Source organism: Bradyrhizobium xenonodulans, assembly GCF_027594865.1.
In the GTDB taxonomy this organism is placed as follows: domain Bacteria; phylum Pseudomonadota; class Alphaproteobacteria; order Rhizobiales; family Xanthobacteraceae; genus Bradyrhizobium; species Bradyrhizobium xenonodulans.
On record NZ_CP089391.1, the window covers coordinates 7,455,036 to 7,569,570 of the forward strand.

Here is a 114,535-nt window from a genome sequence, read left to right on the forward strand (position 1 = left end):
GAGACGACGAGCCGACGACGGAAACTCCGAACTCTTCCGCCAGCTCGATCGACATCAGATGAGGTGTCACGGTGCCCAGCAGGCCTTCCATTTTCCTGAATATCTCGAGCCCGTCCCAATCGATGTCGGACCAATGGAGAAACGGCAGTCCCGGAGGCAGCTTGCGCCGCATCGCCAGCATCGATGTCTGCCAAGACAAGGACGGCTGGCCGCCGGTGTAGATCACCAGGTCGTCCTTGGCGCCGTTGGCCTCGATCGCATGCCTGTGGAAGGATGCGAAATTCTCGCCCAGAAGGACACAGCGAAGCCACCGAGACAGGTCGACCTGATCGATGATCCCGTGCGGAACGCCAAGGTAAGGCACGCTCGTGGGATCGACAGCCCACCGATGGTTATCGGTCCCGATACGTGGAACGGCATCGCGATCCGGTCGAGGCCTAAAGCCGAGAGCACCGCCCTGGGATGCCCTGACGGCATGTCCCTGGCGAAGGATAGGAAACGGACGAGCGCGGCCTCATGATCATCAAGAAATTTGCTGTCCTTGGCGATATCCACTGAGAGCGAGCGATAATCGGACCCGAGATGACGCTCGGCGACGATTTCCGCTGCGAACCGGGCAATCGTTCCAATGCGCGAAGCGCCCTCCGGTCCTATTCCCCACCAATTGCGCCCACGTCGCCAAGCCGCCGCGACGTCGTCCAACGCAGCTTCCATCCACGGGCGCTCGAGGAACCACGTAACGCTTCGAGGACCTCGCCGGCGACTGTCGCGCTTGGTATGGGGCCGAGTGTCAAGAAAAAGCGGAGTGCGAACTCTGATCCCGGAAAACGACCTGGATCGATTTCTCCGTGGGTTACCCGCGGCCTGACCGTGCGAGAGAACTTGCGGGGAAACCGCAAACGAACGGACATCGGCGGAAAGGGGGGCAGAGGCGGAATTTCGGCGACCGCAGACCCCAGCTTCATTTTTGACTGAGACGCGGCTCAAATCCTGCTTCCTCCGACGACACCGCCGTGAGGTCGCCAATCGCCGGGTCCAACCGGACCTGCCTCGGCCAGTCTGGCTGCTCCCAGGGATCGGCTTCCGAGGCTGCGCACCCGAGAGCACGAGGAGTTCTCGCGAGATGCCGAAGTCCCGGGCTCCCCCGTGGGCCTTCACTAGGAATGTCCCTAGTTATTCCGCGCTGGGTCCGATCCTAAGGTCCACCGGTGGCCAGCCGCGGCCGCTCTGCGAGAAACGGGATCAACCCGCCCATGTGAGAGCCTTCGGCCGGATGATGACGAAGCGCGTCGAACAGGGGGATGACCATGGCGAAAAACTCGAAGCGGGCGGCGCGCAAGGCGGTAACGGCCGCGGTCGCACGGCTGACGTCATCGACGGGGCCGCTGACCGACAAGACCAAGCTCGACAGCCTCGGACTGAGCGGAGACCTCAGAAAGGTTCTCAATTCGTCGGTCGTTCTTCACGCGCGCCTCGACGGCATTCCACTTGCCGGTCGTCCCAAGGGCCTGGATGGAGACACCATCGGAGAACTCACCAATAGCCTGGCCAGCATCGTCTCAAGCGGTCCGGCGCGTGCCGCTGCGGCTCGCTATCCCCTGCCCGCCATCAAGGCGGACGTGAAGCTCGTGATGGCGCGCGTCAAACACGTCAATCCCGCGGAGATCAAAGATACGGACAAGCTCAAAGCCTGGAATTTCACCCGCATCGATTGCCGCGGGTTGGCTCAGATGGTGAACCTCTACTACTACAATGAACGGAACATGGTTCTGACTCCATGGCTACATCCGAGCGAAATCGACAGCCCGGAAATGACCGTGAACGATGTCGCCGCCGTAGTCGACGGACACAATCCCGGACGCCGGTCGCCGGCTGCCGCATCTCCCTTCTGACCGGTCATGCGAATCACGGGGCTCAAGATGACGGGCAAAAGCATCGGTATATGGGGATTCATTCTCACGGCGGTGCTCGGCGCCATAGCGCAACCGTCTTGGGCGAAGGAACTCAGCCAGCAGGATCTTCAGGATCTCCTGCGTGGCTATTCCGAGCTCAGTCCTAAGGAGCGCGCCGAGCTGAAGGGACCTGTCGAGGCCGCGCTCGCCAGGCTGAAGAAAAAACCCGCATCGCCCCGCGCCCCCGCAGCTCTCCCGGTGGATGTCAGGTCCGCGAACGCGGCAGCAACGCCGAAAGCGATAGATATCAAGAAGGACAACGACATCAAGACCGAATTCCTGATTCGCGAATCCTACGCGCCCATCGCCTACATCACTCTCGACGGCGATCTGTCGGACAACGGCGCTTCGTTCACCTACACGCGCAATCTCGCGAACAAATTCGATACATTCGTCGGAAAGGGTGCCGTGTTGATGGCCGTGCACGGCAACACGAATCTGAACTACACGGGCGATCCCAACAAAGCGCGAATGACCTACTTCAATTTCGCGCCCGGGATAGAGTTCGACACGACGCTTTCGAAGGGCACGATGACCGGGTCGATATCCGCAATGGCCGGTTTCGAAGCCGAAATCCAGGGCGGCGGTCCGATACCCATGCAATATCTTCGCACCAACGCGACCTACACCACCGACTACGATCAACAGGCCCGTATCTACGGGCTGGAATCGATGTGGCAACCTTGGGCCCCCGATTGGTTCATCGGATCGAGTTTCCGGGCGAACGAAGCGCTTGGAATGTGGGTCAGCTTCTTCCCGACGCTCGCCTCCGACTATTATCGCGTCGAGAACGCCGGAACATTCGATCAACTCAAGAACCGCGACTATCTCTGGGCCGGTACCAAGATGAGCGGCAACGTTTGGTTCGATAAGGGCTTCCTGAAGCCCTTCTCCTTCTATCTTCGCTACTATTATCTCTACGACGTGCTCCATCCCAGCCACAACGAAGTCAACTACTTCCAAGGCGGAATGAAATACAAGCTAACGCCTGACGGCCGCATCGCGCTCGATTTTCGATACACCAATGGAACGACACTCCGTACCCTCAACTGGAAGAACGAGTTCTACACCGGTCTCACCGTCAAGATCGGCGAACTGCAGACTTCCGGAGATGTGCCGAAGTAGCAGCGCTCGCGCCATTTCATAGCTGAGCCCGTTCACCTTAAGATCAAAAAGATGCCGAGCGATTCGGGCTACCAGATCGTCACTGCAGATGATTTCGCGCGCCGCTTCTCACTTCGCGGCCCGAATTTAATGTGGCTGCTCGGCGCGGGAACGTCTGCGGCTGCTGGCATTCCGACAGCTTGGGACATGATATGGGAATTCAAGCAGCAGCTCTACGTTAGCCAGCGTCGCGTCTCTCCCAAAATGGTCGCCGATCTCGCTAATCCGGCCGTACAGCGCAATATTCAGTCCTTCATCGACGGACTTGGAAGCTTTCCGGCTCCAGGCACGCCCGAAGAATATGCATCCTTTTTCGAGGCCGCCTACGCAAACGAAGCCGATCGCCGAACTTACCTAGATTCCAAGATTCGCGGCGCCAAACCTTCTTACGGCCATATCGCACTCGCGACGTTGATGCGCTGCAACCGGACGCGGCTGGTCTGGACAACGAACTTCGATCCGCTCGTCGCGGACGGGTGCGCGAAGGTCTACGGAGGGACAGGACATCTCACGACCGTGGCTATCGAATCCGCAGGTCTCGGGCGAGAAGTCATGGACGAGGGCCGGTGGCCGGCGGAAATCAAACTGCACGGCGACTTTCGTTCCCGGCGACTGAAGAACACGACGGATGAGCTTCGCGAACAGGATGCGAGACTGCGAGCTGCCTTCATCGGCGCCTGCGGTCGCTGGGGTCTAATCGTCGCCGGTTATAGTGGCCGTGACGACTCGATCATCGACGCGCTTGAGGGTGCCCTGGACGACGAAGTAGCTTTTCCAGCCGGCATTTTCTGGCTTCATCGCGGCGAGGGGCCTCCCCTTCCCCGGGTCGAGAAGCTGTTGGCTCGAGCGGCGAGCAAGAGCGTCGATGGCGGCCTCGTTTCGATCGAGAATTTCGACGAGGCGCTTCGCGATCTGGTCAGATTGGTTGCCGATCTGGATACGGAAGTGCTGGATAGTATGGCCGCCGAGCGTCGGGTGCTGTCTCCGGCGCCGCGGCCGGGCGACAACCGCAACTTTCCCGTGGTCCGGCTCAACGCCCTCGAAGTGACGGCTCCAACAGTCTGTCGCAGGATCGTCTGCTCGATCGGAGGCGTCGCGGAGGTCAGAAACGCGGTCGAGGCCGCGGATGTCGCGATGGTCGCTACTCGCTCGAAGGCAGGCGTTCTCGCTTTCGGTAGCGATGCCGACGCGCGCGCGGCCCTCCAAGGCTACATGATCGAAGACATCGATCTGCATCCGATCGACATAAGGCGATTGCGCTACGAAAGTCAGGAGCGCGGACTGATCCGTGAAGCGCTGACGCGAGCGCTCGCCCGCAAACACGACCTTTGGACCGTGCGTCGCAGAAGCGCCGATTTGTTGACCCCGGAGACGGCGTCTGACGACAAGTGGACGAAATTGCGCCGCCTGACAGGTTCGCTGGCAGGTTCGGTCGCCAAACATGAAGAACTCGAGTGGCGCGAAGGCGTTTCCGTCAGATTGGATTGGGCCGACAATCGGCTTTGGCTGCTGATCGAACCACGGACGGTTTTCGAAGGCATCAACGACGATAACAGGATGGCGGCAACGGACTTTGCGCGCGAGCGGACCATCAGGCGCTATAACCCAAAGTTGAACGACATCCTCTCGTTCTGGTCGGACCTGTTTTCGACCGGAAACGACGAAATCCATGCCCTCGGCGTAACTTCCGGCGTGGACGCCGGCTTTCGGCTTGGCAGCACGACTGCATTCTCGAGGAGAGCCCGTTGATGACAAGCGAGATCTCCCCCCACCTCTGGTTTCCGGAAGCCAGGCTCACCTTTCATCCGGACCGCGCTTCGGACGTCGAAATCCACCCCTTGCGCGGCCTGCTTCGCTTCGGCCCCTACTCCTCGGGGCTCGTCCCGGATCCGATCCGCATCGCGACGATCGCTCCAGCGGGCGAAGGACACCGGTTGTACGCCTTCATGAAGGAACTCGCGCAAGAGTTCGAGCCGACCGAACGGAAGGACTATTTGCCGAAGTGGCAGGGCTTCCGCGCCACGTTCAATCTCGAGATGCGGGGAGCCGCCAAGGGCTGCCACATCGAATTGGACGCCAGGCTCGCGGGAGAGATGAAGGATTCGCCCACTCCTCACGTCATCCTCGCCGATCGACTCCTGCGCGCCATCCAGACGCTCGAGATGCGGCGCGAAGAGTTCGATATCATCTTCATCTACGTCCCGCTGAGCTGGAAGTCGGGATTCGTCGGCACGAAAGGCGACGATTTCGACCTTCACGACCATCTGAAGGCCGCGACAGCGGCGCGGCGGATCCCCATTCAGCTCGTCCGCGAAGACCGCGCGCTTGCCTACCCCGATCGCGCCAGCGTCATGTGGCGCATCGGCCTGGCGTTGTACACCAAGGCCGGCGGCGTACCTTGGAAGCTCGCGGAGGCCGACCCGGAAGCCGCGTACATCGGAATTTCGTACGCAGTTCGCCCGAGCGACTCCGATAAGCCGCGTTTCGTGACCTGCTGTAGCCAGGTTTTCGACGCCGAGGGCGCCGGCCTCGAGTTCGTCGCATACGACGCGCACGAGGTCGAGGTGCACCGGGACAATCCGTTTCTTTCAAGGAGCGAGATGTTCCGCGTCATGACGCGCTCAATGGACCTCTATCGGCGACGACATTCCGGACGGACGCCGCGTTCTGTCACGGTCCACAAGACGACCGAGTTCCAGCCGCAAGAAATCGATGGTTGCATGGAAGCGCTCCATCTTTGCGAAACGGTCGATCTCGTCCAGGTCGTCGAGGATGTCGGCTGGAGAGGCGTGCGCGTCGAGCGAAGTCGACAGGGCGGCTCCAAAGGCGAAGTCGCTCGCTATCCCGTCTCGCGCGGCACCCTGCTTCCCTTGGGAGATCGGGAATCCCTTCTTTGGATGCACGGAGACGTCGTCGGCATCGGCAGGGGCGCGTATTTCCAAGGAAGCCGAAGCACGCCGCGTCCTATTCGGCTTGTGCGGCACGCCGGTCATGGTCCATGGGATCAGACCGCGCGCTCAGCACTCGCGCTGGCGAAAATGAATTGGAACAACGACGCGCTGTACGATCCTCTTCCGGTGACCATGGGGTATGCGAAGGTATTGGCCCGCGTCGTGAAGCGGATGAGCGGCCTCGGCTCGGCCCCGTACCAATTCCGCTTCTTCATGTAGGCTCGGACGCAGCCACCAACCGTGCGATTCTAAAGAGGGGCTGCGGAGGCTTGCGCGACCATCGCCTCACGCTATCGACACGCGAAGAACCGCGCTTTCGATGCAGTCGCCGAGTCTTCGCACGTAGTCGGTTCGCTCCGGTAATGGCCGCCGCATTATGAACGAGGGATGTTCCAGTCGGATCACTTTGGGCCCCGACTCGACCCCGGCGGCCAACCTGGCGTTCCCACGTCCGCTCCAAGGCTTCCCCGACCACCGAACTCAGCCCTATCACCACATCCGAACTTCCACAGCGCATGATGCTCCAACTCTTCGACGAGTTCGGCGCAGGTCGGGTAACGTTCGCGCCCCTGTTTGTCGAACAGCGCGCGAGGAATGACGTTGTCGAAAGAGATCGAAACCGTGTCCGGCAGGCCCGCAGCCTCGATTGCACCACGCAGAAACTTGCCGGAGCGCGAGTTCGCCGAGAAGGCAGGAGATGGTTTTTCGGTTGCCGGATCGAATTTCCTGCTCGGAAATCCGGGCTGAGCCTGAATCATGTTGTCGGGTGCCCGTTGGATTGCGGTTATTGCGTTCGCCACCTATTCCGCAATTTCGCGATGCAACAACCCCACCTCGTCATGGGCGATGTCGAGGCGGTAGACCAACTGGCGGGACATTGAGCTTTTCGCCCGCACACGACGCCTCTCCAGTTACTAAACCGCGCGACCGATCCGTTCCTGCCAGGCGTGAAGGATCATCTGTTCGGGACGCTCGAAGAGCTGGACCGAAGATGCCTGGCCAATCCGATCCTCGTGATCACCCGATGGAAAGTCCTCCCCGAAGACGTCGCGCGGCTGGAACGATTGAGGTACATTCGACCGACTGTTCTGGTGACCTGGTCCGGCATCGAGGACGACCTGATCGAGCCCGTAGCCAGCTCGATCGCGGAGGACTCGATGAAAGTACTCAAAGCTAACGCAAAGCGGACAAAGTCGATCCTGTACTGGCGACATCACCACGATCAGAGACCTCGCCGAACTCGCGGGCCTCGATGTAGCTACCGTGGACGTGAATGATCGTCGGATCGAAGTCGCTGGAAGCACCGAGCAGCAGCGCTATTTCGTACAGCATTCGCTGAATTTTCAGGTGCACGACCGGGGCGCCACAATGTCCGGATCAAGCTCGAAATCATCACCAGGTCTCTCGGGGACTGGCGACCGTCTGCCGCAATCGATACCCTGAAATTGGCGAAGTCCTGAAGCCCGGCCTTGCGTCTTATGGACTGGAGAATTTCGGCCGTGAGCTTGGTCTCGCTGGCAAAGCCGCGGAGTTAACGGGTCGTGGTCATCATTCGGCTCTTTACGACGCTACATTGACCGGCCTGATCTTCATCGAACTTCTCTCGCCTCTCTCCATGGAAGGCAGAGACAGGGCGATTCGGCGGCTGACATTCTTGACCCCAAGCAAGATTCGCTTTTATGAGCCGGCGCGTCGTTAAGATTGCCATCACAGGCACCCATTCGACCGGAAAATCTAGCTTTCTCGACGCGCTTGAGCCCCGGCTGGTGGATTTGAATCTCAAAGTCGGCCGATTGGCGATCTTCCGCGCGCAGCAATCAGAGCTGGCTTTCCGATCCTGAGAGATCACACCTTCGAGAGCACTTTGTGGCTGATCTCCGAGTGCATGCGGCAGGAGGCGGCCGCTTCGCTCAAGAACGACGTCATCCTTGTCGATCGCCCGGTCTGCGACGCACTCTGTTATCTCCGCGCTGCATTGCAGTTGTCCGGGCGCCGAATTCCGCCTCGTCGTATCGAGGCGCTCTCGAGCATCGTCGAGGCGCACACGCCGGACTACGACATACTTATCGCGACCGAGTTGGACGGAAACATTCCGCTCGGTCCTGGCCGCGACACGGACGACGAGCTCCGACAACTGGCCGCCGAGAATATTCGCGCTCTGATCTCGAAGATCGCGCCAGCAGCATCGACGATGAGTTATGCCAACCGCAACGACATACTCGTCCGCACCCTCGACGAGACTTCGAGGATCCTGCGCAACGCTTTCTCCGAATGAGGTTGGAGCGCATCGGCCTCGGCTGCATGGCGCTCACCGGCGTCTATGGAGCCGTATCCCGCGAAACGGCAATCGCGCTGATCCATCGTTCCCTCGATCTCGGTATAACCCATTTCGACACCGCCGAGCTTTACGGGCCGTACGCGAACGAAGAACTGCTCGCGGAAGCGCTCGGCCCCAGTAGCTCGGGCGTCACGATCGCCACGAAATTTGGGTATCGTCTCGATCGCGGCAAGATGGTGGGCCTGGACAGCACACCGGCCAACATCCGCCGGGCGGTCGAAGGCTCACTGCGACGGTTGCGCCGTGACCACATCGACGTCCTGTACCAACACCGCCCGGATCCGGCTGCACCGGTGGAAGATGTGGTTGGCGTCATGTCCGACCTCGTTCGCATGGTAAGGCCCGCGCCCTGGGTCTGTGTGCGATTGATCAAATCGCCTTCGAGAGAGCGCAGATCATCGCGCAGATCGCGTACGTGCAGAACGAATATTCTCTCATCCACCGCATGTCCGAGAACGGCCTCTTGACGCGTTTGGGACGCGAGAAACGTTTCGTATGCTATTCACCCGTGGGCCGCGGAATCCTGAGCGGCAAGAACTATCCGCTATCCGATCCGACGGACTATCGCCGCAACGATGGGCGCTTCGAACCGTCCAAGCTGGTCGCACTTCGAGATCGCCTCAACGTTCTTTGGGATATCGCCAAGACCCGTGAGAAACCTCCCGCGGCCGTGGCCCTGGCTTGGCTTTTGTCCAGAGCGTCCAATGTTCACGTGATTCCGGGGCCAAAAACGATCGGTCAACTCGAAGACTGCATTTCGGCTGTCGACATTTCATTGACGACAGCCGAGCTCGCACGACTAGATGAATTCTAGCGCGTAATCACTCAACCCAGGCCGAGCCGGCCGGGCAAGCCGCGTCAAGTGCTAGAACTTGACCGCTATACCCGAATACAAGGACGACTCTGTTCAGCTTCGGTTCGTGGCAGCAGCAACGCAAGCAGGATGCACATTGTGATCGAGGCCGAAACTTGTTTTGCCAGTATCGGTACACGACCCATAGGTTTCCTCGCGACGACGTCGCTCGCGCTCGGCCGTCTCTCGATTATTGTCTTCATGCTGCGGTCGCGCAGACGATCCGTCCGATATTGAGTGACTATCGGGCGATATCCCATCGGTATCGCAAGTTCGGCCCGTTTGCTTTGGAAACTCCAAGGCGCCTCCGGAAGGCGCATGATGGGTCCCGAGAAGTACGCCCCGGGACCTCCCTAGGTGACGCGGCTCGCCTCCGTTGCGAGCCTGCGGCGTCGGGATTCAGGACATTGGCATCGTCGCGATGAGCGAAATTCGCAATCTGGTTGAAACGATACTCTATGGCGGGGGATCGCATCGCCGGTTCACTCAGGACGGTCCTGTTCTCCCGGACGTCTGGACGAAATATCTCGAGGAAGCGCTCAAGGAAGGCCCCGACGATCGGATAGCCGTGCTGCTGGAACCTCATTTCGACAGCACGCCTGCTCTCGTGTCCCAACGTATGAAAGAGCAGCTCAAGGATCGCTTCGAGTTCACGCAGACCGTCTACAACCGGACCGTCGTCTCGTCCTGGCTCAATCTGGTCGACCTCGTGCTAGGCGTAATACCTCTGACCAGATGGTATTCGGACATCGCAGACGGCCGGGACTTTACCGGAGCCAGCAAGCCGGTCTTCGACGGCCTTCTCCCGAGAAAGGGACAGATCTGGGACGATCAGCTTCGGCAGGAGCGGGAGGGGTACCCGTTCCCCAAACTGCTGGCATTCGTCCGCATCGCCGGCATCATCGCTCAGAGCTCCAACGACGGCATTGCCCGGTCGGACATCAGGGCGGATCTGCTCGCCGCCGTCGAGGAGATCCGTTCATCCAGCGACGAGGACAGATCCCGACGTGGACGCGACAGGATCGCCGACTTGGCTCTGAAGGGCTGGAATCTACTGCTTGGAGGTCGGCTACCGGATCGCGCCGTCAAGGGAAGAAGGAAAGACCAGGGAAGCATCAGCCCGATCTACGCCGTCAACCGGAATAGAGAAGTCCGCTTCGCCCTGACGCATTCCGTCAAGACGGTGAAAGCGGATGCGGCGAACCGCCTGTTCGAGGTGGACTGCAAATCCGTCACCTGGGCGATCATCGACAGCGGCATCGATGCGACCCATCCGGCCTTCATCGATCAGGCGGACTTCGACGCGCGCGGGCTCGCACCGCAGAAGAGAGCCGAGGACATCGGCCGCCTCTCCGAGATCGACAGGCTGAAGAAGTCGCGCGTGATCGAGACGTACGATTTCGGCTACCTGGAGGATCTTCTCCTCGGTAGGCGGGAAGCACTGCCGGAGCGCTACAGACTGCGGGACAGCCGGTACGAGTCGAGTTATCTCAAGGAGATCGCGACCCGCATCAAGCGATCGCGGGCCGTCGACTGGGAACTGCTGAAGCCGTTCCTGCGCATCCAGCACGACCAAACCTACTTGACGTCGAAACCGACGGACGGTCATGGGACCCACGTTGCGGGCATACTCGGCGCGGATTGGGCGAGAGGGGGCGACGAACGGCTGCAGGGGATGTGCCCTCAAATCCGACTGATCGACATCCGGATCACCGGCTACGAGGGGCGCAGCAGCGAGTTCATCATCATGTCCGCCCTGCAGTTTCTTCGCTATCTGAACGCGAATGCGGATCGCCAGAGGATACACGGCGCCAATCTTAGCCTTTCGCTATTGCACGAAGCTGCCACCTACGCTTGCGGGCAAACACCCATTTGCGAGGAGGCCGAGAACACCGTCGCATCGGGGGTGGTTGTCGTTGCCGCCGCGGGAAACCTCGGCTACCGGCGGTTCTCGGCACCCAACAGCGAACCGTTCGATCAGTATTGTCCCGTCAGCATCACCGACCCGGGGAACGCCGAAAGCGTCATCACCGTCGGATCGACGCATCGGATCGAGCCGTACAACTACGGCGTCAGCTACTTTTCCAGCCGAGGCCCGACGGGGGACGGTCGGATCAAGCCTGATCTCGTCGCCCCCGGCGAAAAGATATTCGCACCCACGTTGGAAGGGTCTGCCATGCGTCTCGACGGAACGAGCATGGCCGCGCCCCACGTCAGCGGCGCTGCGGCCATGCTGATGGCTCGCAACGTGGAACTGAAGGGTAATCCCGCGCGCATCAAGCGCATTCTCTGCGACACGGCAAGCGACCTCGGCCGCGAACGCTATTTCCAGGGTCACGGCTTGTTGGACGTCCTACGGGCACTGCAATCCATCTGAGGGGGAGACGATGTTCAGACTGGAAGCCTTGAAGGCGAAGCACGGCGACTGCCTGATCCTGCAATGGGGCAAGAGCGATGCTCCGCAAGACAGGAAAGTCGCGCTGATCGACGGAGGCCCCGACACGGTCTACGCGACCTGGCTGAAGCCCAGGTTGAAGGCATTGGCGCAGGAACTCGGGAGGGAAAACTTCAAGCTCGACCTGACGATGGTCAGCCACATCGACGACGACCATGTCCAAGGAATTCTGGATTTCGCGGACGACATCGAAAACGGCGATCCTCCCGCCGACATCGGGGTTCTTTGGCACAACAGTCTCGAAGACCTGCTCGATCACGTCATCGAAGACGTTCCCGCGGTACACAGTGTCACCGCCTCGTTGGCGGGCGCGCCGGCGGGGACGACGGACAAATGGTACAGCAAGGTGCTTTCTTCGGTGCCTCAGGGACAGATGCTCCACGCATTCTCCCAGCGGCACGGAATCGATCATCTCCGCAACGATCCGTATCAGCCGCTCGTCGTTCTGCGCGACGGCGTCGACGACGCCCCCTTCTCCGGTCTTACCTTGAAGGTCATCGGGCCCAATGCGGAGGAACTCGATAAGCTGCGGACGCAATGGAAGCAAAAGCGCCGTGAGGACATCACGGCAGCGTACTCCGATCGGTCGCCCTACAACCTTTCCAGTATCGTCGTCATGGCCACCTTCGCCGGCCGAACCGCCCTGCTGACGGGAGATGCGCGAGGCGACAGGATCATCGAGGGACTCGCTCGCCGCGGCATGCTCGATGACGACGGCAAAATCCACGTCAATCTGCTCAAGCTGATGCACCATGGCAGCAGGAACAACGTGGATGCCGCCTTCTTTTCGACCGTGACGGCGGACGTCTACGTGGTCTCGGGAGACGACGTCAAGTTTCCGAACCCGCATGAACAGGCGATGAACTGGCTCGCGCATGCTCGTGGAGACGACGACTACAAGATCTATTGCACCTACGATCTACCGTACATGCGCAAGATCTTCGGAGATCGACTGGTCGTCCCGGACGACGACGCGTCCGTCGTCGTCGACATCGAGGCTCTCGAACCGACCGACGGTTAAACCTGTACCTACGTCGAGGCGGACCTTATTGGCGCATCTGAGCGTCCGGACCCTTCATGTAGCGGGCATGTGCCGCTGCGTTCGCACCCGGCGAGTCGTTGTCCGTGTTGTGGATCGTGATGGAGCTCGGCGACATTCTCGTGCCAGGTCGATTGCTGTTCCCCGCAGGTACGTAGTCCTGCACGATGTTCGATCTAAGTTGGGCTGCGTCGAGATTCATGGTTTCTCCTGCTGCCGATACCATTGTTGAGCCGTCGGATACCAGTGTTTCGGCGAATAGCCCCCAATACCTGTCCGGGCGCGTTGTCGGCGCACCAGAAACTCAAGACGGGAAGCCGTTGCTGTTCACCAACGCCAGGAACTTCGAGGTCGCGGTCAGACAGGTTGCAACGCCCGGGAAAGCCACGTCCTCGGTCATCGTGATATTGCCGGTTGGCTTGTAGCGCGACGCGAATTCGGCGGTCGGAATGAGCGCCTTGTAGTCATCGATCGACTTGCGCAGCCGAGTCTGCGGATTCGCCAACGTGTAGTAGACTTGAGGGCAAAGTTGAGCGGATGATCGCAAACTGCGGTTCGGCATCCGCGAGTGAACTAGGGTCATCCCGGGGTTATTTCCAGCCGCGAACGCTTAATCTGGCTCGACAGACATCGGCCGAATCTCGGGATCGGCGCTGCGATCTGGAATGGCGAGACAAATGAACGAAACGACCGGCAGGAACATCGTGGTTTGTTGCGACGGCACGGCGAACGAGTTCGCCGCGGACCGGACCAACGTCGTCAAACTGTACTATGTTCTCACCCAGGATAGGGATCGACAGATTATCTACTATCACCCCGGGTTGGGGACGATGGAGCGGCCTGGCGCCCTCACTTCGGTAGGCCGACGCGCGACCCGGCTCTTGGGCAAGGCGATCGGCTACGGGCTGTCTGCCGACGTTCGCGACGCCTACGTTTTCATCATGGAGAATTTTCGGCCAGGTGACCGCCTTTTCCTGTTCGGCTTCAGTCGGGGCGCTTATACGGTTCGAGCGGTGGCCTCGCTGCTGAAGATGTATGGTCTCCTTCCTCCGGGCAACGCGTCGTTCGTTCCGTACGCGATCAGGATGCTGACGTCCATCGCGCTGGGAGAAGATGCGGACAACAAACGCTACTTCGAGCTCGCCGGCGAGTTCAAGGAAGCGTTCGACGCTGCGGCCGTCTGCAAACCTCATTTCGTGGGCGTCTGGGACACCGTAAGTTCGGTAGGATGGATCAAAAATCCGTTGGCCTTGCCGTACACCGCCAACAATCCCGACATCGCGATCGGACGACATGCCGTCGCCATCGACGAGCGTCGCGCGTTCTTTCGGTCCAATCTTTGGTACCCGTCCACGCATGGACCAGCAGGCCCGAAGGACCTCAAGCAAGTCTGGTTTGCCGGAGTGCACGCGGATGTCGGTGGCGGCTACCCCGAGGAAGAGGGCGCGTTGTCGAAGATTCCCCTTACTTGGATGTTGGACGAAGCCGCGGCAGCCGGACTTCTGGTCGATCCTGTCCGCAAGAACCGAGTGCTCGGTCTCTCAGGAGCGCCTTACGTCCGTGCCGATCCAAAAGGACAGAGCCACAACTCCCTGAGCACCGCGTGGTGGCCAGCGGAGCTGGTCTGGAAGAAGCACTACGATCGAGCCACCGGCAAGACCGGGCGTCGGATGAATTTCTGGCGAGGGAGAACGATTCCGCCAGGTTCGAGCATTCATGTCTCCGCTTATCAGCGCGGAGACGAATACGCGTCCAAGCTCCCGGCGGACGCGGTGAAAGTTCAGTAACCGTCGGCCGATGGATGCGAAGGTCTTAGCAACGCTGTCGCTCTGGACTGAGTGCGAGACCGTTTGGCACCGGCCGAGCCGCAACTCCCGGCGACCCGGGCCGATGCGACTCGCGTGGCTCGTCTCGGGCGCGCTGGGATAAGAGCCTTACAAAGCTTCTCGCCGGCTGCACCTCATCCCGGACCTGCCGCAACGCAAGAAAATCTTCGCCGGCACAGAGATTCAATTCAGCGAGAGCTTCGAGATCGACGGACGCGAAATGTTTCGTGCATGCCTGTAAGGTCAGACTGGAGGGCGTGGTGTCGAAAGATCCGCGACAGCGCGTACGCCGGCGTCCGCGGCAATAACTGGGTGAAGATGACTTGCGCGCAGCGAGAGACGCTTACGATCGCTGGCTTTGCGCTCGACGGCACGAAGTGGGACGGCATCTAACTCGCTCGGTCGTCGCAACGGTGACGACCTGGTCTACACGGGGAAGGTTGATCACGGCTTCGACAAGGTTTCCGCCGCCGCCCCCCAGAAGCGGCTGAATCCGCTTATCCGGAAGACGCAGCCTACGCGAAGCGCATCGCACACAAGGGCATCATTACACGGCACCGTCCACCGCGTCCGGGACCAGTTAGATCAGCGACCTGCAGCCTGAGCAGCGGTATCGATCCAATCACCTAAGCTATCGTGACCGACCTGGGACCAGTCGTATTCCGAGGTCACTTCTGACAGACGGACGGGGGGAGCCAACCCGAGGCGCCCTCATGTAAGACGGTAGCGGTACCGCCACAGTGTGTTTGTCGTACCATTTCCACTTATACTCACCACCAACCATCTTGCGTTCGCATAAGTACAATTTCCCATCGTTTCGGGCAGCTACGCCCAAATAGCGGCAAGGATTGTCACCGAATTTGTGCGTCCCGTAGGGCGGTCGGTGATGGCGGATCCCGTTTATGTGTATTGCGAGAAGCCCCCTCTGGTCGATGACGCTGCGCACTATTTCGTATCGCACCCAAGGTCGTTGCTAGGTTTTTGAGCCGACCAGAACGCACACGACGGAGGTATTCTGAACTCCTTCGCGGATGAGGCGTTTGAGTGCGTCATCACCATTCAGACGACGACTCTCCCAAAGGCTGTAGTCGTTGAACCCCTCGATCGAACGGCCAGTGTCGGACGATGTCTGCTTAAACTCGCCGGACTTCCGAACGTTATTCACTTGCATGACGTCAGCATAGTGGAAAGAGAAGAAGACGTTCCGCTTCTTCGATTGTCCGTACGTCATCCTGCTCATTTACGGCCTTGTCGATGGAAGGAGTTCTACGATTTCAACTTCGCTCGCGTTGCGGACACCATACGAGACCTTGCCGGTCGAAGACGAACGACGAGGTCGACCCGGAAGATCACCAACGCGCCGGTCGGGACGTCAGGGTATTGCTCTTCCTCGAAGAATCTTGCGCCCGCCGGCGCGATCATACGAATAAACTCCGACGCCCGCGACCTGATCGACATGATTGTATAATTGAAGATACTCGTTCCCGTACGTCGTGCCGCGGCTATCCGACGTAAGAACTATGAGAATGCGATCGATCGGCTTCACGCCGTCGGCATAACCGATCTCCCACGGGCACCACCGGCTGGCGGCCGAATTCTGGGTGGCAACAAAAAGAAACAGATCCAGATCTCGAATCTTCTTTTGAATTTTCTCGGCCGTCGTACGATTGGGCGTTTCTGGCATCGCCGTGTCTTCCCAATCGACGTATACCTCCCATCCTTGAGATTGAAGATAGTTTTGAAGCCCTCTCGCGAGTTCTGCATCCTTATGACTGTGCGAGAGAAATGCAGTAGGCGCCCTGCGCAAGCGCGCTTCCGTGATCGTTCTCGGCCCTAAGGGCGCGCTCACATGCGAGTGCCGTCGAATCGTATCCTGAGAAATGGCCATTCATGATCCTCAAAATGGGAAAATGCGCCGCTTCGCTCGCCGCTATTCTGCGGCGATCTTTTCGAGCGAAGCTACGATCTTCGACTGCAACGCCGGAAGACCGCCGCTCGTGATCGAATTCAGCTTTTTGACGCACATTAGATTCGTCTTTGTGAAGCGGCCGGGCTTCGCGTTGAGAACACTATACGCCAGGTCCCGAGACAGATAACCAGTGGTGCCTACCGGCAACGGCAGGACGCCCTGCGCGAGCGCGATATCGAATTCTTCGCGCATGCCGGAAGACTTCTCCAAGACGCCCGCCGACAATTTATTTCCGAACAGGAATATCGCGATGCCCACCCGCGAAATCATGTCCTCGCGGTAGGCACGCCAGACCTTCTGCCGCTTGGCCGCATCGGAAAAATCCCTCGGAAACGGCCGAATATCTATGAAAGGATCGAGCCGCGTGTGCCCACGGTCGTGGATACGCTCGATGGCTCCGCTCAACAGAGCATCGCCGACACCGAGCCCCAAACCGGTAACGATGCGAAAGTCATGATCGATCAGCGTGGCCCCGAGATTGCGGAAGAACGCCTTTGAGGAAGCCTCCCCCCAAGGCAGGAACTCGGCTGCGCTACCCGACACGAAGACGGCGCGACGTCTGTATAGTCTCTCGATCGTCCGGAGGACCTCCGTGACATCCCCGTATTCCTTGACGAGCAGCACCTTGATTCCGAACCTTTTCAGGTCCGAGATGAAATGCTTTTGCCGTGCCAGCGCGTAAGCGTGTTCTTTCAACGAGGAAAAGTCAGTCTTCTTCGGAGTCCTCATGAGGCAATAATGCGGCCGCATGCTGTCATGATATCGCAGGCGCAGCTGACTAAGCACATGATCCAGATTGGGATCGGTGAAGCTGAAGCCAAGGAACAGAAACGTCTTTCCGGTCATGTCACCCGAGAGCGCGTTGAGGAAACCAGGACGTTTAGTTGGATAGTTTTCGTAGTCGTTCCTCGTCAGAACGGCTTCGGCCGGTTGCCCGGCGTCTCCATGCATCTTGTACAAAATCGCGTCCCGACCAGGCGTGCTTTGAGGAAGCTGATTGTCGGTGTGTTTCACATCGACGCATTTCTTGGCATTAACCAGAGCCGTCTCGATCAACCGGTCGTAGTTCGTGGTCCAGTAAGTCGAGATCGGCAATCGCGCTAGGACCTCGTGATTTACTGAGGGGGCCTTCATGACCGGGAAGGATTTTATTATCGCAGCATCGAGATGCCCTCGATTGCCGCGATGGTTGTAAGAATACTGCGCTAGACGAACAAGATGATCGCCCTCGCGGTCGACGTCCAATCCCAATTCCTTCGCGAACTTCGCGAGCAGGCCGCGCCAATCGACGAAGCCCGCAGAAGCGGACAAGCCGGCTCCCGCGAATATCGCAACGCCATCCTCACGCAGCTCCGTCGCGAACTGGGCGCAAAAATCGAGAACCTCTTGTGAGAGTGCCATGCAGCAACACCAGGTTAAGCAGTTCGGTTGATGTACCAGACGGCGTCAGGAAAACCGCCCCCTGACGTCGTGCTACGCGTTCGAGACTCGAATCTGCGGACGCCCTACAACGCCGATTCGCCAGCCGCTTTCAATCCGCATTCTAGGTCCCCTTCCGCATGACTGATGACCCGATGCCGGGCGCGGCTCGACTGAATGCAAAAGATTTCCCCCACTTTTTCGAATGCTTCTGTCGTGACCCCAGGTTGTTGGGTCACGATCCGCGCTTTGCCGCCCTCAGCAGGCCGGTCGCGGCAAGGCTAAGATTTCGCTTTCCCCTGCGCCTCTTCAATCCAATCCCCCAGCCGGCCGAACTCATAATCGTAGATCGGAGCCTTCGCATCGAGTAATGCTGCCGGGACAGGACCTGCCGGGCCGCGTCGTCCGCTCTCGTCCCTAATTCGATTTATGCGGACACCCAGAACGGCATGACCAAGTTCAATCGAGTGCTCGATCTCATAGGACACGTAGGCTCGGTCGGCCGTTCTCGAGCCGATTAGAACGACCGTCGCATCCGTCGTCCTCAACGCGCCATCGATCAACCCCTTGATCCTGGCATCTCCCAGCTTCGTGGTTTCCTCCCAAATGGACGGGTCGTGAAAGCCGGCCAAAGATATACCATCGAGAACGGCGCTGTTGCGCACGACATTCACTCTCCAGAGATCATGGTAGGAGAAACTAAAGAAGATTTTGCGTGCCATCCTGCATGCTCATTCCGGCAACACCTTCGGTTCGAAGTATACATTCGCTGGCCGAATCGACCTTCCCATCGCGATGATCGACAATCCTCCCCAGATCCGGATTCCACTTGATCGGCTGGCGCGCAGCTTTTCGTAGCGATTTCGAAAGAGCGAGATGATCAAAGACTACGTTGACGCAAGCTGCGACGTCGTCTGTCCTGAAGAGACGAACGTTTTCCCGACGCGGTAGGCCATTTCCGAGAGAGTCGGGCGTCAAGTCTCTGGCGAGCTTTCTGGCATAGCCTCCCAATCCGGCCACCAAAAATCTCGGAACCTTCTTTCTGCGCGCCAAGTCCATCTCCTCGCCGACCCCGGGACGCTTCCCGTCGCCGCTGTGCAACTTCCCTCCGACCGCCACCATTATGTTTTGCGTGTCTACCAGTACGCGGCGCATAGCCGTCAAGCTTTGGTTCCTCGTCTCGTTGTCCGAAGCGCTACCCGGCCCGATCTTTTTGGTGATGATGAGCTCTGCGACATCCGTGAGGCTCCGAATTCGGTCAGCCGGGAGATCGGCGGCCCACAATTCGGACATTACGAGCGTCACCGGCTTCCGAGATCGCTTGCCGGCATGTAATCGCGCCTGGCGAAGGATTATGGGCGTAAAGGTCGGATGAGATCCGTGTACGATACGTCCTCCGTATTTCAAAACGAGACCGCTGAAGAGCGAGACGAACTCCAAAATACCACGATCCATTGCAGGTTCAGACCAATCGCTCCGATCCGGCACGGCGCCAGATAAGCCGATCTCGAACTCCTCCAAGGAGACGTTGAGCTTCGTGAGGTTCATGCGGTCGCTAGTGTCGTGAAGTTGGAATCTATGAGCGTAGCAAGCTCTTGATGGTGAAGGATGACAACGGGCTCTTCATGCATGTCGGCTATCGTTTCGAGCTGCGACGCCGGCAACAAGTTGCCGTCATAGATGAAGAGAGAGAAGTTACACCGGATTGCCTGCTTGAGGAAATGTATAAAGCTCTTCATGGCCGGCCCATAGTTCGGGTCGAAGACGGAGCAATGACTTATCACGTTCGTGGCGATGCGCGGGACGTTCTTCGTCGATTGAAACATTAGAAGGCGCTTGTTGAGCACATTCCATGCGAAGCCGCGGGATACGAACTCCCTCTCAACCAAATAGGGCACTCGGCACTTTCTCCGAAATACCTCGCACAGATATTGTTCGGCCTCTTCCACGATTGCTTCGAGCTGCTCTCGAGACAAAGGGCGTGAACCTCTTGCCGGCAGCGGCATCTCGACCCATCGCTGCAACGCAACGAGAGATGGAAACCTCGGGCCGCGTTTGCGGTCGGCGGGTTCCCGAAAGCAGATTGGAAGCACCGGCAACAAAAGCGAACCCGCGGTGTTCACCTCGTGACCTATCCACGTCGAGTCGGGAGCCGACGGAGTATCGATCAGCAACACCATGTTCGCATTTTCCAACGCGTGGTCGATCTCTTCTTGAACCGGGCGGCCGGGAAGAATCATGGTCTCGTGATCTCCCTCCTTGGCTTGGTCCAGGAACGCCGAATGCCCCAAAGAGGCCAGATGCTCCTGAAGTTGAGTAGCGATCTCTGCTCCGTCTAGTGCTCGGTAGGATATGAATATCTTGCTGTCGCGTCCCTGCCATCGGAGGCTGAGCATTCCGCCGATCCTGTTCACGAGTCTGCCGGATGGTCCGGATGCCGCCGTATTGAACTGGAACGCCTTGATCGCCGCTGCCGGCGCCGGAGGTCTCTGAGTCTCCGGGGAAAGAGAAACGGGAAGAAGCGCGGCCTGGCCGTTTCGCCGTTTGACGTACTCTCCGATAAAACCGTTGCCGGAGTCGCTGAACGTTTCGCTGTTGCGATAGACTACAACCAGGAGATCGTCCCATGAGGGGTCTTCGGGCCACTTGGACGGCGAATCGGCGTTGACCAGCAGAACGGAAACAGACTCTACGAAGGCCGCCCAGAGGTCGGAGGCGATAGACCGCGCAACGCGAGAGCAACCTTGTTGATAAAGCACCACAATCATCGGGACGATAACTCAGTTGAGCGCCCTATATTTGTCGCTGGGTCGCTCGGATCCTCGGCATATCGCCGAGATCACGTTGACCTCGGACATCCGGCGGAGAACATCGAGAATTGTTCTTCGCCGGCGCCCGCTGTTCGAAGGTTTGGGAGTTCGTGGCACGCCGCTTCAGGACTGTCCTTCAGGAGTTATTCCGGATCTTGATTGCTTCTTCGATCCAGGTCTCGATATTCGAGGATATGCTGGCGTACGCAGCTTTGCTGTCGAAACCTGCTGGAGTCTTGATCGGCACCACGTCGGCGAGTGTCCCTGTGCCGTGCTTTATCTTACTTAGCGGATTCGTTCCGGCCGTGGAGGGTTTGCCGTCCTTATTGAGCAGCTTGTCTATGCGGACGGCCAACACGCCCTTCCCGTCGTCCCAGCCCTTCACGATTTCGTGGATAACCCAAGGTCGCGAGGCAGTTTGCGATCCCACGAGCACAACGACGCAGCTCTTGCCATGCATGTTCTCTTCGATCCATCGCTCGATTGCCGCGTCGCCTTTTTTCTTGACGGCCTCCCACACGTTCGCCGAGACGGGAGCGTTGCCCTCCAAGGCGCCCATATTTCGGACTTGCTGCGTCCGCCAAAAGTCGTTGTCGAAATGAAAGCTAAAGAACACACGCCTAGCCATTTGCCTTCCTCGTCTTATGCGACCCAGAAAACACTACCATCTCGCCAACAGGCTAGCGGCAACCCAGCGTATGGGGCGGCCGCGCGGACGTCTGCTCGCCGTAGTGTGTAGGGAGCAATCCGTCGCAGATTCTTGCGCCCAACGCGAAGTGTCTTGAGCCGGCCGGGTTGGTCAAGCTAGGGCTCACCCTAGGTATGCCGCGAACGGGATTGTGGTCGACCGTCCGCTGGTCACCCCGCCTCCGGTGCCGTTTTAGGAGACGAACGGATTTCCGGTCCGAAGGGCGGCGCCGCTTAAGCCGTCAAAGCCTGTCGAACACGGATCCTATGTACTGACAGAACAATCGGTCATAGATCTTTAGCAGGAAATCGTCAGTCATCCCGGCGACATAGTGGCAGTATAACGCGTACGTCCTTTTCGGGCGCATAACGCTGCAATCGAACGATTTGTGCCGCGTCTTCGCGTGCTTGCCGGGCGCTGGGTCGAACTGCTGAAACAGCGTCCGGTCGTTCGGTGACATGGGGTCCAGAATCCATTCGACCACGTCCCTCTCCGCCTCGAATAAGCACTTCGGCGGCTTGCAGCTAGAGCGAGGGTGCTTATCGAAGGCGCCCTATCGTCTATCCTGGGCTTGAAGTCGACTGCACATTCAAGGCGCGTTTGGTGCCGCCACTGAGATTGATGCCCTCAAGGAGATCATGCGCAGCGCTTGGGGTAAGTGGAAGTTCAATCCTCGGCGCCAAATCAAGATGGCCTGGAGACGCTGCGACGACAGATGGGCAACCTACAGCATGCGCAATCATCGCCGGATGTCCAAGATCATCCGCCAGACCTTCACCGTAACCCGTGCGACGACTCGCCAACAAACTCTGCGAAGAGCTTCACAATCTTCCGGTTCTGATCCCAGGTGTCAGGCCGCGCATCGCCAATCCGTTCGGCCTTGAACTTGTCGTAAAGCTCCATGAGCGTTTTGCCTGGGGCTGCAATCCGTTTGCCCTGGGTGAGATCGGCGGGCACGACGATCGGATCAGCCGGCACGCCGGTCTAGTTGCCGGCGTCCCGCTCGGCAGCACATTCCAGGACCTGGATTTGAACCCGCTGCAATCGTTGGCACAGATCAGGGTAGGCGGGCGATCCCTTCACGACTAGCAACGGCTCGCTTTGGAGCACGTCATCAACCGTCCATTCGATCAGGGCCGTCTCACCGCTGGCGAGATGCTTTTTGAGCGTGTCGAGTTGGATCGCCCGATGTTCCCGGTCAATTTTCGCCGCGTCCTTCATAGCGATCACTTCAATGGTGGCGTTGAGTCGGACTAGCGGGTCATCGGTCTCCGCGACGGCATTGTCGATCTTCGCGAAAGCCATCGTGTGTGTCTGCGCGAGATCGTGGCAGGCGCGAACGCGCCGTTGGATGATCTGGAACGCGAACAGGCCGAAGAGGCGGCCAAGCCAGGCGGCCGCTCGCCGTCTGGTTGGACAACGACGCCTCCCTGACCGGCAAGCGGCGGCGCACGTGCAGGACAGCCTGCTGAAGCGACGAAGACGGCCCACGCGGCGACAATCCGCGCGTCCGTCGCGCGCGAGGACGATTGGCATCGCTGGATCTACGGTCATCACCTCAGCCACGGTGCCAGACGGATGGCGGCCCAGCTTCTCGAGCCGAAGTTGTCGGGATTTCGCGAAATCGCCCGCAACGTGCTGCTTCGGAACGAACTGGCACAGGGGCACCACCTCGTCCGTCAGGCGCTGCGCGCGACGGAGGAAGGTTTCGACGGGCTCGTCCGCAAGGTCCAGCTCGTGGGCCAGAGCATATATTCGGACGATCTCGGGACGGACGCCGACTTCTGGCGCAGGAGCGCGGCGACGGCTATCGCAACAAAGTCAATCGACACAAGCCAGTTGGTTCGAGGCAGATACGGGCAAGGATGCCAATCTGCGAGCCGTCGATCGGGTATCGTTGGAGTGGACCAAGGCGGTCGCGGGGGGTGAAGGAGCTGATGCCTAACGGGTAGGCGTACGATCGCCCCCTTCGCGTTGCTGTTCCTCGATCCGCGTTATCCGTGAACTGACCCCTTTCGTGCTCGATGATCTTCATGTTCGGGATTGCGGTCGGCGTATCGATGCGGACCGCTTCCGAACATACGGCGTTGCCGCCGGGGAGCGCGGCAATGCCACAGGAGAGCTCCTAAGAGAGTTGGACGCAGGTCTTCGGACCTTCGTCGCCGTCACGCGCAAGTATTTTTACTCCGCTTTGCTTAGCGAGTCTGCTCCCGACTACGACCACCATCGCAGGAGTGCGCTAACACCCGATACGGAGGATTGAGATATTTGAAGAATCTCATTTTCATTCGCCGCCGCCGCGGTCAACATGAATGGACTCACAACTGAGCAGATCGAGACTTCCATGAATGCTCCACAGGCAAAGTCACGTGTGGTCCTGTGCTTCCTGTCGGGTCGCGGCCACGGCCGAGGCAAGCTGTGGCTGAACGACGATCTGGATCGGATCATCGCAGCAACAAAAGTCGTGAAATTGCAGAGAAGTTCCGGCGGGCACAGGAGCGATCGGAGATGCGAATGGCGGAAGCAAGCTCCGCGAGTAATCACAGCCGCCCGGCTGTAGCGCAGGGCGGAAATTTGCGTTAGCTTCTGCTGGCGAGTTTGCAAATGCGTACCCGCATCCGATCTCTCCGGGGACAACGGGCTATCATTCGACCGCTTGACCCCTCCCACCCTCAGAGCTGGGATAATCCCGACAATGAGGAAATCTGGTTTGACCTGGCGCGCGCCATCGGACGCCAGATCGCACGGGATGAAAACGACGGTTTGGGGCAGCCGATAAAGGAACGGCATGACGACAGCGTCATCCAAGAAAACGGCCGTACTGTACGCCCGCTATTCCAGCGACATGCAAAAGGCGACCTCGATTGACGGTCAGCTATTGCTCTGCAGGAAGGTTGCGTTGCGCAGCAATCTCGATGTCATCGGGGAATTTGTGGATGCCGCAAAATCTGGTCTTACCGATGGTGCGCGGGACGGCTATCAACGCCTGCTCAACGGTGTGCGAAATCATGACTTTGACGTGGTCGTCGTTGAGCACTTCGACCGCTTGTCGCGCGATCCGGCAACCATCCAGCGTCTCAAGCAGGTTTTCGAGTTCAACCGCGTTGAGCTGATGGATCAGAAGGGCGTCTATGCGACCGCCACCGACATCAGCATCGCAAGTCTCTACAACACGATTTACAAGCCGCAGCTCGCCGAAAAGGTTCGGCGTGGCCATGACAACGCTGTTGCTAACGGAAGAATTCCTGGCTCACACGCCTATGGTTATCGGCCGAGGCCGGGCGCGCCCGGCGAACGCGTGATCGATGAGAACGAAGCAAAGATCGTGCTCCGCATTTTCACCGAATATGCGATGGGCCGCTCGACCCGAACTATCGCCGCTGATCTCACCCGCGAAGGCGTGCCCTCACCCGGGGCAACTCGTCACAAGAACAAGGCTGGTCGCACTACCTGGAATCATCAGTGCATCACAGGCGGTCGGCATGGTCGCGGCATTATCGGCAACCAGCTATATATCGGCGAGATACATTGGAACGTTCGCTCGACAATTCTCAACCCGGAGACTCAGAAGAAACAGAAGCGCCGCAATCCAGAAGAACGCCATATCATAGTCAAAAAGCCTGAGCTGCGGATCATTCCGCAAGCGCTCTGGGATCGAGCGCAGAAGGTTCGTAGCGCGCGTGCCGTACATATGTTCGGGCCGACGGGCAAGCCGCGCCGCCGCCTCGTGATTCCGCGCAACAATGAACACCCGCTTGCCGGCGTTCTGCGGTGCGGTGTCTGCAACGGCCATATGCGAATCGCTCAATCCTCCCGGAATGGCGCGCCGCGCGCCGCATGCGCCAACGCGCATCAGCGGGGCACCTGCGAGCACACCCGTAGCTTTGACATGGACATTCTGCTCAAGGATGCCTCCGAAAAAATCGAAGCGAAATTGCTTTCGCCGAAGGCCACTGAAGAGGCGATGCGTGCTTGGAAGGAGGAATGCAAAAACGGTCGGAACAAGGGCGGCAGCGAACGCGCTAAACTGGACCGTCGACGCCGTGTGTTGACTACCGAGATCGAACGGCTGACATATGCCATCGCGAACAGCCGTCGCAAACCGGATGAGTTACTCAAGCGGATCGATGAATGCGACCTGGAACGGGGAACCGTTGAAGAGCGCTTGCGGCTGATGGGCAGTGGCGGCGAAAATGTGATCCCATTCGACCACCCAAAATTCAGTGACCGATACCGTTCGGAGACTCGAAGACTGGTCGCGGCGCTCAAGATCAACCCGAAGGCGATCGAAACTCGCATCGCCTTCCGCAACTTGATCGACTGCATTGTAGTGCATCCGGTTCGCAAGCGGATGCCTTACGAATATACGCCCTACCTGAACAGCGCCGCCCTTTCCGGCAAGAAGCTTTTCCCCGAAAACCGCGGCGAGGCAGGGGAAATCAGCACGTTTGCCTACTACGACAATGGCAAGTCAGGGAAATCCGTGTCCTCGTAATAGACGCGGACCTGCATGTGATGGCGGCCGTCGCGGATCTCGCCGTCGAGATGTGCTGTCACGTCGCGAGCCTCTTCGCTTGTCGCTGCCGGTCCGTTTTGCGCAAAAACAGCCGGTCGCGCAAGCGTAGCTAGGAGGTCACCAACCCTGCCCGCCCCAGCGTCACCTCGACGATCTCCGGCGGCACGCCGAAGCGGACGGGCATGATGCTGCAGCCGAGGCCGCCCGAAACGATGAGGTCGCATTTCAGCCGGAAGTGACCATAGGCGAGCCGGATGCCGTGCTTCGGCGAAACGGCCGGCGACCAGCCGAGCAGGCGGATCTGGCCGCCATGAGTGTGGCCGGACAGTTGCAGCGCGACGCGTGCGGGCACGCGCGGCGCGACGTCGGGCTCGTGGGCGAGCAGGATGACCGGAGCGTCGTCGGTGACCTTGGCCAATGTGCCCGCGAGGTCGTCGGCGCCGAGCCGATGCACGCGGCCATAGCGCTTTGCGGGATAATAGGCGAGCTGATCGCCGAGACCGGCGAGCCAGAACGGACGGCCGTCCTTGGTGAGGCGCACGACATCGTTCTCGTAGACGGGAATGCCGGCCGCCTCCAGCGCACGATGCGCGATGGTGGGCCCGTGCCCGGCCTGCTGCACGGTCCTGTCGTCCCAATAATCGTGATTGCCCATGATGGCATGGACGCCGAGCGGCGCCTTGAGGCCGGCCAGCACCCTGGCCCATTCGCTCGACGGAATGAGGCGCGTGACCTGGTGGAGGCCGGCGACGTAATCGCCGAGCAGCACGATGAGATCGGCGTTCAGCGCGTTGGTACGATCGACGATAGCCTCGATCCGCTCCAGCGACATCCAGGGATCGCAGGCGTGGATGTCGGCGATCGCGGCGATCTTCAGCGGAAAATCCGCCGGCCATTGCCGCGGGGTCGGATGATAGCGGGTGACGCGGAGCCGCAGCACCGGCTCGACGCCGACGCCATAGGCGGCAGTGGAGACGCCGAGCGCGGACAAGGCGCCGATGGAACGGATGAGATGCCGACGCGTGATCATGGAAGCCCGATGCTGATACGGCCTCTTGATGCGATCCGATTGAAGCCGAATTGGGGTGCTATCGTGCAGACGGTCAGCATACGCGTGCAGGCCGCCTGCACAATGGTTACCGGAAGTTCATGGCGGCCGGCGCACTCGGCGTGCAGATCAGTCGTCGCTCTCGTCCGTGCCGAACAGGCCGAACTGCGCCGCCGCATCGCGTGAGGGTTCGGCGATGCCGAGATGGCGGAAGGCGTGCGAGGTGAGCAGGCGGCCGCGCGGGGTGCGCTGGAGATAGCCGCACTGGATCAGATAGGGCTCGATGATGTCCTCGATCGCATCGCGCGGCTCGGACAGTGCGGCCGCCATCGTCTCGACGCCGACCGGACCGCCGCCATAGTTCATCGCGATGGTCGTGAGGTAGCGGCGGTCCATGGCATCCAGGCCGGCGGCGTCGACCTCGAGCGCGCTCAGCGCGTGGTCGGCGATCTTGCGGTCGATCTTGTCGGCATCGGCGGCGGAGGCGAAATCGCGCACGCGGCGGAGCAGGCGGCCGGCGATGCGCGGCGTGCCGCGGGCACGGCGCGCGATCTCGTTGGCGCCGTCCGCGCTCATGCCGACATTGAGCACGCGCGCACCGCGGGTGACGATGCTTTCGAGCTCTTCGATGGTGTAAAAATTCAGCCGCACCGGAATGCCGAAGCGATCGCGCAAGGGATTGGTGAGCAGGCCGGCGCGCGTGGTGGCGCCGACCAGGGTGAATTTCGAAAGTTCGATCTTCACCGAGCGCGCCGCCGGGCCCTCGCCGATGATCAGGTCGAGCTGAAAATCCTCCATCGCGGGATAGAGCACCTCTTCCACCGCCGGGCTGAGGCGATGGATTTCGTCGATGAAGAGCACATCACGCTCTTCGAGATTGGTGAGCAGCGCGGCGAGATCTCCGGCCTTGGCGATCACGGGACCCGACGTGGCGCGAAAGCCGACACCGAGCTCCTTGGCCACGATCTGCGCCAGCGTGGTCTTGCCGAGGCCGGGGGGACCGACGAACAGCACGTGGTCCAGCGCCTCGCCGCGCTTGCGCGCCGCCTCGATGAAGATCGAGAGATTCTTGCGCGCCTGCTGCTGGCCGACGAAGTCGGACAGCGATTGCGGACGCAGCGCGGTGTCGCCGACATCGTCGCTGCGGCGCTCGGGCGAGACCATGCGGCTGGCCTTGGGATCACTCACTTCGCGAGCTCCTTCAGGCCGAGGCGGATGAGCTGCGCCGTCTCGGCGCCCTCACCTGCGCTGCGCGAGGCCGATGCGATCGCTGCCGCCGCCTGCGGCTGGCCGTAGCCGAGATTGACCAGTGCGGAGATCGCATCCGCCACCGGGCGTGGCGCGCGTTGGTCGTCGACGGCGCCAGCAAGATGCACGACGGCGGGATCGACATTGGCGAAGGCCGGCGCCTTGTCCTTCAATTCGGTCACGATGCGCTCGGCGACCTTGGGACCGACGCCGGGCGTGCGCGACACCGCCGCCTTGTCGCGCAGCGCAATCGCATTGGCGAGATCGGAAGGCGACAGCGTGCCGAGCACAGCGAGCGCGACCTTAGCACCGACGCCCTGCACGGTCTGGAGCAGACGAAACCATTCGCGCTCCTGGTCGGTGCGGAAGCCGAACAGTTTTATCGCGTCCTCGCGGACATAGGTCTCGATCGACAGCACGGCGGCTTCGCCGGGCGAAGGCAGATGCTGCAGCGTGCGCGAGGAGCAGTGCACCTGATAGCCGACGCCGCCGACATCGAGGATGACAAAATCCTCGCCGTAGGAATCGATCAGGCCCTTGAGCTTGCCGATCATAGCCCCGCCACCTTCAGCCGCAGCGCGGTGCTCTGGCGATGATGGGCATGGGTGATGGCGATGGCGAGGGCGTCGGCGGCGTCGGCCGACGGCGGCTCGGCTTTCGGCAGTAATATCTTCAGCATCATCGCGATCTGCTGCTTGTCGGCGTGGCCGGCGCCGACCACGGTCTTCTTGACCTGGTTCGGCGCGTATTCGGCGACAGAGATGCCAAACATTGCCGGCGCCAGCATGGCGACGCCGCGGGCCTGTCCGAGTTTCAGCGTCGCAACGCCGTCCTTGTTCACGAAGGTCTGCTCGACCGCGGCTTCCATCGGCTGGTGACCGGACAGGACGGACGCGAGCCCCTCATGGATCGCGAGCAGCCGGCTCGCCAGCGGCAAACCGTCCGGCGGTTCCACCGAACCGCAGGCGACGTAGATCAGGCGATTGCCTTCGGCCTCGATCACGCCCCAGCCGGTGCGGCGCAGGCCGGGGTCGATGCCGATGATGCGAACGGGGCCACGAATCGGGAGCGCAGTCATGGGCCAGTGATAGCGGCTGGCCGGGAGGAGGGAAACAGAAACAGAACGGAAGTAACAGGGGAAGTGAGGGTGAGGCAGGCGGTGCCCGCACACACTCCGATGTCATACCCCGCGCAGGCGGGGTATCCAGTACGCCGCGGCCTATCCGTATCCCTCGAACGTCTCTGGAATACCGGGTCGCCCGGTCAAGCCGGGGACGACAGCGGTGGAAACCTCAGCCGCCCATCTTCGCAATCAGCGCGTCCGACACCTCGAAATTGGCGTAGACCTGCTGGACGTCGTCGTGCTCGTTGAGCAAATCCATCAGCTTGAGCAGCTTCTCGCCGGTCTCGTCGTCCACCGCCACCGTGTTCTGCGGCTTCCAGATCAAAGCGGCCTTGCGCGGCTCGCCGAACTTGGCTTCCAGCGCCTTGGCGACGTCGCGATAGCCTTCGGTCGAGGCGTAGATTTCGTGGCCGCCTTCGCCGGAGACGACATCGTCGGCGCCGGCCTCGATCGCAGCATCGAGCACCGCATCGTCATCGGCGACGCTGCGGTCGTATTCGATGATGCCGGTACGGTCGAACATGAAGGAGACCGAGCCGGTTTCGCCGAGATTGCCGCCGGACTTGGTGAAGAAGGAGCGGATGTCGGAGGCGGCGCGGTTGCGGTTGTCGGTCAGCGCCTCGACGATGACGGCGACGCCGCCGGGACCGTACCCCTCGTAGCGGATCTCGTCATAGTTCTCGCCCTCGTTGCCGAGCGCCTTCTTGACGGCACGCTCGATATTGTCCTTCGGCATGTTCTCCTGGCGCGCCGCGATGATGGCCGCGCGCAGGCGCGGGTTCATGTTGGGGTCGGGCGTGCCGAGCTTGGCCGCCACGGTGATTTCCCGCGCCAGCTTGCCGAACAGCTTCGACTTCTGCGCATCCTGCCGCCCCTTGCGGTGCATGATGTTCTTGAATTGGGAATGTCCGGCCATGCGTGGTCTCTCGGAGTGGTCTCTTGGAATGGTGTGCGAAGGGGTGGGAAGCGCGGCCTTATAGGCCGCCAACCCACCGGAATCAAAGGGCTCAGGTGTTCTAAGGTAGCACTGTAAAGGTAGTCCCCGGAGCGCCCCCTGCCCAGATGCTAGGCTTCGTTAACCGTGACTTCATTCCAGCCTGCGAAAATAACGCCGGACCGTCCCCCGACAAGAGAGAGCTGATGGCGTTCGGACTATTTCGGAAGCGTCTGCCGGACACGCCTGCGCCTGCGGCAGCCCCGGCGGCTCTGCAGCCGGCGGCCAATGCCGAGCCCGCCGCGGCGGCCGAAGGTGATTCGGCCCGGGAAATCCTGGAACTGCTGGAACTCGAGCTCGGCGCCATGATCCGGCAGCTGGAACGCGCCGCCAATTCGGTGGCCGGCGGTGCCGAAGCGACCGCCACCACGCTCGCAGCCATTCGTGACCGCACCGACGCCCTGACCGGCCGCACCAACGCGGCGCAATCGAACGCCTCCACCTTTGCCCATGCCGCCGACAAGTTCACCCAGTCCGCGCAGGGCATCGGCGCACAGGTGCGCGAGGCCGGCAAGCTTGCCGACGAAGCCAGCGCGGCGGCGCAGGAAGCCCGCGCCAATGTCGACCGCCTGCGCGAGTCCTCCGCGGCGATCGGCAACGTCGTCAACCTGATCGCGCAGATCGCGCGGCAGACCACGCTGCTCGCGCTCAACTCGACCATCGAAGCCGCGCGCGCGGGCGCGGCCGGCAAGGGCTTTGCGGTCGTCGCAACCGAAGTGAAGGCGCTCGCGGTGCAGACCCAGGGCGCCACGGAAGAGATCACGAAGAAGATCGACGCGCTGCAGCGCGACGCCACCGGTTCGGCCGATGCCGTGCACCGCATCTCGCAGGCGATCGAGGCGATCCGTCCTGTGTTCGACACCGTCAACGGCGCGGTCGCCGAGCAGAATGCCACCACCAGCGAAGTCTCCGGCAATGCGGCCAGCGCCTCGGAGTTCATCATCTCGGTTGGCGAGAGCGCGGCCGAGATCGATGCCGCGACCAAGGCCGCCGAGACCCATGGCGAGAACGTCGCCAGCGCCGGCAAGGCCGTCACCACCTTCGCGCAGAAGCTGAAATCGCGCTGCGCGGTGCTGCTCCGCCAGAGCGAGCACGACGACCGCCGCAAGACCGAGCGGCTGCCTTGCCACCTCAAATTCGAGACCGCGCGGGGCGTGCTGCCGGTCTACGAGATCTCGATGGACGGCGTGCTGATCGGCGGCGCGGATGCGGCGAAGCTGGCCACGCAGGCCGTCGTCGACGGCATGCTGGAACACGTCGGCGCCTGCCGCCTGCGCGTGATCGAGCAGTCCAAGGCCGGCGCCCGCGCGCAATTCGTCAGCCCCAATGCCGAGCTGGCCGAGAAGATAGAAGACAGGCTCTGGTCGATCCACGAGGAGAACACCGAGTTCGTCACCCGCGCCATGGAGGCCGGCACCGCACTGACCCGGATCTTCGAGCAGGCCGTCGGGCGCGGCGAGGTCAAGATCGACGACCTCTTCGACACCGACTATGCCGAGATCGCCGGCACCAATCCGCAGCAATATCGCACCAGATATCTCGACTGGGCCGATCGTGCGCTGCCGCCGTTCCAGGAGGCCTTTCTCGCCAAGGAGCCGCGCATGGCGTTCTGCGCCATGGTCGACCGCAACGGCTTCCTGCCGGTGCACAACAAGATCTATTCGCATCCGCAGCGGCCGGGCGACGCCGCATGGAACACGGCCAACTGCCGCAACCGGCGCATCTTCAACGATCCGGCGGGGTTGGCGGCCGCACGCAACCTGCGCTCGTACCTGGTCCAGAGCTATGCGCGCGACATGGGTAATGGCAACACGGTCATGATGCGCGAGATCGACGTTCCGATCCGCGTGCAGGGCCGGCACTGGGGCGGATTCAGGACGGCTTACAAGCTCTAGAGCATGGTCCGAAAAAGTGTGCGGCGATCTTCGACAAGATCGCGCCCATACCAAAGAACTAAGCCGCAAATTGCGCTTAGTGCACGCTCAGGCAAGACGCCGGCCGCGAATCATCCTTTAAAGCTGAAACTGGAATGGGAATGCCGCGGAGAGCCGGCGAACGGCTCTGACTGGAGGACTCATCTGACATGTCCGTCGTACAACTTGCAGTACTGGACACCGGCTCCAACCGGACGCTCGCCGAGCGGCTGATCGACCAGCTCGCCGACCGCATCGGCGGCCTCGGGGTCGAGCTTGCCGATATCGCCGGCAACGTCCAGGAAGTGGCAAACCGCGTCGCGAACCAGTCGGAGCGGTTCCATCACCTCCAGAAGACCGCCGAGACCATGGTCTCGGCCAACCACGACATCGCCAATGCGTCACAGGCGGTGCAATCGACCACATCGGCCGCGGTCGGCGAGATCGCACAGTCGCGCGGCGCGGTCGACACCGCGGTCAGCCACATCTCCGAGCTCGTCGCGGCCGTGGAGCGGATCGAGGCGCGCCTGTCCGCCGTCGGTTCGGCGCTGGCGCAGGTGGCGAAAGTGTCCGGTTCGATCGAGGCGATCGCCAAGCAGACCAATCTGCTCGCACTCAACGCCACCATCGAGGCGGCGCGCGCCGGCAATGCCGGCCGCGGTTTTGCGGTGGTCGCGAGCGAGGTGAAGAACCTCGCCGAAGCCACCCGCCAGGCCACGCATCAGATCTCCGACACCGTGCGCGATCTCGACGGCCAGATCGAAGGCCTGATCGGCGAGAGCAGCGACGCCTCGCAGCGCGCAAAGACCGCCGGCGAAGGCGCCCAGCAGATCTCCGGTATCATCTCGCGGGTCCAGCAGGGCTTTGCCTCCGTGGAAGCGGAGATCGACAGCGTCACGCGCGCGGCGACCTCCAATCTCGGCCATTGCGACACGGTCATCAGCGAGCTCAACGAGCTCGCCAAGGGCGTCGATCTGTCCTCGCGCGATCTCAGGAACGCCGATCAGCGCGTGACGAAGCTGCTCGACACCTCCGAAGCGCTGATCGCGCTGATCGCCGACAGCGGCGTGGAGACATCGGATGCGCCGCTGATCCGAACCGTCGTCGAGACCGCCAAGCGGATCTCGGACGAGTTCGAGGCCGCGATCGACCGCGGCGAGATCACGCTCGACCAGCTCATGGACGAGAACTACCGGGAAATCCCCGGCACCGATCCCAAGCAATACAACACCAGCTACGTCGACTTCACCGACCGCCTGCTGCCCGCGATCCAGGACCCGATCCAGAAGTCGGATCCCCGCATCGTGTTCTGCGTCGCCTGGGCCAAGGGCGGCTATCTGCCGACGCACAATCCGAACTACCGCCTGCCGCAGGGCAAGGACCCGGTCTGGAACAACGCGAATTGCCGCAATCGCCGCCTGTTCACCGACCGCGCGGTGAAGAAGGTCGCCGCGAACACAAAACCGTTCCTGCTCCAGACCTATCGCCGCGACATGGGCGGCGGGCAGTTCGTCCTGATGAAGGACCTGTCCTCGCCGATCGTGATCCGCGGCAAGCACTGGGGCGCCTTCCGGATGGGATTCCGGCAGAGCTGACGACCGCTCCGGCGGGCCCTTGAATCAAAAACCTCGAAAACAACCCCATGCACAGTAGCCGGCGCGTGGGAAATCAACGGCTTACGCCAGCAGGCCACGACGCGGTTTGACCCGTCGGGCAAAACAGGCGCAGAATGCTATTATTCCGAAATCGTACATAGGCTGGGACGGACCCGTCACCCGGGTGAGTCTGCATTTGCCGGCGTCGGCGCCCTCACTCGCGTGGCGAAGCTCGCCTGCGGCCATCCTTCGAGACGCCCGCCTCCGGCGGGCCCTCAGGATGAGGACGGAGTGTGCGGCTGCAATTTCGACAGGCACAACTGCCAATCAGCCTCATCCTGAGGAGACCACGAAGCGGTCGTCTCGAAGGACGAGGCGCTCGCTCAGGCCCCGCCGAGCTCATATGCGATAGCCCGTGCCGCCGCCCGACTTTCCCAATCGCACGAGTTTCGTCATCGCATGACTTTGCGCGTTCGCACGATCATCTGCGGCGGTCGATGACGCACGCGATGAAAAAACGCCAAAACATGACGATTATCATATCAATTAGCCCAGAACCGGTGCGGCGATCGCCGCACAAAATCGTGAACGTCATGGCCAGAAGCTTCGCCCGCGCAAATATGCATTGTCTCGATGCTTCATCGTTTCGCATCGATATGTTTATGGTCGCGCGAAAATTCGCCGGCCTGATCGTCGCAAGCGATCGTCGAGCAAGGGGATGCATATGGCGACAACTCTCACCATCAACGGCGAAACCAAATCGTTCGACGCGCCAGCTGAAATGCCCTTGCTGTGGGTGCTGCGCGACATCCTCGGAATGACCGGCACCAAGTTCGGCTGCGGCATCGCGCAATGCGGCGCCTGCACCGTGCATGTCGACGGCAAGGCGGTGCGCTCCTGCGTGCTGCCGGTCAGCGCCGTCGCCAATCGGGCCATCACCACCATCGAAGCCGTCGGCAATACGCCGGCGGGCGCGAAGGTGCAGAAGGCCTGGCTCGATCTCGAAGTGATCCAGTGCGGCTATTGCCAGTCCGGCCAGATCATGTCGGCGGCCGCGCTGCTGGCGGCCACGCCGCATCCCGACGATGCCGACATCGACGCCGCGATGGCCGGCAACATCTGCCGCTGCGGCACCTATGTGCGCATCCGCGAGGCCGTCAAGCAGGCCGCCTCCGGCCGCCAGTCATGAGGTTCGCCATGAACGCACACAACAGCCTCTCCCGCCGCACGCTTTTGACCGGCGGTCTCGCGACCGGCTTCCTGCTCGCCTTCCATCTGCCGCTGCGCGCCGCCGTCAACGAGCCGGTGCAGCCACCCGACGCGACCGACGGCAAGTTCGCGCCCAATGCTTTCATCCGCATCGACGCGACCGGCCGCACCATCCTGATGATGCCGCAGGTCGAGATGGGCCAGGGCACCTACACCTCGATCTCGGCCGTGCTCGCCGAAGAGCTCGACGCCGACTGGAGCAAGGTCGAGGTCCAGCACGCGCCGCCGAACGACAAGCTCTACGGCAATCCGACCTTCGGCCTGCAAGTCACCGGCAATTCCAACTCGATCCGCGCCTGGTGGACACCGCTGCGCAAGGCCGGCGCCACCGCGCGCGCGATGCTGGTGCAGGCCGCAGCCAGCCAATGGGGCGTCGAGCCTGCAAGCTGCACGGCCTCGAGGGGCGAGGTCGCGCATGCCGCGAGCGGCCGCAAGCTCGGCTACGGCGCGCTGGCGCTTGCCGCGCAGGGGCAGACGCCGCCGAAGGACGTCGCGGTCAAGGATCCCAAGGACTTCGTCATCATCGGCCAACCCTTGAAGCGGCTCGACACGCCCGACAAGGTCAACGGCAAGGCGGTCTACGGCATCGACGCGATCCTGCCCGGCATGAAGTTCGCCACCGTTGCCGCCTGCCCCGTATTCGGCGGCAAGGTCGGCAAGGTCGACGACAGCGCCGCGGTGAAACTGCCCGGCGTGCGCAAGATCGTCGTGCTCGAGGACATGGTCGCCGTGATCGGCGATCACATGTGGGCGGCGAAGAAGGGTCTCGAAGCGCTCAAGATCGAGTGGAACGAGGGACCGAACGCCAAGATCACCACCAAGGACGTCTGGGACGATCTACGCAAGGCCAGCGAGAAGGACGGCGCGGTCGCGAAGTCCGACGGCGACATCGCCAAGGCACTCGCGAGCGGCGACAAGTTCGAGGCGGCCTACGAGCTGCCGTTCCTGGCGCATGCCTCGATGGAGCCGGTCAACGCCACGGTGCACGTCAAGCCTGACTCCTGCGAGATATGGACCGGCACGCAGATCATGACGCGCGTGCGGTCGGAAGCGGCGAAGGCCGCCGGCCTTCCCGTCGACAAGGTGATCGTCAACAACCACCTGCTCGGCGGCGGCTTCGGCCGCAAGCTCGAGCCGGACATGGTGATCGCCGCGGTGAAGATCGCCAAGCAGGTCGACTACCCCGTGAAGGTGGTGTGGACGCGCGAGGAGGACATCCAGCACGACGTCTACCGCCCGGTCTATCGCGACCAGATCACGGCGTCGCTGGTCGACGGCAAGGTCGCGGGCTGGAAGTACAAGGTCGCGGGCTCCGCCGTGCTGGCGCGCTGGCTTCCGCCGGCATTCCAGAAGGGCATCGACATCGACGCGGTCGACGCCGCGGTCGATGCGCCCTACGACTTCGCCAACTTCCACGTCGAATATGTCCGTGCCGAGCCGCTGTCGATCCCGACCGGCTTCTGGCGCGGCGTCGGCCCGAACAACAACGTGTTCGCGGTCGAATGCGCCATGGACGAGCTTGCGCGCAAGGCCGGCAAGGACCCGATTGAATTCAGGAAGTCGATGCTGACCAAGAACCCGCGGATGCTCGCGGTGCTCAACCAGGTCGCCGAGAAATCCGGCTGGGGCCAGAAGCTGCCGCCGCGGGTCGGACGCGGCGTCTGCGTGCAGCCGTCATTCGCAAGCTTCATCGCGACCGTGGTGGAAGCCGAGATCGACGACATCGGCGAGATCGCGCTCCGCCGCATCACCTCGGTGGTCGACACCGGCATCGCGGTGAACCCCGATACGGTGAAGGCGCAGATCGAGGGCGGCCTGATCTTCGGCCTCACCGCCGCGCTCTATGGCGAGATCACGATCGACAAGGGCCGCGTGCAGCAGTCGAACTTCCACGACTACCGCATGATGCGCATCAACGAGACGCCGAAGGTCGAGGTCATCGTCGTCAAGAGCGGCGAAGCGCCCGGCGGCATCGGCGAGGCCGGCGTCAATGCCGGACCGCCGGCGCTGCGCAACGCCATTTACGCCGCAACCGGCGTGGCGCTGCGGCGCTTGCCGATCGATCGGAAACTGCTGGCTGCGGGGAAGAAAGCATGAGCGGCAAGATGCGTATCTTCACCAGCCTCATCGTGATCGCCGTCGTCGCAGCAGGGCTCGGCGTCTGGATCATCCGCGGGCCCGGCCCGCTCGATTTCGCCGGCGGCACCAAGGTGGCACTGGCTGATTACCGCGCGGGCAAGCCGACGGGCGTGCCGGCCAAGCTCGAAAAGGCAAGCCTGGTCGAACGCGGCGAGTATCTCGCCAAGGCCGCCGACTGCATGGTCTGTCACACCAAGCCCGGCGAGAAGGATTATTCCGGCGGCCTCGCCTTCAAGCTGCCATTCGGCACGCTCTATTCCACCAACATCACGCCGGACAAGGACACCGGCATCGGCAATTACAGCGACCAGGATTTTCTGGGCGCGGTCCAGCACGGCAAGCGCCGTGACGGCGCGCGGCTCTATCCGGCGATGCCGTACACGTCCTACACCTACATGACCGACGACGACGTGCTGGCGGTGAAGGCCTATCTGTTCAGCCTGCCGGCGGTGCGCGCCAAGGCGCCTGACAACACGCTGTCGTTCCCGTTCAACCAGCGCTGGGCAATGATTGTCTGGTCAGCCGTGTTCAATCCGGACACGCGCTTCACGCCTGACACGTCAAAGAGCCCGGAATGGAATCGCGGCGCGTATCTCGTCGAAGCGCTGGCGCATTGCGGCGAGTGCCATACGCCGCGCAATCTCGGCTTTGCGCTGGACAACCGCAAGAAATTCGCCGGCGCCATCACCGCCGGCTGGCGCGCCTTCAACATCTCCTCCGACAAGGCCACCGGCCTCGGCAATTGGCGCGACGAGGATCTGATCTCGTATCTGTCACTCGGCCACGCACCGGGCCACGGCTCGGCCTCGGGCCCGATGGGTGAAGCGGTCGACCACAGTTTTAGCCAGTTCGCGCCGGAGGACATCCGCTCCATCGTTGCGTACTTGCGCAGCGTGCCACCGCAGCCCTCGCCCGACCTGCCGGCCACGACAGCGTCGGTCGCACCCGCCTCGCACAAGGACGGCGCGACGGCCGACGCACGCGGCAAGAAAATGTTCGCGAGCGCCTGCGCCAGCTGTCACGGCTGGAGCGGCGAAAGCCCGGTCTCGCCGATGGCGACGCTGACCGGCACCTGGGCCGTCAACGACCCCGCCGCCACCAACGTTGCGCAGATCGTGCTCTCGGGGACGAAGCGGCACACGCCTGATGGTGCGCTGTCGATGCCCGCCTTCGGCAATGCCTATACGGACGACGAGATCGCGGCAGTGGCGAACTACGTCACGGCGCGGTTCGGCACCAAGGGCTCGAAGCTGACGGCGAAGGATGTCGCGGAGCTGCGGGAGCAGACGGCGGAGTAGCGGTTCTCTTACCCTCCCCTGGAGGGCAGGGGAGGGTGCCAATGCCGCGCTAGCTAGCTCAACCAGAACTTCGGCGTCGCCGGCTCCAGCCGGCCACCCACACGCACCGGCGCGATCCGTAGCGCGAGGCCCGTTGCGTCATCCGTCTCGACCGCCACGCCGCTGAGCGTCGCCGCCCCCGCCGCCGGCTCGAAGCGACCCGACGGAATCCCCGAGGTGAACCTGCGCAGCGGTTCTTCCTTCTGCATGCCGATGATGGAATCGTAGTCGCCGGTCATGCCGGCGTCGGTCATGTAGGCGGTGCCGCCTGACAGGATCTGGTGGTCGGCGGTCGGCACATGGGTGTGCGTGCCGACGACGAGGCTGGCGCGGCCGTCACAGAAGAAGCCGATGCCCTGCTTCTCGCTGCTCGCCTCGCAGTGAAAGTCGACGACGATGGCGTCGGCGGCGACACCGAGCGGACAGGCGCCGAGCTCGCGCTCGAGCGCGGCAAAGGGATCGTCGAACGGGGTCATGAAGACGCGGCCCAAAGCATTGACGACGAGCGCATGCTTGCCGTTCTTGGTCTCAACCAGCGCCGCACCGCGGCCGGGCGTGCCGCGCGGATAGTTCGCGGGACGCACCAGGCGCTCGGCGCGCTCGATGAAGACGAGCGCCTCGCGCTGGTCCCAGGAGTGATTGCCGAGCGTCACCGCGTCGGCGCCGGCGTCGAGGAATTCCTGATAGATCGCTTCCGTGATGCCGAAGCCGCCGGCGGAATTCTCGCCGTTGACGACGACGAGATCGAGCGACCAGTCCCTGACCATGCCGGGCAGATATTCGGCGATGGCATTGCGGCCGCTACGGCCGACGACATCACCCACGAAGAGAATGCGCAACTTCAGAACTCCGGAAATCGAACACGTCCGATTCCGTTAGCACATAATCCAGCGCGACGTCGTGGGATAGTGCGGGAACGGCCTTGATCTCCTGCGCTGCAAAAGCAAGCCCGATGCCGACGATGTTCTTGGCTTTCCGCAGATGCGCGAAGGTGTGGTCATAGTGCCCCGCACCATAGCCGATGCGATGACCGAGACGGTCGAACGCCGCGAGCGGCGTCAGCAAGATATCGGGGATGACCTCGGCCGCCGCAGGCGACGGCTCGGGAATGCCGAGCGGGCCGAGCATCAGGCGGTCGTTCGGATGGAAGAGGCGGAAGATCAGCGACTGGCCGCGCGCGGTGACGCAGGGCAGCGCCAGCTTTGCGCCCTCCTCCGCCAGCTTCTTCAGCAGCGGCATCGGATCGATCTCGCTGCGGATCGGCGAGTAGCCGGAGACGATGCTGCCGGGCATCAGATCGAACGGCAGCCCACGCTTGGCGAGCTTTGCGGCGGCGGCGATGCGCTTCTTCTCGCTCAGCGCGTCGCGCGCCGCGAGGGCTTTGGCACGGAGTTCGGCTTTCGAATTCGGCATGCGCTTGCTCCGAAGGCGAAGTCTTGCTCCGCCGTCATCACCCGCGAAAGCGGGTGATCCAGTATTCCAGAGACGCCAGTGCTAGAACCTCAACGCCGCGGCGTACTGGATGCCCCGGTCAAGCCGGGGCATGACACCGAGCCTCAATTGAACCGCAAGCGTGTCGGGGACGCAATTCGACAGGCACGAACCAGAAGGAAGAAACAGTGCGAAGCCGCGTACGCCGTTGAAGCACTCGATCCCGGAGTTCCCTACGAAAGTAGGTGGGCACCATATGTCCGAGCCCACGGGCCCGGCCAGGGACAGTTCCCTAAAGGATCGATAAGGCCCCGGGGATATATGGCTCCTGACGCGCGTCGCAGCCTCGCTCGCGCAATGTAACAACGATACTGACGAATCGCCAGCCCAACCGGCGGCCGGCTCGAAATCAGCCGATCGCGATGCCGTTGCCGACGGTGCGGTTCAGGACCTGGGTCGACTTCTCGATCCGTTCGGCGGCAGCGTTCAGGGCGTTCACCACCGCCGTCTGGGTCATCCGGGCGCGCTCGACGGCGGCATTGCGGAAATCCCGCAGCTCGGTCAGCTCCTGCTCCATGGTGCGGACGCGGTTGCCGGCATCGACCAGCTCGTCGCAGACGGTCAGCGCCGCCATCACGGTGAGGCGCGCATCGCCGATCTCGCCGAATTTTCCGCGCAGCGACTGAATCCGTGTCTCCAGGCTCTCGGCGAGCTTGAGCAGCCGCACCTCCTGGCCCTCCTCGCAGGCCATGCGGTATTGCCGGCCGTTGATGGTGACGTTGATGTGGCTCATCCGTCCTCTCCGGTATCGAGCACCGAGCGTATCGTGACGATTGCGGAATCCAGCCGATCGGAGATCTCGCGATTGGTGCGCTCGAGCTTGCGCGCCTTCACCAGCGCGCCGTCGAGCTCATCGGCAAGCCGCGAGCGATCCGCGCCGAGCGCCTGGATTCGCGCCGCAAGCTCGTTCTCGTCGCGATCGGCATCACGCCGCCGCTCCACCGCGCTTTCGAGCGAGTCCAGCGCCGCCATGAGCCTGCGGGTCGCGATCTCGATCTCGACGGCAGAGGACTCCGTCATGGCAGAGCTGTTGGATACGCGATCGTTCATGCAGTCAGCGGCGGAACCTGTGGCCTGTCTCGTGGCCTGTACCCTGGAGCTCGCCGTCCGGCAAAAGACTCGGTTCGGCAAGCGGTTAGAAGCAGAAATTTACGTGGCAAGCTAGCCTAGCGCAACGCCGCCGCGAAACTATGCACTGCTAAGCAACTTTTACGGCCAAACCGACGTTTGATTGCCTTGGACTCCCGGAACCGAGGTGCTATCCCAGCCCGACCTTCCGTGGCCGCCAGGCTCCTCCCACGCGGCCCGCACCACCGCCAAGCGCCTCATTTCAGACGGATTTCAGACATGACGCAAGTCGACCACACCCGCATGGCCAACGCGATCCGTGGCCTCTCGATGGACGCTGTCGAGAAGGCGAAATCGGGCCATCCCGGCCTGCCGATGGGCGCCGCCGACATGGCGACGGTGCTGTTCACGCAATTCCTGAAATTCGACGCCACTGCCACCGACTGGCCCGACCGCGACCGCTTCGTGCTCTCGGCCGGCCACGGCTCGATGCTGCTCTATTCGCTGCTGTACCTGACCGGCAATGCCGACATGACGCTGGACCAGATCAAGCAATTCCGTCAGCTCGGCGGGCTGACCCCGGGCCACCCCGAGAACTTCCACACCAAGGGCATCGAGACCACCACCGGCCCGCTCGGCCAGGGCATCTCGACCGCGGTCGGCATGGCGCTCGCCGAGAAGATGCTCGCCGCAGAGTTCGGCAAGAAGATCGTCGACCACCACACCTACGTGCTCGCCTCCGACGGCGACCTGATGGAAGGCGTGTCGCAGGAAGCGATCGCGATGGCCGGGCACTGGAAGCTCGGCAAGCTGATCGTGCTCTACGACGACAACGGCATCTCGATCGACGGGCCGACCTCGATCTCCGATTCCGTCGACCAGGTGAAGCGCTTCAAGGCGTGCGGCTGGGCTGCCGAGAAGATCGACGGCCACGACCAGGCCGCCATCGCCGCCGCGATCACCCGCGCGCAGAAATCCAGCAAGCCGACGCTGATCGCCTGCCGCACCACCATCGGCTTCGGCGCCCCGCACAAGGCCGGCACCAACAAGGTCCACGGCGAGGCGCTCGGTGCCGACGAGCTCAAGGCCGCCAAGGAAAATCTCGGCATCTCGCTCGAGCCGTTCTCGGTGCCTGACGACGTGTTGAAGGCCTGGCGCGCAGCCGGCAGCCGCGGCGCGGCGGCGCGGCAGGAATGGGAGGGACGGCTCGGCGAGCTCGGCAGCCGCAAGCGCGCCGAGTTCGAGCGGCGCCTGCGCCATGAGCGGCCGGCTTCGCTCGCCAAGGCGGTCCGCGCCTACAAGAAGGAGCTGCTTGAAAAGCCGATGACTGCGGCCACCCGCAAATCCTCGGAAGCCGTGATCGAGGTGATCGCCGGCGCGATGCCGATGGAATTCCTCGCGGGCTCCGCCGACCTCACCGGCTCCAACAACAACAAGGCGAAGTCGGCGACCGCGTTCTCCGCCAAGACGCCGAAGGGCCGCTTCATCCATTACGGCATCCGCGAGCACGGCATGGCGGCGGCGATGAACGGCATCTTCCTGCATGGCGGCTTCGCGCCGAACGGCGCGACGTTCCTGGTGTTCACCGACTATGCGCGTCCTGCGATGCGCCTCGCCGCGCTGATGGGCGCCGGCGTCGTCTACGTGATGACGCACGATTCCATCGGTCTCGGCGAAGACGGCCCGACCCACCAGCCGGTCGAGCATCTCGCCGCGCTCAGAGCCATTCCGAACATGCGCGTGTTCCGCCCCTGCGACGCCATCGAGGTCGCCGAATGCTGGGAGCTTGCGCTGAACCGCATCGACGGCCCGACCGTGCTGGCGCTGACGCGTCAGAACCTGCCGCAGCTCCGCACCAATGCGCCGAACGACGTTCCCTGCGCGGCCGGCGCCTACGAGCTGGTCGCAGCCCAAGGCGAAGCCAAGGCGACGCTGTTCGCCTCCGGCTCCGAGGTCGAGATCGCGGTTGCCGCCCAGAAGCAGCTCGCCGAGCGTGGCATCGCGTCACGGGTGGTCTCGGTGCCTTCGCTCGAGCTTTTGTTAGCGCAACCAGAGGCCAAGCGTGCCGAGATCATCGGCAACGCGCCGGTGAAGGTCGCGATCGAGGCCGCAGTGCGCTGGGGCTGGGATGCCGTGATCGGCCAGGATGGCGAATTTATCGGCATGCATTCATTCGGCGCGAGCGCTCCTGCGAAGGATCTTTACAAGCATTTCGGCATTACCGCCGAGGCTGCGGTTAACGCCGTGCTGAAGCGCGTTTCCTGAGAGTTGAGCTTGCCAAAAAAAAGGTCTACGTAACGTCTCATATGATCAAGCACCGCCCGGCCGAACCGGGCGTCCGCCCCTAAAAAACCTTCGCAGGCGCGCAAAGCGCGTTGTGCGGGATGATTAGGCGTTATCGAACCCGTCATTGAACGGTCATAAGGAGATGAAACATGGCAGTCCGCGTTGGAATTAACGGTTTTGGCCGCATCGGCCGCAACATCCTGCGGGCTATCGCCGAGTCCGGCCGCAAGGACATCGAGGTCGTCGGCATCAACGACCTCGGCCCGGTCGAGACCAATGCCCATCTCCTCCGCTTCGACAGCGTCCATGGCCGCTTCCCCGGCACCGTCACCATCGACGGCGACTCCATCAGCCTCGGCAACGGCAAGATCAAGGTGACCGCCGAGCGCGATCCCTCGAAGCTGCCCTGGAAGGATCTCGGCGTCGACATCGCGATGGAATGCACCGGCATCTTCACCTCGAAGGACAAGGCTTCCGCGCACCTCACCGCCGGCGCCAAGCGCGTTCTCGTTTCCGCGCCCGCCGACGGCGCCGACGCCACCATCGTCTACGGCGTCAACCACGACACGCTGACCAAGGACCACCTGGTCATCTCCAACGGCTCCTGCACCACCAACTGCCTCGCGCCGGTTGCCAAGGTGCTGAACGACCTCGTCGGGATCGAGACCGGCTTCATGACCACGATCCACGCCTACACCGGCGACCAGCCGACGCTCGACACGATGCACAAGGATCTCTATCGCGGCCGTGCGGCGGCGATGTCGATGATCCCGACCTCGACCGGCGCCGCCAAGGCGATCGGCCTTGTGCTGCCCGAGCTGAAGGGCAAGCTCGACGGCGTCGCGATCCGCGTGCCGACCCCGAACGTCTCGGTGGTCGACCTCAAGATCGTCGCCAAGCGCGCCACCGACGCCAAGGAAATCAACGCGGCGATGAAGCGCGCCTCCGAGCAGCAGCTCAAGGGCATCCTCGGCTACACCACCGCGCCGAACGTCTCGATCGACTTCAACCACGATCCGCACTCCTCGACCTTCCACGAGGACCAGACCAAGGTGCAGAACGGCACGCTGGTGCGCGTGATGTCCTGGTACGACAACGAGTGGGGCTTCTCGAACCGCATGGCGGACACCGCCGCTGCGATCGCGAAGGTCATCTGAGGGGAGCGCCATGCTCCCTGCCTGGATCGGTATCCCTGGCGTCATATTGCTGGTCGTGTTGATCGCGTACGGCATGCGCCAGGGAAGCAAGGTCACCACCAGGCAGGAAGGTAATCCACCCGAGCGCGATGCGCCGTAGCGCCGCCAGCTAACGAGTGATCAGGACATGGCTAAATTCCGCACCCTCGACGACGTCGATGTGAAGGGCAAACGCGTGCTGCTGCGCGTCGATCTCAACGTGCCCATGGACAATGGGCGCGTCAGCGACGCGACCCGGCTCGAGCGCGTCGCGCCGACCATCACCGAAATCTCGGACAAGGGCGGCAAGGTCATCCTGCTCGCGCATTTCGGTCGTCCCAAGGGCCGCGATGCCAAGGACTCGCTCAAGCCCGTCGCCGAGGCGCTGTCGAAGGTCGTGAAGAAGCCCGTCGCCTTCGCCGAGGATTGCATCGGCGAGCCCGCGGCCAAGGCCGTGGCTGCACTCAAGGATGGCGACATCCTCTGCCTGGAAAACACCCGCTTCCACAAAGAGGAAGAAAAGAACGATCCGACCTTCGTCGCGGAATTGGCAAAGCTCGGCGACATCTGGGTCAACGACGCGTTCTCGGCCGCGCACCGCGCCCACGCCACGACCGAAGGTCTCGGCCACAAGCTGCCGGCCTATGCCGGCCGCACCATGCAGGCCGAGCTCGATGCGCTGGAGAAGGCGCTGGGTTCGCCGACCAAGCCTGTCATCGCCATCATCGGCGGCGCCAAGGTCTCGACCAAGATCGACCTGCTCGAAAATCTCGTGAGCAAGGTCGATGCGCTCGTCATCGGCGGCGGCATGGCCAACACCTTCCTGCACGCCCAGGGCGTCGCGGTCGGCAAGTCGCTGGCCGAGAAGGATCTCGCACCGACGGCGCTGCGCATCATGGAGAAGGCGGAAGCCGCCAATTGCGCGATCATCCTCCCGGTCGACGCCACGGTCGCCTATCATTTCGCGGCCAACGCGCCCTCGCATGCCTATGGGCTCGACGCGATCCCGGCCGACGGCATGATCCTCGACGTCGGTCCGCAGTCGATCGCGCGTGTCCACGCCGCGATTGATGACGCGGCCACGCTGGTCTGGAACGGCCCCCTCGGCGCCTTCGAGATGCAGCCGTTCGACCGCGGCACGATGGCAGCCGCCAAGCATGCCGCCGAGCGCACCAAGGCCAAGAAGCTGATCTCGATCGCGGGCGGCGGCGACACCGTTGCGGCCCTCAACCAGGCCCATGTGGCCGGGCAATTCACCTATGTTTCGACCGCCGGTGGCGCATTTCTTGAATGGATGGAAGGCAAGCCCCTGCCCGGCGTCGAAGTTCTGCGCACCAAGTAATTCGTCGGCAATAAGCAAGCGGCCCTAGGCCCAAACGGAGAGAAAGACACATGGCTCGGATCACGTTGCGTCAATTGCTCGACCATGCGGCTGAGAACGATTACGGCGTACCGGCCTTCAACATCAACAACATGGAGCAGGCGCTGGCGATCATGGACGCGGCCAATACGGTCGACGCGCCGGTCATCATCCAGGCCTCGCGCGGCGCGCGCTCCTACGCCAACGACATCATGCTCAAGCACATGATGGACGCGGTCACCGAAATCTATCCGCACATCCCGGTCTGCGTGCATCTCGACCACGGCAACGAGGCCGCGACCTGCATGACCGCGATCCAGGCCGGCTTCACCTCGGTGATGATGGACGGCTCGCTCAAGGCCGACGGCAAGAGCCCGGCCGACTGGACCTACAATGTCGGTGTCACCAAGACCGTCACCGACATGGCCCATCTCGGCGGCATCTCGGTCGAGGGTGAGCTCGGCGTGCTCGGCTCGCTCGAGACCGGCATGGGCGACAAGGAAGACGGCCACGGCGCCGAAGGCAAGCTGAGCCACGACCAGCTGCTGACCAATCCGGACGAGGCCGTGAAGTTCGTCCAGGAGACCAAGGTCGACGCGCTCGCGATCGCGATGGGCACCTCGCATGGCGCCTACAAGTTCACCCGCAAGCCGGACGGCGACATCCTCGCCATGAAGGTGATCGAGGAGATCCACCGCAAGCTGCCGAACACGCATCTCGTGATGCACGGCTCCTCGTCAGTGCCGCAGGACCTCCAGGACATCATCAACGAGTTCGGCGGCAAGATGAAGCCGACCTGGGGCGTGCCGGTGGCCGAAATCCAGCGCGGCATCAAGAACGGCGTGCGCAAGATCAACATCGACACCGACAACCGCATGGCCATGACCGGCCAGATCCGCAAGGTGTTCAAGGAGCACCCGGAGGAGTTCGACCCGCGCAAGTACCTGAAGCCCGCGATGGAAGCGATGACCAAGCTGTGCAAGCAGCGGCTCCAGGAATTCAACACGGCAGGGCAGGCCTCCAAGATCAAGAAGGTCCTGACCACCGCCGAGATGGCCAAGCGCTACGCCAAGGGCGAGCTGGATCCCCGCGTCGCGTAGCGATCGCGCGGTGGCGTAGGGCCTCCGGACACACCCTCCCGTCATTCCGGGACACGCGAGGCGTGGGCCCGGAATCCATAACCACGGCCTGGGGTTATGGATTCCGGGCCTGCGCCGTTCGGCGCATCCCGGAATGACAGAGAACCCCTTTACCCTGCGACGAACGTTAACTCGGCAATTGCCCGAGAACGGTCTATTTTCACAGGCAAGGGCAGAATCGTTTTGGGAGGACCTCTCGATGAATCTGACTGAGCTCAACAGGATCGCGACCGCCATGGTCGTGTCAGGCAAGGGCATCCTTGCCGCCGACGAATCCTCCGGCACCATCAAGAAGCGGTTCGACGCGATCGGCGTGGAATCGACGGAAGGCAATCGCCGCGACTATCGCGAGATGCTATTCCGCTCCAAGGAGGCCATGAGCCAGTATATTTCCGGCGTGATCCTCTACGACGAGACGATCTGGCAGGATGCGAAGGACGGCACGCCGCTGGTCAAGCTGATCGAGAGCAGCGGCGCCATTCCCGGCATCAAGGTCGACGAGGGCACCCAAGCCCTGCCGATGTGCCCGGGTGAACTCGTGACCGTCGGGCTCGACAAGCTCGCCGAGCGGCTGAAGAAATATTACGAGCGCGGCGCGCGTTTCGCCAAATGGCGCGCGGTGATCGACATCGGCAGCGGCATTCCCTCGATGACCGCGATCGGCGTCAATGCCCACGCGCTGGCGCGTTACGCCGCGCTGTGCCAGGCCGCGCAGATCGTGCCGATCGTCGAGCCGGAAGTGCTGATGGACGGCGACCACGACATCGACCGCTGCTATGAGGTCACGCAGCGCGTGCTCAACAAGACATTCCAGGAATTGCGCGTGCAGCGCGTCGCGCTCGAAGGCATGGTGCTGAAACCGAACATGGCGATCTCAGGCAAGAAGTCACCGACGCAGGCCTCCGTCGAGAAAGTCGCGGAGAAAACGATCCGGCTGCTGAAGGCCTGCGTGCCGGCGGCGGTGCCGGGCATCGCCTTCCTCTCCGGCGGCCAGTCGGACGAGGAGGCAACCGCGCATCTCAACGCCATGCACAAGCTCGGCCCGCTGCCCTGGGGCCTCACCTTCTCCTATGGCCGCGCGCTTCAGGCCGCGCCGCAGAAGGCCTGGTCCGGCAAGGCCGAGAATGTCGCTGCCGGCCAAAGCGCGTTCAGCCATCGCGCCCGCATGAACGGTCTCGCCTCCAAGGGCGAATGGCAAAGCAGCCTGGAAAAGAAGGCAGCCTAGATCTTGTCGAACAAACCGCCTCCGCCGCGCCCGGCGCCGCGTCTCTATCTCGCGACGCCTGTCGTCGATGATCCCGCTGCGCTTCAAGCCGAGCTGCCCGGCCTGCTTGCCGCCGCCGATGTTGCAGCCGTGCTGCTGCGGCTGAAGGAGACCGACCAGCGCACCATGATCACGCGCATCAAGGCCTTCGCACCGCCGGTGCAGAAGGCGGGCGCCGCGCTGCTCGTCGACGGCTATCCTGAGCTCGTCGCACGCGGCGGCGCCGACGGCGCGCATTTGCCCGGCATCGCCGCGCTGAAAGAGGCGCTGCCATCGCTCAAGCCCGATCGCATCGCCGGCGTCGGCGGGCTGACGACGCGACACCATTCCATGGATGCGGGCGAGCTGGGCGCGGACTATTTGCTGTTCGGCGAGCCTGACGCGAAGGGCCAGCGCCCATCGTCCCAGGCGATTGCCGAGCGGCTGGACTGGTGGGCCGAACTGTTCGAGCCGCCCTGCGTCGGCTATGCGACGTCGCTGGACGAGGCCTACGACTTCGCCGCCAGCGGCGCCGATTTCGTGCTGGTCGGCGAGTTCATCTGGGCCGATCCGCGTGGACCGAAGGCCGCGCTGATCGAGGCCGACGCCGCGATCAAGAAGGCCTTTGCGGCTGCGCCTCCAGGCCAAGATCCTGAGGGCCAAGATCCTGGGGACCAAGATCCTGCGGACAGCGAGCACGGCTAGCGCCCGACATGAAGCTCCCGCGCATCACCATTTTGGCCACGCTGCTGCTGACGGCGCCCGCGGCCGCGCAGCTCCAGATTACGCCGCCGGCGACGATCCCGAGCCCTTCGGCCGAGAAGCAGAAGCCCAAGCCGCCTCCACCCGCGAAAAAGAAGGAGGCCGCGCCGGCGCCAAAACCGTCGCCCTCCCCCAAGCCGGCGCTGCCCGCGACGGTGATCCCCGCGCCGGCGGCCGATACGCCCGGTGTCGATCTGGTGTTCGGCGCCTACCAGCGCGGCCAGTACAAGACCGCGTTCGATCTCGCCACGGCGCGTGCCGCGACCGGCGATCCCAAGGCGATGACCATGCTCGGCGAGCTCTATTCCAACGCCATGGGCATCCGCCGCGACTACGCCAAGGCGCTCGACTGGTACAAGCGCGCCTCCGATGCCGGCGATCGCGAGGCGATGTTCGCGCTGGCCATGCTGCGGATGTCCGGCCGCGGCGGCCCGGTGGACAAGGGCGAGGCGGTCAAGCTGATGGCCTCCTCCGCCAAGCTCGGCGAGCCCAAGGCCGCCTATAACCTCGCTCTGCTGTATCTCGACGGCCAGACCCTGCCGCAGGACGTCAAGCGCTCCGCCGAGCTGCTGCGCCAGGCCGCCGACGCCGGCCTGCCCGAAGCGCAATACGCGCTCGCGACCTTCTACAAGGAAGGAACCGGCGTACCGAAGGACGCCGAACGCGCGGTGCGTCTGCTCCAGGCCGCGTCGCTGGCGGACAATGTCGATGCCGAAGTCGAATACGCCATCGCCATGTTCAACGGCACCGGCACGCCGAAGAACCAGCCGGCCGCCGTCGCGTTGCTCCGCAAGGCCTCCCGCCAGGGCAGTGCGATCGCGCAGAACCGGCTGGCCTGGGTGCTGATCAACGGCATGGGCACGTCCGTGGACAAGGTCGAGGGCTTCAAATGGCACCTGGTGGCCAAGACCGCCGGCAAGGGCGATCCGGAGCTCGACAAGCAATTGTCCGATCTGCCGGCCGAGGACCGGTCAAAGGCAGAGGCCGCAGCCAGGAAATGGCTCGGGACCAAATGACTTGACCTGAAGGCTCCCGCAGGGCACCCAATCCTTCAAACAGGCGCGATTTCGCGCCATTTCCCCCGATCAAGACCAGAGCTCATGCTGTATTCCGCAACTATCAACGTCATGGTCAAGGCCGCGCGCCGCGCCGGCCGCAGCCTCAAGCGCGATCTCGGCGAGATCGAGCATCTGCAGGTCTCGCTGAAAGGGCCGGCCAATTTCGTCTCGCTCGCCGACAAGCGCGCCGAGGAGATCGTCTATCAGGACCTCGCCAAGGCCCGGCCCGGCTACGGCTTCATCGGCGAGGAAGGCGGCACCCGTGAGGGCAGCGACAAGAGTCACACCTGGATCGTCGATCCGCTCGACGGCACCACCAACTTCCTGCACGGCATCCCGCAATTCGCGATCTCGATCGGCCTCGTCCGTGAGGGCACGATCATTGCGGGCGTGATCTACAATCCCGCCAATGATGAGCTCTATATCGCTGAGCGCGGCAAGGGCGCCTTCCTCAACGACCAGCGCCTGCGGGTGGCCGGCCGCCGCCAGCTCAACGAATGCGTGGTGGCCTGCGGCCTGCCCCATATCGGCCGCGGCGACCACGAGGAATTCCGCCGCGAGATGACCGCGATCCAGGACCGCGTCGCCGGCCTGCGCCGCTTCGGCGCCGCCTCCCTCGACCTCGCCTTCGTCGCCGCCGGCCGCCTCGACGGCTACTGGGAGCGCAACCTGCAATCCTGGGACATCGCCGCCGGTATGCTGATGGTGCGCGAAGCCGGCGGCACGGTGAGCGATATCGCTACGCCGGGGGATGCGCTGGTGACCGGGCACGTGGTGTGCGGGAACGAATACGTGCACGGGGAGCTGGTGAAGATTTTGCGGAGGTAAGGGCGGCAGCACGGCGGCTCGATCTGCAACGACTAAGAGTCTTCATCCTCCGACTCGTCTTCGCGATATTCACCGCCGATGGTCAGGCCCTCGATCGTCGTGGCGCCTTTCGACTTGATCACCCGGCGAAGCGGGACCGAGCTCTCGCTTCGCAAGGCCTCCATCAGCTGTTCCGAATGGGTGACGATCCAGATGTCGGCGCGGCTTGATGCCTTGGCGATGAGCCGGGCCAATGGTGCCAGCAGGGACGGATGCAGGCTGGCCTCGGGTTCGTTCAGCGCGATGAACGGCGGAAGCCGATAGCCCATGAACACCGCGAGAAGGCAGATGTATTTCAGCGTCCCGTCGGATAGTTCATGAGCCCTGAACGGCCGCGGCATCTCCTGCAATTGCAGATCAAACTCGCACAGGCCCCCCTCTTCCCATGCGCGCAGCTCAGCACCCGGGAATGCATCCTGGATCGCGTCCTGCAGGTCGGTGGCGTCTTGCCGAATGGTATAAAGTGTCGCCAGGGCCGCAGCCAAATCGCTTCCATCGGCGCTGAGCGAGGGCGTCGTGATCGCCAGGCAGGGCTTTCGTATCGGTGACGCCGGATCGGTGCGAAAGTCGTGATAGAATCGCCAGCCCAGCATGGCGTTTCTGATCAAATCGATTTCGGGGCATTGCTTGCCATCGGAAAAACCCGCAAGCGCCGTCTCGGACGGCAGCACCGCATCCTTGTGGCTGCTCCATGCGCCGCTGTCGCCGCGGACGCTGACGAGCGAATTTTTCCGCTCCATCAGCTGAACCGTTCGCTTGCCCTCCGTCGTCTCGATACTTTCGGTCTTGATCATCGGCTCGCCGGAAAACGCCGCCTCGAGCGGGCCGGGAAATCCGAGCTCAATGGAATATTTGATCCGGTCGAATCTGGCTGACAGCCGCAGTCGCCCATCCTCGCCGCGCTTGCGGATGCCGGACCAGCAGACCGAATTCAATCCGCCTTCGTCGGCGATCGTGCGAGTGATCCGCCCGGTCGCCGCGTCGCGCAACAGCGACAAGGACTTGTAGAGATTGGATTTGCCGACACCATTCTCGCCCACAAACACGGACAGGGGGTGGATGGGAATGGAGAGCCGCCGGATGGAGCGATAGTTGGAGATCGCAATGTCGGTCGGACGCATCACATGCTCTCAATCGGCGGGCGGTATGTGCATTCACGATGTGACGTGAATACATATTCGTTCAATCCAGGGATGCAGTCTGGATTGACGCCTCCGAGAAAGCAAGCGAACGGCCGTTCGACGTCGCGCGTCCAGTTCTGAAGCAATCAGAACCGATCCGGCGATCAGTGGCCGCCCCTTGCCGGCGCCGGCGGTCCGTACGCCTCGCCGTCCTTCGCCACCTTCGGCTCCCGATCCCCCGCCAGCACGCGCTGCACCGAGACGAAGAACACCGGCACCATCAGGAGCGCCAGGATCACCACCGCGATCATGCCACCCATCACCACGCTGCCGAGCGATTGCTGGCTGGCGCCGCCGGCGCCGTGGGCGATGGCCATCGGCAGCACGCCGCAGATGAAGGCGAGGCCGGTCATCAGGATCGGGCGGAAGCGCAGGCGGCAGGCCTCGATGGTGGCATCCACCAGCGGCTTGCCTTCCTTGCGCAGGTCCTTGGCGAACTCGATGATCAGGATCGCGTCCTTGGCGGCGAGGCCAATGATGGTGATCAGGCCGACGGTGAAATAGACGTCGTTGGGCAGGCCGCGCAGCATCGCCGCGACCACCGCGCCGACGATACCGAGCGGCACGGTGAGCAGCACCGCGAGCGGAATGGTCCAGCTCTCGTAGAGCGCAGCGAGACACAGGAACACCACGAACACCGAGAGTGCCAGCAGGAACGGGGCCTGCGAGCCAGAGAGCTTCTCCTGGAGCGACTGGCCGGTCCATTCATAGCCGAAGCCGCGCGGCAAGCGGCCTGCAAGCCGCTCCATCTCGGCGATGGCATCGCCCGAGGTGAAGCCGGGCTTGGCTTCGCCGGAGATGCGCACCGCCGGATAATAGTTGAAGCCGGCGATCTGCGTCGGGCCGCGCGCCCACTCGACCGTGGCGAAGGAGGAGAACGGCACCAGCTGGCCGCGGCTGTTCTTGACGTTGTAGTTGAGGATGTCCTCGGTCCGCATGCGGTCGCGGGCGTCGGCCTGCACCACGACGCGCTGCATGCGGCCGCGGTTCGGAAAGTCGTTGATGTAGTTCGAGCCGAGATTGGTCGAAATCGTGTTGTTGATGTCCTCGAAGGTGACGCCGAAAGCGCCGGCCTTCTCGCGGTCGATCATCAGGTTGACCACGCCCGCCTCGGGCAGGCCTTCGATATAGACCTTCTGGAGCACGGGGCTGGCATTGGCCTCGGCAATCAGTTGATCGGCGGCGCGCATCAATTGCTGATAGCCCTTCTGACCGCGGTCCTGGAGGCGGAACGAGAAACCCGAGGAGTTGCCGAGATTGTCGATCGGCGGCGGCTGCAGCGCGGAGATTTTTGCGTCGCGGATCGACGATCCCAGATCGCGGTTGATGTCGGCGACGATCGCGGAGGCGGCGTCCTTCGGCCCGCGCTCCGACCAGTCCTTCAAGGTGATGAAGGCCTGCGCGGTGTTCATGCCCTGCCCGGAGAAGCTGAAGCCGGTGAGGAAGGTGACATCCTTCACGCCGGGGCGTTCGGCGAGATACTTCTCGACCTTCTCGATCACGGCCTCGGTGCGAGGGTAGGACGAATCCGACGGCGTCTGCACGTCGGTGGTGACGAAGCCCTGGTCGTCGACGGGCAGGAAGCCGCCGGGCAGGCTAACGAAGCCCCAGGACAGGCCAACCAGCAGCGCCGCATAGACCAGCATCAGGCGGCCGGTGCGCTTCAGCGAGAAGCCGACGGTGCGGGAATAGCCCTCCTTGCCGCCCTCGAGCATGCGGTTGAACCAGCCGAACACGCCCCGCTTCGCATGGCCGTGGCCGGCCGTGACGGGCTTGAGCAAGGTCGCGCACAGCGCCGGCGTCAGCGACAGCGCGAGGAAGGCGGAGAAGCCGATTGCGGCGACCATGGTCACCGAGAACTGGCGGTAGATGATGCCGACCGAGCCCGGGAAGAACGCCATCGGCACGAACACCGCCATCAGCACCAGCGTGATGCCGATGATGGCGCTGGTGATCTGCGACATCGCTTTCCGCGTCGCCTCCTTCGGCGACAGGCCTTCCTCGGCCATGATGCGTTCGACGTTCTCGACCACGACGATGGCGTCGTCGACGAGGATGCCGACCGCGAGCACCATGCCGAACATCGAGAGCATGTTGATGGAGTAGCCGGCGAGCAGCAGGACGGTGCAGGCGCCCAGCAGCGCCACCGGCACCACGATGGTCGGGATGATGGTGTAACGGATGTTCTGGAGGAACAGGAACATCACCACGAACACCAGGACAATGGCTTCCACCAGCGTCGACAGCACCTTCTTGATCGAGGCTTCGACCACGGGCGTGATGTTGTAGGGGATCTCGTAGGAGATGTTGGCCGGGAAGAAGCGCGACAGCTCCTTCATCTTCTCCTCGACCGCGCTCGCGGTCGCCAGCGCATTGCCGGTCGGCGACATCAGCACCGAGAGACCGGCGGTCGGCTTGCCGTTCAGGCGGGTGTTGAACTGGTAGCTGAGGCCGCCGACCTCGATGCGTGCGACGTCGCGCAGACGCACGGTCGAACCATCCGCGTTGGCACGCAGGATGATGGCACCGAATTCGTCCGGCGAGGAGAGCTGGCCCTTGACCAGCACCAGCGAGGAGGTGCGCTGGCTCGACGTCGACGGCTCGGCGCCGATGCTGCCCGAAGCGACCTGCGCGTTCTGCGCGGCGATCGCCTTGTTGACGTCGTCGGCGGTCAGACCATAGCCGACCAGCTTGGCCGGATCGACCCAGACGCGCAAGCTGCGCTCGGTCGAATAGAGTGTGGCGCGGCCGACGCCTGGAATGCGGCGGATCTCGCCGAGCACGTTGCGGATCATGAAGTCGCCGAGGCCGACTTCGTCCAGGCTGCCGTCGGTCGAGTTCAGCGTGATGATCTGGAGCACGGCGCTCGAGGCTTCCTCGATCAAAATGCCCTGCTGGATCACCGCGCGCGGCAGGCGCGCCTCGACGCGCTTGATGCGGTTCTGCACCTCGACGGAGGCCGCGCTGGTATCGGTGCCCGGCTGGAAATTGGCGATGATCTCGACCTGGCCGAGCGAGTCGCTGGTCGATTCGAAATTGAGGATGCCGGAGGCGCCGTTGAGCTCCTCCTCGATCAGACGCGTGACGCTGTTGTAGAGGTTCTCGGGCGAGGCGCCGGGATAGCTGGTGGAGATCGAGATCGAGGGCGGCGCGATGATCGGATATTGCGCGATCGGCAGCAGCGGCACCGCAATCGCGCCGATCAAGCAGATGAACAGTGCGACCACCCAGGCGAAGATCGGCCTGTCGATGAAAAAACTCGGCATGGCGCGTTACCGCGTCAGCTTCTGGGCGTGCCGGTTGTCCGCGGTGGCGTCCGCTTCCGACCAGGATTGCGGCTTGACCTTGTCGCCGGCCGCGAACTTCTGGAACCCTTCGACCACGACCTTGTCACCGGCCTTCAGGCCCTCGGTGACGAACCAGAGGCCGTCCTGCACCGAACCCGTGCGCACCGGCTGCACCGCGATGTGGTTGTCGTCCTTGACGACGAACACCTCGCTGCCGCCGCCGCCATTGCGCTGGACTGCCTGCTGCGGCACCGCGATCGCGTCGCTATCGAGGCCCTGGTCGATGCGGACGCGGACATACATGCCGGGCAGCAGCTCGCGCTTGGGATTGGGGAATTCGCCGCGCAAGGTCACCTGGCCGGTATGGGCGTCGACCTTGGCGTCGGAGAACAACAGCTTGCCGTCGAGCGAATAGATGGTGTTGTCGTCGAGCACGAGACGCACCTTGGCGGCATCGGAGGCGATGCGCTCGAGGTCGCCGCTCTCGAAGGCGCGGCGGAGCTGGTTGAGCTCGGTTACCGATTGGGTGAAGTCGGCATAGATCGGATCGAGCTGCTGGATGGTGGCGAGGTTGGTCTCGTTCTGCACCGCGAGCGCGCCCTCGCTGACCAGGGCTGCACCGACGACGCCGTCGATCGGCGCACGCACGGTGGCATAGTCGAGATTGAGCTTGGCGCGCGCGAGATCGGCCTTGCGTCCCTCGACCTCGGCATGGGCCTGGCGCTCGGCCGCGATCGCCTTTTCGTTCTCGGCTTCGGGCGCGGCGCGCTGGTTGGTCAGCGTGGCGATGCGGTGCGCCTGCTGCTTGGCTTGCATCAGCGCAGCCTCGGACTTGGCGAGCGCGGCCTCATTGGCCATCACCTCGACCTCGAACGGACGCGGATCGATCCGGTAGAGCGGATCGCCGGCCTTGACCTCGCTGCCCTGGCGGAACAGGCGCTCGACCACGATGCCGGAGATGCGCGGCCGCACGTCGGAGACGCGCGTCGGCGCGATGCGGCCCGGCAGCTCGCGCACCACGGCGCGCGGCTGCGGCTTCACGATGACGATGCTGACGTCAGGATCGGCGGGCTGGGCGGCGGAAATGGCGGAATTCGATTCGTCGCAAGCACCGAGCAGCGGCGCCAAGGCCGCGAGCATCATTGCAACGCATGCCGATCGCGCGCGAAGTCCTGACATGAAGGTAAGTGCCCCGAGGTTGTTGATACTGATCAAGCGCCGCGCACGGCCCGTTCTGGGCGATTCTACGCGGCTGATGCGGTCAAGATAGAATGGAGTTGCTGCGACGCAACGCATCCCTCAGGCGGCTCATTGTCACACGGCCTATAGCGCTGAGGTCAGAAGGCTTTTTGGCTCTCACCGGATTGTGAGTCGGGTTCCATTACCGCGTGCTGCGACGGAATATCGCAATCACCCGGCGGCCTTCATCCGATATTGGCTGACGCCCCATTCGGTTCCATCGGCGTAGCCGAACAGGCCCGACGTGGCGAGGAAGAACCAGCGCCAGCGCCGCATCCACAGCCCGGTCTCCTCGCCATAGACCTGGCGCAAGGCCGCTTCGATGGTGTCGCGATGGGCATCGAAATTGGCGAGCCAGTCGTTCGCGGTGCGCTGATAGTGCGTTCCGCTCCAGCACCATTCCTTCTCGATCGCGAAGATGTCGCCGAACTGCCTGACGAGATGATGGCTCGGCATCAGCCCATCGGTGAGGACGTGCTGCGCGATCCAGTCCTCGCGATTGGCCCGGTCGATCAGGTGGGAGCCGGAGCGATGGGTGACGATGTGCATGAAGAAGCGCCCCTCGGGCACGAGCCATGACCGCACGCGCGTCATCAGCTTGCGCCAGTTCGTCATCTGCTCGAACATCTCGACCGAGACGATGCGGTCGAACTGCCCGTCGGGCGCGAACACGTTCATGTCCGCGGTGACCACACGCAAATTGAGCAACCCGCGCCGCTGCGCCTGTTCCTCGACATAAGCGCGCTGGACCTCCAAGTTCGACACCGCCGTGATCTTCGCATGCGGAAACTGCCGCGCCATCCACAGCGACAGCGAACCCCAGCCGCAGCCAAGCTCCAGGATGGTCTGCCCGTCGGCGAGGCCGGCATGCTCGACGGTCTGGCGCAACGCCTCCTCCTCCGCCTCCTGCAGGGTGCTGGCATCGGTCTTGTAGAAACAGGACGAATATTTGCGGTTGGGGCCGAGCACCTCTGCCAGGAGCGCCGCGGGCAACTCGCAGTGCCCGGCATCCGCGTCGTCGGCGATCGGTCGCAGCATCATCCGGCCGGCGAAGGCGGCATCGTCGGCCGCGCCCAGCGCGGACAGGCGCGTCGCCGTGCGCGAGCACAGGCGCTGGATCGCGGCACGGATCACGACATCAGGCAGCGGCACCCGTTCGGCGGTCCCGATGATCGTGGAAACGACGCTCATGCGGCCCCCGAATGGCGAGCTTTTGCAAACACCTGCCTATCAAAGCGCGGCTTCCGGTCCGGGTTCCCCAAGCTCTCCCCGAAATCGGCGCATCCGGCGCTTTTTTTGGGCTGGCGCTGTGCCATAGTGCGCGCCGCAAGCAAGTTTCGTAACGGATGATACCGGCCATGCCGCCTGGCGCCTCGCCCCGCTCTTCCATGGACATCGAATTCACCAAGCTGTCCTCGCCCAGCGTTTTCCTGGTCCGGATGCTGGTCTTCCTGGTGCTCTGCACCCTGGTGGGCGTGGTGCTCTACAAGCAGATCATCCAGGCCTTCTTCGCCAATCCCGGGCTCAATGCCCTGATCGGCGGCGTGCTGTTCATCGGCATCATCCTGGCCTTCCGCCAGGTGATCCGGCTCTATCCCGAAGTGTCCTGGGTCAACAATTTCCGCATCGCCGATCCCGGCCTTGCCCCCGCCCGGCACCCCAAGCTGCTGGCGCCGATGGCGATGATCCTGGGCGGCGAGCGCACCGGGCGGATGTCGATCACCCAGACCACGATGCGGCATCTGCTCGATTCGATCGCGACCCGCCTGGATGAGGCCCGCGACATCTCCCGCTACATGACCGGCCTCTTGGTCTTCCTCGGCCTGCTCGGCACCTTCTGGGGCCTGATCGAGACGGTCGGCTCGGTCGGCAAGGTGATCGACGGGCTCAAGGTCGGCGGCGATTCCGGCGCCCTGTTCGACACGCTGAAGGAAGGCCTCGCCGCCCCGCTCGGCGGCATGGGCATCTCGTTCTCCAGCTCGCTGTTCGGCCTCGCCGGCTCCCTGATCCTCGGCTTCCTCGATCTGCAATCGAGCCAGGCGCAGAACCGCTTCTACACCGATCTCGAAGACTGGCTGGCCACCACCGTGCGCGAATATGGCCACGGCGAAGTGGCTGTCGCATCCGGTGGCGGCGGCGGCGTTGCCAGCGGCGAGCTCCAGGCCGCGGTCGAGCGGCTCCGCTCCGTGCTGGAAGAAGGCAGCGCCAACCGCGGCACCACCGCGGCGATGGCGAGCCTTGCCGAAGCCATCCAGGCGCTGGTCTCGCACATGCGCACCGAGCAGCAGATGATCCGCGAATGGGCCGACGGCCAGGGCGAGCAGAACCGCGAGATCCGGCGCCTGCTGGAGCGCATCGCGCGTCAACCCGAGAAGGGTTAGCAATATGGCTCTGGCGCGCGGCCGCCGCGGCGATACCTCCTTCAACTACTGGCCCGGATTCGTCGACGCGCTGTCGACGCTGGTGCTGTCGATCGTGTTCCTGCTGTCGGTGTTCCTGGTCGTGCAGTTCTTCCTGTCGCAGGAGGTCACCGGCAAGGACAAGGCGCTGGAGCAGCTCAACGCCAAGATCGCGCAGCTCAACGAGCTGCTCTCGCTGGAGAAGCTCGGCAAGCTCACGCTCGACGACCAGGTCTCGCAGTTGAAGGCGGGACTTGCCTCGGCCGAGACCGAGCGCGACCGCATCAAGGGCCTCTATGACGGCCTCGCCGCCGCCGGCAGCGACGCGCAGGGCAAATCCTCCGAGCTCGGCAAGGCGCTGGATTCCGAAAAGGCCGTCTCGGCGCGGGCGCTGGCCCAGATCGAGGTGCTGAACCAGCAGATCAGCGCGCTGCGCCGGCAATTGGCGGCGTTGGAAGAGGCACTCGACGCCAGCGAGAAGCGCGACAAGGAATCGCAGAACCGCATCGCCGATCTCGGCTCGCGTTTGAACGTGGCGCTGGCGCAGCGCGTGCAGGAATTGTCGCGCTACCGCTCGGAATTCTTCGGCCGCCTGCGCGCCATCCTCGGCAACCGCCCCGACATCCGCATCGTCGGCGACCGCTTCGTGTTCCAGTCCGAAGTGTTCTTCGACACCGGACAGGCGGTGCTGCTGCCCGAGGGCCGCGCCGAGCTCGACACATTGGCGACTGCGCTGATCGAGCTCGACAAGAAGATCCCGAGCGATATCCCCTGGGTGCTGCGCGTCGACGGCCATACCGACGTGCGCCCGGTCAGCGGTGCGAACTTCAAGTCGAACTGGGACCTGTCCGCGGCCCGCTCCATCTCGGTGGTGCAGTACCTGATCTCGCTCGGCGTCCCCGCCCAGCGCCTCGTCGCGGCCGGCTTCGGCGAATTCCAGCCGCTCGATCCCGCCAACACGGAAGAGGCCTACAAGCGCAACCGCCGCATCGAGCTGAAGCTGACGGAGCGGTAGTGAGCGGCGCCGTCCACCTCCGCCCCTACCGACCCGAGGACGAAGCGGCCTCGATCGACCTCTGGCATCGCACCTGGCAGCAGGCCTATCCGCAGATCGACTTCGCTGCTCGCCTCGAATGGTGGCGGGAGCGCTGGAGGAAGGACCTGGTGCCGAAGGCCTCGATCGTCGTCGCCGAGCAGGACGGCGCGCTGACCGGCTTCGTCACCATCGACGGCGAAGGCTATCTCGATCAGCTCGTGGTCGATCCGGATCGCTGGGGCTCGAGCGCGGCGCGGCTCCTGGTCGAGGAAGCCAAGCGCCTCTCTCCGAACGGCATCACGCTGCTCGTCAACAAGGACAACGCCCGCGCCATCCGCTTCTACGAGCGCAACGGCTTTGCCCATGCCGGCGACGATGTGAATCCGACCTCGGGCCGGCCGGTGCTGAAGATGGTTTGGCGAGCGTGACGGCTGTCACGCAGGGATCCGCTCGCGTCCGTTATTCGTTGTAGCCAGAGTAGCGATGGCAAACGGATGGAGACGATCGATGCGGCTGAGCGATCTGGGCAAGGGGGCGTCGGTCTTTCTGGGCGTGATCGTCGCCGGATACGTGTCGACGGCCTATGTCGACCAGCGCTTCGCCGCGCCGGCGAACACCGCGAGTGCGCCTGCTTCGACGAGCAGTCCCGATCCGACGATCGGCCCTGCTGCATCGGCCTGCGTCGGCGAGGACGGAAGCTGGAAAAACTGGCCGTGGCCGAATGTGCCGGCGCTGTCGCCGAAGTGCAAATAAATCGGCCCCCCAAAACAGCGAAGACAACCCCTTGCACAGTAGCCGGCCATCTTGGGAGCCGGCGCGTCGTGCTCGACGCTATTTGGACGGCGGGGTCGATCCAACCGCCTGTGGGGGAAGACCAAAGCCGGTCCGAGCGTCCTCGGTATGCCAGGGCCGCCAAGCCGGTTCAGCGGCAACTCGTCTCGCGTCTTCGACACGCTCGGCCGCGACCTTCTCCCGATGTGTCAAGCCCGTCGAAGGGTCGCGTTCCTCAGGTTGGGCGGCGAAGCTCGCGTTGGCCAAGGCAAGCGCGATAACGGCCAGTGCAATTTTGATCATTACGTACGTTACACCACTTGCCTCTCAAGTTGCGAACTTTGTTTGACCTCAATCGCCGGAGGCCGCTCTCTCAGATTGGCCGAACTATTTTCCGTCGATCATCAGCAGGCCGCAGCCTATCGATTGCTCACGACTGTCTCGGAGTACGGGATCGCCGGCCTGCGCGGGCGACGACACTGCGGGTGAGGCGTCGCCTCAGTTTCACGCAGCGCCTCACGCCCCCTCGAACTGCAGCCTCGCCAGCCTCGCATAGAGCCCGTTCGCAGCCACCAGCTCCGCATGCGTGCCTTGCTCGACGATCTGGCCCTGGTCCATCACCAGGATGCGGTCGCAGGAGAGGACGGTCGCGAGGCGGTGGGCGATGACGAGCGTGGTGCGGTGCCGCATCAGCTCTTCGAGCGCGGTCTGCACCAGCGTCTCGCTCTCGGCATCGAGCGCGGAGGTGGCTTCATCGAGCAGCAGCAGCGGCGCATCGCGCAGGATGGCGCGGGCGATCGCGATACGCTGGCGCTGGCCGCCGGACAGCGTCACGCCACGCTCGCCGAGCGGAGTGTCAAAGCCTTCGGGCAGGCGGCGGATGAACTCGGCGGCATGCGCGAGCTCGGCGGCGCGCTCGACCTCGGCATCGGTCGCATCGGGCCGGCCGAAGCGGATGTTCTCGCGGGCGCTCGCGGCGAACACGTTGGATTCCTGCGGCACCAGAGCGATGCGGGAGCGGAAGTCGCGCGGGTCGGCGGACTTGACCGGCACGCCGTCGAGCGAGATTGCGCCGCCTCGCGGATCGTAGAAGCGCAGCAGCAGGTGAAAGATGGTGCTCTTGCCGGCGCCGGACGGGCCGACGATCGCGACCTTCTCGCCGGGGCGCACGGTGAACGACACCGCATCGAGCACCTTGACGTCGGGCCGCGCGGGATAGGCGAAGCTGACGCGATCGAAGCCGACCTCGCCGCGCGCCGGCACCGGCAGCGCGCGCGGCGAGGCGGGCGCCTTGATCTCCGGCTGCACGTGCAGGATCTCGAACAGGCGCTCGGCCGCGCCCGAGGCCGCCGAGACCTCGCCCCAGACCTCGCTGAGCTGGCCGAGGCCCGCCGCGGCAAAGGCCGCGTAGAGCACGAACTGGCCGAGCCGGCCCGGCGAAATCGTGCCGATCAGGACGTCATGCGAGCCGATCCAGAGGATCGCGACCACGCTGGCGAACACGATGAAGATGATGATGGCGGTGAGCACCGCGCGGGCCTGCGTGGACGTGCGCGCCGCCTCATAGGCCTGCTCGACCTCGCCGCCAAAGCGCTTCTCGGCGAGCCCTTCGCTGGTATAGGCCTGCACGGTGCGGATCGCGCCGACCAGCTCACCGGCATAGGCGGAGGCATCGGCCAGCGTGTCCTGCGCGTTGCGCGACAGCCGTCGCACCCAGCGCCCGAAGGCGACCAGCGGCAGCACGATCAGGGGAATGGCGAGCAGCACGAAACCGGACAGCCGCGGGCTGGTGATCACCATCATCGCAGCCGCGCCGAAGAACATCATCAGATTGCGCAGCGCGATCGAGACCGAGGCGCCGACGGCGGATTTGATCTGGGTGGTGTCGGCGGTGAGCCGCGACACCAGTTCGCCGCTGCGCGCGGAATCGAAGAAGGAAGGCGAGAGCGAGAGCAGATGGGCGAACACGTCGCGGCGGAGATCGGCAACGATGCGCTCGCCGATCGTCATCACGAGGTAGTAGCGCGCGGCACTGGCAAGCGCGAGCACGGCGACCACGGCGATCATCACCGAGAAGTAGCTGTTGATCAGCGCGATGCCTTCCGGCGTCAGGCCGAAATCGATCATCCTGCGCACCGCGATCGGCACCAGCAGCGTGGTCAGGGCCGCAACCGTCAGCGCGACGAAGGCCAGCGCCGCCCGGCCGCGATAGCGGGCCACATAGGGCGCGAGCGCCAGCAGCGGACGCAGCTTGGCGCGGCCCTTGGCAGGCTGCTCGATCAGCTCGGCTTCGATCGACGGGGCTTCTGCGGCGTTCATTGCAGGCCGATCGACATACTGGTCATCAAGCCGTTCCACTGCGCTCATGAGATCCGACCCATTGAATTCGTTTGCTCCCAATAGGCCGGTGCAAGGGTAGTGGCAAATCCGGGAAGTCCCTTAGGGGCAAGCCCGGTTCTGCCTGCTCGCACCGCTTGTTTTGCAGGCCCCCGTGGGGTATAGAGCCGCCAAATCCGTCATTCGATAGCCACTCAAGTAAGGCGCCGGGCGCCGAGGAATTGCCATGAAAGCCGAAATTCATCCGGATTATCATACGATTAAGGTCGTGATGACCGACGGAACCGAGTACCTGACCCGCTCGACCTGGGGCAAGGAAGGCGACACGCTGAACCTCGACATCGACCCGAAGTCGCACCCGGCCTGGACCGGCGGCAACGCCCAGCTGATGGATCGCGGCGGCCGCGTCTCGCGCTTCCAGAAGAAGTTTTCGGGCTTTCTCAAAAAGGATTGATCCCGCCCTCGAGGCCGGAGACGAAAAACGCCCCTGGGAGACCAGGGGCGTTTTTGTTTGTGGGGCAGGTCCTCAGCCAAAGCCGGGATTTCGTAGGGTGGGCAAAGCGCAAGCGTGCCCACGAAACCGTTGTCGTGATCCTCGAGCGAGAGATGGTGGGCACGGCGCTTTGCGCCTTTGCCCACCCTACGAGAGCGTGCTCCTACGGCACCTGTGAGCCTACCGCTCGAACGCGGCCTTCAGCGCGTTGAGGTGCGGCACCAGCGGATTGCCGATCGCGGGCAGCTCGGCCGGCGGGGTGTGGATCGTGGTGTCGAGGCGGCGAACGCGGGTCTGAAGGCTCATCGAGCGATGGATCAGGTCCTGGAGCTGCGAGGGCAGCTTCTCGATGGAGTCATTGGGGCCGGGATCGGCGGCGGAGAGCTTGACCTTGGTCTTCTCGCGGTTGGCCTGGACCAGCGTCATCTCACCTTCCTTCACCGCGCGGTGCAGCAGCAGCCACGAGGCGAGCTGCATCAGGCGCGTGGTGAGGCGCATGCTCTCGGTCGCATAGGTCAGGCTGACCGCGCGGTCGAGCGCCTTGGCCTCGGTACGGCCGGCGCCGTCGAGATAGGCGGCGGTCTCTTCGACGAGATCCATGCCCTCGCGGAACAAGGTGCCGAACGCCGCGGAATTGGTGAACCGCTCGCTGAGTTGAACGAGAGCGCCGTCGGCTTGCAAACGTTCCATGGTTAACGCCTCTTACGCAACTGTTTGACTGTCCGGCTTTGGCGCCGGCTTATGATGAACAAATCATTGCGCGCCGGGAGCGCGGAGTCCAGCGACAAGCACGGATATGGTTTCCGCGGGTCATTCCTCGGAATTCAACCGGGGCTAGACGCAAGAGCGGGGAGATGACGCAAAAAAAGAGCCGCCGGAGACCGGCGGCTTTGAAAGTTGATAACAGGGAGGCGTCAAACAGAGTGGACAGGAGCCACTCGGTGTCCAAACGAGGACAGTTCCAGTCATAAACCCGAAAGCTTAATCGGGAGTAAACGAGCTAAATTTTTGAGAGTTCGTTAGCCATGTCGGTCAGTGGCCGAGTGGGTGTGGAACGATCCCTCCATGGATCGCTTGCGGCGGAGGCCGAAAGTAAACCCTCATGGTGAGGAGCGCGCCCTTCGCGCGCGTCTCGAACCATGAAGGCCCGGCTCTCGCTCGCGGCCATCCTTCGAGACGACCGCTTCGCGGTCCCTCAGGATGAGGACCACGGGGGTAGCTACTTCTTGAAAAAACTATCCGCCGCATCGCGCGAGGCGCGCTTTTTGGTGGCGGCTTCCTCCAGCCTCACGATCTCGGTCTTGAGCAGCGCGACACGCTCGGTCAGTTCCTCCACCGACAACAGTGAGAGATCCTGTCCGATGTCATGGCTGATCTTCCTACGCGGCTTGTCGTCGTCTTCCGTCGCCATCGTCGTTCCTCCTGCGTTCGCGTCACAAGCAGTTGAGGCGGTTGCCAGCTTGGACCGCGCTGGCTAAGCAATGGCCTCGCTCCATCCCGCTACCTTTGCCCAAGGACACATCATGGACAAGCTGCCCGCGCAAATGACCGTGGTCGCCATCTCCAAGCCCGGCGGACCGGAGGTGCTGGTGCCGGAACAGCGGGCGCTGCCGCAGCCCGGCCCCGACGAGATTTTGGTGAAGGTGCAGGCCGCGGGCGTCAACCGGCCCGACGTGGCGCAGCGCTCCGGCGCCTATCCGCCGCCGCCCGGCGCCAGCGACCTGCCGGGCCTCGAGATCGCGGGCGAAGTGGTGGCCGTCGGCAGCAACGCCAAGCGTCACAAGATCGGCGACAAGGTGATGTCGCTCGTCGCCGGCGGCGGTTATGCGCAGTACTGCATCGCCCAGGATGCCCAGGCGATGAGCGTGCCGCCGGCCCTGTCGATCAAGGAAGCCGGCGCGCTGCCGGAAACCCTGATGACGGTCTGGCACAATGTGTTCGAGCGCGGCGGCCTGAAGGCCGGCGAGACGCTGTTGATCCATGGCGGCTCCTCCGGCATCGGCACCATGGCGATCCAGCTCGCGAAGGCGTTCGGCGCGAAGGTGTTCGTCACCGTGGGATCGCAGGACAAGATCGATGCCTGCCTCAAGCTCGGGGCCGATCGCGCCATCAATTACAAGACCGAAGATTTCGTCGAGGTGATCAAGGCGGAGACCAACAAAGCGGGCGTCAACCTGATCCTCGACATGGTCGCCGGCGAGTATGTCGACCGCAACTATGACGCCGCCGCGGTCGACGGCCGCATCGTGCAGATCGCGACCCTCAACGGCCCCAAGGTCACCGTCAACATCGCCAAGGTGATGGTGAAGCGCCTGACCCATACCGGCTCGACGCTGCGCCCCCGTAGTAATGCGGACAAGGCGGCGATGGTGGCCGCGATCGAGGCCAAAGTGATGCCGCTTTTGCGCGAAGGCCGGGTCAAGCCGCTGATGGACAGCTCTTTCCCGCTGGAAAAGGCATCCGACGCGCACCGGCGCATGGAGACCTCCGCACATATTGGCAAAATTGTGTTGGAGGTCTAGGCCAACGGCCGACGGGGCAAGGCGGAAACCCTTTGATTTTCCTCGCTTTCGTGGCATCTATCGCGACGCGCCGAACCATCTTGTTCCGTTCGGAAAACGCCTTGCACTGACGATCCTGCACTGAAGAGTTTGCGAACGCGGAGAACTGACCTTGCGTCTGATCAGGTGCCTCGCGCCCATAGCGCTGGGCCTCATGATTCTCGTCGCCGCGTCCCCGGCGCGCGCACTCGACGCCGTCAGCGTCCGCGGTGACGCGCCCGCGATCGACCTCACCGGTGTGCTCGAGCACCAGCGCAGCGATGCCGATCGTATCCAGGTTTCGACCGCGCCCGGCACCGACGGCATTGTCCGCCGCATCGAGGTGCGCGCCCGCGAGGGTGGTCAGAACTGGGTGGTGTTCGCGCTCGCCAACAACACCGACGACCAGCTCGACCGCCTGATCGTCGCTCCGCATTACCGCATCGTCTCCTCAGGGCTGCTCTGGCCCGACCTCGGCCTGTCGCGCATCGCCACCATCACGCCGTCGATCGGCGATCGGCCGGAGCGGCAGGAAAGCGCAACCGCCGACGTGTTCCGCATCACGCTCGACCCCGGCGCCGTCGTCACCTTTGTCGCCGAGCTGCGCACCGACAAGCTGCCGCAGCTCTATCTGTGGGAGCCGGAAGCCTACAAGGACAAGGTCAACTCGTTCACGCTGTATCAGGGCATCGTGATCGGCATCTCCGGCTTGCTCGCGCTGGTGCTGACCATCCTGTTCGTGGTCAAGGGCAGCATCATGTTCCCGGCCGCGGCGGCGCTGGCCTGGGCGGTGCTGGTCTATATCGGCGTCGATTTCGGCTTCTGGGGCAAGGTGCTCGACATGTCGAACAACGCCGAGCGCATCTGGCGCGCGGCGGGCGAGGCGATCCTGGCCGCGACGCTGCTGGTGTTCCTGTTCGCCTATCTCAATCTCAGTCGATGGCACGTGCGCTATTCGCACATCACGGCGCTCTGGCTCCTCTTCCTCGGGGCCCTGGTCGCTCTGGCGCTGTTTGATCCGGCCGTGGCCTCCGGCATCGCGCGCATGTCGCTGGTGCTGATCGCCTTCGCCGGCTTCGCGCTGATCGTCTACCTCTCCACCCACGGCTTCGACCGTGCGGTGCTGCTAATCCCGACCTGGTTCCTGCTGGTGGTCTGGGTGGTTGCGGCCGGCATGACGGTGGCGGGGTCCGTCACCAACGACATCGTCGGCCCTGCCCTGCTCGGCGGCCTCGTGCTGATCGTGATGCTGATCGGCTTCACGGTGATGCAGCACGCCTTTGCCGGCGGCAGCGCCACCACGGGCGTCGTCTCCGACATCGAGCGCCGCGCGCTGGCGCTGGCCGGCTCCGGCGACCTGATCTGGGACTGGGACGTCTCCGCCGACAAGGTTTTTACCAGCCCCGAGACCGAAGCGCTGCTGGGCCTCAAGCGCGGCACGCTCGAAGGGCCCGCGGCCTCGTGGCTCGAGGTGCTGCATCCGCTCGACCAGGACCGTTTCCGCGCCGCGCTCGACAGCGTGCTCGACCAGCGCCGCGGCCGCCTCGTCCAGGATTTCCGCCTGCGCACGCCGGACGGTCACTTCATGTGGTTCGCGCTGAAGGCGCGGCCGGTGGTCGGCTCGGATGGCGAGGTCTCGCGCGTCGTCGGCACCCTCACCGACGTCACCGAGCTTCGCAATGCCGAAGAACGCCTGCTGCACGATTCCGTGCATGACAACCTCACCGGCCTGCCCAACCGCAAGCTGTTCATGGACCGGCTCGGCGGCGTCGCGAACTTCGCCAAGACCATGCCGACGCTGCGGCCGACCTTGATGGTGATCGATCTCGACCGCTTCAAGCAGGTCAACGATTCCGTCGGCATCGCGGTCGGCGATTCCATCCTGCTGACGCTGGCCCGCCGCCTCACCCGCATCCTTAAGCCGCAGGACACGCTGGCACGGCTCGCCGGCGACCAGTTCGGCCTGATCCTGCTCTCCGAGCAGGACCCGGCCCGCATCACCGCCTTCGCCGAGACCATCCGCAAGACCATCCGCGCGCCGATCGCCTTCAACGAGCGCGAGATTTTTCTCACGGCTTCGATCGGCCTCGCTCTGTCCGATCCTCAGACGCAATTGACGGACGAGATCATCAAGGACGCCGAGCTTGCGATGTATCATTCCAAGCGCATCGGCGGCGACCGCATCGACGTCTACAAGCCGGCGATGCGCGCGCGGAAGACCGACCGGCTGACGCTGGAGAGCGAGCTGCGCCGCGCCATCGAGCGGCAGGAGCTGACGATCCTGTACCAGCCGATCGTGCGGCTGGAGGATCGCTCGATCGCCGGCTTCGAGGCGCTGGCGCGCTGGGATCATCCCAAGCTCGGGCGCATGGCGCCGTCGGAATTCATCACCATCGCGGAAGAGACCGGCCTGATCGTCGATCTCGGCATGTTCGTGCTCGACCAGACCGCCAAGCAGCTGTCGATCTGGCAGCGCGCGATGCGCTCGCGCGAACCGATCTTCGCCTCCGTCAACGTCTCCTCGCGGCAATTGCTGCGCCACGATTTGATCCACGACATCCGCACCGTGCTGTCGCGCTCCTCGGTGGCGCGCGGCACGCTCAAGCTGGAACTGACGGAATCGCTGGTGATGGAGAATCCGGAGCACGCGGCCCAAATGCTGACGCGGATCCGCGAGCTCGGCACCGGGCTGTCGCTCGACGATTTCGGCACCGGCCATTCGTCGCTGGCCTATCTGCAGCGCTTCCCGTTCGACACCATCAAGATCGACCAGTCGTTCGTGCGCACCACCAATCGCGGCACGCGGCCCGTGATCCTGAAGTCGATCATCGCGCTCGCGCACGATCTCGGCATGGACGTGGTCGCCGAAGGCGCCGAGACCGATTCCGACGCGGTCGAGCTCTACCAGATGGGCTGCGAATACGCGCAAGGCTTTGCCTTCGGCGAGCCGATGGATGCCGATGCCGCGATGCGCCTCTTGACGGAAGTGCGGCTGGAAGCTGCGAGCTGATCGCGCCACGAGTCAGGTCTCGTAGGTGGGCAAAGGCGCACTTGCGCCGTGCCCACGATCTGTCTCGGTTGGAGGGCACGCTTCGCTTTGCCCACCCTACGAGACTTTCAGCCTGGCCTGCGTCCGTCCTTCTTCAGCTTCGTGAACCGCACGCTCTGGCCATCCGGCATCCGCATCGCCTTGAAACCCGCGGCGAGGCAGGCTTCGCGCTGCGGCATCTGGATGTCGGGGCTGCGCAGGCTGTCCCACCATGAGGCACGATTCGCCGCCCGCGGCAGGGCCGCGCCGATGATCTCCTCGATCTGCTCGAAGCTCAGCACCAATTCCGCCTGCTTCTGCCGCATCAGATAGTCGCGCAACGCGTCGTAGTCGTTCACCGTCGTCCTCTCGTCGAAAGCGAAATCTGCTCCAATGAGCCTGCTCGCCGGGCCGCCGAAAACCGTCAGCCGCATCAACCGTTTCTTAACTCATCGCGGCGTCGCCGTCGCGGTTTAAACACTATGCAAGCTTTCGGGCGCATCCACTGATGTCGGGAGCAAACGATGTTGTCTGGATGGCGCGACGTCACGGCCCGCCGGCCGTGGCGCATTTCGGCGAAGCTGCTGATCATCTCGTCCGTGGTGACGGTGATCGGCTTTTCCGCCATTTGCGTCAACGTCATGCTCGACATGCGCCGGGGCGAGGAGGCGCTCGCCCGCCAGACGCTGGAGAATCTGGCGACGACCATCGAGTCCGACGTCAGCCGCAACATCGAGATCTACGACCTGTCCCTGAAGGCGGTCGCCAGCAACATGCTGCTGCCGGAGATCAACACGGTCTCCAAGACGATCCGTCACCTCATCCTGTTCGACCACGCGACCACCGCGAGGCATTTCGGCGCCATCCAGGTGTTCGACGCCGACGGCAGGCTGACCATCGACGCCTCCACGCTCGATCCCCTGCCAGAGAACCGCGCGGACGAGGACTATTTCAGGATTCATCGCGACAATCCGACAGCCGGGCTCTTCATCAGCCGTCCGATGCTGTTCCGCGGCGCCTACTCGATCGTGCTGAGCCGGCGCATCAGCGACACCGACGGCGGCTTCATGGGGGTCGTCGCCGGCTCGATCCGCTTCAGCTATTTCCACGAATTGTTCGAGCGGCTGAACCTCGACCCCAACGACACCATCACCGTGCTCAGGCGCGACCGCACCATCATGATGCGGCGGCCGTTCGACCTCGACATCATCGGCAGGAATTTGAACGACCGCCAGAACTGGAAGGCCGACAATCTCCCGATCGGCACCTCCTATTCCGGACAGGGCCCGGTCGATCCGACGCCGCGGCTTTATGTGCGCAGCGGCGACGGCGGCCCGCTGTTCGTGGTGGCGGGCAAACCCCTGACCGCGGTGTTCGCGCTCTGGCAGAAGGAGGCGTTTCGCATCTGCGCCGTGGTGCTCACGCTCGCGCTGTTCGTGCTGGGATCGACGCTCGTGCTCGCGCGCGAGATCGGCCGGCGCGCGGAGGCCGAAAGCAAGCTCGAGGAGATGGCGACGACGGACGCGCTCACCGGCCTGAAGAACCGCCGCAAGTTCGATTCCGTGATCGACGCGGAATGGCGGCGCGCGATGCGCCAGAAGACGCCGGTCGCGCTGCTGATGATCGATGCCGATCACTTCAAGGCCTATAACGATACCTACGGCCACCAGGCCGGCGACCAGGTCCTGGTCGGCATCGCGATCTGCATTTCCGATTCGGTGAGCCGCGCCGGCGACTGCGCGGCGCGCTATGGTGGCGAGGAATTCGCCGTGCTGCTGACGAACACGTCTGCAACCGACGCCTTCAAGGTCGCCGAGACGATCCGCGGCAAGGTGCAGGGCTGGTCCGGCGACGGGACGATTTCGACGGTCTCCTGCGGCATCGCGAGCCTCGTTCCCACGACCGGCATGGACTGGCCGATCCTGGTCGCCGCCGCCGACAAGGCGCTCTATGCGGCAAAAGCCGGTGGCCGCAACCAGTCGGTGGTCGCGACCCTGCCGAAGCTGTCGCTGGTGGCGTGAGGCTCGGTGTCGTCCCCGCGAACGCGGGGACCCATAACCACAGGGAGAGGTTTGGCGAAGACACGTCGTCCGGTATTCCTACCGAACGTACCCGATGGATCACGCGGTATGGGTCCCTGCGTTCGCAGGGACGACGGCGGAATGTGTAGCTACTGCCCCAGATACTTCTTCATCTCCGCAATGAGCCCGTCGCGCAGCTCGGGCCGCTTCAGGCCGTAGGCGATGTTGGCGCGGAGGAAGCCGGGCTTGGAGCCGCAATCATGGCGCTCGCCCTCGAACTCGACGCCGTAGAACTTTTGCGACTTGGAGAGGCCGATCATGGCGTCGGTCAGCTGGATCTCGCCGCCCGCGCCGCGCTCCTGGGTCTCCAGGATCTTGAAGATCTCCGGCTGGAGGATGTAGCGGCCGGTGATCGAGAGGTTGGAGGGCGCGGTGCCCTTGGCCGGCTTCTCGACCATGCCGTCGACCTCGAACATCTTGCCGGTGCGCTTGCCAACGCCGCAGATGCCGTATTGGTGAGTCAAATGGTCAGGCACGGCCTCGACCGCGATGACGTTGGATTTCTCGCCGAGCGATGAAGCCGTCTCGATCATCTGCTTCAGGCAGCCGGTCGTATTGAGCACGAGCTCGTCGGGCAGCACGACCGCGAACGGTTCGTTGCCGACGATGTCGCGCGCGCACCAGACCGCGTGGCCGAGGCCGAGCGGCGCCTGCTGACGGGTGAAGCTGACGGCGCCGGCCTCCGGTTGATTCTGCGCCAGGATCTCCTGCTCGGCCTTCTTGCCGCGCGCGGCGAGCGTTGCGTCGAGCTCGAACATCCTGTCGAAATGATCTTCGATGACATTTTTGTTGCGGCCGGTGACGAAGATGAAATGCTCGATGCCGGCTTCGCGCGCCTCGTCATAGACGTACTGGATCAGCGGCTTGTCGACGATGGTCAGCATTTCCTTCGGCATCGCCTTGGTGGCGGGCAGGACACGGGTGCCGAGGCCGGCGACGGGGAATACGGCTTTGCGAATTTTCATGGGATTGATCGAATACCTGAGGACGTGAAGGGAGCAATGGTGTCTTGCTAGCTTGTTTGCAGCCGCTAACAAAGGCGGATGTGGGGCCTCGCGATCACAGAGTTAAGAAAAAATCAGCCACTAAAATTTCACCTTTGTTAAGCTATTGGCAACAGGTACCGGGCCTCTTGATGGCGGATTTTCGGCCGGACAGGTGAGGTATGATGCAATCGGTGGCAGCGCTGGCGAAACGTGCTGGATTTGTGACCAGCAGAGCGATGGTTGCGGCTGCCTTGCTGCTGCCTGCCGGCGTGAACGCCCAGTCGCAAAACGGCCTGTCGAACCTGTTCGGCGGTATTTTCTCCGGCCAGACTCAGACGCCTCCGCAACCGGCGCCCGGCTCCGGCGGCGCGTTACCCTGGACCGGCGAGGACGGCGCCTCCGGTCATCCGCTGATGACGGCGGCCGCGATCCGCGAGGCTGCGGGCAACTTCAACAATTGCGTCGCGGGGATGTGGCCCGATGCCGCACGACGCAACATCACCCAGGAAAACTTCCAGCGCTTCACGGCCGGGCTCTCGCCCGATCTGCGCATCATGGATTTGATGGACTCGCAGCCGGAGTTCACCAAGTCAATCTGGGACTATCTCGACATTCTCGTGAACGACAACCGTCTCGCCAAGGGCCGCGAGGTACTCGCCAAATACAAGGCGCAGTTCGACGCTACGGAAAAGGCCACTGGCGTCGATCGCTACATCATCGCCTCGATCTGGGGCATCGAGTCCAATTACTCGACGCAGATGGGCGACCGCAGCGTGCTGCAATCGACCGCGACGCTCGCCTGCATCGGCCGCCGCCAGGCCTATTTCAAGGACGAATTCCTCTCAGCGCTGGAGATCCTCAATCGCGGCGATCTCAGGCCTGAACAGATGCGCGGCTCCTGGGCCGGCGCCTTCGGCCCGACCCAGTTCATGCCGACCGCGTTCAAACGCTTTGCCGTCGACGGCGACGGTGACGGCCGCCGCGACGTCGTCGACAATCCCACCGATTTGATCGCCTCCACCGCCAACAATCTGAAGAAGGACGGCTGGCAGGCCGGCCAGTCCTGGGGCTACGAGGTCGTGGTGCCCAAGGACTTCAACTACATGCTAGCCGATCGCGCCAAGGCGATGACGATGGCGCAGTGGGAGAAGCTTGGGCTCAAGCGTCCGAATAACCAGCCGTTCCCGCATCCGGCGGAAAAAGCCTATCTGCTCGCGCCGGCGGGCGCGCAAGGCCCCGGCTTCCTGATGCTCCAGAATTACCGCGTCATCATGAAATACAATCCGGCCGAGGCCTATGCGCTCGCGATCGGCCATTTCGCCGATCGCCTGCGCGGCGGGCAGCCCTTCGTGCAGCCCTGGCCGCGGCAGGAACGGGAGCTGTCGCGCACCGAACGGCTGGAACTCCAGCAGCTTTTGGCCCAGCGCGGCTTCTACAAGGGCACCCCCGACGGCCAGTTCGGTGGCCAGACGAGGGAAGCCCTGCGCAGTTTCCAGGCCTCGATCGGGGTCCCCGCCGACGGGTTTGCCTCGTCCGACGTGCTGGACCAGCTGCGCAGGCGGTAAAATCGCGCCGAAAGTAACCCTGAACAGGGATTTTGGCCGGCCACCTTGACGGGGGCGGCTGTTCCCCGGTGTATGGGGCAGGAATTCACGAGAAAATCTGCAACGGAATCTGCCCGTTTGGCGCCTGATTCCGTTATTATATCGAACCGCTCCCGACCCCCATTGCGCGTGCCCGAGATCGCATGTCGAAGCCCAAGTCCTTCTTCAAGGCGCTGACCGAGACCGGCCCGCTGATCGCGCTGGGAACGGCGCTTGCGATCCTGATCGGGGTCGCGGGGCCCGCGTCGGCCCAGTTCTTCAACTTCCCCGGCTTCGGCGGTCCGCCGCAGCGTTCGGCGCCCCCGCCGCCGCGCGGCGGTGGAGGTGGTGGCGGCGGCTGGTTCGGCGGCGACTTCTTCGCACCATTCCAGCAGCAACCGCAGCAGGCGCCGCGTCAGGATTTTTCGCGCGCCCCGGCGCCGGCCAAGCGCGACACCATTCCCGACAAGAACGTGCTGGTGATCGGCGACGGCATGGCGGACTGGCTCGCTTACGGCCTGGAAGACGCCTACACCGAGCAGCCCGACATGGGCGTGATCCGCAAGCACAAGACCACGTCCGGCCTGATCAAGTATCAGCCGCGCGGCGAGCCCTCGGACTGGGCGGCGGCGGCGAAGGGCATTCTGGAGACCGAAAAGCCCGACGTGATCGTCGTCATGCTCGGTCTCAACGACCGCATTGCGATCCGCGAAGCCGCGCCCGATAAATCGGACAAGGCTTCGGACAAGGACAAGAAGAACGACAAGGGCGCGCGCGCCAAGCAACCCGCCAAGCCCGGCGACGCCAAACCCAACGACAGCGCCGCCAAGCCGGACGACAAGCCCGCCGATTCCGACCTGCCGCAAGACGACGCCGACAACGCCGATACACCGGCGGCCGCGCCCGAAAAGACGGCGCGCAACCCGAACAGCCTCTACGAATTCCGCGACGAGCGCTGGGTCGAGCTCTACGGCAAGAAGATCGAGGAGCTCGCGGGCGTGCTCAAGGCCAAGGGCGTACCGGTGCTCTGGGTCGGCCTGCCCGCGATCCGCGGCCCGAAGGGCACGGCGGACATGCTGTTCCTGGATTCGCTCTATCGCGAAGGCGCCGCCAAGGCCGGCATCACCTATGTCGACGTCTGGGACGGCTTCGTCGACGAAGCCGGCCGCTTCCTCCAGAAGGGCCCAGATTTCGAAGGCCAGATCCGTCAGCTCCGCAGCTATGACGGCGTCTATTTCACCAAGCCCGGCGCCCGCAAGCTCGCCCACTATGTCGAGCGCGAGATCACGCGCCTGCTGGCGGGACGCTCCGGTCCGATCGCGCTGCCGAGCGAGCCTGCGACCCCCGACACCAGCGCCGAGCCCGGCAAGCCCGCGCCGCGGCCGCTGGCGGGACCGATCGTGCCACTGGTCGCAGCCTCGATCTCGACCGATCAATTGCTGGGCGGTCCGGGCTCGCGTCCCGCCGCCGTCGATGCGCTGGCCGCAAAGACGATGGTGAAGGGTGAGCCGCTGGCCGCGCCTGCGGGCCGCGCCGACGATTATGCCTGGCCGCGCCGCGAAGTCGGCCGCGAGCAGGCCAAGGGCGATACGCCGATGGCGGCGACGACGCCCGACGGCGGCGCTGCTCCGGGCACACCGGGTGCAGCCGCCGCGATCGCGCCGCAAAAGCTCGCGCCGAAGAAGCCGCCGGTGCAGCCGCAGCAGCCGGCCCAGGCATCGCCGTCATTCCGCGATTTCTTCGGCTTCGGCTCGCCGCAGCCACCGCCGCGTCAATTGGCGCCGGCGCCGCGCAACCCGAATCCCAATCCCGCGGTCCCGCGTCCGCCGGGCAATGTCGGGCGAGCGGCGGAGATGTTCCGGTAAGCGAAGGTCTCGTGTCCCGGACCCGGCGCAGCACCTCCTGGTGATGCGACGACCCAGCATTGCGGCATTCACAAAAGAATCGGCCCCGGCTCGGCAATGCAGCTTCCGGACGATGCTGCGCATCGCCTAGGCCGCATTGCGTCCGGGGCGCGAGAGACGTGGCGGGTGCTCAGCCGTAATAGCGCCAGCGCGACGGCGGGGGACGACGGGCGGGGCGCGACATCAGAAGCGCGAGCGCGAAGCCGATGCCGCCGGCGACCAGCAATGCGCCGAGCGGATTGTCCTGCACCTTCTTCGAAATCGCCTGCGTGCCATCGCGAAGCGTGTCGCCGCTGTTGTCGTAGGCGTCCTTGGCATAGCTTGCCGCGGTGTCCGTGGCGTCACGCACGGCGTCCTTGGCCTGGCCGTAGAGATTCTGCACGGTGCCTGCGGCTTCCCGCGCCTTGCCTGATGCCTGTGTCTGCGCATCGCCTGCGAGATCACCGACAGCGCCTTCCGCGCGTCCAGCGAATTCCTTGGCCGATCCGACAATCCGATCCTTGTCCATGATGCTCCTCCTCGGGGGTCAGCCCAAGTAACCGATCAGGAGCAGCGCAGTTCCAAAGGGTTTAGAGGTTTAGAGAATGAGCCCACCATCGACGACCAGCGTCTGGCCGATGATGTAGGACGACAGCGGCGAGGCCAGGAACAGGGCCGCGCCCGCCATGTCGGCGGGCGTGCCCAGGCGCCGCAGCGGAATGCGCGACAATGCACCTTCGAGCCGCTTGGGATTGTCGGTCGTCACCTTCGTCATCTTGGTGTCGACGAGCCCGGGCGCGATGCCGTTGACGCGGATACCATCCTCGGCCCAGGCCTCGCCCAGCGTCCGCGTCAATCCGACCGCACCGGTCTTCGAGGCGTTGTAGGCGGGATTGCCCATGGTGGAATGATAGGCCGCAGTCGACGACACCATGATCAGCGCGCCCCTGGAATCCCGCAACATGGAATGAAATCGCGTCGCGCACGCCATCAGGCTCATCAGATTGATCTCGACGACCTTGCGGAAACCGCCCATCTCGAACTCGCCGCGCCGATAGAGCACCGCGCCTTGCGCGAGCACCAGGATATCGAGCCGGTCGAACGACGGCTTGAACGCTTCGATCGCGCCGGCATTGCCGACATCGAGCTGCGCATAGGCAAGACCAGCGAGATCGGAGCCTTCCTCCGCCGAATATTCCTTCGCGTGAGCACGCGTGCCGCAAACCGCAACTGTTGCGCCCCGCGCGCGAAAGGCTTGCGCGATGCCGTTGCCGATGCCGCTGGAACCGCCGACGACCAGCACCTGTCTGCCTGAGAAATCCAGCTCGTTCGCCATCGCGGCCTCCCCTTTGTCTTGCTTGTTTGACCTGTCTGCGGATCGATGCCAGCCTTGTCAATCATAACAAGAACGAGCGGGGAGCGAGGAAACAGCATGTCCGATTTCAAGCAGCTCAGCCGGTCCGTGAAGGGACTGACCGTTCTCGTCACGGGTGCGGCGAGCGGCATGGGCCGCGCGACCGCACGCGTGTTCGCAGCCGAAGGCGCAAGCGTCGCCGTCACGGATTATGACGAGCAAGGCGCGCTATCCGTCGCAAAGGAGATCGCGGCGAGCGACGGTTCAGTGAAGGCGTGGAAGCTCGACGTCGCCGACGGCGGCGAGATCAAGCGCGTCGTCGGCGATGTCGCCGCGCATTTCGGCGGCCTCGACATCATCGTCAACAATGCCGGCATTTCCGTACGCGTCGCGATCGACGACGAGGCTTACGAAGATGCCTGGGCCAGAGGCATCGCGGTGATGCTGACGGCGCATCCGCGCATCATCCGGGCCGCGCTGCCGCATTTGCGCAAATCGAAGAGCCCGCGCATCGTCAACATCGCCTCGACCGAGGCGCTCGGCGCCACCGCATTGCACAGCCCCTATTCGGCGGCGAAGGGCGGCGTGGCGAGCCTCACGCGCTCGCTTGCCGTCGAGCTGGGCCGCGAAGGCATCACCGTCAACTGCATCTGCCCGGGGCCGATCCGCACCGCCATCACCGACCGCATCTCCGAGGAGCACAAGACCATCTACGCCAAGCGCCGCACCGCACTCGGCCGCTACGGCGATCCCGAGGAGGTCGCGCATATGACGCTCAGCCTGTGCCTGCCGGCCGCGTCCTTTCTCACCGGCGCGGTGATCCCGGTCGACGGCGGCCTGATGGCGCGCAACGCCTAAGAGGTATGCTGCCCAAGCGTTGACATCGCAGGCGGCCGGAGTAGCTTTTTCGCCAACAGAGCGGGAGCAACCGCTCGCGGTTCGCGGGAGAAACGCCATGACGATCGCCATCCGGCAGCTTCAGACGCATTTTGTCGGCGAGGTTTCCGGCCTCGATCTGCGAAAGCCTCTCACCGAGGCCGAGGCGCGCGAGGTCGAGGCCGCCATGGACAAATACGCGGTGCTGGTCTTCCACGACCAGGACATCACCGACGAGCAGCAGATGGCCTTCGCGCTGAATTTCGGCCAGCGTGAGGACGCGCGCGGCGGCACCGTGACCAAGGAGAAGGACTACCGGCTCCAATCCGGACTGAACGACGTCTCCAATCTCGGCAAGGACGGCAAGCCGCTCGGGAAAGACAGCCGCGCACATCTGTTCAACCTCGGCAACTGCCTGTGGCATTCCGACAGCTCGTTCCGTCCCATCCCGGCAAAATTCTCGCTGCTGTCGGCGCGGGTGGTGAACCCGAAAGGCGGCAACACCGAATTCGCCGACATGCGCGCCGCCTATAACGCGCTCGACGAGGAGACCAAGGCGGAGATCGAGGATCTCGTCTGCGAACATTCGCTGATGTATTCGCGGGGATCGCTCGGCTTCACCGAATACACCGACGACGAGAAGCAGATGTTCAAGCCGGTGCTGCAACGGCTGGTACGGACCCATCCGGTGCATCGGCGCAAGTCGCTCTATCTGTCATCGCATGCCGGCAAGATCGTCGGCATGAGCGTGCCGGAGGGCCGGCTGCTGCTGCGCGATCTGAATGAGCACGCGACGCAGGGCGAATTCGTCTACGTCCACAAATGGAAGCTGCATGACCTCGTGATGTGGGACAACCGCCAGACCATGCACCGCGTCCGCCGCTACGACCAGTCCCAGCCCCGCGACATGCGCCGCGCGACGGTGGCGGGGACCGAGCCGACGATGCAGCAGCAGGCGGCGGAGTAGACGTCAGTCAGCGCTGTACAGCGCTACTCAGCACAGGTGTCATCGCCCGCTTGACCGGGCGATCCAGTACTCCGAGACGGTTGTGATAGAGCCGACGGGCTGCGGCGTACTGGATGCCCCGGTCGAGCCGGGGCATGACAGCGAGAATGACGCTACGCGTGCCCGGCCTCGTTCGAGAGCATGCCGGGATCGATGCCGATCTTGCGCAGCGCGCGGCCGTACTTCTCGTCGACGTCGTCGCCGAAGATCAAATCCGAATCGGCATCGCAATGCAGCCAGCCATTGCTCTGGATTTCGGTTTCGAGCTGGCCCGGCGCCCAGCCGGCATAGCCGAGCGCGAGGATGGCGTGCTTGGGGCCGGAGCCGTTGGCGATCGCCCGCAGGATGTCGACGGTCGCCGTGAGGCAGACGCCGTCGTCGATCCGGAGCGTCGCGTTCTCGATGTAGAAGTCGCTGGAGTGCAGCACGAAGCCGCGGCCGGTATCGACCGGGCCGCCGCGCAGCACTTTCATGCTTTCGGCGTTCTCCGGCAGCTTGATGTGCTCGCCCTTCTTGATGATGCCGAGTTGCTCCAGCAGTTCGGGGAAGTCGATGCTGCCGGCCGGGTGGTTGACGATGATGCCCATCGCCCCCTCCGCCGAATGGGCACAGAGATAGATCACGGAGCGTTCGAAGCGGGAATCGCCCATCACGGGCATCGCAATCAGGAGCCGGCCATCGAGATAGCCGGCCGAGTTGGGGAGCGCAGGGCCTGGCTTGCGGGTGCTTTCGCCCGTCCTTTTTCCTGTGGGAGCCATCGGTCAAGCACTCCGGTTTCAATTCCTATCCTGATGTCGGGCCGGGCCGCTGTCAAATCAAGGCTCGTAGGTCAAGACTTGTAGATCAAGGCTTCCAGGTCAAGACTTGCAGAGACTTGATTCAAGTGCATCCATCACAAGCAATTCAATGGTTTGCCCAGAGGCCACCCTGTAAAGACGTGCCATGCTGACAAGAGTTCCCATGCGTGCGGCGATTGGCGTCGCGACAACCCTGCTCGCGTCGTCGCTGGCGCTTGCAGCCCGCGCGGACGACGCATCGCCCTGGCAGCGCGACGGACATTCCGCGGTGCGGCTGCTCGCGGGATCGCGCAGCGGCGCGGTCCTGCTCGGTGGTATCGCCTTCCAGATCCAGCCCGGGTGGAAGACCTACTGGCGCATGCCCGGTGATTCCGGCGTTCCGCCGCGCTTCAACTTCTCCAAGTCGGACAATGTCGAAGCTGTGACAGTGATGTGGCCGGCGCCGCTGAAGTTCGACGACGGCGCAGGCGGCCATTCGATCGGCTATCACGACCAGGTCGTGCTGCCCCTGCGTATCGTCGCCAAGGCCGCCGACAAGCCGGTAACCTTGCGCGCCGAGATCAATTACGCGGTCTGCGAAAAGCTCTGCATTCCCGTCGAGGCCAATGTCGAGCTCGGCTTCAACAACGTCGCCTCGACCGAAGATGCCAATCTACGTGCCGCGCTGGACACGGTGCCGAAGCCTGCCAATATCGGCGATCCCAATCCGCTCACGATCCGCGACGTCAAGCGTGACGGGCCTAAGAACGTGGTGGTCGATGTGGTCGCGCCTGCGGACGCGCGCGGTATCAATCTGTTCGTGGAGGGGCCGACGCCGGATTGGGCGTTGCCGATTCCCGCGCCGGTCGAGCCCAGTCCGGCTGGCGTGAAACGGTTTACGTTCGAACTCGACGGACTGCCGCCGGGCGCCAAGCCCGACGGTGCGGCGCTGAAGTTCACGCTGGTCGGGGCGGAGAAGTCGTACGAATTCAATACGAATTTGGAGTGAGGCGTCAGGATGCAGGGCAGACCTTCGAGGTCTGCTTTTCCTGCAGTTTCTTGGTGCAATACAGGCTGCATCGCTGACCCCCGACCTTGGCGCAGTAGGCCAGGCACTTGTCGTATGAGCATCCCCACGCGTCTGCTCGCACTGGCGCCACGGAATAGAGATCGATGCTGGCGATTGCAGCGAGAACAGTCAGACCCGTCAGAAATCGACGCATCATTCGCTCCTCTTGAAAGCCGGTGATCAACGCAGACATCTCGCCGAGAATTCGAGGCGGACAAGAGTTGGAGATGATCCTCGACCGGCCCGACACCGGGCCAAAATCCGTGCGTACGCGGTCGGCAGCGCAAATTCCAAATGAAACCAATATGCTTGTATCCTAGCAGCGCAGCTCCGCTCCGCAAGGAGGGAAGCGTGCTTCCGCGCACCGGCCGTCGCCAGGGCAACTGCGCGACGATCCAACCGAATCTTAACGAATGGTTGCTAAGCCCGAAGGCTGCCAGAACAAGCCTGATGCCCCGGGGACCCTTCGACGTGGCCGTGATGGATGCAGAACCCGCAACGACCGGACCTGCCGGCCTCATCGCACGGCTGCGCGGAAAATTGACGGGCGGATCGAGCGAGGCGTCGCTGACGCGGCGGCTGGCCGGCACCATCTTCATCATCCGCGTCGTCAGTGCCGGGCTCGCCTATTTCTCGCAGGTGCTGCTCGCGCGCTGGATGGGCACGTCCGACTACGGCATCTATGTCTACGTCTGGACCTGGGTGCTGCTGCTCGGCAGCATGATGGATTTCGGCATCTCCGCCTCCGCGCAAAAGATCATCCCGGAATACCGCACCAGCGGCGAGCATGCGCTGCTGCGCGGCTTCCTCTCCGGCAGCCGTTGGCTGACCTTCGCCGTCTCGACGCTGGTATCGCTCGGCCTTGCCGGCCTCGTAAAGCTGCTGTCGCCCTGGATCAATCCGGCCGAGGTGTTGCCGCTCTATATCGGCTGCATGACGCTGCCCGCCTTCGTCGTCGCCAACACCCAGGACGGCATCGCGCGCTCGCATGACTGGATGCAGCTCGGCCTGATGCCGCAATTCATCATTCGCCAGGCGCTGATCATCGGCATCACGGCTATCGCCTTCCTGCTCGGCTATCATCTCGGCGCGGTCGCCGCGATGGTCGCAAGTGCCGGCGCGGTGTGGATCGCGATGACCGGGCAGATGGTGGTGCTGAACCGCAAGCTCGCCGATCACATCGAGCCAGGCCCCAAGGCCTATGACATCGGCGGCTGGCTCGCCGTGTCGCTGCCGATCCTGCTGGTCGAGAGCTTCTATCTGCTCTTGTCCTACACCGACGTGCTGGTGCTGCAGCAGTTTCGCCCCTCCGACGAGGTCGGCGTCTATTTCGCGGTGGTGAAGACGCTGGCGCTCGTCTCCTTCATCCACTACGCGATGTCGGCAACGACGGCGCATCGTTTTGCCGAATACAACGCGATCGGCGACAAGGCGCGCCTGTCGGCCTATGTCGCGCATGCCATCAACTGGACGTTCTGGCCGTCGCTGGCCGCGACCATCGTGCTGCTTGCGCTCGGCAAACCGTTGCTCTGGCTGTTCGGACCGCAATTCGTGGTCGGCTACGACATCATGTTCGTCGCCGCGATCGGGCTCGTGGTGCGCGCCGCGATCGGCCCGGTCGAACGCCTGCTCAACATGCTCGGCCAGCAGAAGATCTGCGCGCTGGCCTACGCGCTGGCCTTCGTCATGAACGTCGTGCTGTGCATCGTGCTGGTGCCGCGCTACGGCGGCCACGGCGCGGCCGCCGCGACCTCGATCTCGCTCACCTTCGAGACGGTGCTGCTGTTCTGGATCGTGCGCCAGCGGCTGGGCCTGCATGTGCTGGCGTTTGGCAAATAGGCGCTGCGCGTCCGCAGGCATCGGGGAACGACCGTTTCGCCGCATGCTTGCGAGGGAGGTGAAACTCCTACCCATTCACGACCGGCAGCATGATTTTTCTTATTCCTTCCAAGTAGTTGCACCCCAGGGAAAGTTTATTCTACGTCGTATTGCTCAACTGACGAGATAAACCTAAGATTCCCCGGACATGATTGATCCACTCTACGTCGCCTCCGGATTCGGCGTCGGCCTGCTCGTCGGGATGACCGGCGTGGGCGGCGGCTCGTTGATGACGCCGCTGCTGATCCTGCTGTTCGGCATTCATCCATCGACCGCGGTCGGCACCGACCTGCTCTATGCCGCCGCCACCAAGACCGGCGGCAGCGTGGTGCATGGCTGGTCGCGCAGCGTGCATTGGCCGGCGGTGCTGCGGCTGGCCTGCGGCAGCCTTCCGGCGAGCGCGCTGACCCTGCTCGTGCTGTGGAAGCTCGACCTCAAGAGCGATTCCGAGCGCGGCCTGGTCAATCTGGTGTTGTGCTTCGCGCTGCTTCTGACCGCGACCTCGCTGATCTTCCGCAAGGCGATCATGGAGCGTTATCGCCGGCGCCTGGAGCAGGTCGACGACCGCACCACCGCGATCGCGACGGTCATCACCGGAATCGTGCTCGGTGTGCTGGTCTCGATTTCATCGGTCGGCGCCGGCGCGGTCGGCGTCACCGTTCTGCTGCTGCTCTATCCGCGGCTGCCGATGTCGAGCATCGTCGGCTCCGACATCGCCCATGCCGTGCCGCTGACGCTGGTCGCCGGCATCGGGCACTGGGCGCTCGGCGACGTGGACTGGGCGCTGATGGGCGTGCTGCTGATGGGCTCATTGCCCGGCATCATCGTCGGCAGCTATAGCGCGACGCGGGTGCCCGAGACGGTGCTGCGCCTGACGCTTGCCAGCGTGCTGTTCGTGGTCGCCGGCAAGATCATGTTCGCGGAGCTGAATTTGTCGTCGGCGTTCGTGACGGCGCTGGCCTGGGGGCATTAGGCAGAAAGCGGCAACCGCCTCGCCCTCGGTTTCGTAGGGTGGGCAAAGCGAAGCGTGCCCACGCTTTTCTTGAATTGGAGAGAAATGGTGGGCACGGCACTGATGCGCCTTTGCCCACCCTACGGCTCCTCGTTCCGGAACGCCTACTCCGCCGTCCAACCACCGTCGATCGACAGGTTCGTACCCGTGATCTGCGCGGCATCGTCGCCGCACAGGAACAGCGCGAGCGCTGCGACCTGCTCGGACGTCACGAACTCCTTGGTCGGCTGCGCATCGAGCAGCACGTCGTTGATGACCTGCTCGCGCGTCAGGCTGCGGGCCTTCATCGTGTCGGGGATCTGCTTCTCCACCAGCGGCGTCCAAACATAGCCGGGGCTGATGCAGTTGCAGGTGATCTTGTGGGTCGCAACCTCGAGCGCCACGGTCTTGGTGAGACCCGCGATGCCGTGCTTGGCCGACACATAGGCCGACTTGAAGGGCGAAGCGACCAGCGAGTGGGCCGACGCCGTGTTGATGATGCGGCCCCAGCCTTTCTTCTTCATGCCGGGGACGGCCGCGCGGATGGCGTGGAAGGCCGAGGACAGGTTGATCGCGATGATCTGGTCCCACTTCTCGATCGGAAACTCCTCGATCGGCGAGACGAACTGGATGCCGGCATTGTTGACGAGGATATCGACCGAACCGAAGCTCTTCTCGCCGAGCGCGATCATCCCGGCGATTTCCGCCGGCTTGGTCATGTCGGCGGGCGAATAGACCGCCTTCACGCCGAAATCGGACTCGATCTTGGCGCGCTCCTTCTCGATGTCCTCCGGCGAGCCGAAGCCGTTGATGACGACATTGGCGCCCGCAGCGGCGAAGGCGCGCGCGTAGGCAAGCCCGATGCCGCTGGTCGAACCTGTGACGACGGCATTCTTGCCTGACAGACTACCCATATCATTCGCTCCTTTTTGGCGGGGGCGCAGTGACGTCCCCCGTGAGATCGTAGGTCACCATGGTCTCGCCGGACTGCGGCTTCTCGAGCCAGTCCTTGTGGCGCATCGACAGATGCACATCGCGCACGCCGGCTTCCCAATGCTCGACCATGGCGACATGCGAGAAGTCGTAATCCTTGGACGAGGATTCGTAGTTCTTGCTGCGGTAGATCAGGTGCACCACGGTGACGGTGCTTTCACGCGATACCTTGGCAAGGAATTCCACGGAAGGATCGTTCTTCAGATAATCGGGCAATTTCGAAATCAGGTCGCGCACGGCCCTGCGGGCGTTGTGCACCTGCTTGTTCTTGTCGGTGTTCATCCGCGTGCGGCTGGAGAAACGGATGTCCTTCTCGCGCTCGGTGGCCTCGAGCAGCGAATTCGGCAAATCGCCGCGGGCGGAAAACAGATCGACCTGGAAGATCAGCATGTCGCGATCGACCTCGGCATCGAGCACGTAGTCGAGCGGCGTGTTGGAGGCGATGCCGCCGTCCCAGTAATGCTCACCGTCGATCACGACGGACGGAAAACCCGGCGGCAGTGCGCCGGAGGCCATGATGTGCTCCGGGCCGATCTTCTTGCCGAGCTTCTTGAACTCGTAATTGTCGAAATATTTGAAGTTGCCCGAGGTGACGCCGACGGCGCCGACCGACAGGCGGGTCTTCAGATCGTTGATGCGGTCGAAATCGACCAGGCGCTCCAGCGTCCTCTTCAGCGGTGCGGTGTCGTAATAGCTTTCGGCCTGCGGGCTGCCGGGCGGCCACAGCGGCGCGGGCGGGATGCGCGGCGTGAAGAAGCCGGGCACGCCGAAGGTCGCGATCAGCGCGGCGCTGGTCGAATTGAACAGCTCGCGGCTATGGTCGCTCTTGCCGATCGGCTTCCACGGCACCGGCGCCGAAACCATCTCCCAGAATTCCTTGAGCCGCTCGACACGGGTGCGGCCCTCGTTGCCGGCGATGATGGCGGCGTTGACCGCGCCGATCGAGATGCCGGCGACCCAATCCGGCTCGAAGTCGAAATGGCACAGCGACTGATAGGCGCCGGCCTGATAGGAGCCGAGCGCGCCGCCGCCCTGGAGCACCAGGACGCGTTGCGCCTTCGCGGGGACTGTTGCGACTTCCGGGCTGTGATCGGTCATGCGGGGGACATTAACAAAAGGCGAGCCACCGTGGCGACAGTTCGCCACGGCGTCAATGCATCCCGGGATCAAGTCTGGCTTATCGCTCCGTCGAGGCCAGGATCATGGTCCAGAACACCTTGTATTTGGTGCCTGGAGCATAGCCCGCCGCGATGCCCAGTTTTGTGACACCGCTCTTGAGCATGTTGGCGCGGTGCGGAGGCGAGTCGCGCCAACCGGAAAACGCTTCCGCCAGCGTATGATAGCCGGCCGAGACGTTCTCGACCGCCACCGTCGCCGGATAGCCGCCGCCGGCAAGGCGCTTGGCCAGCGGCGCGCGGACGTCGTGGTCCATCTTGTTGGCCGCCGCCATGGCCTGGGACTGGGATTCGGCAAGCCGCATCAGATCGGGGTCGATCACGACGGTGCCGAGCCCGTTGTTCTGGCGGTATTGCGAGATCATGATCGCGGCCGCCTGCGCATCGAGCTTTGAGCCCGGAACGGACATATCGGCATACATCGACGGCTGCTGGACCGGCGCTTCGTTGCCGGCGCAGCCGGCGAGAAGCAAAAGAATGAGAATCGCGGCCGCAGCGCGCATGAATCGGGCCCCCAAAGGAAGGGCCGTTGTTGCATACCAACCGTGGCTGAAAGGTGAATTTTGAGGAAAATTCGACCCGCTCAGGCGCCCGCAAAGATCCGGTAGCGGCGAGGCTCGAGGCCGATCGTGTCGCCGGCGCGCAGTTCCCTGTCGCGGGGCGCATCGATCTCGATGGTCTCGCCGCCCGACAGCGCGACCTCGGCCCGCTGTACGGGACCGAAATTGCGGACGTGCTGCACGGCGCCCTCGAAGGCGCCGCTGCCGGGCGGGCCAACCAGCATGTCATGTCGCCGCACGAATAGTTTTGACGCGCCAGGCACCAGGCCGTCTGCTGCAAGATTGAGCAAGCGGTCGCCGAGCCTGATCACGCCGCCCTCGACCTGGACCGGCAGCTCGATGGACTCGCCGATGAAGCCGTGGACGAAGGCGGTCGCCGGGCTTTCATAGACGTCGTCGGGCGAGCCGATCTGCTCGATCTTCCCCTTGTCCATCACCACAACGCGGTTGGCGACTTCGAGCGCCTCCTCCTGGTCGTGGGTGACGAAGATCGAGGTGACGTTGATCTCATGGTGCAGCGAGCGCAGCCATTTGCGCAGCTCCTTGCGCACTTTGGCGTCGAGCGCGCCGAAGGGCTCGTCGAGCAGCAGGATGCGCGGCTCGATCGCGAGCGCGCGGGCGAGCGCGATGCGCTGGCGCTGGCCGCCGGAAAGCTGGCTCGGATAGCGGTCGGCGAGCCAGTCGAGCTGCACGAGGTCGAGCAGCTCCTTGACCCGCGCACGGATGGTCGCTTCGTCCTTGCGGACCGTGCGGGGCTGCACGCGCAGGCCGAAGGCGACGTTCTCGAACACCGTCATGTGGCGGAACAGCGCGTAGTGCTGGAACACGAAGCCGACGTGGCGCTCGCGCGCGCCCTGCGCCAGCGCGTCCTCGCCGTTGAAGGAGACGTCGCCCGTATCAGGCCAATCGAGGCCGGCGATGATCCGCAGCAGCGTGGTCTTGCCGGAGCCCGACGGGCCGAGCAGCGCCAGCAGCTCGCCGTCATTGACCTTGAGGTCGACGCCGTCGAGGGCGGCAAAACTGCCGAACTTCTTGACGAGATTTTTGACTTCAATGGTCACTTGCGTCGTCTCCTTCGTCGAGGTGACGTTCGAGAATGGTCTTGGCGATGAGCGTGATCAGCGCCAGCATCGCGAGCAGCGAGGCGATCGCGAAGGCGGCGACGAACTGGTACTCGTTGTAGAGAATCTCGACCAAGAGCGGCATGGTGTTGGTCTCGCCGCGGATGTGGCCGGAGACGACCGAGACCGCACCGAACTCGCCCATCGCGCGGGCGTTGCAGAGCAGGACGCCGTACAGCACGCCCCATTTGATGTTCGGCAGCGTGACGCGGAAGAAGGTTTGCAGGCCCGAGGCGCCGAGCGAGATCGCGGCCTCCTCCTCCTGCGTGCCCTGCTCCTGCATCAGCGGGATCAGCGCGCGCGCCACGAAGGGGAAGGTCACGAAGGTCGTCGCGAGCGCGATGCCGGGCACCGCGAACAGGATCTGGATGTCGTGATCCCGCAGCCAGTTGCCGAAATAGCCCTGCGCGCCGAACAGCAGCACGAAGACGAGGCCCGAGATCACCGGGCTCACCGAGAACGGCAGGTCGATCAGCGTGATCAGGAAGGTCTTGCCCGGGAATTCGAATTTGGCGATCGCCCAGGCCGCGACGAGACCAAACACGAGATTGAGGCCGACCGAGATCCCCGCGACGATCAACGTCAGCTTGATCGCCGCCAGCGCCTCCGGCTCGGCGAGCGCGGCGAGATAGGCGAGAATCCCCCTCGAGAACGCTTGCGCGAACACCAGGACAAGCGGCAACACGACGAAGACGGTGAGGAAGGTCACCGCCAGCGCGATGATGACGACGCGCACGGCGCGCGGTTCGGTGCGGAGGCTGTCGCGTGCCGCGGCGGCGTGGGCACGCGCTTTCGCATCTAGCGACGAGAGCGAAACCGAATCTGCGATCTGCATCGTCATGATCCGCCCTCAGCGCGCCGGGATCCGGCTCTGCGCCCAGCGCTGGAGCCGGTTCACGGCGAAGATGATGACGAAGGACACGACGAGCATGACCACCGCGATCGCGGTCGCGTCGGCGTAGCGGAATTCGGACAGCCGGATCACGATCAACAGCGGCGCGATCTCGGACACGTTCGGCAGATTGCCGGCAATGAAGATCACCGAGCCGTATTCGCCGACCGCGCGGGCAAAGGCGAGTGCGAGCCCGGTCAGCAGTGCCGGCCCGAGCGAGGGCAGGATCACGCGAATGATGGTCTGCCAGCGGCTGGCGCCGAGACTGCCCGCGGCCTCCTCGATCTCGGGGTCGAGATCCTGGAGCACCGGCTGCACGGTGCGCACCACGAAGGGAATACCGATGAAGATCATGGCGACGAAGATGCCGACCGGCGTGAACGCCACCTTGATGCCGGCCGCGGCGAGCGGCGCGCCCAGCCAGCCCTTTTCGGCGAACAGCGCGGTCAGTGCGACGCCGGCGACCGCCGTCGGCAGCGCAAAGGGCACGTCGACGATCGCATCGAACAGGCGGCGGCCGGGGAAGCGATAGCGCACCAACGCCCAGACGATGATGCTTCCCATGACGAGATTGACGCAGGCCGCGGCGAAGGCGAGGCCGAAGGAGACGCGAAGCGCATTCAAGGTGCGCCGGCTGGAGAGGATGTTCCAGAATTGCTCGGGGCTCAGTTCGAGCGATTTCAGGAACAGCCCGGCGAGCGGAATCAGAATGATGATGGATAGCCAGGACAGCGTCAGTCCCATCGTGAGACCGAAGCCCGGCAATGTCCGTCGTCGTGCTGCAACTGCGCTCACCGGGCCCCCTGCTAAAGCCTCTTAAGACGGCGCCAGATCAGTTCTTATAGATCTGGTCAAAGATGCCGCCGTCGGCAAAATGGTCCTTCTGCGCCCTGGTCCAACCACCAAAAACGTCGTCGATCGTGAATAGTTCGACCTTGGCGAAGGAATTTTCGTACTTCTTGGCGATCTCGGCATCGCGCGGGCGGTAGAAATTGCGCGCGGCGATCTCCTGCCCCTCCTTGGTGTACCAGTACTGAAGATAGGCATCGGCGGCGTTGCGAGTGCCCTTCTTATCGGCAACCTTGTCGACGATCGCGACCGGCGGCTCGGCGAGGATCGATAGCGGCGGCGCCACGATCTCGAACTTCTGCGCACCAAATTCCTTTAGGGCGAGATAGGCCTCGTTCTCCCAGGCCAGCAGCACGTCGCCGACACCGCGCTCGACGAAGGTGACGGTGGCGCCGCGCGCGCCGGTGTCGAGCACGGGCACCTGCTGGTAGAGCTTTCCAATGAAGTCCTTGGCCTTGTCGGCGGAGCCGTATTTCTTCTGCGCAAAGCTCCAGGCCGCCAGGTAATTCCAGCGCGCGCCGCCCGACGTCTTCGGGTTCGGCGTGATGACGGCGACGCCCGGCTTGAGCAGGTCGTCCCAGTCCTTGATGCCCTTCGGATTGCCCTTGCGCACCAGGAACACGATGGTCGAGGTGTAGGGCGATGAATTCTGCGGCAGGCGCTTCTGCCAGTCGGCCGTGGTCAGGCCCTTGGCGGCGATCGCGTCGATGTCATAGGCGAGCGCGAGCGTCACCACATCGGCCTGCAAACCGTCAATCACCGCACGCGCCTGCGAACCGCTGCCGCCGTGCGACTGCTTGATCTCGACGCTCTTGCCGGTTTCCTTTTGATAGGCGGTTGCGAATGCCTTGTTGAACTCGGCATAGAGCTCGCGCGTCGGATCGTACGACACGTTCAGCAAATTGATGTCGGCGGCAAGAGCGGAGCTTGCCAAGAAAACCGTCACGAGAAGTCCTGCAGCGAGCGGAACGATACGACGCATCATATCCATCTCCATTCACTTCGATGACGTCAGTGTCAGCGAAGGCGTGCAGGCATAACTCGGATCGAAACGCGCTTAAGTCAACGGAACCGGATTTTCTTGTTTGTAGCCGGGCAGCGTGACTGTGCTACGAAGTCTTCATCGTGTGAATGCCGCATTCCGTCTTGGCCCGGCCGCGCCAGCGACCCGCGCGCTCATCCTCGCCCTCGGCCGTTCTGCTCGTGCAAGGCATACACCCAACGGACAGAAAACCCGACGACGCAAGTGGATGACGCGGCAATTTGGCGCGGACGAAAATCGCCTCGAGTTCCTCGCGCGAGACGTTGGCGAACGGATTGAACTTCAACCGCGCGCCGTCGTCCTCGACCACCGGAATGTCGGCGCGGGCATTGCCCTGGAAGCGCTTGCGGCCATTGAGCCAGGCCGAAAACGGCTTCAGCGCACGCGCCAGCGGCTCCACTTTGCGGATGCGGCAGCAGGCGTCGGGATCGGAGAACCAGAGGTCCCGCTCGGGATCCTCCCGCGTCAGCGTCTCCTCGGCCGGCTTGATCGAGCGGACGTCCTTGAGGCCCAGCGTCGCGATCAGCGTATCGCGATAGGCCAGCGTCTCCTCGAACAACCAGCCGGTGTCGAGGAAGATCACGGGGATCGCCGGATCGACGTCCGCCATCACCTTGAGCAGCGTCGCCGATTCCGTGCCGAACGACGACACCAGCGCGAGTTTTTCGCGCCCGACCGTCTTCAGCGCCGCGGCGATGACTTCCGCAGGCGATGCATCGCGTAAGCTCCGATCGAGCTCTTCCGCCGAAGGCAGCGCGGAGACAGATGAAACCTGGGGCGCGATCGCGTTCACGTGCCGACACCTTCCGAATGACGAAGCTGCATACGCCGGTGCAGCGCCGTGATGCGGCCGTCGCCGGTCGGCTGGTAGAACACCGAATAGCGCTTGGCCGTCTGCATGAAGGCTTCGGCGTCGGCCTGCTTCTTGACCTCGAAGGAATCGAATCCGGCACGCAGCATGAACACGAACTGATCGCGCAGGATCTGCCCGGTCGCACGCAACTCGCCGCGATAATTGTAGCGCTCGCGCAGCAGTCGCGCCTGGCTGTAGGCACGCCCGTCGCGGAAGGTCGGGAACACCAGCGCGACGACGGCGATCTTGCCGAGGTAGGGCACCAGTTCGCCGATGTCGCGATTGTTCGGCCAGATCACGCCGACCTTGCCGGTGCGCTTGAGCAGCGCATCCGCCTCACCGAGGAAACGCTCGGCCGGGACCAGGATGTCGCCGCCCTCGGGCAGCGGCGTATCGACGGCCAGCTTGGCAAAGCTGTCGTCGGCGATTTTTCCACCGTTAACGAGTGGCATAGACGCGCTCCTTGAAGGGTTCGACGCCGAGGCGCTTCACCGTGTCGATGAACAGCTCGTCGGGCCGCTCGCGCAGCGCAAGATAGGCTTCCACGACGTCCTCGATGACGTCGGCGACTTCGTCGAACTTGACGCCGGGGCCGATCAGATTGCCGAGCGCCGCGCCCTCGTCAGCACGGCCGCCGATGGTGATCTGGTAGACCTCCTCGCCGTTCTTCTCGACGCCGAGAATGCCGATATGGCCGACATGGTGATGGCCGCAGGCGTTGATGCAGCCGGAGATGTTGATGTGGAGACGGCCGATCAGATTGGCGAGCTCGTGGTTGGCGAAGCGCCGTGTCAGCTCCTGCGCGATCGGGATCGAGCGCGCGTTCGCCAGCGAGCAATAGTCCAGACCCGGGCAGGCGATGATGTCGGTGATCAAATTGACGTTCGGCGTGGCGAGGCCAAGCTTGTCGAGCGCCTTCCACAACGCCGGCAGGTCGCGCTTGGCGACGTGGGGCAGCGCCAGGTTCTGCTCGTGACCGACGCGGATCTCACCGAAGGAATATTTGTCGGCGAGATCGGCCAACGCGTCCATCTGCTCGGCCGTGGCATCGCCCGGAGGCGCGCCGATCGGCTTCAGCGAAATGGTGACGATCGAATAGCCCTGCACCTTGTGCGGGGCGACCGAGTTCTTGCGCCACGCCTCGAAGTCCGCGTCCGCCGCAGCCTGACGCAGCTCGTCCGGCATGTGCGGCAGCTTCTCGTAGGACGGATAGGTAAAGCGCGAGCGGATATCCTCGATCACCTCGTCGTCGATCTGGAGCGAGGAGTTGCGGATGTGCTGCCACTCCTCCTCGACCTCGCGCGAGAACTTCTCGATGCCGAGCTCGTGCACCAGGATCTTGATGCGCGCCTTGTAGATGTTGTCGCGGCGGCCGTACTGGTTGTAGACGCGAAGGATCGCCTCGATGTAGCTGAGGATATCGCGGCCGTGGACAAAGTGCTTGATGGTCTTGCCGATGAACGGTGTGCGGCCGAGACCGCCGCCGACCAGAACCTCGAAGCCGGTCTCGCCCTTCTCGTTCTTGATCAGCTTCAGCCCGATGTCGTGGATCTTGATCGCGGCGCGGTCATGGTCCGACGCGGTGATCGCGATCTTGAACTTGCGCGGCAGGAACGAGAATTCCGGATGCAGCGTGGTGTGCTGGCGGATCAGCTCCGACCAGATGCGGGGATCCTCGATCTCGCCCGGTGCGACGCCGGCCCACTGGTCCGAGGTGACGTTGCGCATGTTGTTGCCGGAGGTCTGCATCGCGTGGATGCCGACTTCGGCGAGATCAGCCAGCGCATCCGGCAGCTCGGCGAGCTTGATCCAGTTGAACTGGATGTTCTGCCGGGTGGTGAAGTGGCCGTAGCCGCGGTCATATTTGCGGGCGACATGGGCAAGCGCCCGCAGCTGGTTCGTCGCCAGCGTCCCATAGGGGATCGCGACGCGGAACATGTAGGCGTGCAGCTGGAGATAGACGCCGTTCTGGAGCCGCAGGATCTTGAACTCGTCCTCGGTAAGCTCGCCGGAGAGGCGGCGCTTAACCTGGTCGCGGAACTCCGAGACGCGCTCGTTGACGAGCGTGCGGTCGATTTCGTCGTAAGCGTACATAAGCGAATGCCTTAAGCCTGGGCCGGCTGTCCGATGGTCACACCGGTGCGGCGGATCTGTTCGCGCAGATTGCCGGGTTCGATCTTGCCGTCCTCGCCGACCTGCACCGGGGCGATATAGGGGCCGATCGCGCCGACGTCATCGGCGACGGACTCCGAAAGCAGCGCTTTGGCCTCGTCGGAGTTGCGCACGATTGCGGCTTCCGACAGGTCCGCGGACCAGCTCTTGGCGGCGGTGCGGTAGACCACGATGCCATCCCAGGTGCGGTTGGCGGTCACGACCGAGGGGCCGGCGATCTTGATCTTCTTCTGTTCAAGCGGGGAGGTCATTCGGCTGCATCCAATAGGTCAGAGATGATTTGGTTGGGTGTTTGGCGGCGAAGCGATCCGGCATGCCGGACCACGTCGCCGATGATGAGGATGGCGGGACCGCCATGGGTCCGCCGCACGAGTTCGGGCAGGTCGCGCAGCGTGCCGATCACACCTTGCGCATCGGGACGCGTGACGCGGGCGAACACGCCGACCGGCGTCTCCGGCGAACGGCCGGCGGCGAACAGGCCGGCGCGGATCGCGGGTGCGGCCGTCATGCCCATGTAGACCACGACGGTCATTTTGGTGTCGGTCAGCGTCGACCAGTCCACGACTTCCGCATCGCGCGCCTTGTGCGCGGTGAGGAAGGTGATGCGGGTCGCCTCATGACGATAGGTGAGCGGCACCTCGAAATCGGCGGCGCCGCCGAGCCCCGCGGTGATGCCGGGAATGATCGAATAGGCGATTCCGGCCGCGCGCAGCGCTTCGACCTCCTCGCCGCCGCGGCCGAACACGAAGGGATCGCCGCCCTTGAGACGCACGACGCGCTGGCCAGCCTGCGCGGCCTCGATCATGCGCTTGTTGATGGCATCCTGGCCGATGCCGGGCTTGCCGACGCGGCGGCCGACCGGAACGCGCGTCGTGTCGCGGCGGATGCGGTCGAGAATTTCGCCCGAGACCAGCTCGTCGTGAAAGACGATGTCGGCATCCTGGAGCGCGCGTAGCGCCTTGATGGTGAGCAGATCAGGGTCGCCCGGACCCGCGCCGACCAGCGCGACCGAGCCTTCTGGCTTGTCGGCACGCGCGAATTCCGAGGGATCGGCAATCGCCTTGAGCGCCGCATCTGCCTCGCCTTTGCGGCCGGCGAGCACGGACGCGCCGATCGGCCCGTCGATCACGCGCTCCCAGAAGCGGCGGCGCAGCGGGAACTCGGCAATGCGCTCGTTGATGGATTTGCGGAAGCCGCCGATGAACTCGGCCAGCTCGCCGATGCGCGCCGGCAGCAGCGCCTCGATCTTCTCGCGCACGCGACGTGCCACCACCGGCGAGGTGCCGCCGGTGCCGACCGCGACCACGACGTCGCCGCGATCGACGATCGCCGGGAAGATGAAGCTGGAGTGCTCGAGATCGTCCATGACGTTGACCGGCAGGCCCAGCGCCTTGGCGCGGACCGACATGGCAACGCCGACATCGCTGGCGCCCGCGCAAACGATCGCGATGACGCCTGCGAGATCGGCGGTCAGCGGATCTCCAGTCGCGATCTCGATACGTGCGGCGTCCTCGGGGCTGAGGCCCAGATCCTGATTGCCGTCGATCGCATGCACGCGGATGCGTGCGCCCGCGGCCGCGAGCACGCGCAATTTGGCGCGCAGAAGCTCGCCCGCGCCGATGAGAACCACCGGACCGGCCTTGAGATCGAGGAACACCGGCAAGAACCGCATACGATACTCGCTTCCCCCAATTCGGGGTTGACTGGAATTATTTTCTATATATGTGTCGTTTCGAGTGCGCAAAGAGAAAATTTTTTCTTCTCCTCTGCACTGCAACTATAGAATTTTCGCCTCCAAACGCAAAGTGGCAGAGATGCATCTTCTCAAGGACGATTCCGCAACTGGCGGACTGAGCAGCCCAGCCCTCGCCGAGCGCGTGCGCGCGCAAGAATTTTCTGCTGACCTTGCCCCGAGCATGGACCATCTCGACCAGCTCGAGGCGCAGAGCATCTACATCTTCCGCGAGGCCTTTGGCCGTTTGAAGAAGATCGCCCTGCTGTGGTCGCTCGGCAAGGACTCCAACGTCATGATCTGGCTGGCGCGCAAGGCCTTCTTCGGCCGCCTGCCGTTCCCGGCCCTCCATGTCGACACGGGCAAGAAGTTTCCGGAGATGTATCGCTTCCGCGATCATTACGGCAAGGAATGGGATCTCGATCTGCGCGTCGAGCCCTGCCCGCCCATCGATGCCGTCGACCCAACGCTGCCGCCGGCTGCCCGTTCCGCCGCGCGCAAGACGGAGGGCCTCAAGATGGCGCTCGGCAAATACGGCTTTGACGGTCTGATCGCCGGCATCCGCCGCGACGAGGAAGCCACCCGCGCCAAGGAGCGCGTGTTCTCGCCACGCGGTCTCGAAGGCAATTGGGACGTGCGCGACCAGCCGCCGGAGTTCTGGGATCATTTCAACGCCTCGCCGCCGCAAGGCGCGCATTTGCGCATCCACCCGATCCTGCATTGGACCGAGGCCGACATCTGGGCCTACACCAAGCGCGAGAACATTCCGATCATCCCGCTCTACCTCTCGCAAAACGGCAAGCGCTATCGCTCGCTGGGCGATCAGGACATCACCAACCCCGTGAACTCGACCGCGTCGAGCATCGACGAGATCCTGGCCGAGCTCGAGCAGACCAAGGTGCCGGAGCGCGCGGGCCGTGCGCTCGACCACGAGACCGAAGACGCCTTCGAGCGCCTTCGCGTCGCCGGCTATCTCTGATTCAAGGACGCTCCGCGGCTATGAACATGATCGTTACCCCCGCCTCGCCCGCCACGCCGAACGGCACCACGCGCCCGCAAGTGCGCATCGTCATCGTCGGCCATGTCGACCATGGCAAGTCGACGCTGGTCGGCCGCCTCTTGCACGAGACCGGCAGCCTACCCGACGGCAAGCTCGAGATGCTGAAGGCCGTCAGCGCACGGCGCGGCATGCCGTTCGAATGGTCGTTCCTGCTCGACGCGCTCCAGACCGAGCGCGACCAGGGCATCACCATCGACACCACGCAGATCCGCTTCCGCACCAATTCGCGCGACATCGTGCTGATCGACGCACCCGGCCATGCCGAATTTTTGCGCAACATGATCACCGGGGCGTCGCAGGCCGACGGCGCGGTGCTGATCATCGACGCGCTCGAAGGCGTACGCGACCAGACCAGGCGGCACGGCTATCTGCTGCATCTGCTCGGCGTGAAGCAGGTCGCGATCGTCGTCAACAAGATGGACCGCGTCGATTTCAGCGCCGATCGCTTCAAGGAAATCAGCGACGAGATCTCCGCGCATCTCAACGGCCTCGGCGTGACGCCGACGGCCGTGATCCCGATCTCTGCGCGTGACGGCGACGGTGTCGCCGAGCGCACCGACCGCATCTCCTGGTACAAGGGCCCGACCGTGGTCGAGGCTCTGGACCAACTCGAGCCGGCGCGGCCGCTGGAAGCCCTCGCACTGCGCCTGCCGGTGCAGGCGATCTACAAGTTCGACGACCGCCGCATCGTGGCGGGGCGCATCGAATCCGGCAGCCTCATTGCCGGCGACGAGATCGTGATCATGCCGGCCGGCAAGATCGCGAAGATCAAGACGGTCGAGAGCTGGCCGGTAACGCCGGTCGCCGGCCGTCAGGGCGCAGGCCGTTCGGTCGGCATCACGCTCGACCGCGAATTGTTCGTCGAGCGCGGCGACATCATCGCACACGCAAACGCTGCCCCGCGCGAGACGCGCCGTCTGCGTGCGCGCATTTTCTGGCTGCACGACAAGCCGCTGGCCAAGGGCGACCAGCTGCTGGTGCGCTGCGGGCCGAAGGAAAGCCGCGCCACCGTCGTCGCCATCGAGAAGGCGGTCGATCCCGGCGAGCTCTCCAGCACCGAGAACAAGGCGATCGGCCGCAACCACGTCGGCGAGATCGACATTTCTCTTTCGAATCCGATTGCCACCGATCCCTACACCGAGAATCCGCGCACCGGACGTCTCGTGATCGAGGTCTCCGGGCGCATCGCCGGCGGCGGTCTCGTGCTGTCGGTCGATGCCGGCCAGCGTGCCGTGCCTGTCGACATCGTGCCGGTTGAATCCGCCCTGCGGCCCGACGAGCGCTCCGCGCGCTATCAGCACAACGGCGCCGTGGTCTGGCTCACCGGCCTTCCCGCCTCCGGCAAGTCGACCCTGGCCAAGGCGCTGGAGCGGCGGCTGTTCACCAATGGCGGCTCGCCGATCCTGCTCGACGGCGACACGCTACGCGCCGGGCTCAACAGCGATCTCGGCTTCTCCGCCGCCGACCGCAGCGAGAACATTCGCCGCCTCGCCGAGGTCGCGACGCATCTCGCCCGCAACGGCCATATCGCCATCGTCGCCGCCGTCTCGCCCGCCCGCGAAGACCGCGCCACCGCGCGCCGCATCGCCGACAGCGCGTTCCGCGAGATCCATGTCGCGACGCCGGCCGGCGTGTGCGAGGAGCGCGACCCCAAGGGCCACTACAAGAAGGCCAGAGCCGGCGCGCTCGCTTCGTTCACCGGCATCGGCAATGACTACGAGACGCCGCAGGCCGCGGAGCTGGTGATCGACACCTCGACGCGGACGGTCGCCGAGGCGGCGGATGAGATCGAACAGATGCTGAAGACGACCGGCGTGCTGTTCGACGAAGTCGTGGATCTCGCCGCGAATATTTGAGGCCCGACTGCTGCACCGATCTCTGGCGTCGTCCTGGCCAGGACATCGCCAGTAATTCCGTCATCCTGCGGTGCGAGCCCTGTGGTGCGAATGCATCGCAGAGCGCCTCGAAGGATGGGCGGCCCCGATGCAGCCGGGCCGCCGCCCTTCGAGGGCCGCTGAAGAAGCGGCCACTTCCGGGTCACGGTGATAGATTGGGGATCGCGGCAACATACGCGCTCCAGTTTTCGCGCGGTAGACCGCGCTTGCCCCACCTCGCCTTGACATTTTGACAACTGTCGGGGGCCTTCTCACGGCCTCCTTTTTGGGGCTAATAGGGCCCCGAAAGCCGCCCTTTATGGGCGCATTTTGCTGCTGTCGGGTCAAAAGCAGCCAAAAACAGCCATTTCCAACAAGAAAGCCCATCATGAACCGCGTCGATGCCCACGGATTGAAGATCGCTCCCGTCCTGTTTGACTTCATCGCCAAGGAAGCGGCCCCGAAAACCGGGATCGCGCCGGATGCGTTCTGGGCCGGGGTTGCAGGCATCATCAAGGATCTGGGGCCGAAGAACCGCGCATTGCTGGCGGTGCGCGACACGCTGCAGGCCAAGATCGACGATTGGCACCGCGCCAACAAGGGCAAGGCGTTCGACCTCGATGCCTACACCGCTTTCCTGAAGGAGATCGGCTATCTCGTCCCGGAGCCGGCGACGCAGAAGGTCGAGACGGCCAATGTCGACGAGGAGATCGGCAAGATCTGCGGCCCGCAGCTCGTCGTGCCTCTCACCAATGCCCGCTACGCGCTGAACGCGGCGAATGCGCGCTGGGGCTCGCTCTACGACGCCTTCTATGGCACCGACGCGATCCCGCACGATCCGTCCGAAAGCGGCAAGGGCTATAACAAGGCGCGCGGCGACAAGGTGATCGCCAAGGCCAAGGCGTTCCTCGACGCCGCCGTGCCGCTGGCGACCGGCAGCCACACCGACGTCACCGCCTATAGCATCGTTGCGGGCCAGCTCGCGGTGAAGCTGAAGAGCGGCAATGCCACCGCGCTGAAGAACGCCGCGCAATTCGCGGGCTTCCAGGGCGATACTGCCGCGCCTTCCGCGGTGCTGCTCGCGAACAACGGCCTGCATGTCGAGGTCAAGATCGACCGCAACAGCGCGATCGGCAAGGACGATCCGGCCGGCGTCGCCGACATGATCATGGAATCAGCGGTCTCCACCATTCTCGACATGGAGGACTCGGTCGCCGCGGTCGATGCCGAGGACAAGGTGCTGGTCTATCGCAACACGCTGGGCCTGATGAACGGCACGCTGTCGGCCGATTTCGAGAAGGGCGGCAAGACGCTGACGCGCGCGCTCAACGCCGACCGCAGCTACAAGACGCCGGACGGCAAGGGCGAGGTCAAGCTGCACGGCCGCAGCCTGCTGTTGATGCGCAATTGCGGTCATCACATGTTCACCGACGCGGTGCTGGACGAGAAGGGCGAGGAGATTCCGGAAGGCCTGCTCGACGCCGCCGTCTCCGGCCTGCTCGCCATTCACGACCTCAAGGGCCATTCCAAGGTCAAGAACAGCCGCACGGGATCTGCCTATATCGTCAAGCCGAAGATGCACGGCCCCGACGAGGTGTCGCTGACCTGCGAGATCTTCGATCGCGTCGAGAAGATGCTGGGCCTGCCCGAGAACACGCTCAAGGTCGGTATCATGGACGAGGAGCGGCGCACCACCGTCAACCTCAAGGCCTGCATCCAGCGCGCCTCCAAGCGCATCATGTTCATCAACACCGGCTTCCTCGACCGCACCGGCGACGAGATCCACACCTCGATGGAAGCGGGTCCCATGATCCGCAAGAACGAGATGAAGGCGCAGGCCTGGATCAAGTCCTATGAGGACTGGAATGTCGACATGGGCCTGATCTGTGGCCTGCCCGGCCACGCCCAGATCGGCAAGGGCATGTGGGCGGCGCCCGACAAGATGGCCGACATGCTGGCGCAGAAGCTTGGCCATCCGCAGGCCGGCGCCACCACCGCCTGGGTCCCCTCGCCGACCGCCGCGACCCTGCACGCGCTGCACTATCACCAGGTCAACGTGACCGCGCGCCAGCAGGAGCTGACCAAGGGCGGCCCGCGCGCCAAGCTGTCGGACATCCTCACCATTCCGGTGTCGAAGTCGAATTGGGCGCCCGACGACGTCAAGCAGGAGATCGACAACAACTGCCAGGGCATTCTGGGCTATGTCGTGCGCTGGATCGACCAGGGCGTCGGCTGCTCCAAGGTGCCCGACATCCACGACGTCGGCCTGATGGAAGACCGCGCCACCTTGCGCATCTCCAGCCAGCATCTCGCCAACTGGCTGCACCAGGGCGTCATCACCGAAGCGCAGGTGATGGAATCGCTCAAGCGCATGGCCGTGGTCGTCGACAAGCAGAACGCGGGCGACGCCATCTACAAGCCGATGGCGCCCGCCTTCGACGGTACAGCCTTCAAGGCCGCCTGCGACCTCATCTTCAAGGGCCGCGAGCAGCCGAACGGCTACACCGAATACATCCTCACCGCCCGCCGCCGCGAGGCCAAGGCGCTTGGATAGCAAGGCGGCCGGCTAAGCCTGGTCACATCAACGTCAAAAGCCCTGGCGCAAGCCGGGGCTTTTTGTTGGGCGAAACGCCGCGGCGCGCATCGGAACGGCCCCGCGCTGCTTGCGTTGTACGGCCATCAACCAACGGGAGATGGTCATGGACTGGAATCGGATCGAAGGAAACTGGAAGCAGTTCAAGGGATCGGCCAAGGAGAAGTGGGGCAAGCTCACCGACGACGACCTCAGCCTGATCGAGGGTCGCCGCGAGCAGCTCGAGGGCCGGCTCCAGGAACGCTACGGCAAGGCCAAGGACCAGGTTCGTCAGGACGTCGACGACTGGCTCAAGTCGCTACATTGAGGCAGACACGAACGAAGCCCCGGCTCACGCCGGGGCTTTTTGTTCGAAGGTGGGTAGCCCGACGGTCCCGCTAGAACACCGTCAGATATTTCAGCAGCGACACGACGCCGATGATGATCACGATCACGCGCGCGATCTGCTTGGCGCGGCCGTCCATCGGCAGCATGTTGATGAGATAGAGCACGAGAATGACGACGAGAAAGGTGACGAGTACGCCGACCAGCATCGCGAAGCCCCCTTCAGGCAAATTGCTAACGGTGTTCTAACGCCGATCTCCCGCGCTGGTTCCATTCAGGCAACCTGTTGCAACTTCTGGTATTTCCGTAGTTCTACAGATGGGCTGACCGCTTAAAATTTTACCCTTTTCATTTCAGATGCAGAAACCGTTTGGGTCATGCGCCGCAAACGGCATGCGATTGCCGATCCGCGTGCCCCTCCGTTCTCGATGTTGCCCGGGGCGTCTTGACGAACTTTGCAATGGGAATTTTTGGGGGGGACTTCGATGCTCAATCGTCTGACCGTGTCCGCGCTGCTGAAGGCGGTGATCGCGATCACGTCGGCCTGCGTGGTGATTGCGCTCTCGCTCACCGCCTACGAATCCTGGGACCGCCTCAAGACCGCCAACCGCATCTCGCAGATCGCCGGCGCGTCCGCCGATTTGTTCAAGACGATGCACAATTTGCGCACCGACCGCTCGACCACCAACCGGCTTCTCAACTCGACCGAGCCGATGGATGCCGAGATCGAGAAATATCTGCGCGCGATCCGCGACGCCGAGATGCCCGCGATGGCACGCGCGCTGGAGCTGCTGCCCGCCATGGACTTCCCGCAATCGGGCACGCTGGTGCCGGAGCTCGCGCGTCTGCACAAATCACTGACCGAACAGCAGAAGCAGTTCTGGGAAGACGTGGCCAAGCCGAAGGACCAGCGCCGCGCCGGACTGCCGAAGGAATACATGGAGACGACGGGAAGCCTGCTCGAGACGCTCGACAAGCTCTCCAACATTCTGGCCGCCAGCGTCAATCACCAGGACGCGGCCATCGACCAGCTGTTGTCGATCAAGCAGAACGCCTGGCTGCTCCGCAACACCGCGGGCGAAGCCTCGCTGATCATCTCGACCGGCCTCAATGCCGGCCGTATCACGCCGGAGGCCCGTCTCGCCTACACCCAATTTGCCGGCGGCACGTCGGCAATGTGGAAGGCGCTGGAACTGTCGGCATCAGGCATGCAGTTGCCGCCCGCGCTGTCGTCCGCGATGGCTGCGGTCAAGACCGCCTATTTCGATCCGCAATATCTGGCCCTTCGCGATCGCCTGGCCAACACGCTCGCCAGCGGCGAAAAAGCCGAAATGACCGCGAACCAGTGGACCCCTGTCACGGTGGGCCGCCTTTCCAGCGCGGTGGCCGTGGCCGAAGCCGCCCTCGACGCCGCCAAGGACCACACACTGGAGCAACGCGGCGCCGCGCAGCGCGCGCTGATCGTGCAGCTTGCACTGCTGGCGCTCGCCATCGGCCTCGCCGTCGGCGCGGTCATGCTGGTCAATCGCCGCGTCATCCATCCCCTCAACACCATCCGCGACGCCATGCTGAAGGTCGCCGGCGGCGATCTTGCGGTCGACAGCGGCTATCTCGACCGCCAGGACGAGATCGGCGCGCTGGCCGGCGCGCTGGAAACCTTCAAGCAGCAGGCGACCGAGAAGCTCAAGATCGAGGCGCAGGAGCGCGAACGCAATGTCGGCGCCTCGGCGCGCCAGCGCGCGGTCGAGGCCTATGTCGGCGAGTTCGAGGGCGCGGTGCGCAAGACGCTCGGCGAGTTGAGCGAGGCCTCCGGCGAGATGCGCAAGACCTCGGGCGATCTGTCCAACGTGTCGCGCCAGACCAACGACCGCGTCCAGGTCGCCGGCAAGGCCTCCAATGACGCCTCCATGAGCGTCGACAGCGTGGCTGCGGCCGCCGAGGAGCTCTCGGCCTCGATCAACGACATCAGCCAGCAGGCCGCGCATGCCGCCGGCATCGCCAGCCGCGCCGTCAACCAGGCCCGCGAGACCGACGGCACCGTGCAGGGACTGGCACAGTCCGCGGGACGCATCGGCGAGGTCGTCGGATTGATCAACACCATCGCGGCGCAGACCAATCTGCTCGCGCTCAACGCCACGATCGAGGCCGCGCGCGCCGGCGAGGCCGGCCGCGGCTTTGCCGTGGTCGCCTCCGAGGTGAAGTCGCTGGCGAGCCAGACCGCGAAGGCCACCGAGGAAATCTCCGGCCAGATTGCCGACATCCAGCGGGTCGCAACCGACGCCATCAACGCGATCCAGACCATCGGCGGCATCATCGGCGAGGTCAACGAGGTCGCCACCGCGATTGCCGCCGCCGTGCAGGAACAGGGCGCGGCAACCCAGGAGATCACCCGCAGCACGCAATTTGCGGCACAGGGCACCAAGAACGTCTCGGACAACATTACCGGCGTCAAGGCCGACGCGGACGCCGCCGCAGCCGCCGCCGACAATGTGAAGCACGCCTCCGAGATGCTGGAGAGCCAGAGCCGCCAGCTCGGCCATGAGGTCAGCGACTTCCTCGGCAAGATCCGCGCAGCGTAAGACATACTGGCGCGCGTCCCTGCAAAAAGCAGGGACGACAGCGGAGATTGAGGCGCCGGTCGTCCGATTCCCGGCCCCGTAATTTTACGGCAGGAACACTGTCTAAGTTTTTACCCTTTTCGGGCCAAATGCGTTTCAGGCGCCTGCCTTAGGGCATGCGCATCTGCTGCGTGCATCCCTTTGGTCGTTCGAAGTTCGTGGGGGCTTGCCGTTCGGGGCCACGAACTTCGAAACGCATACCGGGGTGTTCGATGCTCAATCGCCTGACCGTATCCACGCTGCTGAAGTCGGTGATCCTTTCAACCGCGCTCGTCGTCGTCATCGGCTTCTCGATCAGCGCATGGAGCTCCTGGACCCGGCTGCAAGCCGCCAACCGGATCGTCGCGGTCTCTGCCGCCTCGGCCGAAGTGTTCAAGGGGATGGCGAATATCCGGGCCGACCGCTCGACCAGCAACCGTCAGCTCACCTCGGACGTCGCGATGGACAAGGACATCGAGAAATACATTCGCGAGGTCCGTGACGCCCTGATGCCCGCCCTCGCCCGCACGCTCGAGATCCTGCCCACGACCGATCTGGCCCAGCGCGACACCCTACTGGCCGATCTCGGCGGGATGAACAAGACGTTGCTGGAAAAACAGGCGGAGTTCTGGACCGAGGTCGTCAAGCCCCGGGCCGAGCGCCGCGCGGGCCTCGCCAAGGAATATGTCGCGACCGAGGACGCGCTGATGGCGCTGCTCGACAGGCTCTCCGGCGCGCTCGCAGCGAGCGTCAACCACCAGGACGCGACCATCGACCAACTCCTGACCATCAAGCAGATGGCCTGGCTGCTCCGCAACACCGCCGGCGAATCCTCGCAGATCGTCGGCAATGCGCTCAACGCCGGCAAGATCGCGCCCGAGGTGCAGCTTGCCTACACCAAATTGGTCGGCGGTACCGACACCGCCTGGACCGCGATCGAGCTTGCCGCCTCGGGCATGCAATTGCCGCCGGCGCTCGGCGCCGCGATCACCGAGACCAAGTCGACCTATTTCGATCCGCAATATACCGCGACGCGCGACGGCGTCATCGCGACGGTCGCCAAGGGCGAGAAGCCCTCGATGACCGCCAATCAGTGGAGCCCCTATTCGGTGCCGCGTATGATGAGTGCGGTGAAGCTCGCGGACGCGGCGCTGCAAGCGGCCAAGGATCACTCCGCAGCTCAGCGCGCGACGGCGGTGCAATCGCTGATCTTGCAGATGGCGCTGCTCATCACCGCGATCGTCCTGACCGGCGCCGCGATGCTGGCGGTCAGCCGCCGCGTGATCACGCCGCTGCATAGAATTCGGGACGCGATGCTCGAGGTCGCCGGCGGCGATCTCGGCGTCGACAGCGGCTATCTCGACCGCAAGGACGAGATCGGCTCGCTCGCCGGTGCGCTCGAAACCTTCAAGCAGCAGGCGATCGACAAGCTCAAGATCGAGGCGCAGGAGCGCGAACGCAACGCCGGGGCTGCCGCGCGCCAGCGCGCGATGGAGGCCTATGTCGGCGAATTCGAGGGCGTGGTGCGCAAATCGCTGGGGGAATTGAGCGAGGCCTCCGGCGAGATGCGCAAGACCTCGGGCGACCTCTCGGCCGTGTCGCGCCAGACCAATGAACGCGTCGAGATCGCCGGCAAGGCCTCGAACGATGCCTCCACCAGCGTCGAGAGCGTCGCCGCTGCCGCCGAGGAGCTGTCTGCCTCGATCAACGACATCAGCCAGCAGGCCGCGCATGCCGCAGGCATCGCCAGCCGCGCGGTCAATCAGGCCCGCGAGACCGACAGCACCGTTCAGGGGCTGGCGCAATCGGCAGGACGCATCGGCGAGGTCGTCGGCCTGATCAACACCATCGCGGCGCAGACCAATCTGCTTGCCCTCAACGCCACGATCGAAGCCGCGCGCGCCGGCGAAGCCGGACGCGGCTTTGCCGTGGTCGCCTCCGAGGTGAAATCGCTGGCGAGCCAGACCGCCAAGGCGACCGAGGAAATCTCCGAGCAGATCGCCGACATCCAGAAGGTCGCCGGCGATGCCATCAACGCGATCCAGGCGATCGGCGGCATCATCGGCGAGGTCAACGAGGTCGCAACCGCCATCGCCGCCGCCGTGCAGGAACAGGGCGCGGCCACGCAGGAGATCACCCGCAGCACGCAATATGCGGCGCAGGGCACCAAGAACGTCTCGGACAACATTACCGGCGTGAAGACCGACGCCGACACCGCGGCCGGTGCGGCAGACAACGTCAAGCAGGCCTCGGAAACGCTGGAGACGCAGAGCCGCCAGCTTGGCCAGCAGGTCAGCGACTTCCTGGGGAAGATTAGGGCGGCGTAAGCTACGGTTAGATCAAGAGCTGTAGCTACACCTTCGGTGTCGTCCCTGCGAAAGCAGGGACCCATAACCACAGGGATTGGTTTGGCGCGAGCTGGTCACTCCGGGCCTTCGCCAAACTTGATCCTGTGGTTATGGGTCCCGGATCCGCGCTTCGCTTGTCCGGGACGACAGCGATAATGAGGCGATAGCTCGCGCTCCACGCGAAGCCCCTACTCCTTCGCCACCACCGGCACCTGGCGGAAACGCGCACGCACCGACTCGGGCAGCGGGGAGAAGTTCATCGCGACGCCGCGGCGGTCGTTGGCGTTGCGGCTGGCGACGACGAGGCCATCGCTGCCGGCAACGATATCGCCCTTGCGCAGGGTGGGATCGTCCTCGACCTTGACCTGGGCGAGCCCGACCGGATCCTTGCCGTTGCAGGTGCAGCCGGCAACGATCTCGTTGCGATAGCGGAAGGCGTTCGGCAGGTCGGAATAGGATTTTCCATTGTCGGTCGTGGCGTCGTCGATATTGCTGCCATAGACCAGCGAGGTTTCCGACGTCGGGCAGAAGCTCTTGCAGGACTGCGCCTTGCTTTCGGCGTCGTTTCCTTGCGCCGGGAAGTAACGGCCATCGCATCCGCGAACGCAATAGGCGCTGCCGCCGCCATAAGAGGCTCGCTGGCGCGGCACGTCGTAGCGCGGCATGTCGTCGTTGGGGAACGGCATCCGGATTTGCGGAGGCCGCGCTCCGAACGCGCCGAACAGTGCCGAGAAGAAATCTTCCGCATGCGCCGCCGGCGTCAGCGCGAGGCCGAGCGAGGCGACGGTGAACAAGGCTGCCGCGACGCCAGCCAGCTTGCCGATCGAGCGTTGACTCATGACCTCACTCAACTCCTAGTTCACGGCCGACGTCGAGATGTTCAGCGCCTGCCGGCCGGAAGGCAGCGCCGTCACCGCCGGCCGCTTGCGTACGGGATCGCTTCCTTTGTCGCCTCCCTTGGCCATCAGCGGCGCGTTCTTCGGCAGCACCACGACCTTGGCGCCGATATTGACGCGGCTGAACAGGTCCGTGACGTCCTCATTGGTCATCCGGATGCAGCCCGACGAGACGAATTTGCCGATCGTGGTCGGATCGTTGGTGCCGTGGATGCGATATTCGCTGGAGCCGAGATACATTGCGCGCGCGCCGAGCGGATTGCCGGGACCGCCGGCGACGAAGCGCGGCAGATAGGGCTGCCGTGCGATCATCTCGGCCGGCGGATGCCAGTCCGGCCATTCCGCCTTGCGGCTGACGCTCTGCACGCCCGCCCAGGTGAAACCTTCGCGGCCGACGCCGACGCCGTAGCGGATCGCGCGGCCGTTGCCGAGTACGTAATAAAGGTAGGTGTTGCCGGTATCGATGACGATGGTGCCGGCCGGCTCGCTCCTGTCGAAGCTGACGATCTGCTTGCGCAGGCGGTCGGGCAACGCCGCATCCTCGTCGGCGGCCTGCGGCTGTTCAGCCGCGTAGCCCTGCGGGTAGGTGGTCTGGTCTTGCAGATAGATCTGCGGCTGCATCGGCGCGTAGCCGAGCGTCTGGGCCTGCGCCGCGAACGGCACGGTCAGCAATGCTGTCGCGAAGGCAAAAGCGGTGGCGGCGCGCGGCGAGAAGCGGCGACGGACTGAAGACAACTTTGTCATGTGCTGCCCCGTGAGATGTGTGCATCAGGTGATGCGGCTGTCCAACAAACGCAGCCAAGCCGACTCAAGTTCCGCCGCTGGCTGCGGCGGCGACGTCACAGTCAAGCGAGCGCCAATTCACGAAGCCGCGATGGAACCCAGGCGCCCTCCGGACGTTGGTCGTTCATCAATGGGCGCGCGGAGGCTTCCGTGCGGGAGAAAATGTTGTGCGCGTCCTTCCGAGTGAACGTCTGATTCCCGGCAACAGCGAAGGCGCCCCGCTTCCCGACAGCCATGTCGAACTGCCACCGGTGATCCGCCGTACCGAGTTCGTCGCCTTTGCACTCGCCGGTCTGCTCCTCATCGCCGTGGTCGCGGTGCTGTATGTCGCCCGGGCGTTCTTCCTCCCGGTCGTGATGGCGATCGTCGCCGGCACGATGCTGTCGCCGGCGGCCTCCTTTCTGGAGCGGCGGCACGTGCCGCGCGCGGTCGGTGCAGTCCTGATCGTGGCCGCGGTGACCATGGTCGTCGCCTTCGTCGTCGCGCTGATCGCTGCGCCTGCAATGGAATGGAGCTCGCGCCTGCCGGAGCTGGGCGCGCAGTTGAAGGACAAGCTGCACGTGTTCGACCGGCCGCTCGCCCTATGGGCGGAGCTGCAAGCCATGGTCGGCGGCTCCGAGGGGCTGCCGAGCTTCCAGCTCCCGAAATTCGAATGGGTGCAGCCGACGCTGGAATTCCTCTCGCCAACCTTCGCCGAATTCCTGCTGTTCTTTGCCACCCTGATCCTGTTCATCGCAAGCTGGCGCGATCTGCGGCGGGCGTTGATCATGACGTTCAATGACCGTGATGCGCGGCTGCGCACCTTACGAATTCTCAACGAGATCGAGATCCATCTCGGCAACTATCTTTTGACGGTGACCATCATCAATATCGGCGTGGGCGTCGCGACCGGCATCGTGTGCGCGGCCACCGGCATGCCCAATCCGGCCGGGCTGGGTGCGCTCGCGGCCGCGCTCAACTTCATCCCGATCATCGGACCGGTCGCGATGTTCGTCATCCTGATCGTGGTTGGACTCGTCGCCTTCCCGACCCTCAGCGGCGGACTGATGGCGGGGCTGGCCTTCGGCGGCATCACCTTCCTGGAAGGGCACTTCGTGACGCCGACCATCATCGGCCGCAGGCTGGCGCTGAATGCGCTCGCCGTCTTCGTCGCCCTGGCGTTCTGGACCTGGTTGTGGGGACCGATGGGTGCGTTCCTGTCGTCGCCGCTGCTGATCGTGGGGCTGATCCTGAAGGAGCATCTGCTGCCGGAGAATTCGCCGCAGCTCCCCGAGGAATGACCGGTTTCCCCGAACGGAACTTACCCGACGACGAAACGTTTTCCGGCTATCTCAGCCGCCAACAATTCGGAGCCCAAGATGTCATCGAGTAATGCCGAAGCCGGGATGAGAGACTGGACCGACAAAGCCACAAGAGAACGCCTCGAGAAGGATGTAGCAGCCGTGAAAAGCGATATCGCCGCCCTCACCGATCAGATCACCGACGCGCTCAACACCTTTGCCAATTCCACCAGCAAGCAGGCCCGCCGCGGCTATCGCCAGGCGCGCGAGAACGTGGATTCCGCGATCGACGACATGTCGGAACGCGGCGGCGCGATGATGGGTGCTGCACAAGACGCCTACGGCTCGATCGAGGAAACGCTGGAAGACGCGATCACGCAGCGGCCACTCGCGACCGTCGGTATCGCGCTCGGCATCGGTTTCCTGATCGGCGCCGCCTGGCGCCGATAAAGCGCGCGGCAACATATTACGGCGGCGCTGCCACGCCGCCGACATTGGCTCGTGAGACGAGTTGGCTCGTGAGGCGATACGGCTTGTGGGGGATTGAGGAGCAAGTCCATGTTTCAACGCATCATCGATGGCATCAGCGCATCGACCGGCACGACCGTCCGGCTGACGTCGCTCGCCGCAGGCACGGCCTTCGCGTTGTTCATCACGACCTGCTTCCTCTGTGCCGCCGCCTTCATCTCGGTCCTGGAGAAATACGGTCCGGTGCAAGCCTGTCTCGCAGGTGCCGGCATCTTCTTCCTGCTGACGCTCGCCGCGGCCGGCAGTTATTGGGGCTACAAGCGGGAGACGGAGAAGCGCGCGCGCATCGCGGCCGAGCGCGCCGCGAAGTCGGCGGCCTCGAGCATGCTCGCCGATCCCATGCTGCTCGCGACGGGGCTCCAGATCGTGCGCGCCATCGGAATCAAGCGGCTGCTGCCGATCCTGGCGATCGGCGGTGTCGCGCTCGGAATCATGGCGAGCCGCGCCGGCGTCCCCGACGACGCGTCGGCTGAACCGGCCGAATAGCGACGGCAGCGGGTTAGAAAATTTCGTTGTAAGTCCGACGAACGCATCGATCGGTATCCAGCACGGCCAGCCCCGCGCAATTTTGCGCCATCCCGGCGAAATCCGGTCCCGGTCACGCAAACGCTACTCGGATAGGCGGGCGGCTGCCGCTAAAAGCATCATCCTGATTCCCTAAGCTATTTTGCTCAATGAAACCGTCCGTCAAGGCGAACCTCGCCGCATTCCAGCACGACGCCAGGCTGTATTTGACGCTCGGCATTGCCAACTGGTCGGTGTTCATCGACCACATCCCGAACAACGTCGTCAATTTGCTGACGTTGCGCAATTTCGGCTTCAGCGGCGCGGCCGACCTGTTCGTGTTCGTGGTGGGCTATGGCGTTGCCATCATCCACGGCAGGATGGCGCTGGAGCGCGGCTATGTCGTCGCGGCGACGCGCATCTTCCGCCGCGTCTGGCGGCTCTACGCCGCCTATGTCGTGCTGTTCGTGATCTATATCGACGCCATCGCCTACGTCGCCTCGCAATCGATGGCGCCGGAGATCATCCACGAATACAACATCTCCGGCATCCTCGATCACCCGCTGCGCATCCTGGTCCGCGGGCTCGTGCTCCAGGAGGAGCCGCTGAACCTCGACCTGCTGCAACTGATGATCCCGCTGATGGCGTTCTTTCCGTTCGCGCTGTGGGGGCTGCTGCGGCGGCCGAACGTGACGCTTGCGGCATCGGTCGCGCTGTATGTCGCAGCGCGCTGGTTCGACTGGAATTTCCGGGTCTATCCCGACCAGGAGTGGACCTTCAATCCGCTGTGCTGGCAAATGCTCATGGTGCTGGGCGGATGGTTCGCCGTGACGGGCGCCTCCGGCCGCGCGCTGCACGGCCTATCCTGGCTGCGGATCCTCGCGGGTGCCTATCTCGTGTTCGCAATGGCCGTCACCTTGATGCGGCATTCGCCGGCGCTGTCCGTCCATTTGCCGGACTTCGTCCTCAACGGCATCGCGCCGACCGACAAGGAAAACCTCGCCCCCTATCGCGTGGTCCATTTCCTCGCGCTCGCCTTCCTCGCGACACATCTCATACCGGCCGATCACCCCGGCTTGAAATTGCGGCCGCTCCAGGCGGTGATCACATGCGGCGAGGAATGGCTCGCCGTGTTCTGCGTCGGCGTGTTCCTGTCCTTTGCCGGCCATCTCATCCTGATCACCGGGCCGAACCTGGTGGTGATGCAGATCGCCGTGAGCGCCGTCGGCTTCGTGGCGATGACGGCAGTGGCCTATTACATCTCCTGGTCGAAGCGGCAGGACCTGCCGGCCGCCTTGCGGCAGCAGGCCTGACCACACGATAATCGTGCGATTCTGCTAGGCCGAAAGCTGTGGCTGCGCTATTCGGGGACTCTGCGTGAGGAGACCGGCGTGGCGATGGCTAAGAGCGGAGGTGACGAGGCTGACAGCGCGCCGAGGCGCGGCCGGCCGCGGTCGATCGAGACCAGCAACGCCATCCTCGAAAGTGCCTATGCGCTGATGGCCGCCACCGGCCTTGCCGCCACCACCATCGACGCCGTCGCGCGCCACTCCAGCGTCTCCAAGATGACGATCTACAAATGGTGGCCGTCGCGCGAGGCGCTGCTGATCGACGCCTTCCTTCATCACGCCGCGCAGATGCTGCCGCTGCCGCCCGCGAGTTCCGGCACCCCCGCGGCGCGCGCGCGCGGTCATGCCACGGCCTATGCCGAGGCGCTCCAGGGCGAATTCGGCAAGGTGCAACTCGCCGTGATCTCCGAATGCATCTCCAAGACCGGCTCGGCGGAGCTGTTCTACGCGCGCTACCTGCAATTCCGCCGCGACGCACTGGTCGAGATGATCGCCGCGGGCCAGACCGACGGCAGCATCCAGGCCGAGGGGCTGGCCGAGGACCTCTACGACGCGATCTATGGCGGCCTGTTCTACCGCTACGTCTTCGGCATCGCACCGATCACGCCGGCCTACGCGCGCAACCTGGTCGATCTCGTTTTGCGCCCCAAAGGCTAGCGCGACTTACTTGGCCGGCCGCACCGGCGCCGAGATCCTGTCCGTGCGGTCGCGCTCGGTCATGTCGACCACCGTCTCCATCGGCGCGGTCAGCTCATAGACGTAGGAGACGTCGGTGAAGTAGCGCTTGGCGGTGCCGCCCAGTGCTTCGGGCGCGACGCGGTCGAGCAGGATCAGGCCGAAATCGGAATCCGGGCGCCGCGTCGCCTCGCTGGTGTTGAACTCCTCCCAGCGGAAATTGAAAATCTCGCTGGACTCCTCGCCCGTCACCGTCCAGTTCGCGGTGATGTGCGGATGCTTTCCGACCAGCGACAGACCTTCGTCGGAGTGCGAGGCGAGTTCGAAGAACAGCAGCGACAGGCTCTGCGCCGCGCGCGCGCTGACCGCGATGTCGGGGCCGGTGACGGCGATGCGGTCGGCATGCGGGATGGCGCGCGCCTCGAACAGGCCCTTCAGCTTGACGCCCTGCCACTGGCTCTCGCTGAGCAGCGAGACCACGTTGGACATGGCATGGATGCGGCCGATCAGCAGTTCGCGCGCGGCGTCGATGTCGGAGCCGTGGCGCAGCGTGCGCGTCACGATCGACTGGATCACCGCCAGGATGTTCTTGACCCGGTGGTTGAGCTCGTCGATCACGGCGGTCAACCGGCGCTCGAAGCCGATCCGCACCTGGATTTCGCGGCTGAGCCGCAGATTGTTGTAGGCGACATAGCCGAACAGGCCGCACACCATCGCGGTGATGGCAAAGCCGATCGCGGCCACGATGATCGCGGTCTGCTCGGCGCGCCGCGCCGAATTGGTCTTGGCGTAATAGCCGAGTTGCCAGTCGCGGCCGCCAAAGCTCATCGTGCGCGTCGCCGACGGCGTCGGCCCCTCCGCCGTCGTCATGCGCGAGGAGACCACGCCCTGGTCGTTGGCAACGAGCTCGCCACCTTCCTTCCGCGGATCCTTCAGCGCGACCGCAAACAACGACATGTCGTCATTGGTCAGCATCAGCGAGGCGAGCTCGTAGGAAAATGTGATGAAGCCCGCCGGCTCGGTTGCGCCCTCGGGAATGACGGGCGCGGCCACGATGATGCCGACCGGGCCGCCGCCGCGCAGGAGCGGAATCGGGTCCGAGGCGACCGACCTCTTCTCGACCCGCGCACGCGTCAGCATCGCGCTGCGCACCGGATCCTGCTCGTAGCTGCGGCCGGGCAGCGCCTTGGTCTCGTTGCTGCGGGGTTCGAGATCCATCAGCACGTCGATCGGCTGGGTGACCCCAGCAAGGTCGATCGGCTTGTCGTCATAGGTGCGGATTTTCGGGTTGGGGAAGCCGGCGCTCGCGATCGCGGCCTGCGCCGGCACCAGCTCATTCGGCTTCAGCCGGGCGACCCACCCGGCCACCACGAAATCGGTCTTGAAGGCGTAGATGGCCGAGCGCAGTGGCTCCAGCATGTTCGGCTTGATCACCGATGGCGTGCGGAACAGGCCTGAGGCGACACGCGCGAGCAGCTCGCGCTCGGTCAACCGGTCCTGGACCAGGCTTGCGTGAACGTCGATCGCGCGCGCCAGCGCGATCCGGTCCAGCGCCAGCTCCTGGTCGTGGACACGATAGGCCGCGAGCCCGGAGAGCAGGGCCCCGAGCAGAGCGATGAAGCCGATGATGAAACCCAGCCGGACCACTTCGACTACTCAGGCGAAAGCAGCAGGTCGGCAATAAACACGGAGCATATGAACGCCGCTCGAACGGCCATGTGCCGAAACAGAGTGGACCCCAGTGACGGAGATAATGAAGGAGGAGGCATCAGTACGCAACTTCGGTCGCCTGAAAAGCTTAATCCGCCCGGCCGATGGTCTGGCCATGAAGGCTTTGCTCCGGGCACCGGAGGTAGTTAATCGCCGTGTCCGAAATTTGTTCCGCAGATGCGGCTTTTGCCCCAGGCGTTAACGGCCGGAAATGCCTGCGCCATGTCGTCGCGCCGTCAGCTGGCCCGTTTCAGGCCACCTTTGGCCTCGATGAAGCCGACGATACGGTCGAGCCCCTCGCTCTTCTTCAGGTTGGTCATGACGAAGGGCCGGGTGCCACGCATGCGTCTGGCGTCGGTGTCCATCTTCTCCAGGGACGCCCCGACATGGGGCGCCAGGTCGATCTTGTTGATGACCAGGAGGTCGGACCGGGTGATGCCGGGGCCCCCCTTGGACGGGATCTTGTCGCCGGCAGCGACGTCGATGACGTAGATGGTGAGGTCGGCGAGCTCCGGGGAAAAAGTGGCAGCGAGATTGTCGCCGCCCGATTCGATCAGCACGAGGTCGAGCCCGGGAAACTTGGCGCGCATATCCGCAACCGCGGCCAGGTTCATCGAAGCGTCCTCGCGGATCGCGGTGTGCGGGCAGCCGCCGGTCTCGACGCCGGCGATGCGATCCGGGGTCAGCGAGCCCGAGCGTACTAGGAATTCCGCATCCCATTTGGTGTAGATGTCGT

At 63.9% G+C, this 114,535-nt stretch carries 100 protein-coding genes, 1 other RNA gene and 4 pseudogenes (2 of these 105 only partly in view); 52 read left to right on the plus strand and 53 right to left on the minus strand.

Annotated features, from left to right (window positions below):
- Positions 1–364 (minus strand): annotated as a pseudogene (locus tag I3J27_RS35190) (Wadjet anti-phage system protein JetD domain-containing protein); its annotated part reaches 38 nt to the left of the window's first position; the annotation flags it as partial.
- A gap of 937 nt (positions 365–1,301) precedes the next feature.
- Here I3J27_RS35190 and I3J27_RS35195 point away from each other — a divergent pair.
- The 4 genes from I3J27_RS35195 to I3J27_RS35210 are packed head-to-tail and all read left to right on the plus strand — an operon-like array spanning position 1,302 to position 6,286.
- A complete protein-coding gene (locus I3J27_RS35195; RefSeq protein ID WP_270163408.1) occupies positions 1,302–1,892 on the plus strand; it encodes a hypothetical protein in 591 nt (196 codons plus the stop codon).
- A 27-nt stretch (positions 1,893–1,919) separates the two neighbouring features.
- Positions 1,920–3,077 (plus strand): hypothetical protein, encoded by a 1,158-nt coding sequence (locus I3J27_RS35200; RefSeq protein ID WP_270163409.1) that lies wholly within the window; start codon positions 1,920–1,922, stop codon positions 3,075–3,077.
- A 51-nt stretch (positions 3,078–3,128) separates the two neighbouring features.
- Positions 3,129–4,865 carry an SIR2 family protein gene (locus I3J27_RS35205; RefSeq protein WP_270163410.1) on the plus strand — a complete coding sequence of 579 codons (1,737 nt, stop codon included), beginning with the start codon at positions 3,129–3,131 and terminating at the stop codon, positions 4,863–4,865.
- Positions 4,865–6,286 (plus strand): argonaute/piwi family protein, encoded by a 1,422-nt coding sequence (locus I3J27_RS35210; RefSeq protein WP_270163411.1) that lies wholly within the window; start codon positions 4,865–4,867, stop codon positions 6,284–6,286. Before I3J27_RS35205 ends, I3J27_RS35210 begins: the two co-directional genes overlap by 1 nt.
- 182 nt (positions 6,287–6,468) lie before the next feature.
- Here I3J27_RS35210 and I3J27_RS35215 read toward each other — a convergent pair whose 3' ends face one another.
- Together I3J27_RS35215 and I3J27_RS35220 are read right to left on the minus strand one after the other, a co-directional pair.
- Positions 6,469–6,825: a hypothetical protein gene (locus I3J27_RS35215; protein ID WP_270163412.1), complete on the minus strand. Its 357-nt coding sequence runs from the start codon at positions 6,823–6,825 to the stop codon at positions 6,469–6,471.
- Between the two features lie 415 nt (positions 6,826–7,240).
- On the minus strand, positions 7,241–7,420 hold the full coding sequence (locus tag I3J27_RS35220) for a hypothetical protein (RefSeq protein WP_270163413.1): 180 nt from the start codon (positions 7,418–7,420) through the stop codon (positions 7,241–7,243).
- A gap of 326 nt (positions 7,421–7,746) precedes the next feature.
- Between I3J27_RS35220 and I3J27_RS35225 the strand changes: the two genes are divergently transcribed.
- From I3J27_RS35225 to I3J27_RS35245, 5 genes and pseudogenes are all read left to right on the plus strand, one after another.
- Entirely contained in the window at positions 7,747–7,908 is a 162-nt protein-coding gene (locus tag I3J27_RS35225; RefSeq protein ID WP_270163414.1) for a hypothetical protein, read from the plus strand.
- Between the two features lie 23 nt (positions 7,909–7,931).
- Positions 7,932–8,342 (plus strand): hypothetical protein, encoded by a 411-nt coding sequence (locus I3J27_RS35230; protein WP_270163415.1) that lies wholly within the window; start codon positions 7,932–7,934, stop codon positions 8,340–8,342.
- A 26-nt stretch (positions 8,343–8,368) separates the two neighbouring features.
- Positions 8,369–9,219, plus strand: a pseudogene (locus tag I3J27_RS35235) (aldo/keto reductase).
- Between the two features lie 460 nt (positions 9,220–9,679).
- Positions 9,680–11,635 carry a S8 family serine peptidase gene (locus tag I3J27_RS35240; RefSeq protein ID WP_270163416.1) on the plus strand — a complete coding sequence of 652 codons (1,956 nt, stop codon included), beginning with the start codon at positions 9,680–9,682 and terminating at the stop codon, positions 11,633–11,635.
- Between the two features lie 28 nt (positions 11,636–11,663).
- Positions 11,664–12,734: a ComEC/Rec2 family competence protein gene (locus I3J27_RS35245; RefSeq protein WP_270163417.1), complete on the plus strand. Its 1,071-nt coding sequence runs from the start codon at positions 11,664–11,666 to the stop codon at positions 12,732–12,734.
- Between the two features lie 322 nt (positions 12,735–13,056).
- Here I3J27_RS35245 and I3J27_RS35250 read toward each other — a convergent pair whose 3' ends face one another.
- The gene (locus tag I3J27_RS35250; protein ID WP_270163418.1) at positions 13,057–13,335 is read right to left on the minus strand and encodes a hypothetical protein; all 279 of its coding nucleotides are present in this window, start codon (positions 13,333–13,335) and stop codon (positions 13,057–13,059) included.
- A gap of 94 nt (positions 13,336–13,429) precedes the next feature.
- On the opposite strand from I3J27_RS35250, the gene I3J27_RS35255 reads away from it, so the two are divergent.
- Positions 13,430–14,539: a T6SS phospholipase effector Tle1-like catalytic domain-containing protein gene (locus I3J27_RS35255; protein WP_270163419.1), complete on the plus strand. Its 1,110-nt coding sequence runs from the start codon at positions 13,430–13,432 to the stop codon at positions 14,537–14,539.
- Between the two features lie 193 nt (positions 14,540–14,732).
- Positions 14,733–15,124: pseudogene (locus I3J27_RS35260) on the plus strand (non-homologous end-joining DNA ligase); the annotation flags it as partial.
- Between the two features lie 427 nt (positions 15,125–15,551).
- Here I3J27_RS35260 and I3J27_RS35265 read toward each other — a convergent pair.
- From I3J27_RS35265 to I3J27_RS35305, 9 genes are all read right to left on the minus strand, one after another.
- A complete protein-coding gene (locus I3J27_RS35265) occupies positions 15,552–15,818 on the minus strand; it encodes a TIR domain-containing protein (protein WP_270163420.1) in 267 nt (88 codons plus the stop codon).
- 132 nt (positions 15,819–15,950) lie between these two features.
- On the minus strand, positions 15,951–16,466 hold the full coding sequence (locus I3J27_RS35270) for a toll/interleukin-1 receptor domain-containing protein (protein WP_270163421.1): 516 nt from the start codon (positions 16,464–16,466) through the stop codon (positions 15,951–15,953).
- 42 nt (positions 16,467–16,508) lie between these two features.
- Positions 16,509–17,948 (minus strand): SIR2 family protein, encoded by a 1,440-nt coding sequence (locus tag I3J27_RS35275; RefSeq protein ID WP_270163422.1) that lies wholly within the window; start codon positions 17,946–17,948, stop codon positions 16,509–16,511.
- Positions 17,949–18,247: 299 nt separating this feature from the next.
- Positions 18,248–18,688: a TIR domain-containing protein gene (locus I3J27_RS35280; protein WP_270163423.1), complete on the minus strand. Its 441-nt coding sequence runs from the start codon at positions 18,686–18,688 to the stop codon at positions 18,248–18,250.
- The gene (locus I3J27_RS35285) at positions 18,666–19,514 is read right to left on the minus strand and encodes an SLOG domain-containing protein (RefSeq protein WP_270163424.1); all 849 of its coding nucleotides are present in this window, start codon (positions 19,512–19,514) and stop codon (positions 18,666–18,668) included. The genes I3J27_RS35280 and I3J27_RS35285 overlap by 23 nt, the downstream gene beginning before the upstream one ends.
- Entirely contained in the window at positions 19,511–20,734 is a 1,224-nt protein-coding gene (locus I3J27_RS35290; RefSeq protein WP_270163425.1) for a toll/interleukin-1 receptor domain-containing protein, read from the minus strand. The genes I3J27_RS35285 and I3J27_RS35290 overlap by 4 nt, the downstream gene beginning before the upstream one ends.
- A gap of 178 nt (positions 20,735–20,912) precedes the next feature.
- Positions 20,913–21,404 (minus strand): TIR domain-containing protein, encoded by a 492-nt coding sequence (locus I3J27_RS35295; protein ID WP_270163426.1) that lies wholly within the window; start codon positions 21,402–21,404, stop codon positions 20,913–20,915.
- An 834-nt stretch (positions 21,405–22,238) separates the two neighbouring features.
- Positions 22,239–22,442, minus strand: a complete 204-nt coding sequence (locus I3J27_RS35300) for a hypothetical protein (RefSeq protein ID WP_270163427.1) — start codon at positions 22,440–22,442, stop codon at positions 22,239–22,241.
- A 6-nt stretch (positions 22,443–22,448) separates the two neighbouring features.
- The gene (locus I3J27_RS35305; protein WP_270163428.1) at positions 22,449–23,132 is read right to left on the minus strand and encodes a hypothetical protein; all 684 of its coding nucleotides are present in this window, start codon (positions 23,130–23,132) and stop codon (positions 22,449–22,451) included.
- Between the two features lie 1,120 nt (positions 23,133–24,252).
- Here I3J27_RS35305 and I3J27_RS35310 point away from each other — a divergent pair.
- A complete protein-coding gene (locus I3J27_RS35310; RefSeq protein ID WP_270163429.1) occupies positions 24,253–25,959 on the plus strand; it encodes a recombinase family protein in 1,707 nt (568 codons plus the stop codon).
- Here I3J27_RS35310 and I3J27_RS35315 read toward each other — a convergent pair.
- From I3J27_RS35315 to I3J27_RS35340, 6 genes and pseudogenes are all read right to left on the minus strand, one after another.
- Positions 25,941–26,021: pseudogene (locus I3J27_RS35315) on the minus strand (acyl-CoA thioester hydrolase); the annotation flags it as partial. The gene I3J27_RS35310 and the pseudogene I3J27_RS35315 sit on opposite strands and share 19 nt — an antisense overlap.
- 68 nt (positions 26,022–26,089) lie before the next feature.
- Positions 26,090–27,010 (minus strand): metallophosphoesterase, encoded by a 921-nt coding sequence (locus I3J27_RS35320; protein WP_270163430.1) that lies wholly within the window; start codon positions 27,008–27,010, stop codon positions 26,090–26,092.
- A gap of 147 nt (positions 27,011–27,157) precedes the next feature.
- Positions 27,158–28,192: a Holliday junction branch migration DNA helicase RuvB gene (gene ruvB, locus I3J27_RS35325; RefSeq protein WP_193375324.1), complete on the minus strand. Its 1,035-nt coding sequence runs from the start codon at positions 28,190–28,192 to the stop codon at positions 27,158–27,160.
- Between the two features lie 20 nt (positions 28,193–28,212).
- Positions 28,213–28,830: a Holliday junction branch migration protein RuvA gene (gene ruvA / locus I3J27_RS35330; protein ID WP_270163431.1), complete on the minus strand. Its 618-nt coding sequence runs from the start codon at positions 28,828–28,830 to the stop codon at positions 28,213–28,215.
- Complete coding sequence (ruvC, locus tag I3J27_RS35335; RefSeq protein ID WP_270163432.1) at positions 28,827–29,354, minus strand: crossover junction endodeoxyribonuclease RuvC; 528 nt, start codon at positions 29,352–29,354, stop codon at positions 28,827–28,829. Before ruvC ends, ruvA begins: the two co-directional genes overlap by 4 nt.
- Positions 29,355–29,568: 214 nt before the next feature.
- A complete protein-coding gene (locus I3J27_RS35340; RefSeq protein ID WP_270163433.1) occupies positions 29,569–30,315 on the minus strand; it encodes a YebC/PmpR family DNA-binding transcriptional regulator in 747 nt (248 codons plus the stop codon).
- A gap of 224 nt (positions 30,316–30,539) precedes the next feature.
- Here I3J27_RS35340 and I3J27_RS35345 point away from each other — a divergent pair, with 224 nt between their 5' ends.
- The 5 genes from I3J27_RS35345 (at position 30,540) to I3J27_RS35365 (ending at position 38,607) form a co-directional block, all read left to right on the plus strand.
- On the plus strand, positions 30,540–32,288 hold the full coding sequence (locus I3J27_RS35345; protein ID WP_270163434.1) for a methyl-accepting chemotaxis protein: 1,749 nt from the start codon (positions 30,540–30,542) through the stop codon (positions 32,286–32,288).
- 188 nt (positions 32,289–32,476) lie between these two features.
- Entirely contained in the window at positions 32,477–33,901 is a 1,425-nt protein-coding gene (locus I3J27_RS35350; RefSeq protein WP_270163435.1) for a methyl-accepting chemotaxis protein, read from the plus strand.
- Positions 33,902–34,625: 724 nt separating this feature from the next.
- On the plus strand, positions 34,626–35,090 hold the full coding sequence (locus I3J27_RS35355; protein ID WP_270163436.1) for a (2Fe-2S)-binding protein: 465 nt from the start codon (positions 34,626–34,628) through the stop codon (positions 35,088–35,090).
- An 8-nt stretch (positions 35,091–35,098) separates the two neighbouring features.
- Positions 35,099–37,267, plus strand: a complete 2,169-nt coding sequence (locus I3J27_RS35360) for a xanthine dehydrogenase family protein molybdopterin-binding subunit (protein WP_270163437.1) — start codon at positions 35,099–35,101, stop codon at positions 37,265–37,267.
- Positions 37,264–38,607: a c-type cytochrome gene (locus I3J27_RS35365; RefSeq protein WP_270163438.1), complete on the plus strand. Its 1,344-nt coding sequence runs from the start codon at positions 37,264–37,266 to the stop codon at positions 38,605–38,607. The genes I3J27_RS35360 and I3J27_RS35365 overlap by 4 nt, the downstream gene beginning before the upstream one ends.
- 53 nt (positions 38,608–38,660) lie before the next feature.
- Here I3J27_RS35365 and I3J27_RS35370 read toward each other — a convergent pair whose 3' ends face one another.
- From I3J27_RS35370 to I3J27_RS35390, 5 genes are all read right to left on the minus strand, one after another.
- Positions 38,661–39,485, minus strand: a complete 825-nt coding sequence (locus tag I3J27_RS35370) for a TIGR00282 family metallophosphoesterase (RefSeq protein ID WP_270163439.1) — start codon at positions 39,483–39,485, stop codon at positions 38,661–38,663.
- Complete coding sequence (locus tag I3J27_RS35375) at positions 39,463–40,059, minus strand: 5-formyltetrahydrofolate cyclo-ligase (protein ID WP_270163440.1); 597 nt, start codon at positions 40,057–40,059, stop codon at positions 39,463–39,465. Before I3J27_RS35375 ends, I3J27_RS35370 begins: the two co-directional genes overlap by 23 nt.
- A 207-nt stretch (positions 40,060–40,266) precedes the next feature.
- A non-coding RNA gene (gene ssrS, locus I3J27_RS35380) (6S RNA) lies at positions 40,267–40,427 on the minus strand.
- A gap of 59 nt (positions 40,428–40,486) precedes the next feature.
- Entirely contained in the window at positions 40,487–40,870 is a 384-nt protein-coding gene (locus I3J27_RS35385) for a cell division protein ZapA (protein WP_018318702.1), read from the minus strand.
- Positions 40,867–41,187, minus strand: coding sequence for a DUF4164 domain-containing protein (locus I3J27_RS35390; RefSeq protein WP_063694167.1), 321 nt, complete (start codon positions 41,185–41,187; stop codon positions 40,867–40,869). The genes I3J27_RS35385 and I3J27_RS35390 overlap by 4 nt, the downstream gene beginning before the upstream one ends.
- Before the next feature lie 297 nt (positions 41,188–41,484).
- Between I3J27_RS35390 and tkt the strand changes: the two genes are divergently transcribed.
- The 9 genes from tkt (at position 41,485) to I3J27_RS35435 (ending at position 51,056) form a co-directional block, all read left to right on the plus strand.
- On the plus strand, positions 41,485–43,470 hold the full coding sequence (gene tkt, locus I3J27_RS35395) for a transketolase (protein WP_270163441.1): 1,986 nt from the start codon (positions 41,485–41,487) through the stop codon (positions 43,468–43,470).
- Between the two features lie 170 nt (positions 43,471–43,640).
- Positions 43,641–44,648, plus strand: a complete 1,008-nt coding sequence (gene gap, locus I3J27_RS35400) for a type I glyceraldehyde-3-phosphate dehydrogenase (protein WP_270163442.1) — start codon at positions 43,641–43,643, stop codon at positions 44,646–44,648.
- A 10-nt stretch (positions 44,649–44,658) separates the two neighbouring features.
- Positions 44,659–44,787 (plus strand): hypothetical protein, encoded by a 129-nt coding sequence (locus I3J27_RS35405; protein WP_270163443.1) that lies wholly within the window; start codon positions 44,659–44,661, stop codon positions 44,785–44,787.
- Positions 44,788–44,814: 27 nt separating this feature from the next.
- Entirely contained in the window at positions 44,815–46,008 is a 1,194-nt protein-coding gene (locus tag I3J27_RS35410) for a phosphoglycerate kinase (RefSeq protein WP_270163444.1), read from the plus strand.
- 50 nt (positions 46,009–46,058) lie between these two features.
- Positions 46,059–47,126 carry a class II fructose-bisphosphate aldolase gene (fba, locus tag I3J27_RS35415; protein WP_270163445.1) on the plus strand — a complete coding sequence of 356 codons (1,068 nt, stop codon included), beginning with the start codon at positions 46,059–46,061 and terminating at the stop codon, positions 47,124–47,126.
- A 238-nt stretch (positions 47,127–47,364) separates the two neighbouring features.
- On the plus strand, positions 47,365–48,390 hold the full coding sequence (locus I3J27_RS35420) for a class I fructose-bisphosphate aldolase (RefSeq protein WP_270163446.1): 1,026 nt from the start codon (positions 47,365–47,367) through the stop codon (positions 48,388–48,390).
- Between the two features lie 3 nt (positions 48,391–48,393).
- Positions 48,394–49,113, plus strand: a complete 720-nt coding sequence (locus I3J27_RS35425) for a thiamine phosphate synthase (RefSeq protein ID WP_270163447.1) — start codon at positions 48,394–48,396, stop codon at positions 49,111–49,113.
- 8 nt (positions 49,114–49,121) lie between these two features.
- A complete protein-coding gene (locus tag I3J27_RS35430; protein WP_270163448.1) occupies positions 49,122–50,186 on the plus strand; it encodes a tetratricopeptide repeat protein in 1,065 nt (354 codons plus the stop codon).
- Positions 50,187–50,270: 84 nt separating this feature from the next.
- Positions 50,271–51,056 (plus strand): inositol monophosphatase family protein, encoded by a 786-nt coding sequence (locus tag I3J27_RS35435; protein ID WP_270163449.1) that lies wholly within the window; start codon positions 50,271–50,273, stop codon positions 51,054–51,056.
- 32 nt (positions 51,057–51,088) lie between these two features.
- On the opposite strand, the gene I3J27_RS35440 is transcribed toward I3J27_RS35435, so the two are convergent.
- From I3J27_RS35440 to I3J27_RS35455, 4 genes are all read right to left on the minus strand, one after another.
- Positions 51,089–52,216 carry an AAA family ATPase gene (locus I3J27_RS35440; RefSeq protein ID WP_270163450.1) on the minus strand — a complete coding sequence of 376 codons (1,128 nt, stop codon included), beginning with the start codon at positions 52,214–52,216 and terminating at the stop codon, positions 51,089–51,091.
- Positions 52,217–52,380: 164 nt separating this feature from the next.
- Positions 52,381–55,542, minus strand: coding sequence for a multidrug efflux RND transporter permease subunit (locus I3J27_RS35445; protein ID WP_270163451.1), 3,162 nt, complete (start codon positions 55,540–55,542; stop codon positions 52,381–52,383).
- 6 nt (positions 55,543–55,548) lie between these two features.
- Positions 55,549–56,742: an efflux RND transporter periplasmic adaptor subunit gene (locus tag I3J27_RS35450; protein WP_270163452.1), complete on the minus strand. Its 1,194-nt coding sequence runs from the start codon at positions 56,740–56,742 to the stop codon at positions 55,549–55,551.
- Positions 56,743–56,973: 231 nt separating this feature from the next.
- Entirely contained in the window at positions 56,974–57,993 is a 1,020-nt protein-coding gene (locus tag I3J27_RS35455) for an SAM-dependent methyltransferase (protein WP_270163453.1), read from the minus strand.
- A gap of 167 nt (positions 57,994–58,160) precedes the next feature.
- Here I3J27_RS35455 and I3J27_RS35460 point away from each other — a divergent pair, with 167 nt between their 5' ends.
- From I3J27_RS35460 to I3J27_RS35475, 4 genes are all read left to right on the plus strand, one after another.
- Entirely contained in the window at positions 58,161–59,183 is a 1,023-nt protein-coding gene (locus I3J27_RS35460) for a flagellar motor protein MotA (RefSeq protein ID WP_270163454.1), read from the plus strand.
- A gap of 4 nt (positions 59,184–59,187) precedes the next feature.
- Complete coding sequence (locus I3J27_RS35465; protein WP_270163455.1) at positions 59,188–60,216, plus strand: peptidoglycan -binding protein; 1,029 nt, start codon at positions 59,188–59,190, stop codon at positions 60,214–60,216.
- The gene (locus I3J27_RS35470) at positions 60,216–60,665 is read left to right on the plus strand and encodes a GNAT family N-acetyltransferase (protein WP_270163456.1); all 450 of its coding nucleotides are present in this window, start codon (positions 60,216–60,218) and stop codon (positions 60,663–60,665) included. The genes I3J27_RS35465 and I3J27_RS35470 overlap by 1 nt, the downstream gene beginning before the upstream one ends.
- A gap of 79 nt (positions 60,666–60,744) precedes the next feature.
- Positions 60,745–60,990, plus strand: coding sequence for a hypothetical protein (locus I3J27_RS35475; RefSeq protein WP_270163457.1), 246 nt, complete (start codon positions 60,745–60,747; stop codon positions 60,988–60,990).
- A 534-nt stretch (positions 60,991–61,524) separates the two neighbouring features.
- On the opposite strand, the gene I3J27_RS35480 is transcribed toward I3J27_RS35475, so the two are convergent.
- Entirely contained in the window at positions 61,525–63,375 is a 1,851-nt protein-coding gene (locus I3J27_RS35480; RefSeq protein ID WP_270163458.1) for an ABC transporter ATP-binding protein/permease, read from the minus strand.
- Between the two features lie 196 nt (positions 63,376–63,571).
- On the opposite strand from I3J27_RS35480, the gene rpmE reads away from it, so the two are divergent.
- Complete coding sequence (gene rpmE, locus I3J27_RS35485) at positions 63,572–63,799, plus strand: 50S ribosomal protein L31 (protein WP_027530154.1); 228 nt, start codon at positions 63,572–63,574, stop codon at positions 63,797–63,799.
- Positions 63,800–64,018: 219 nt separating this feature from the next.
- Here rpmE and rcdA read toward each other — a convergent pair whose 3' ends face one another.
- Together rcdA and I3J27_RS35495 are read right to left on the minus strand one after the other, a co-directional pair.
- Positions 64,019–64,528, minus strand: a complete 510-nt coding sequence (gene rcdA / locus I3J27_RS35490) for a protease adaptor protein RcdA (protein ID WP_270163459.1) — start codon at positions 64,526–64,528, stop codon at positions 64,019–64,021.
- Positions 64,529–65,057: 529 nt separating this feature from the next.
- Complete coding sequence (locus I3J27_RS35495) at positions 65,058–65,249, minus strand: DUF1192 domain-containing protein (RefSeq protein WP_270163460.1); 192 nt, start codon at positions 65,247–65,249, stop codon at positions 65,058–65,060.
- Positions 65,250–65,361: 112 nt separating this feature from the next.
- On the opposite strand from I3J27_RS35495, the gene I3J27_RS35500 reads away from it, so the two are divergent.
- Together I3J27_RS35500 and I3J27_RS35505 are read left to right on the plus strand one after the other, a co-directional pair.
- Positions 65,362–66,360, plus strand: coding sequence for an NAD(P)H-quinone oxidoreductase (locus I3J27_RS35500; RefSeq protein WP_270163461.1), 999 nt, complete (start codon positions 65,362–65,364; stop codon positions 66,358–66,360).
- Between the two features lie 151 nt (positions 66,361–66,511).
- A complete protein-coding gene (locus tag I3J27_RS35505; protein WP_270163462.1) occupies positions 66,512–69,388 on the plus strand; it encodes an EAL domain-containing protein in 2,877 nt (958 codons plus the stop codon).
- A gap of 107 nt (positions 69,389–69,495) precedes the next feature.
- Here I3J27_RS35505 and I3J27_RS35510 read toward each other — a convergent pair whose 3' ends face one another.
- Positions 69,496–69,765: a DUF7662 domain-containing protein gene (locus tag I3J27_RS35510; protein WP_270172971.1), complete on the minus strand. Its 270-nt coding sequence runs from the start codon at positions 69,763–69,765 to the stop codon at positions 69,496–69,498.
- 165 nt (positions 69,766–69,930) lie between these two features.
- Here I3J27_RS35510 and I3J27_RS35515 point away from each other — a divergent pair, with 165 nt between their 5' ends.
- Complete coding sequence (locus tag I3J27_RS35515; RefSeq protein WP_270163463.1) at positions 69,931–71,427, plus strand: sensor domain-containing diguanylate cyclase; 1,497 nt, start codon at positions 69,931–69,933, stop codon at positions 71,425–71,427.
- A 149-nt stretch (positions 71,428–71,576) separates the two neighbouring features.
- Here I3J27_RS35515 and galU read toward each other — a convergent pair whose 3' ends face one another.
- A complete protein-coding gene (gene galU, locus I3J27_RS35520) occupies positions 71,577–72,452 on the minus strand; it encodes a UTP--glucose-1-phosphate uridylyltransferase GalU (protein ID WP_270163464.1) in 876 nt (291 codons plus the stop codon).
- Positions 72,453–72,655: 203 nt separating this feature from the next.
- On the opposite strand from galU, the gene I3J27_RS35525 reads away from it, so the two are divergent.
- Both I3J27_RS35525 and I3J27_RS35530 read left to right on the plus strand, forming a co-directional pair.
- Positions 72,656–74,038 (plus strand): lytic murein transglycosylase, encoded by a 1,383-nt coding sequence (locus I3J27_RS35525; protein WP_370691999.1) that lies wholly within the window; start codon positions 72,656–72,658, stop codon positions 74,036–74,038.
- Between the two features lie 182 nt (positions 74,039–74,220).
- On the plus strand, positions 74,221–75,921 hold the full coding sequence (locus tag I3J27_RS35530) for an SGNH/GDSL hydrolase family protein (protein WP_270163466.1): 1,701 nt from the start codon (positions 74,221–74,223) through the stop codon (positions 75,919–75,921).
- Between the two features lie 169 nt (positions 75,922–76,090).
- Here I3J27_RS35530 and I3J27_RS35535 read toward each other — a convergent pair whose 3' ends face one another.
- Both I3J27_RS35535 and I3J27_RS35540 read right to left on the minus strand, forming a co-directional pair.
- On the minus strand, positions 76,091–76,468 hold the full coding sequence (locus I3J27_RS35535) for a CsbD family protein (RefSeq protein ID WP_254136393.1): 378 nt from the start codon (positions 76,466–76,468) through the stop codon (positions 76,091–76,093).
- 69 nt (positions 76,469–76,537) lie between these two features.
- Positions 76,538–77,275, minus strand: coding sequence for an SDR family NAD(P)-dependent oxidoreductase (locus I3J27_RS35540; RefSeq protein ID WP_270163467.1), 738 nt, complete (start codon positions 77,273–77,275; stop codon positions 76,538–76,540).
- A 96-nt stretch (positions 77,276–77,371) separates the two neighbouring features.
- On the opposite strand from I3J27_RS35540, the gene I3J27_RS35545 reads away from it, so the two are divergent.
- On the plus strand, positions 77,372–78,151 hold the full coding sequence (locus I3J27_RS35545; protein WP_270163468.1) for an SDR family NAD(P)-dependent oxidoreductase: 780 nt from the start codon (positions 77,372–77,374) through the stop codon (positions 78,149–78,151).
- Positions 78,152–78,248: 97 nt separating this feature from the next.
- Positions 78,249–79,136 (plus strand): TauD/TfdA dioxygenase family protein, encoded by an 888-nt coding sequence (locus tag I3J27_RS35550; protein ID WP_270163469.1) that lies wholly within the window; start codon positions 78,249–78,251, stop codon positions 79,134–79,136.
- Positions 79,137–79,288: 152 nt separating this feature from the next.
- On the opposite strand, the gene I3J27_RS35555 is transcribed toward I3J27_RS35550, so the two are convergent.
- Entirely contained in the window at positions 79,289–79,933 is a 645-nt protein-coding gene (locus I3J27_RS35555; protein WP_270163470.1) for a YqgE/AlgH family protein, read from the minus strand.
- Between the two features lie 184 nt (positions 79,934–80,117).
- On the opposite strand from I3J27_RS35555, the gene I3J27_RS35560 reads away from it, so the two are divergent.
- The 3 genes from I3J27_RS35560 to I3J27_RS35570 all read left to right on the plus strand — a co-directional run bounded on the left by I3J27_RS35560 (position 80,118) and on the right by I3J27_RS35570 (position 83,871).
- Positions 80,118–80,960, plus strand: coding sequence for a protein-disulfide reductase DsbD domain-containing protein (locus tag I3J27_RS35560; RefSeq protein ID WP_270163471.1), 843 nt, complete (start codon positions 80,118–80,120; stop codon positions 80,958–80,960).
- Between the two features lie 531 nt (positions 80,961–81,491).
- Positions 81,492–82,859 (plus strand): flippase, encoded by a 1,368-nt coding sequence (locus I3J27_RS35565; RefSeq protein WP_270172972.1) that lies wholly within the window; start codon positions 81,492–81,494, stop codon positions 82,857–82,859.
- Between the two features lie 187 nt (positions 82,860–83,046).
- Positions 83,047–83,871 carry a sulfite exporter TauE/SafE family protein gene (locus tag I3J27_RS35570; RefSeq protein WP_270163472.1) on the plus strand — a complete coding sequence of 275 codons (825 nt, stop codon included), beginning with the start codon at positions 83,047–83,049 and terminating at the stop codon, positions 83,869–83,871.
- Positions 83,872–84,014: 143 nt separating this feature from the next.
- Here the strand turns inward: I3J27_RS35570 and I3J27_RS35575 are convergent, their stop codons facing one another.
- The 12 genes from I3J27_RS35575 to cysG all read right to left on the minus strand — a co-directional run bounded on the left by I3J27_RS35575 (position 84,015) and on the right by cysG (position 95,218).
- Entirely contained in the window at positions 84,015–84,803 is a 789-nt protein-coding gene (locus tag I3J27_RS35575; RefSeq protein ID WP_270163473.1) for a 3-hydroxybutyrate dehydrogenase, read from the minus strand.
- A gap of 1 nt (position 84,804) precedes the next feature.
- A complete protein-coding gene (locus I3J27_RS35580; protein ID WP_270163474.1) occupies positions 84,805–85,980 on the minus strand; it encodes a DUF3734 domain-containing protein in 1,176 nt (391 codons plus the stop codon).
- Positions 85,981–86,059: 79 nt separating this feature from the next.
- The gene (locus tag I3J27_RS35585; protein ID WP_270163475.1) at positions 86,060–86,560 is read right to left on the minus strand and encodes a CAP domain-containing protein; all 501 of its coding nucleotides are present in this window, start codon (positions 86,558–86,560) and stop codon (positions 86,060–86,062) included.
- Between the two features lie 80 nt (positions 86,561–86,640).
- Positions 86,641–87,678, minus strand: a complete 1,038-nt coding sequence (locus I3J27_RS35590; protein WP_270163476.1) for a sulfate/molybdate ABC transporter ATP-binding protein — start codon at positions 87,676–87,678, stop codon at positions 86,641–86,643.
- Positions 87,668–88,579 carry a sulfate ABC transporter permease subunit CysW gene (gene cysW / locus I3J27_RS35595; protein WP_270163477.1) on the minus strand — a complete coding sequence of 304 codons (912 nt, stop codon included), beginning with the start codon at positions 88,577–88,579 and terminating at the stop codon, positions 87,668–87,670. The genes I3J27_RS35590 and cysW overlap by 11 nt, the downstream gene beginning before the upstream one ends.
- A gap of 9 nt (positions 88,580–88,588) precedes the next feature.
- Positions 88,589–89,374 carry a sulfate ABC transporter permease subunit CysT gene (cysT, locus tag I3J27_RS35600; RefSeq protein WP_035963341.1) on the minus strand — a complete coding sequence of 262 codons (786 nt, stop codon included), beginning with the start codon at positions 89,372–89,374 and terminating at the stop codon, positions 88,589–88,591.
- Between the two features lie 88 nt (positions 89,375–89,462).
- Complete coding sequence (locus I3J27_RS35605) at positions 89,463–90,476, minus strand: sulfate ABC transporter substrate-binding protein (RefSeq protein WP_370691917.1); 1,014 nt, start codon at positions 90,474–90,476, stop codon at positions 89,463–89,465.
- Positions 90,477–90,588: 112 nt separating this feature from the next.
- On the minus strand, positions 90,589–91,314 hold the full coding sequence (locus I3J27_RS35610; protein ID WP_270163479.1) for a phosphoadenylyl-sulfate reductase: 726 nt from the start codon (positions 91,312–91,314) through the stop codon (positions 90,589–90,591).
- Entirely contained in the window at positions 91,311–91,826 is a 516-nt protein-coding gene (locus I3J27_RS35615) for a DUF934 domain-containing protein (RefSeq protein ID WP_270163480.1), read from the minus strand. The genes I3J27_RS35610 and I3J27_RS35615 overlap by 4 nt, the downstream gene beginning before the upstream one ends.
- On the minus strand, positions 91,813–93,468 hold the full coding sequence (locus I3J27_RS35620; protein WP_270163481.1) for a nitrite/sulfite reductase: 1,656 nt from the start codon (positions 93,466–93,468) through the stop codon (positions 91,813–91,815). The genes I3J27_RS35615 and I3J27_RS35620 overlap by 14 nt, the downstream gene beginning before the upstream one ends.
- 11 nt (positions 93,469–93,479) lie before the next feature.
- Complete coding sequence (locus I3J27_RS35625; RefSeq protein ID WP_270163482.1) at positions 93,480–93,797, minus strand: DUF2849 domain-containing protein; 318 nt, start codon at positions 93,795–93,797, stop codon at positions 93,480–93,482.
- The gene (cysG, locus tag I3J27_RS35630) at positions 93,794–95,218 is read right to left on the minus strand and encodes a siroheme synthase CysG (protein WP_270163483.1); all 1,425 of its coding nucleotides are present in this window, start codon (positions 95,216–95,218) and stop codon (positions 93,794–93,796) included. The genes I3J27_RS35625 and cysG overlap by 4 nt, the downstream gene beginning before the upstream one ends.
- Positions 95,219–95,462: 244 nt before the next feature.
- Here cysG and cysD point away from each other — a divergent pair, with 244 nt between their 5' ends.
- From cysD to I3J27_RS35650, 4 genes are all read left to right on the plus strand, one after another.
- On the plus strand, positions 95,463–96,257 hold the full coding sequence (cysD, locus tag I3J27_RS35635; RefSeq protein ID WP_270172973.1) for a sulfate adenylyltransferase subunit CysD: 795 nt from the start codon (positions 95,463–95,465) through the stop codon (positions 96,255–96,257).
- Positions 96,258–96,277: 20 nt separating this feature from the next.
- A complete protein-coding gene (gene cysC / locus I3J27_RS35640) occupies positions 96,278–98,194 on the plus strand; it encodes an adenylyl-sulfate kinase (protein WP_270163484.1) in 1,917 nt (638 codons plus the stop codon).
- A 406-nt stretch (positions 98,195–98,600) separates the two neighbouring features.
- Entirely contained in the window at positions 98,601–100,766 is a 2,166-nt protein-coding gene (locus I3J27_RS35645) for a malate synthase G (RefSeq protein WP_270163485.1), read from the plus strand.
- A gap of 145 nt (positions 100,767–100,911) precedes the next feature.
- Positions 100,912–101,112, plus strand: a complete 201-nt coding sequence (locus I3J27_RS35650) for a CsbD family protein (protein WP_164718867.1) — start codon at positions 100,912–100,914, stop codon at positions 101,110–101,112.
- A gap of 70 nt (positions 101,113–101,182) precedes the next feature.
- Here I3J27_RS35650 and I3J27_RS35655 read toward each other — a convergent pair whose 3' ends face one another.
- Entirely contained in the window at positions 101,183–101,338 is a 156-nt protein-coding gene (locus I3J27_RS35655) for a Thivi_2564 family membrane protein (RefSeq protein WP_042335954.1), read from the minus strand.
- 276 nt (positions 101,339–101,614) lie between these two features.
- Between I3J27_RS35655 and I3J27_RS35660 the strand changes: the two genes are divergently transcribed.
- Together I3J27_RS35660 and I3J27_RS35665 are read left to right on the plus strand one after the other, a co-directional pair.
- Positions 101,615–103,708 (plus strand): methyl-accepting chemotaxis protein, encoded by a 2,094-nt coding sequence (locus I3J27_RS35660; RefSeq protein ID WP_270163486.1) that lies wholly within the window; start codon positions 101,615–101,617, stop codon positions 103,706–103,708.
- A 251-nt stretch (positions 103,709–103,959) separates the two neighbouring features.
- Positions 103,960–106,053, plus strand: a complete 2,094-nt coding sequence (locus tag I3J27_RS35665; RefSeq protein WP_270163487.1) for a methyl-accepting chemotaxis protein — start codon at positions 103,960–103,962, stop codon at positions 106,051–106,053.
- A gap of 209 nt (positions 106,054–106,262) precedes the next feature.
- Here I3J27_RS35665 and I3J27_RS35670 read toward each other — a convergent pair whose 3' ends face one another.
- Positions 106,263–106,913, minus strand: a complete 651-nt coding sequence (locus tag I3J27_RS35670) for a DUF2865 domain-containing protein (RefSeq protein WP_270163488.1) — start codon at positions 106,911–106,913, stop codon at positions 106,263–106,265.
- A 15-nt stretch (positions 106,914–106,928) separates the two neighbouring features.
- On the minus strand, positions 106,929–107,714 hold the full coding sequence (locus I3J27_RS35675; protein ID WP_270163489.1) for a L,D-transpeptidase: 786 nt from the start codon (positions 107,712–107,714) through the stop codon (positions 106,929–106,931).
- A 206-nt stretch (positions 107,715–107,920) separates the two neighbouring features.
- Here I3J27_RS35675 and I3J27_RS35680 point away from each other — a divergent pair, with 206 nt between their 5' ends.
- From I3J27_RS35680 to I3J27_RS35700, 5 genes are all read left to right on the plus strand, one after another.
- The gene (locus I3J27_RS35680) at positions 107,921–109,033 is read left to right on the plus strand and encodes an AI-2E family transporter (RefSeq protein ID WP_270163490.1); all 1,113 of its coding nucleotides are present in this window, start codon (positions 107,921–107,923) and stop codon (positions 109,031–109,033) included.
- A 78-nt stretch (positions 109,034–109,111) separates the two neighbouring features.
- On the plus strand, positions 109,112–109,483 hold the full coding sequence (locus I3J27_RS35685) for an ElaB/YgaM/YqjD family protein (RefSeq protein ID WP_270163491.1): 372 nt from the start codon (positions 109,112–109,114) through the stop codon (positions 109,481–109,483).
- A gap of 108 nt (positions 109,484–109,591) precedes the next feature.
- Positions 109,592–110,047 carry a hypothetical protein gene (locus I3J27_RS35690; RefSeq protein ID WP_270163492.1) on the plus strand — a complete coding sequence of 152 codons (456 nt, stop codon included), beginning with the start codon at positions 109,592–109,594 and terminating at the stop codon, positions 110,045–110,047.
- Positions 110,048–110,235: 188 nt separating this feature from the next.
- Positions 110,236–111,378 carry an OpgC domain-containing protein gene (locus tag I3J27_RS35695; RefSeq protein ID WP_270163493.1) on the plus strand — a complete coding sequence of 381 codons (1,143 nt, stop codon included), beginning with the start codon at positions 110,236–110,238 and terminating at the stop codon, positions 111,376–111,378.
- An 84-nt stretch (positions 111,379–111,462) separates the two neighbouring features.
- Entirely contained in the window at positions 111,463–112,071 is a 609-nt protein-coding gene (locus I3J27_RS35700) for a TetR/AcrR family transcriptional regulator (RefSeq protein ID WP_270163494.1), read from the plus strand.
- A gap of 6 nt (positions 112,072–112,077) precedes the next feature.
- On the opposite strand, the gene I3J27_RS35705 is transcribed toward I3J27_RS35700, so the two are convergent.
- Both I3J27_RS35705 and ureG read right to left on the minus strand, forming a co-directional pair.
- Positions 112,078–113,736 (minus strand): CHASE domain-containing protein, encoded by a 1,659-nt coding sequence (locus I3J27_RS35705; protein ID WP_270163495.1) that lies wholly within the window; start codon positions 113,734–113,736, stop codon positions 112,078–112,080.
- Positions 113,737–114,035: 299 nt separating this feature from the next.
- On the minus strand, positions 114,036–114,535 hold the 3' portion of the coding sequence (ureG, locus tag I3J27_RS35710; RefSeq protein ID WP_270163496.1) for an urease accessory protein UreG. Its footprint extends 124 nt past the window's final position; 500 of the gene's 624 nt are visible here — the last part of the coding sequence; its start codon lies off the right edge, out of view; the stop codon is at positions 114,036–114,038.

Bases quoted from the DNA above. Each gene is read 5' to 3' on its own strand.
- I3J27_RS35195 (WP_270163408.1), top strand. From the start codon at position 1,302: ATGACCATGGCGAAAAACTCGAAGCGGGCGGCGCGCAAGGCGGTAACG.
- I3J27_RS35200 (WP_270163409.1), top strand. From the start codon at position 1,920: ATGACGGGCAAAAGCATCGGTATATGGGGATTCATTCTCACGGCGGTG.
- I3J27_RS35205 (WP_270163410.1), top strand. From the start codon at position 3,129: ATGCCGAGCGATTCGGGCTACCAGATCGTCACTGCAGATGATTTCGCG.
- I3J27_RS35210 (WP_270163411.1), top strand. From the start codon at position 4,865: ATGACAAGCGAGATCTCCCCCCACCTCTGGTTTCCGGAAGCCAGGCTC.
- I3J27_RS35215 (WP_270163412.1), bottom strand. From the start codon at position 6,825: ATGATTCAGGCTCAGCCCGGATTTCCGAGCAGGAAATTCGATCCGGCA.
- I3J27_RS35225 (WP_270163414.1), top strand. From the start codon at position 7,747: ATGAGCCGGCGCGTCGTTAAGATTGCCATCACAGGCACCCATTCGACC.
- I3J27_RS35240 (WP_270163416.1), top strand. From the start codon at position 9,680: ATGAGCGAAATTCGCAATCTGGTTGAAACGATACTCTATGGCGGGGGA.
- I3J27_RS35250 (WP_270163418.1), bottom strand. From the start codon at position 13,335: ATGACCCTAGTTCACTCGCGGATGCCGAACCGCAGTTTGCGATCATCC.
- I3J27_RS35255 (WP_270163419.1), top strand. From the start codon at position 13,430: ATGAACGAAACGACCGGCAGGAACATCGTGGTTTGTTGCGACGGCACG.
- I3J27_RS35265 (WP_270163420.1), bottom strand. From the start codon at position 15,818: ATGAGCAGGATGACGTACGGACAATCGAAGAAGCGGAACGTCTTCTTC.
- I3J27_RS35270 (WP_270163421.1), bottom strand. From the start codon at position 16,466: ATGGCCATTTCTCAGGATACGATTCGACGGCACTCGCATGTGAGCGCG.
- I3J27_RS35275 (WP_270163422.1), bottom strand. From the start codon at position 17,948: ATGGCACTCTCACAAGAGGTTCTCGATTTTTGCGCCCAGTTCGCGACG.
- I3J27_RS35280 (WP_270163423.1), bottom strand. From the start codon at position 18,688: ATGGCACGCAAAATCTTCTTTAGTTTCTCCTACCATGATCTCTGGAGA.
- I3J27_RS35285 (WP_270163424.1), bottom strand. From the start codon at position 19,514: ATGAACCTCACGAAGCTCAACGTCTCCTTGGAGGAGTTCGAGATCGGC.
- I3J27_RS35290 (WP_270163425.1), bottom strand. From the start codon at position 20,734: ATGATTGTGGTGCTTTATCAACAAGGTTGCTCTCGCGTTGCGCGGTCT.
- I3J27_RS35295 (WP_270163426.1), bottom strand. From the start codon at position 21,404: ATGGCTAGGCGTGTGTTCTTTAGCTTTCATTTCGACAACGACTTTTGG.
- I3J27_RS35310 (WP_270163429.1), top strand. From the start codon at position 24,253: ATGACGACAGCGTCATCCAAGAAAACGGCCGTACTGTACGCCCGCTAT.
- I3J27_RS35320 (WP_270163430.1), bottom strand. From the start codon at position 27,010: ATGATCACGCGTCGGCATCTCATCCGTTCCATCGGCGCCTTGTCCGCG.
- ruvB (WP_193375324.1), bottom strand. From the start codon at position 28,192: ATGGTCTCGCCCGAGCGCCGCAGCGACGATGTCGGCGACACCGCGCTG.
- ruvA (WP_270163431.1), bottom strand. From the start codon at position 28,830: ATGATCGGCAAGCTCAAGGGCCTGATCGATTCCTACGGCGAGGATTTT.
- ruvC (WP_270163432.1), bottom strand. From the start codon at position 29,354: ATGACTGCGCTCCCGATTCGTGGCCCCGTTCGCATCATCGGCATCGAC.
- I3J27_RS35340 (WP_270163433.1), bottom strand. From the start codon at position 30,315: ATGGCCGGACATTCCCAATTCAAGAACATCATGCACCGCAAGGGGCGG.
- I3J27_RS35345 (WP_270163434.1), top strand. From the start codon at position 30,540: ATGGCGTTCGGACTATTTCGGAAGCGTCTGCCGGACACGCCTGCGCCT.
- I3J27_RS35350 (WP_270163435.1), top strand. From the start codon at position 32,477: ATGTCCGTCGTACAACTTGCAGTACTGGACACCGGCTCCAACCGGACG.
- I3J27_RS35355 (WP_270163436.1), top strand. From the start codon at position 34,626: ATGGCGACAACTCTCACCATCAACGGCGAAACCAAATCGTTCGACGCG.
- I3J27_RS35360 (WP_270163437.1), top strand. From the start codon at position 35,099: ATGAACGCACACAACAGCCTCTCCCGCCGCACGCTTTTGACCGGCGGT.
- I3J27_RS35365 (WP_270163438.1), top strand. From the start codon at position 37,264: ATGAGCGGCAAGATGCGTATCTTCACCAGCCTCATCGTGATCGCCGTC.
- I3J27_RS35375 (WP_270163440.1), bottom strand. From the start codon at position 40,059: ATGCCGAATTCGAAAGCCGAACTCCGTGCCAAAGCCCTCGCGGCGCGC.
- I3J27_RS35385 (WP_018318702.1), bottom strand. From the start codon at position 40,870: ATGAGCCACATCAACGTCACCATCAACGGCCGGCAATACCGCATGGCC.
- I3J27_RS35390 (WP_063694167.1), bottom strand. From the start codon at position 41,187: ATGAACGATCGCGTATCCAACAGCTCTGCCATGACGGAGTCCTCTGCC.
- tkt (WP_270163441.1), top strand. From the start codon at position 41,485: ATGACGCAAGTCGACCACACCCGCATGGCCAACGCGATCCGTGGCCTC.
- gap (WP_270163442.1), top strand. From the start codon at position 43,641: ATGGCAGTCCGCGTTGGAATTAACGGTTTTGGCCGCATCGGCCGCAAC.
- I3J27_RS35405 (WP_270163443.1), top strand. From the start codon at position 44,659: ATGCTCCCTGCCTGGATCGGTATCCCTGGCGTCATATTGCTGGTCGTG.
- I3J27_RS35410 (WP_270163444.1), top strand. From the start codon at position 44,815: ATGGCTAAATTCCGCACCCTCGACGACGTCGATGTGAAGGGCAAACGC.
- fba (WP_270163445.1), top strand. From the start codon at position 46,059: ATGGCTCGGATCACGTTGCGTCAATTGCTCGACCATGCGGCTGAGAAC.
- I3J27_RS35420 (WP_270163446.1), top strand. From the start codon at position 47,365: ATGAATCTGACTGAGCTCAACAGGATCGCGACCGCCATGGTCGTGTCA.
- I3J27_RS35430 (WP_270163448.1), top strand. From the start codon at position 49,122: ATGAAGCTCCCGCGCATCACCATTTTGGCCACGCTGCTGCTGACGGCG.
- I3J27_RS35435 (WP_270163449.1), top strand. From the start codon at position 50,271: ATGCTGTATTCCGCAACTATCAACGTCATGGTCAAGGCCGCGCGCCGC.
- I3J27_RS35440 (WP_270163450.1), bottom strand. From the start codon at position 52,216: ATGCGTCCGACCGACATTGCGATCTCCAACTATCGCTCCATCCGGCGG.
- I3J27_RS35445 (WP_270163451.1), bottom strand. From the start codon at position 55,542: ATGCCGAGTTTTTTCATCGACAGGCCGATCTTCGCCTGGGTGGTCGCA.
- I3J27_RS35450 (WP_270163452.1), bottom strand. From the start codon at position 56,742: ATGTCAGGACTTCGCGCGCGATCGGCATGCGTTGCAATGATGCTCGCG.
- I3J27_RS35455 (WP_270163453.1), bottom strand. From the start codon at position 57,993: ATGAGCGTCGTTTCCACGATCATCGGGACCGCCGAACGGGTGCCGCTG.
- I3J27_RS35460 (WP_270163454.1), top strand. From the start codon at position 58,161: ATGCCGCCTGGCGCCTCGCCCCGCTCTTCCATGGACATCGAATTCACC.
- I3J27_RS35465 (WP_270163455.1), top strand. From the start codon at position 59,188: ATGGCTCTGGCGCGCGGCCGCCGCGGCGATACCTCCTTCAACTACTGG.
- I3J27_RS35475 (WP_270163457.1), top strand. From the start codon at position 60,745: ATGCGGCTGAGCGATCTGGGCAAGGGGGCGTCGGTCTTTCTGGGCGTG.
- I3J27_RS35480 (WP_270163458.1), bottom strand. From the start codon at position 63,375: ATGAGCGCAGTGGAACGGCTTGATGACCAGTATGTCGATCGGCCTGCA.
- rpmE (WP_027530154.1), top strand. From the start codon at position 63,572: ATGAAAGCCGAAATTCATCCGGATTATCATACGATTAAGGTCGTGATG.
- rcdA (WP_270163459.1), bottom strand. From the start codon at position 64,528: ATGGAACGTTTGCAAGCCGACGGCGCTCTCGTTCAACTCAGCGAGCGG.
- I3J27_RS35495 (WP_270163460.1), bottom strand. From the start codon at position 65,249: ATGGCGACGGAAGACGACGACAAGCCGCGTAGGAAGATCAGCCATGAC.
- I3J27_RS35500 (WP_270163461.1), top strand. From the start codon at position 65,362: ATGGACAAGCTGCCCGCGCAAATGACCGTGGTCGCCATCTCCAAGCCC.
- I3J27_RS35515 (WP_270163463.1), top strand. From the start codon at position 69,931: ATGTTGTCTGGATGGCGCGACGTCACGGCCCGCCGGCCGTGGCGCATT.
- galU (WP_270163464.1), bottom strand. From the start codon at position 72,452: ATGAAAATTCGCAAAGCCGTATTCCCCGTCGCCGGCCTCGGCACCCGT.
- I3J27_RS35525 (WP_370691999.1), top strand. From the start codon at position 72,656: ATGCAATCGGTGGCAGCGCTGGCGAAACGTGCTGGATTTGTGACCAGC.
- I3J27_RS35530 (WP_270163466.1), top strand. From the start codon at position 74,221: ATGTCGAAGCCCAAGTCCTTCTTCAAGGCGCTGACCGAGACCGGCCCG.
- I3J27_RS35535 (WP_254136393.1), bottom strand. From the start codon at position 76,468: ATGGACAAGGATCGGATTGTCGGATCGGCCAAGGAATTCGCTGGACGC.
- I3J27_RS35540 (WP_270163467.1), bottom strand. From the start codon at position 77,275: ATGGCGAACGAGCTGGATTTCTCAGGCAGACAGGTGCTGGTCGTCGGC.
- I3J27_RS35545 (WP_270163468.1), top strand. From the start codon at position 77,372: ATGTCCGATTTCAAGCAGCTCAGCCGGTCCGTGAAGGGACTGACCGTT.
- I3J27_RS35550 (WP_270163469.1), top strand. From the start codon at position 78,249: ATGACGATCGCCATCCGGCAGCTTCAGACGCATTTTGTCGGCGAGGTT.
- I3J27_RS35555 (WP_270163470.1), bottom strand. From the start codon at position 79,933: ATGGCTCCCACAGGAAAAAGGACGGGCGAAAGCACCCGCAAGCCAGGC.
- I3J27_RS35560 (WP_270163471.1), top strand. From the start codon at position 80,118: ATGCTGACAAGAGTTCCCATGCGTGCGGCGATTGGCGTCGCGACAACC.
- I3J27_RS35570 (WP_270163472.1), top strand. From the start codon at position 83,047: ATGATTGATCCACTCTACGTCGCCTCCGGATTCGGCGTCGGCCTGCTC.
- I3J27_RS35575 (WP_270163473.1), bottom strand. From the start codon at position 84,803: ATGGGTAGTCTGTCAGGCAAGAATGCCGTCGTCACAGGTTCGACCAGC.
- I3J27_RS35580 (WP_270163474.1), bottom strand. From the start codon at position 85,980: ATGACCGATCACAGCCCGGAAGTCGCAACAGTCCCCGCGAAGGCGCAA.
- I3J27_RS35585 (WP_270163475.1), bottom strand. From the start codon at position 86,560: ATGCGCGCTGCGGCCGCGATTCTCATTCTTTTGCTTCTCGCCGGCTGC.
- cysW (WP_270163477.1), bottom strand. From the start codon at position 88,579: ATGACGATGCAGATCGCAGATTCGGTTTCGCTCTCGTCGCTAGATGCG.
- cysT (WP_035963341.1), bottom strand. From the start codon at position 89,374: ATGGGACTGACGCTGTCCTGGCTATCCATCATCATTCTGATTCCGCTC.
- I3J27_RS35605 (WP_370691917.1), bottom strand. From the start codon at position 90,476: ATGGAGATGGATATGATGCGTCGTATCGTTCCGCTCGCTGCAGGACTT.
- I3J27_RS35615 (WP_270163480.1), bottom strand. From the start codon at position 91,826: ATGCCACTCGTTAACGGTGGAAAAATCGCCGACGACAGCTTTGCCAAG.
- I3J27_RS35620 (WP_270163481.1), bottom strand. From the start codon at position 93,468: ATGTACGCTTACGACGAAATCGACCGCACGCTCGTCAACGAGCGCGTC.
- I3J27_RS35625 (WP_270163482.1), bottom strand. From the start codon at position 93,797: ATGACCTCCCCGCTTGAACAGAAGAAGATCAAGATCGCCGGCCCCTCG.
- cysG (WP_270163483.1), bottom strand. From the start codon at position 95,218: ATGCGGTTCTTGCCGGTGTTCCTCGATCTCAAGGCCGGTCCGGTGGTT.
- cysD (WP_270172973.1), top strand. From the start codon at position 95,463: ATGGACCATCTCGACCAGCTCGAGGCGCAGAGCATCTACATCTTCCGC.
- cysC (WP_270163484.1), top strand. From the start codon at position 96,278: ATGAACATGATCGTTACCCCCGCCTCGCCCGCCACGCCGAACGGCACC.
- I3J27_RS35645 (WP_270163485.1), top strand. From the start codon at position 98,601: ATGAACCGCGTCGATGCCCACGGATTGAAGATCGCTCCCGTCCTGTTT.
- I3J27_RS35650 (WP_164718867.1), top strand. From the start codon at position 100,912: ATGGACTGGAATCGGATCGAAGGAAACTGGAAGCAGTTCAAGGGATCG.
- I3J27_RS35655 (WP_042335954.1), bottom strand. From the start codon at position 101,338: ATGCTGGTCGGCGTACTCGTCACCTTTCTCGTCGTCATTCTCGTGCTC.
- I3J27_RS35660 (WP_270163486.1), top strand. From the start codon at position 101,615: ATGCTCAATCGTCTGACCGTGTCCGCGCTGCTGAAGGCGGTGATCGCG.
- I3J27_RS35665 (WP_270163487.1), top strand. From the start codon at position 103,960: ATGCTCAATCGCCTGACCGTATCCACGCTGCTGAAGTCGGTGATCCTT.
- I3J27_RS35670 (WP_270163488.1), bottom strand. From the start codon at position 106,913: ATGAGTCAACGCTCGATCGGCAAGCTGGCTGGCGTCGCGGCAGCCTTG.
- I3J27_RS35675 (WP_270163489.1), bottom strand. From the start codon at position 107,714: ATGACAAAGTTGTCTTCAGTCCGTCGCCGCTTCTCGCCGCGCGCCGCC.
- I3J27_RS35685 (WP_270163491.1), top strand. From the start codon at position 109,112: ATGTCATCGAGTAATGCCGAAGCCGGGATGAGAGACTGGACCGACAAA.
- I3J27_RS35690 (WP_270163492.1), top strand. From the start codon at position 109,592: ATGTTTCAACGCATCATCGATGGCATCAGCGCATCGACCGGCACGACC.
- I3J27_RS35695 (WP_270163493.1), top strand. From the start codon at position 110,236: ATGAAACCGTCCGTCAAGGCGAACCTCGCCGCATTCCAGCACGACGCC.
- I3J27_RS35700 (WP_270163494.1), top strand. From the start codon at position 111,463: ATGGCTAAGAGCGGAGGTGACGAGGCTGACAGCGCGCCGAGGCGCGGC.